Below are 115,343 nucleotides of genomic sequence, written 5' to 3' on the forward strand. Positions count from 1 at the left end.
AGTAAACCGTTGCCTTGTCATTCAACACCTCCGGGATGACCCCATTGTCGGGTGTCTGTGAAAGGCGGGGCAGTCCACTCTGACCCCTATTTTCCCGGAGTTGGGTCTTTCGCAGCTCGATAAACCTTTGAGGCTTCTACTATGTCCAATTTCTCGTCGCCCATAGCTTCAATTGGATATCCAAGCACTGTGTCAAATGTTTTTTTTGCATCAGGCGTAAGTAGCTCATATATTTCAAATACATTTTTTTCATTTACGACTCTGAACGCCATTTCGGCAATGTCGACATCAGCAAAATCATCTTGGCGAATTGGTTCATCATTACGTCTTCTTTCGCAAATGGCGACTAATACTGGGTATGGGTTTTTTATTGAATCGCACAGCATGTTCCATTTTTCTAGGCCAAATATTTCCTGCAGTTCGGACCGGTCCGATTCATATCTACTGTCCCCGGTTACTACTCGTCTGTAATGTTCGTAGATGGAGAAATCCAGCATGGAAAGATAGCTTTGCACGTTATCGGCAGAAATAAGTGAAGAAAAATATCTGTGGAAGTCTGAAACTGAACGCCCTCCCAGGCCCAGGGTGTTGTTATTCACAAATTGCCTCCATTATTTTCAAAGAATTTCTTGTATTTGCCAACCCATACATCGCCGAAGTCGTGAGCCTGAGTATGGAAATTTGCGCCTGATGCGTTCCCAATATTGTCGTCGAGGGTTCTCGCGCTTAATATCCAATTATTTCTCCGAAACAATTCCTTCAAAGGGCTTAGCTCATATAGTTCGTGACCGAATGTATGTACGATGGCCATATCACTTTCAAGTATAGATTCCGCTACGCGGATTTGAACTTTCTTTTGGGGGCCTTGAGAAAATATTTCTTCGTATCTGACCATTTTTGTATCAAGATTAACTCCGCCAATGGGTTTTCCCTCGGGGTCCAGTGGGTTTGGAAGGTAATAATAATATGCGGCCATCGGTGTGCCATCGGGGTTCTTTGGCATTAGCCTATCTGGTACTGGAATAATCGTAATGTCATCGGTATCTATGGTGATTCTGGGATCATCAATCATGCCGATATCATAAAGAAGATCTATAGCCTCGTCTTTCGTTCTAGGGCCCTTTGCATTCTTTGGCCAGCCACCTGGTGGCATGCTCATGGGCTTACTGGCCGCTCCTCTGACGGATCCGATAAATCGTTCTCCGCGGAGAGCGATTTCCGCAAGATCTTCGGCATTATTCGAAGTTACCAATGCTCTTGATGGATGCCAATGTGGAGTGTTGATTTTGGTCCTTACAACAGATCCAGGCATTGATAGGCCGGGTGCTGCATCCATGATTGGGCCGGTGAATATATCATTGGTAATCATTGATTCTTGAACGGCGATGGCATCACCTCCAATTATGGCGGTAAGGAATCCCTGCGCGCCCGCCAGCGGATTTGCACCACCTGCTTCTAAAGCTCTCCTGCTTAGTTCGGCTCTAGCTTCTACAGTTGGGTCTCTATAATAGTGTCCGGGCGGTCGGGCAGAGCCCGTCTTTCGAAAATAGTCAATATGTTCTTGAGTTATACGGGGTTGGCTGAAATTTATTCTTTCGATTAGAGTGGTTTCCCGGCTCTTATCGTGCTCGTATCGTATGGTTTTTAGCAGATTGCCGATCGATAAATTGATATTACTGGGGCCTTGGATCGGTTGAGAAAGCTTGCCTAGAGTGCCTATATTAATGCTGAGTGCGATCGCATCGATGGGTATCTTACTTAGTGTTGCAAGATCGCCGATGTCAATGGAAGCATGTGTATCTAACTTCTCGAAGTTTAGTGTTGTTACAGTCAGCCTTTCGAGGTCTGTAGGCGCCTTAGTGAATATCTCGTCTGAGTTGAACTCTCTGCTAAGTTGAGCATTTGCGGCGGCAGCTTTTTGGTGGAGATCGTCTAGTTGGGCTAGATACGCGTCGGACTCGCTGATCTCTGTCACGACGTCACTCTTGACCTTATGGCCATATCCCGAAGCCATCGCTCCAAACGATCTTGAGCTCAGGTCTTGGAATTGATAGGCGCTATAGTTCTCCAGATAATCTGCTGCATTTTCGACGCTAAAAGGATTGTTCGACTTCGGTGTTTGTACGCTAGCTGAGCGAGAACTGCCCATTTGTCGAGCTACGGCGTTGCCCATGGCATTGCCAAACGCATCCGCCGCAATCATTCCGTAATTGATGTCGTCATCAAAACCGAATTTTCGACGGGTATGCAAACTGACCACACCATCGATCATACCCCTGACGAAGTCGGCACCAAAGTTGCCCGTGCCGGTAACGGTTTCAACTGGTAGGCCTAATCCGTTTCCAATGGCGGCACCGATCAAGTTTGCCGTCGCAGACGCAGCGATACCGCGCCAGCTGAAACTCGGACTCATGCCTGCAACTTTCTGACCCACGTAGCCGGCACCTGCGCCCACCAAGGACATGCCGACGGCACCGAGAGAATTACCACTCGCGATCGCCTGCGATACGGTTCCAACGCCCGAGGCCGCCCCCACTCCGCCAGTGATTGCGCCAGTTACGGCCCCGGCCGCTATGGCGCGCCAATTGAATTCCGTAACGCCAGTGGCGCTACCGACCACCTGTCCCGCGAAAGCGCCCGTTGCCCCTGCCACTGCACCCGCCGCGATCGCTCCGCCCACGGGGCCCATGATTCCGGCGAAGTAGGGGGAGGCCGCGCCCCAAGTTACGAATGTGACGGCAACCGCGACGATGACCATCAAGGCCATACCCAGCTTGCTGCACTGGGCTTTAGGCGGCGGTGGGATAAACGGCAAACTCGGCGTCGTCGACCCAATCGCTTGGGCTGGGTTATACGGCTTGAACGTATTGGCATCATTGCGACTGACATCGACGTTCGGCACATCCAACATCAAACCGCCACCGATCTCCTGATCCGGATCGCCCAAGCCGTTCGCCTGCGCCAGCACGTACCACTGCTGGTCGTTGCCGTACACGCGTTTTGCCAGATCGCGCAGGCTCTCGCCAGCCAGCGCAGTGACCTTGCCGCCGCCGGCTTCGTACATGCCCATGCCGTTGAGGCTGACTATGCCGAGTGCGCCTTCGCGTACTTGCGCCATCTGCTGGCCGCCGGCGTAGGCGAACAGGTAGTTCGGTTTGGTCGTGCCGTTCTGGGTGAACTGGCCGTTGCTCAGGGTGCCTTCGCGACGGGTCTGCACCTGGCCGTCGCCGTTGTAGGCGTAATAGCGCACGCGGTCGTCCAGGGTGCCGTTCTTCAGGCGGGTGTTTTCGACCTGCGCGATCAGGCGGCCGTAGGCGTCGTAGCTCAGGGTGTTGGTGGTGGGTTTGTAGTTGTTGTCAGTGCTGACGCCGCTGACGGTCTTTTCCTGGTAGCTCTCCCAACCTTCGTAGGTGACGGTGTAGGTGTGCATGTAGCCGGGGGCGAAGGTGCGGTAGCTCGTGGCCTTGCCGGAGCCGTCGTAGGTGCTTTGGCCGTTGGCGTCGAGGTAGTCGACGCGGCTCTTGCGCAAGGTAAGAACGCTGGTGTCGGTGGCTTGGCGGCCGTTGGCGTTGTTCTGCGCGGCTTGGCGGACCCAGTCGGCCAGGTCGCCGTTGCGGGTCCATTGTTCCTGGTAGATCAGGCGGCCGTCGGCGTCGTAGGCGAAGTTTTCCGCCTGCGAGAGCCAGCCGCCGATTTCGTAGGTGTCGAATTCCTCGTGAATGCCGCCGGAGTTGGAGGTGTAAGTGTAGGTGTCGCCTTCGGCGATGTACGTGCGGCTGCCGAGCTGACGGTTGTTGGCGTCGTAGCTGAACACGCGGTTGACGCCACCGAAGTAGCTGCTGCCTGCCAGTTGTTCCTGGAACTCGATGGTGCGGTTGCCGCGCAGGTCGTAGTTGCTGCGCTGCACTTTGAGATTGGTGCCGCGGTAGAAGGTGCGGGTGACCGCGTTGCCGGCGGCGTCGTAACCCAACAGATACGAGTCACCGCCTTGCGCGGTGAGTACGATTTGGCCGTTGATCAGGCGACCGTTGTTGATCGCGATGCGGTTCTCGGCGTCGTAGGTGAACCAGTAATCGCGCACATCGATCGGCGTGGGCGTGCTCGACATGGTGCTGGAGGTGGTTGCGGTGCCGGCGCTCTCGGACTCGGGCGCCATGTCGAAGCTCAGGCTGCTCATGGCCGGGTCGCCCGGTTGCGACAGTGGCCCGCCGGTGCCCGGGCTGTACTGGACGGTCACATGGAAGCTCATGTCCACGAACGCGCCGAAGCTGTCGGTGGCGCGCACGGTGACGTTGAAGCCGCCGTTCACGTTCGGCGGATACAAACCGAAGTGGTGGCCGCCGGTGGCGCTGTAGGTGTAGTAGACCCAGGCCGGCGAATTGATCAGCTGATAGGTCAGCGGATTGCCATCGGGGTCGATGAAGGCGTTCGCCGGCCAGTATTCGTTTTCGCCGCCGGGCGCGCTCTCCGATACGACGATCGATTTGTTCGTCGGCGTGTAATTGAGGATCGGCGCGCGATTAGGCGGCGCGACCGCATTGACCGTGATCACGAAGCTGGTGGACGCCGAGTCGTAACCGTCCGAACCGGTGACGGTAACGGTGTAGCTGCCGGCGGTGTTGGGCGTGCCGCTGATGACGCCGGTGCTGCTCATGCTCAGGCCCGGAGGCAGGCCGGTCGCGCTGTAGGTGGTCAGCTGTCCGCCGCCCGGATCGGTGAACGCGGGAATCTGATAGGCAAAGCCAGTACCGACGCCGGCGGTCTGGTTCGGGATCGACGAGGCGACCGGCGGCTGATTGACGTAGCTGCCGAAGCCGAAATCCATTGTCTTGCTGGCGCCGAACGCATCGGTGGCGGTGTAGTAGAGACGCACGTTGCTCGCGCCGCTGGCCACGCCGCTGATGGTGCGGCTTTGCGCGTCGAAGCTCAGGCCGGCGGGCAGGCCGGTCAGCTGGTAGGTGAGCGCATCGCCTTCGGGATCGGTGAAGGCCGGCAGTTGGTAGCTGTACCAATGCCCCGCCACCGCCCAAGGCATCGAGAATTCCGACGGCGGGTTGGGAGCACGGTTGTTGGCGCGCACGGTGATCGCCAACGTCGTGGTCTTGACCGCGCCGCTGGTGTCGGTGGCGGTGAAGCTGACGTTGTAGACGGTGCCGGCGGGGATGTCGCCGGGGACGCGGCCGATCAGCCGCAATTCCGGGCGCACTGGGTTGTCGATACGCTGGAACGACATCCATGCGGGCAGGCCGCTGGCGGTAACGGTGAAGCTGTCGCCATCGGGGTCGGCGAACACCTGCGAAAGCGGGCTCGACCAGCTGAAATCGCTGTAGTTCATCGCGACCACGGCGGGCAGTGGCGACGGCCCGGTCGGCGCGCTGTTGGCCGCGGCGTTGACGTGGATGGTCTTGATCACCGACATGCCGCTCTGATCGGTCGCGCGCAGCATCACCGCGAACACGCCGACCGCGGTCGGATTGGCGCGCAGCAGCATCGTGGCCGGGTCGATCTGCAGCCACGACGGCAGCGAACTCAGGTTGTCGATGCTCAGACGCAGTTGATCGCCGATATCGAGGTCGTAAAAGTAATCGCTGGCGCGCAGGGTCTTGGTGAGGCTGGTGCCGACCTTGACCGGGATGGTTTCCGGCGCGGTGTTGAACACTTGCGGGCCGACGTTGCTGCGCACGTACAAGGTGAACGTGGTCGCGGCCGCGTTGCCGGGGTTGCCGGTTTCCGAGGCGAGCAGGCGGATCGACAGGTCCTGGTCGGCGGCGTTGGCGGCGGGTTGGGCGGTGAAGATGATCTGGCCGGTGGCGGCGTCGCGTCGCGCGGTCAGCCATGCGGGCAGCGGGCTGCCGTCGGCGAGGCTGATCTGCAGGGTCAGCGGGTCCTGCTGGGCATCGAGGAAGATCTCGTTGAACACCAGCGCGAACTCGGTGGTCGCGCCCTTGTGGACCGAACGCGAGGGCGGCGACTGCACCAGCTGCGGCGCGGTGTTGATCGCCGGCACTTCGGCCGAGTCGGCGCCGTAGCCGGCCGACGCCTGCACCCGGCGCCGGTTGCCGACGGGGTCGTAGCTGTAGGTCAGATCGAATACGCGCTTGCTCGCGCCGTTGGACAGGTCGTCCTGCACCACGCGCTGGATGCGGTTGTTGCTGTCGTACCAGGTGCGGGTGATGGTATGCACCGCCTTGCCGCCGGCGTCGGTGGTGTTGACTTCCTCCAGGGTGCGGTTGCCGGCGGCGTCGTATTCGTAAACGTAGGTCGGAGGGCCGTTGGCCTCGTGGATCGATTTGATCAGGCCATTGGCGTAATACAGAGTGGCGCGCCCGGCCTGCCAGGCCGGACCGGCGCCGCCGGCCTGGCCTTCGTAGGTCTGCTGGCCGGTGGTCGGGTCGTAAACGTAGTCAAAATCGCGGCCGCTGAGGTTGTTGTGGTCGGTCAGGCGGCCGTGGATGTCGTAGTCCCACGACAACTGCTGCAGACGCACCGTTTCGCCATCGCGATCGACGATCGTCGCTGCATCGGCCGACCAGAAGGTTTCATAGATCTTGCGGCCTTGCGTGTCGTAGGCATAACCGGTGCCCACGCCCATCGCGGTGCGCGACAGCAATAACCGATGTTGGCTGTCGTATTCATAGCGCGACAGGTTATTGAGCGCGTCGAATACCTGGACGCGGTCGCCGTTCTGGTTCAGGACATAACGCTGGAGTGTGGTGCGGGCACGATGCGATGCCCCCGCGACAGGCAGATAGTCGCCTATCTCGATGACCCGCCCCAGGCGATCGTAATCCTGGTAGGTCAGATAGCCGAGCGCATTTTGGGTGACGCGTTGGTTACCCAGCGCGTCGAAGGCGAACAAGGTGGCCTGGCCCAATGCGTCGCGCGTGGCGACCAGGCGTCCGGCTGCGTCGTATTCGTTGGTCCGGGTGTTGCCGTTGGCGTCGCGCGTTCCGATCAGGCGGCCCAGCGCGTCGTAGAACCACTGGTTTACCGGGCGTACCCAGCTGACCGCGCCGGTGTCGGATACGACCTGGACGATAGGACGTTCCTCGCGCACGACCTGATTCGACTCGTTGTACTGATAGTTGGTGCGATAGCCGCGTGCGTCGATCACTTCCAGCACGTTGCCCCAGCGGTCCAGGCGCTGCTGGGTGTACGTCGTCGCGTTCGGGTCGGCGGTATGCGACGGCAAACGCGCGGCAGTGGTGCGGCCGAGGCGGTCGGTGGTGTTCCAGGTGATCGCGTCGACTTTCTGCCCATCGGAGGTCGCGACGAGGTGCGCCTCGCGCACCTGATGCCCGGCGAGGTTGTAGCCGAAGTTCTTGACCACGAATGTTTCGTTCGACGTGACCAGGCGGCCGGCACCGTCGTAGCCGTAGTTCAGGCTGCCCGCGATGCCGGCGTAGGTCTTCTGGACGATTTCGCCGAATGCGTTGTAGACCACCGCCTCGGACAGGTCGGTGCCCGAGCCGGCACCGTTGAGCAGGTCGCGGGTCTGGCTGGCGCCGGTCTGGCGGCCGGCCTTGTCGAAGCTGTACCACGAGTGGACGCGGACATCGTAGGCGGCTTCGCTGCCGGACAGCACGGTCCAGCGGTGAACGACATTGTCGGCCGCGTCGTAGTCGCTGTAGGTGCTCTGATCGTTGCTGTTGATCGTAGCGACCGCGCGGCCCTGCCAGTCGTAACGGACACGCTCGATCTGATCCTTGTTGTCGTCCTGGACTACGTTTCCGGCGGCGTTCTTGCCGTTGGCGAACCGACGGGTCAGCACGATATTGCCGAACGCGTCGTAGATCATATTGGTAAACGGGGAGACGCTCTCGTACATCCAGTCCGTGCCGAGATCGCGATTCACGTTGATCGGCAACTGGGCGAAGCTGGCGTCGGTGAATACCCGGCGCACCGGCTCGGTCACGCTGACCGCGTTGCCGAGCGAGTCGTACTCGGTCTTGGTGACGCCGGTATCGTCGATCACCTCGGTGACGCGGTTCTCGCCGTTGTAACGGAACTGGGTGAACACGTCGCGCACGCCGGAGCTGCCGTCGTTGCGTTGGAAGTGACGCACCACCGATTGGGTCGACTTGCGGCCCAAGGCGTCATAGCCGTAGCGGATCGCGCGATCGTAGCCGCTGATGTCGTCGCCGGCCGGCGGCGTGTTGGGCGGCGCCAGCGTGGTCAGGCCGATGGTCGATATGGCGCGGGCGAACTCGACGGTCTCGGTGACTTCGCCGGTGGCGTTGTATTGGCTGCGGGTGACGTAGCCTTCGGCATCGACCGTCATCGTCATCCGGCCGGCCAGGTCGTAATAGGTATAGCTGTCGGCCCAGCGCGCATCGGCCTGGCCCGCGGTGCCTTGCAGCAGGATCGATTCCCTGACCTTGTTGCCGAAGCCGTCGTACTCGACGCGCACGGTCGGCGAGCCGGTCGCGGCGACACCGGCCGCGGTGTAGTAGGTGACCTGCGCCTGTTCGATCTGCACAGCCAAGCCACGCTGGTCGTAGCGCGTGGTGATGGTGCGATCCTGCGCGCCGGCCACGATCGCGCCGGCGCTTTCCGCTTGCGCCAGCGTGATCGGCTGGCCCGCTGACCATCCCGCCATCGCGGCGGTGTTGAGTCGGGCTTCGTAACGGCGCAACTGGGTCTTCTGGCCAAAACCGTCGTAGCTGTTGCGAGTGACGTAATTTTCCTGGTCGATGTCGTAGGCCAGTTGCCCCAGCGCGTCGTAGACCTTGTAGCTGTAGTTGCCGCGCACATCCTTCTGCACCACGGCGCGGCCGAGCGCGTCGTAGGTGACTTCGATGGTCGGCTGGATACCGCTGGCGACCAGTTGTCCGTTGTTCGGATCGATCTTGCCGGCGTCGGGGAAGATCGTGCGGATCTGGTTGCCGCGGTTGTCGTACTCGTAACGGGTGATGCGCGGGCGCCCGCCGTCGGCGTCTTCGAGGCGACGGATTACATTGCCCAGCGCGTCGTATTCGGTGCGGGTGGCGATCCGGCGCACGCCATAGCTGTGGGTGCCCGCGATGTCGACGTTGGCGATCCAGACGTCCGGGCTGATCTGCGCGGTGCGGCGACCGGCGGCGTCGTATTCGTAATTCCAGACGCTTGCGTTCTTGTTGCGGAACGCGGTGACCTGGCCCAGCGGGTTGTGGGTGTACTCCTCATACTGGTTGAGCGCATCGGTGACGCGCACCACCCGGCTCATCGCATCGTAGGCCGTCGTGGTCTTGCGCATGTCGGCGATGCCGGCGACCGCAGCCGATACCGCAGCTTCGTTCATCGGCGTGACGATGGAGATGTATCCGCCGTAGCGGCGGGTCTCGACGACCCGGCCGGCGCCATCAAAGCGTTGTTCGTTGACCGCGCCGAGATCGTCGACGGTGAAACGCACACGGCCGGCGGCGTCGAAGACGTACTGGGTGGAGCGGTAACGATCCGCGGTGGCGTAGGCACCGGCCGCGTTCAGCGCAGTGTTGACATCGGCTGGAGTCGCCACCGGACCGAGCGCGATCGGTACGGCATATTGATACTGCGCGGTCACCCGGCCGGCGCCGTCGTAACGGCGTTCGCTGACCAAGTAGGTGCTGGCGCTGTTCTGAGTCAGCGTGTAGCGCTCGCGGCCGGCGGCGTCGTAGATATGGCGCACGACCGCGTCGGTGCTGGCGTTCTGTGCGGCGACGGCGGCGATGTCGGCGACCGTGGCGGTGCCCGCGGCCAGCTTGGTCCACAACGCGGCATTGATCGTCGCGGCCTGGGCGTGGCGACGTTCCACGATGACGCGGCCGGCGGCATCGTAGCTGCGCGTGCTGACGTAACCGGCGCCGTCGATGGTCGCGGCGATGCGGCCGGCGTTGTCGTAGACCTGATAGCTGCGCAGGTCGCGCGCGTCGCTGGCGATCGCCGCGACGCGCGAGCGCAGGGTCGCTTCGGCGACCGGATCGCCGGCGATCAATTGCGCCTTGAGGGTCGCGTCGATGGTGATCGCACTGGCGTAGGCGCGCGTGCCGACCGTTCGGCCCGCGGCATCGTATAGCAACTCAACCACGGCGCCATAAGCGTCGACGCTGAAATGGGCGCGACCGGCGCTGTCGTAGCTGGTGTAGCTGACCAGGTCGGTGGCGTTGTCGACTGGGGTGACGTCGATGACGTCCTGCGGCGAAGCGGTGCCGGCGGTGAGCTTGGCGCGGATGGTCGGATTGAGCTGGGCTGCGTGTGAGTAGCGCTTGTGCACGGTCTGGCGACCGGCGGCGTCGTACACGTAGGAGACGACCGTGCCGGAATTGTCGACCGTGGTACGCAGTTCTCCGACGGTGGTGTAGACCTGATAGGTGATCAGGTCGCGGACACGATCGGTGGCGGAATCGTTGCGCAGTGCATCGAGGTTGAAGTCGCTGACCTGCGATGTCCCGGCGAACATCTTTTCCAGCAACGGAGTATTGAAGTCCGGCCACAGCGCGGCATAACGGCGGATTACCGAGATCCGACCACCGGCATCGTAAGAGAACTCCTGCAACTCGCTGGCGTTGTTGATTACCAGGCGCGCGCGACCATCGCGGTCGTAAACCGTGAACGTGCCGGGATCGAGCGGGTCCCAGGTAATACGCGCATCGAGCTCGGCGATAGTGGTGGTGTCGACCAGGGTCGATGCATTGGTCGCAACGATGAAGGTGCGCGTGGCGACCACTCTGCCGGTAGTATCGCGCCAATTGCGCGTCATCACCCCGAGCGGATCGATCGTATAGATCACCCGATCGGCTTCGTCGTAATAGAAACGGGTGACGTTGCCGGTCGCGTCGGTGCGGCGCACCACGTTGTCGTTGGCGTCGTAGGCGTAGCTCGTGATCAGGTTCAGGCCGGCCGGATCGAGGCGTTCGGCGGTGCGGCGGCCGAGCGCGTCGTAGTCGTACTGGATCGTGCGCGCCTGCGCGGTGCCGGCGCCTTCGGTGACCGTAATCTGCCGGCCCAGGGCGTCGTAGGTATAAGCGGTGCGCAGGTTCAGACCGGTCGGGTCCAATGCAACCTGAGTCAGGCGGCCTTCGCGGTCGTAGCTGTACGCGGTCTTGCGACCGCTGGCGTCGGTGACTTCGCTCTGACGACCCTGGCCGTCGTAGCGGTAGGTGGTGGTAATCGCCAGGCCCGCGGGGTCTTCGATCCGCTGCAGCAAGCGACCAACCGCGTCGTAACGCAGTTCGACCCGGCGGCCGGTGCGATCGACCGTGGCGCTGAGCAGGCCGCGTGCGTCGTACTCGTTGGAATCGGCGCGACCGAGCGCATCGGTGGTGCTCTTGAGGTTGCCGTCGCGATCGTAGAGGTAGCTGGTGTTGGCGATGGTGCCGCCCGGCGACGGCGTGGCGACGTTGATCTGCTGACCATGACGATTAAAGGTCGTGGTGACGCTCACGCCCTCGGGCGTGGTGATCGTGGTGGTGCGATTGGCGGTGTCGTAGGCGCTGGTGGTGGTGCGGCCCATCGCGTCGGTGACGCTGAGCACGCGGCCGTAGGCGTCGTAGCTGGTGCTGACCACTTCTTCGCGGTTGAGTACGGCCTGGCGCGCCGTGAGCTGGCGGCCGAGTCGGTCGTAGCTATAGATCGTTGGCGTGCCGCGTCCATCGACCGCCGTTATCACCCGGCCGAAGGCATCGTAGACCCAGGTCGCACTACGCTCCACCGCGTGACCACGCGAATCAGTACGTGCGATCAGCAGGCCGCGCTTGTCGTATTCGAATTCGACAGTAGGCGCGCCGGTCATCGGATACGCGCGTTCTTCCAGAATCTTTTCCCCGAACGCGTTATAGGAGTAGCGCGTGGCGATGCCTTCGGCGTCGATCGAGTTGATGATCTGGCCGCGCCGGTCGTAGCTGATGCTACGTCGGCTGTCGCTGGCCGCGACATAAGCCAGCGTGGTGATAGCGGTGGCGACACTGTCGCGGCTGCCGGCGGTGGCCAGGGTGATGCGGCCGGTGTAGGCGGTGGTCTCGATCGCTTCGCCGAAGGCGTTGTAGCGGGTCTCGATGACTTCGCCCTGCGCGTTGGCCACGCCGCTGGTTTCGGCGACGCCCTTGACCACGAAGGTCGGGCGGCCGCTGGGGTCGTAGAAATACCAGGTCTTGTTGCCGGCCGCGTCGATGCTTTCGATGCGCTGACCGAGGTTGTTGTAACTGTGGCGTACGCCGTACTGCGCATACACCGCATCGAGCTGCGCCTCGCTCATCCCGGCGGTGACCCGGGTCGAACCTTCGCCATCGAGTTCCCCGATCAGTTCGCCGAACACGTTGTAGCGGAAGCGCCCTTCGCGCACCTCGCTGGTGTCGGCGGCGGTTTCGGTGCGCAGCAGGCGGCCCTGGGCGTCGTAGGTGTAGCGGGTCACCGTGCCTTCGGCGTTGCGCTCGGTGCTCAAGCGTCCGGCCACGTCGTAACTGCGGCGGGTTTCGCGCAGCGCGCCGGTGATCGCCGATGCGTGCAGGGTCGCCAGGGTTTCGCTTCCGCTCAGGCCGGTCAGCTGCTTGGCATAGGCCAGCACCGCGCGCTCGTTGCGCGCTTCGTCGAATACGTATTCGGTCAGATAGCCCTCGGCGTTCAACTCGCCGACGACGTTGCCGCGGCCGTCGTAAAACCAGCGGGTGAGCTGGTCAGCGGCGGCGTTGGCCGGGCGCAGTTGCGCCAGGGTGCCGGCGGCGCGCTGCGCGCTCGCGGTTACCGTCGCGTAGGCCTTGCTGGCAATGCGGCGGCCGGCGAGGTCGTAGCTGTGTTCGCTCAAATAGCCTTCGGCGTCGAGCAGGCCGGCCTGGCGGCCGTTGGCGTCGTAGAAATAGCGGATCGTGCGGCTGTTGCCGGAGCCGTCCTGCGCGGTCGTCTGCACCAGGCGGCCTGCGCCGTCGTAGCTGTGGGTAGTGATCGCGCCGTCGCTGCCGGCCTGCTGGGTGAGCAAGCGGCCCAGTGCGTCGTAGGTACTCGTGCTCACGCGATCGTCGGCGGTCGTGGCCGGTCGGATCGCGGCTATCGTCGCGGGCACGACCTTGCCGCCGACCAACCATGCGCTCGCATCGACGCGCGTCGCGTAGGACTTGGTCTGGATCACCCGGCCCAGGTCGTCGCGTACGAATTCGACCACCGCGCCGGTTTCGTCGACCTGCGCGGCCAGCTGACCTTCTTCGTCGTAGAAGAAATAGTTGCGCGCGCCGCCCGCGTCTTCGCTGGCGCGCAAGCGCCCGGCGCCGTCGTAGTAATTCTTCGACACAGTCCGCGCCGCGCCGCCGCTGAATGCCGAATCGGTGACGCTGATCAGCTGGCCGGCCTTGTTGCGCACTTCCACCCGCAGCAGGTCGTTGCTGGTCACACCATCGTTGACCGTGCCGCCTTCGATCACCATGCGCACGCTTGCGCCGGAGTCCTGGTAGGTCCATTGGCTGACGATACGGCGCAGTTGATCGGCGCCGGCGCCGACCTTCTCGGTCACCACTTCCGACAGCACACGGCCCAGGCCGTCGTAGAGGTAGGTCGTGGTGTGGCTGACGTCGCGGCCGTCGTTGACGGCCGTGGTCGAGCTGCGCATCAGCCGGCGCTGGGTCAACAGGCCGTGCGCGTCGTACAGGTACTGCACGATCTCGGTGGCGTCGTTCTCCACGCCGTTGCCGGAGGCGTCGACCGCGCCGTAGGTTTTCGTTCCCGACAGGCGGCCTTTGTGGTTGTAGGTCGATTCGACCAGCGTGCTCTGCGCGCGTTGCGCGGTGGTCGCCCAGGCGGTCAATCCGGCCAGGGTCATCGCGCCGCCGTAGGCCGCGCCCAGGTATTGGCGCGACTTCGACACCTGGCCCGCGCCGGCGCCGACGGTTTCGTGCTCGAACTCACGCACCGCGCCGCTAGGATCGATCACGAAGCGCACGCGGTCCTGGGCGTCGTAGACGTACGAAGTGGTCAGGCCGCCGCTGGGCGCCTGCGCGCTCAGTTCGCGGTCCGCATCCAGGCCGGTGTAGACGGTTTCGCTGGCCAGTTGATTGGTCGCGGTGTAGGTGCGCTGCACCGCAGTTGCCGCGGCGCCGGCGGCCGGATTGACCGTGTCCCACTGCCACAGCACATTGCCGTTGGCGTCGTACTGATACACGGTTTCGCTCAAGGTGACGCTGCCGCGCACGGCCTTGACCCGGGTGACGTTGCCGCCGGCGTCGTAGCTGTACTGGGTCAAATCGCGCACGCCCGATACCGCCGGCGACCGCACTTCGATCAACTGCCCCGCGGAGTCGTAAACATAGCCCCACGAGCGTCCGGTCGAGTCGGCGACTTCGGTGCTGCGATTGGCCGTGTCGTAGGTGAAGGTCAGGGTCTGACCGGCGCCGTCGCTGTCGTCGGTGTTGGTGTCGCCGCGGGTCAGCGTGCGCACCCGGCCTTGCGCGTCGTAGGTGTAACTGACCAGCGTGCCGTCGCTCTGCCGCATCTGGCTCAGCTGCAGGCTGCTCGCGTCGACATAGGTATAGACCGTGTGGAGACGGTAGCCGTCGTTGTTGGCGAAGTTGCTGGTGTCCCAGACATCGCGATCGCCCGCGGCATCGGCCGGGGTCAGGTCGACCAGCACCGAACTCAGGCGGCCCGAACCGTCGTAGCCGTAGGTCACCTGTTCGTTGACCACGCCATTGATGCGGGTCGACAACGTAATCAGCCGGCCATTGGCGTCGTAACCGAAGATCAGCGCTTCCTGCGGCCCGCCCTCGACCGCCTGCACTTCGCTGACGCGGTTGCTGGCGTCGTAGACGACGTTCCAGGTCGCGGCCGATACGCCATCGGACTTCAGATCGCGAATCCGCGTCAACCGCCCCTTGAGTGTGGCGTCGGCGTGGTTGGCGTACTGCTCCTCGCGGCGCGTGCTGCCTTCGACCCAGGTCCAGGTGCTGGTGGCGCCGTCGCGGTTGAGCGTGTCGTGGGCGCCGTCGCCGGTAGTCGAGCGGTACAGGTCGGTGCTGACGAACGCGAAATCCTGGTACGAGCCATCGCCGGTGTAGCGGCGCATCACGCTGCCGGCGGCGTTGAGCGTGCCCGACAGCAGCTCGACCCGGCGCTCGAAGCCAGTGATCCAGGCATCGGCGCCGACATCCGCGAGCAGGCCCCGGCTGTTGTAAGTGCGCTGCGCGGCGATGCTCATGCCGCGGAACAGCAACTGCTCGTCCTGACTTTGCAGCAGCAGATTGCCGGTGGCGATATTGACGTACTGGTTGTCGCGGCCCTGGCCCAACCGCGCGCCACCACCCAGACCGGTGCCGATCTGACTCGCCGAGCCGTTGAACAGGCCCAGACCGTTACCCGAAATCACTGCCGACATGCCGACTTCCCCAAGATGGTTCGATGATTCGCCGCTTTCTTGCAGCGGCCTATCTACCTATCCATGGGACGGGGAAAAGGTTTAGGTCGGATGAAGTGATATTTCGGTTCTTATTTTCCAGCGGGATTGGGCCTGTAAATGGGATAATCGAGTTCGCGCGGGACCGGCCCGACAGCCCCCGCCCCTGAATCGCCCCGCAGTACCCACGCGCATTGCCCCTAAACCGTTTGCCCCATGGTGCGGATACAAAACTGTGGCCCGGGGTGCCATGCCGCATCCCCGATCCATCGCGGCACCGTCTAGTCTCCAATGGTGCCCCGGGCCACACTCAAGCATTGACCGCGCCGCGAAGGCGCATCCGATGTAAAGGCAGGTAAAGCAAATGAGTTACGACAAGCTGGACAACGAAGAACTGCTGCGCTTGGCGCTGGACGCGATCAACAACGGTCGCGACGCGGACTCGCTGGTGATGCTCAAGACCTTGCTCGAACGCGATCCCAAGCACGTCTACGCGCAGTACCTGCTGGCCGCGCAGCACGCGCAACTGGGCATGTTCGATCGCGCCGAGGCCGGTTTCCGCGCCGCGGTCGCGGGCGCGCCGGATCTGGCGATCGCGCGCTTCCAACTCGGTCAGTTGCTGGTCATGAAGGGCGCCACCGAGGAAGCGACGCAGATGCTGGCGCCGCTCGCCGATCGCGGCGACGCCTTGGCCGCGTATGCGCGCGCGCTGGTCGCGGCCGCCAACGAGGACGCGCCGACCGCGGTGCGCGAGCTCGATCAGGGTCTGGCCCTGCCGCAGGAAATTCCCGCGCTGGCCGGCGACATGCAGCGTCTGCGCGATCGCCTGAGCGTGCAGGGCGCCGACATCGCCACGATGCAGGCCACCGAGGCGGCCCTGGCCGAGACCAATCCGATCGGCGCCAATCCGATGTTCCTGGCCAGTTACGGGCGCGAGCACTGATCGGCGATGTCGATCGACCGTCTATCGACGACCGCTTCGCTGATCGCCGCGCTGCGATCGGAGCTGAGCCGCAAGACCGAACGCGTCGGCGGCAAGAACACGCCCGCGTCGGAGCAAACGCCGCCGCCGGCGCGCACCGGCAAGCGCGACCTCGCCGCGCTGCGGCGCGACCTGGCCGAACTGCTCAAGGACGTGCCGGCCGGCGATGTCGAGGCGTTGGATGCGGCAAGACCACGTGTGATTCGCACCATATTGCTATGGGAATTTGGCAGTGAGTTGCGCGAACACAGCCAATGGCAGCCGATGTTGGACTCGCTGGTCGAAACCCTCCAGGCCGACGATTCCCACCGCCAAGCCATGTCGCGCTTGCTTTCCGAACTTCGCGTCTGAAACCGTGAGACGGGTTCGACGCAATCTGTGTTGACAGACACGAATTTATCGAGTTAGCGTTCGCCACCGCCGATTTGCTGAATCAGTTATGTAACACGGCGGAAGCAGTATCGAGGTACAGGGGGTCGGCCATCGTCCATGGGGATGGGTGAGGGTCGATCGGAAATCAGCAGTTCGACGTTTGGAGACGACGTCAGGATATGGAACGCATGGACGTGCGGGTCACGCAGCTGCGTGGCTTTCTTGCAACAGATCCAACCAACATCAATCTCGCCTGCGACCTGGCCGACGCCTTGTGCGCGCAGGCCGAGTACGCGCAGGCCGAAGCCGTGCTGCGGGGCTTGCCGGACGGCGAGACCGCGCCCGGGCCGGCGTTCCGCTTGGCCAGGATCGATCTGATCCACGGCCGCCATGCGCAGGCCGAGGCCGGTTATCGCGGCCTGGTCGAACACGGCCACGACAACCTCGCGATCCGTCACGATCTGGCCTTCGCCCAGCTGTGTCAGCGTCATGTCGACGATGCCGCGGCCACGGTCGAGGCCGCGCTCGCGCGGTTCGAACCGGCGCCGGCGCTGTTCGTGCTCAAAGGCCGGATCGAACTGATGCGCGAGCGCTACGACGAGGCGGTCGCCGCGCTCGATCGCGCGCTGCAACTCGATCCCGACGACGAAGCCACTCAAGGCGTGCGTGCATTGGCCTTGTTCGACGCGAGCCGTTTCGAAGAAGCCGCGGTCGCCGCGCGCGACTGCCTGCTGCGCTATCCCGAGCAACACGAAGCGCTGCTGGTCGCCGGCACCATGTCGTTGTGGCAGAGCGATCTGGACAGCGCGCAGGCGTTGTTCGAACGCGGCCTGCAGCGGCATCCGAATTCGGGCCGCGCGCTGTCGGGTTACGGCCAGTTGCAGATGCTGCGCAACGACTTGCCAGCCGCGCGCGACACCTTGCATCACGCGGTCGTGGCGATGCCCGATCACATCGGCACCTGGCATGCGCTGGCGTGGACGCAGTTGTTGCAGAACGATCGCGACGCGGCCGAAACCAGTTACCGCAAGGCCTACGAGCTCGACCGAAATTTCGGCGACACCCATGGCGGGCTCGCGCTGATCGACGCCTTGCGCGGCGATTACGACGCGGCCGAGCAGGGCATCAAGCGGGCGTTGCGCCTGGATCCGCAGGCGGTCACCGCGCGCTACGCCAAGACGCTGGTGCTCGAAGCGCGCGGCGAAAATGCCGCCGCCGATGCCTTGATGGGCGAGCTGATGCCGGGCAGTCCGCTGCCGGTGCATGAATTCGCCCAGCGATTGAAAGCCACCCTCGGAATCCAACCGCGCTAACCCCGCTCGGAGCAGTGCCATGGATTCCGATTTCGCGATCCGTCTGCTGACGGACACGCTGTTGGCGGCCGTCAAAATGTCGGCGCCGATTCTGCTGGCGACCCTGGTCGTCGGCCTGCTGATCTCGATCGTGCAGGTCGTCACCCAGGTCCAGGAAATGACTTTGACCTTTGTGCCCAAGCTGGGCGTGGTGGTCGTGGTCTGCCTGGGGCTGGGCAGCTGGATGCTGTCGGTCGCGATCGAACTGGCCAAGCGCATGTTCGAAGTGGCGGCAGGGCTTTAGCGATGAACGCCACCACCGTGGATGGGCTGGAACGCTTCGTCGGCATGCTCGGCCTGGCCTTCCTGCGCTATCTGCCGCCGATCGCGCTGGCCTCGTTGTCGCCGTTGAACTGGGCGCCGCTGCTGGTGCGCATCGCCCTGGCGATGGCGTTGGCGTGGATGACGGTGCTGGCGATGCCGGTCGACGCGTGGAGCGTGATGCCGACCCAGGCCGGCGGCTGGATCGCCGCGGCCATCGTCGAATTGAGCATCGGCTTCGTGTTCGGGCTGGTGGTGATGATGCCGCAGGCCGCGCTGCATCTGTCGGGCTGGCTGGTCGACGTGCAGGCCGGCCTGAGCGCCGCGGCGATCTTCAACCCGGGCGGGCAGGGCGACATGCAGTCGATGATCGGCACCGCGTTGATGCTGCTGGCGACGGTGCTGTTTTTCACCCTGGACCTCCACCTTGAGCTGTATCGCGCGCTGGTTGCGAGTACTGCGGTGATGCCGGTGGGCGGCGCGGGGCTGCATCTGGACGTGGAAGCGTTTTTCGGATTGATCGGCAGCAGTTTCCTGCTGGCGCTGATGATCGTCGCGCCGGTGATGCTGGGCCTGTTCGCGGTCGATATCGGCGTGGCTTACGCGACCCGCTCGATGCCGCAGGCCAACGTGTACTTCCTGATGCTGCCGCTGAAGATCGTGGTCGCGCTGCTGCTGCTGGTGGCGACGCTGCCGTTCGTGCCCGGGTTGATGGGGCGGTTGTTCCGCGATGCATTCGCTCGCGCGCCGGCGATCCTGGGAGGCTGACCGTGTCGCAGGGCGATCAGGACAAGACCGAGCAACCGACCCCGTATCGGCTGGAGGAAGCGCGCAAGCGCGGCGAAGTGGCCAAGAGCCCCGACGTCGCCGGCGCGCTGGTGATGATCGTGTTCGCCGCGGTGATCGCGGTGACCGGCGCCGGCGTGGCCAGCGCCTTGGCCACCGCGACCCGGCGCATGCTGCAGTTGTCGGGCAATGCGCCGGCCTTGAACGGTTCGTTCTTCGATTGGGTCATGCGTTCGTACGCGCCGGTGTGGCAGGCGCTGACGCCGCTGGTGCTGGGGCTGTTGATCGCGGCGGTGGTGGCCAACGTGCTGCAGACCGGGCCGATGTTCACCACCCATCCGCTCAAGCCCGATTTCAAGCGCATGAACCCGGCCAACACGATCAAGCGGATCTTCTCGATGCGCACGATCTGGGAGCTCGGCAAGTTGGTGGTCAAGTGCCTGATGCTCGCCGGCATCTGCGCCTTGTTCGTGTGGAAGGCGCGCGCGCTGGCCGAGGCCACCGCGATGACCCTGCCGCAGCGGCTGGGCTCGCTGGTGCTGTCGGGTTTCATCAAGACCTCGGTCTACGTGCTGCTGGTGATCGGGTTGGCGGCGCTGATCGACCTGATGTTCAGCCGGCGCGAATTCATGAAGCGCATGCGCATGAGTCGGCGCGAACTGCGCGACGAGGTCAAGCGCCGCGACGGCGATCCGGCGGTGAAATCCAAGCAGAGGCAGCAATTGCGCGATCTGCTCAAGAAGGCGCGCGCGCTGAGCAAGGTGCAGGAAGCCGACGTGATCCTGACCAATCCGACCCACGTCGCGGTGGCGCTGCGTTATCGGCCCGGGCAGATGCTGGCGCCAGTGGTGCTGGCCAAGGGCGCGGGCATGTTCAGTCAGCGCATCCGCGCGCTCGCCGCGCGCCACGGCATTCCGATCGTGCGGGTGCCGCCGCTGGCGCGCGCGTTGTACCAGGAGTGCGAAATCGACGGTCCGGTGCCTGAAGAGCGCTACGCGCAACTGGCGCCGATCTACCGGCAGCTGTGGGCCGACAAGGCCGCGGCGAAGGCTTCGACGAATCACGCCCCACCGAATCACGCCGCGCAGAACCACGACCAACCGAACGAAGCGAAGGACGCGGCACCATGAAAGACCTGTTCGGCCAATTGTGGAGCGGCAAGCGCGACCTGGCCCTGATCGCGATGGTGATCGGCGTGCTGACCGTGCTGTTCGTGCCAGTGCCGGCGCCGATGCTCGATTTCCTGCTGGTGATCAACATCTCGATCGCGCTGCTGATCCTGCTGATCACCTTCTTCACCGAAACCCCGCTGAAGTTCTCGACCTTCCCGACCATCCTGCTGCTGTCGACCCTGCTGCGGCTGGCGCTCAACGTCTCGGCGACGCGCTTGATCCTGGAAGGCGCCGACGCGGGCCGGGTGATCAACGCGATCGGCGAGTTCGTGGTCGGCGGCAACTACATCGTCGGCATCGTGGTGTTCCTGATCCTGGTGGTGGTGCAGTACGTGGTGGTGACCAGCGGCGCGCAGCGCGTGGCCGAGGTCGCCGCGCGCTTCACCCTGGACAGCATGCCCGGCAAGCAGATGAGCATCGACGCCGACATGAACATGGGCCTGATCGACGAACACGAGGCCCGTCACCGCCGCGCGATGGTCGAGAAGGAAGCCAATTTCTACGGCGCGATGGACGGCGCGACCAAGTTCGTCAAGGGCGACGCGATCGCCGGCATCATCATCATCCTGACCAACATCGTCGGCGGTCTGGCGATCGGCATCGCCCAGCTCGGCCTGTCGTGGGGCGAGGCGGTGCAGCGCTTCACTCTGCTGACCATCGGCGACGGCATCGTCACCCAGATTCCGTCGTTGGTGATCGCGGTCGCCACCGGCATCATCATCACCCGCGCCGCGGCCGATGCGCAGCTGGGTTCGGAAATTCCCAAGCAGGTGCTCAACAACCCGCGCGCGTTGTTGATCGTCGCGATCTCGCTGTTCGCGGTGCTGCTGCTGCCGGGCTTTCCGAAACTGCCGGTGCTGTTCGTGCTGATCGTGCTCAGCGCGCTGATCTGGGTGGCGATGCGCGCGCAGCGCGCGGCCAAGGCCGAGGACGATCCCGACAACGTCGAAGCGTCCGCCAGCGGCGGCGCGGCCAAGCCGGCCGACGAGCTGCAGCAGTGGATGAAGATCGAACCGATCGAAGTGCGGCTGGGCAGCGAGCTGTCGACCGCGCTGATCGGCGCCAACAGCGATCTGGTCGAACGCATCGCCAACCTGCGCAAGCAGTTCGCGCTCGACCTGGGCTTCGTCCTGCCCAAGGTGCAGACCAGCCAGCGCACCGAACTGGCGGCCAACCGTTACGAGATCCATTTCCAGGGTTGCCGGGTGGGGCAGGGCGAGTTGTCGGTCGACCGGGTGATGGCGATCAATCCCGGCGGCAATCGCGCCAAGCTCGAAGGCCCGGATACCCGCGATCCGGCCTACGGCCTGCCGGCGCAGTGGATCGCCAAGGACGCGCGCCAGTTCGCGCGCAGCGCCGGCTACACCCTGGTCGATCCCGACACGGTGCTGATGACCCACCTGAGCGAACTGGTCAAGCGCCAGGCCGCCGATCTGCTGACCCGCGCCGACACCGAGCGCCTGTTGCAGCGCGTGCGCGATCAGCACGGTTCGCTGATCGATGAATTGATTCCGAACGTGCTGAGTTTCTCCGACGTGCAGAAGGTGCTGCAGTTGCTGCTGCGCGAGCAAGTCAGCATCCGCCACATCGAGGCGATCCTGGAAGTGCTGGTCGATGCCGGCAAGACGCTGAAGTCGCCCGACGATCTGGCCGAACGCGTGCGCGAACGGCTCGGGCCGATGATCTGCCAGGGCCTGCGCGACGCGCAGGGCGACCTGCATGTGCTCACGCTCGCGCCGGAACTCGAACGCAGCCTGATGGCCAACGCGCGGCCCGGCGATTTCAAGGGCGGGCTGTTCAACGAAGTCGGCCAGCTCGACGGCTTCATGAAAAACCTCGGGCGCCAGGCCGAATCGATGATGGGCCGCAATCTCAGCCCGGTCGTGCTGTGTCCCTCGCCGGTGCGGCGTTCGCTGCGCGCCTTGCTGCACCGTTCGATGCCTTACGTCGCCGTGCTGGGTCTCAACGAGATTCCCGCGACCACCTCGGTGCGTTCCTTCGCCGCCATCCAGGCCAACTGATCGATCCCGCCATGACCGACACCTTGCAAGCCATCGCCCGCGCCTTGAGCACCGACGTGCAGACCTTGAGCACGATCAGCCACAACGTCGCCAACATGAACACCCCGGGCTATCGCGGCGTGCGCGCGGTACCGGAGTTCAGTCAGCAGGCGCTGCTGCGCACTTCATTGGATCAGACCGACGGCAGCGTGATGCAGACCGCGCGCAAGCTCGATCTGGCGCTGCAAGGCCCCGGCTTCTTCGTGGTCGAACGCGAGGGCGAGCCGCTGCTGGTGCGCTCGGGCGCGTTCCGGGTCGATGCGCAGGGACAGTTGGTGACCGCCAACGGCGACATCGTGCGCGGTCCGAACGCGCCGATCGGAACCGATCTCGATGCCTTGCGCGTGGACGCCGACGGCGCGTTGTGGAACGGCACCCAGAGCCTGGGCCAACTCGAACTGATCACCGTCGCCGACGCCAGCGCGCTGCGTCCGGCCGGCGGTGGCGCGTACCGCTACGAAGGCGAACAGGGGCAGTGGAGCGGTCAGGTGATCCAGGGCGCGCTCGAGGCCGCGAACATCGACGCGGCCGGCGAAACCATCCGCCTGATGGAAACCACGCGCCACGCCGAGTCGGTGCAGCGCGCGATCTCGATCTACGACAAAGCCATGGACACCGGCATCAACCGCCTCGGCGACAACTGAATCAACGGAGCACGACCATGATCGACGCACTCTATATTTCCGCCAGCGGCCTGCGCGGCGAACAGAAACAGATCGACGTGATTTCCAACAACGTCGCCAACATGCAGACCCCGGGCTTCAAGCGCAGCCGGGTCAACTTCGCCGAAGTCGCGACCGCGGCGGTCGCCGCCCAGTCCAACGAGCCGGAACTGACGACGCAGTCGCTGATGCGCGGCAACGGCGCGCGGGTCATCTCGACCTCGACCCTGTTTTCGCCCGGCGAAATGCGCCAGACCCAGGGCGCGCTGGACCTGGCGATCGACGGCAACGGTTTCTTCGAACTCGAAGCCGACGACGGCAGCACGGTTTACACCCGCGACGGTCAGTTCCGTCTCGACGACGAAGGTTTCCTTGCCTCGATCCACGGCCAGCGCCTGGCGCATTCGGTGCAGATTCCGGCCGACGCCAAGGACATCCGCATCGACGCCAAGGGCGAGATCACCGCGCTGCTGGCCGGCGACGAAGCGCGGTCGGTGCTCGGCGACATCGAGCTGGCGACCTTCGCCGCGCCCGATGCGCTGGTCTCGATCGGCAACAACCGCTACGTGCCCAACGAGGCGTCGGGCACGGTGTCCTATGGCCGTCCCAACGAACCGGGCTTCGGCGGGTTGCAGCAGGGTTATGTCGAACTGGCCAACGTCGAGATGATCGACGAGATGTCGGCGCTGGTGCTGGCGCAGCGCGCGTATCAGCTCAATGCGCGCGTGCTGCAGGCGGCCGACCAGATTCTCGAAACCATCAACAACCTGCGTCGCTGAGCCTGCCGTGATGCGTCTGCCCGCCTGCGCCGCCCTGTTGCTGTCCACGCTCGCCGCCCCATCGGCGACGGGCGCGGCCGCGCCTGCCGCCGCGCCGATGCAGCAGGTCAGCGCGGACGCGATCGCGCGCACGGTCGAAGCCGAGTTACGCGCGCGCCTGCAGGCGGCGGGACGTACCCAAGCCAGCGTGAAAGTAGCTGGACGCATCGACGATCAGACCGTGCCCGCGGGCGCGCTGAGCACCGTGGTCGGCACCATCGCCGGACGCTGGCCGCGCGCGCGGGTCGGCGTGCCGGTGCAGTTACGCGTCGACGGCGCGGTCGCGCGCAGCTTGACGGTGTGGGTCGAAAGCCAGGACCTGCGCAGCGTGCCGACCTACAGCGCCGATTACCCGGCACGCCGTGACGGTGAAGGCATCGCCCTGGCCACGGCGCAGGTCGATATGAATTGCTGCGCGGGCGACGCGCTGGAATCGATCGATGCCGTGCAGTCGCTGCGCCTGAAGCGTTCGGTGCGCGCCGGGCAACCGGCGATGGCCGCCGATTTCGAAGTCATCCCCGACGTGCAGGCGCAACAGCCCGTGCGTATCGATGTCGCCCGCGGCGCGGTGCGGCTCAGCGTACCCGGCGTCGCCTTGCGCGACGGCCGGGTCGGCGAGCGCATCCCGGTGCGGGCCGACGATGGAGAACGAACCGTGGTTTCACGCGTCACCGGAAAACAAAAGGTGCAAGTGGATGAATAAGCACGCCCCTGCGCGGCATGCGCCGACTTCGATGCGGGCTCAGATGCGGGTTGCGATCGCGTTGGCCATCACGGCCGTCTGCGCCGCCCCGGCATTCGCGCAGCAGCCGTCGATGCCGCAGCAGACGATCGAGCCGATGCCGATGTCGGCACCCGCGGCATCGCGCGAAAGCCTGATCGACGCGAACGGCTACCGCGGCCTGGCCGCCGACCATCGCGCGCATCGCATCGGCGATGTGATCACGGTGTACGTGATCGAAGCCACGCGGGCCAAGTCGCAGGCCGCCACCGACGCGTCCAGCGATCTGGACATGCGCGCCGGCCTGACCTCGCCGTCGACCGACTTCGATGCGCGTCTTGGCCTGGGCGGCAGCAACCGCGCCGGCGCCCAGACCACCCGCGTCGGCGAACTGCGCACGCAGATTTCCGCGCAAGTGGTCGGGGTGACCCCCGACGGTAGCCTGCAGATCCAGGGTCTGCAGACGCTCAAGGTCAACGGCGAGAAGCAGACCATCAAGGTCAGCGGTCTGGTCCGTCCCGAAGACGTCGGCCCCGACAACACCGTGCTCTCGCACCGCATCGCCAATGCCGACCTGGAATTGGTCGGCGTCGGCGTGGTCAGTTCGTCGCAGCGTCAGAGCCTGATCTATCGCATGTTCAAGTGGCTGAGGTTGATGTGAGCGCGATGACGACTTTCAAGAATCTGTTGCTGACCGGCATCGCGTTCGGCGTGTTGCTCGGCTTGTCGCCGGTCGTGCAGGCCGCGGCCGGCGTGCGGGTCAAGGAACTCGCCCGCGTCGCTGGCGTGCGCGACAACCCGTTGACCGGTTACGGCCTGGTGTTCGGTCTGTCCGGCTCGGGCGACTCGGCGCGCAATCGCGCGACCTTGCAGTCGGTCGCCAACACCTTGCGCAATTTCGGCGTCAACGTCAGCGAGGCCGACCTTGCCAGCCGCAACGTCGCCGCGGTGATCGTGACCGCGCGCCTGCCGGCGTTCGCCGAGCCGGGGCAGATGCTCGACGTGCAGGTCGCCTCGTCCGGCGACGCGCGCAGCCTGACCGGCGGCACCTTGATGCTCACCCCGCTGTCGGGCCCGGACGGTCGCGTGTATGCGATCGCGCAGGGCGCGATCTCGGTCGGTGGCTATCAGTTCGAAGGCGTCACCGCCTCGCTGCAGAAAAACCATCCGACCGTCGGCTGGGTGCCGCAGGGCGCCAGTGTCGAACAGGGCTCGCCGTTGCGCGTGGCCGGCGACGGGCGTTCGCTCAGCATCCTGCTCAACGAGCCGGATTTCACCAATGCCGAGCGCATCGCCGATGCGATTCGCGGGTCGGTGTCGGGGGCGAGTGTGCGGGCTGAGCATGCCGGGAAGGTCACGGTGGCTTATGCGAGTGCGCCGGCCAATTTGGTTTCGGAAATATCGCGCCTGGAAAACCTGTCGGTGCAGCCGCAGCGCAAGGCGCGCGTGGTGGTCAACGAACGCACCGGTACCGTGGTCGCCGGCGGCGATGTGCGCCTGGGCGAGGTGACCGTGTCGCACGGCGATCTCAAGGTCGAGATCCGCACCGACTACACCGTGTCGCAGCCCGAGGGCGTGTTCGTGCGTCCGGGCAGCAGCATCGGTTCGGTGGTGGTGCCGCGCACCGAGATCAAGGCCGACGAAGGTCCGGCGCCGCTGGTCAGCGTGCGCGAGGGTGCGAGCGTGGCCGAACTGGTGTCGGCCTTGCGCGCGATCAAGCTCAGCACGCGCGACGTGATCGCGGTACTTCAGTCGATCAAGGCCGCCGGCGCCTTGGACGGCGAACTGGTGATCCAGTGATGCACGGGTTTACGAGCAGCGGTTTATCGATGGCGGTCTACGGCATTTTTCAGGGGAAGCGGCAATGAGCAGCGACATCACCACCGAAGCGGTCCGGCTCGCGCTGGGCATGCAGGACCTGCAGGCGCGTCTGGCCAGCGCGAATATCGCCGGTGCCAACCGCGCCGACGCGCGCGTGCAGCGTGCCGATTTCGGCCGCCTGCAAGGTCTGTTGAACGAAGCCGCGCAAGCCGGCGGTCGCGATTCCGAACTCGCCGCGCGTCTGCATCAGACGACGACCAGCCCCGAATCGGTGCCGGTCGCTGCGGTTGGACAGACCGTGCAACTCGACGAACAGGTCGGCGACATGGTCGCGGCGAGCCTGAACTACCAATCCCTGAGCGAAGCGCTGAGCCGGCATTTCGGCCTGATGCGCCTGGCCGTCACCGGAAGGAGCTGAGCATGGCCATCGAATCGATCCTCGACGCCGCGCGCGCCGGCATGCAGTACGAACGCCTGCGCCTGGACGCGTCCAGCCGCAACATCGCCGCGGCCAACGTGCCGGTCGCCGCCGGTCACGGCGCGACCCGCTTGAGCGTCGGCGCGTCCGGCTTGACCGGCGCGCCCGGCGACTTCGCCGCTGCCGTGTCCGAACAACCCACCGGCCTGCGCGAAGTCAACGACCCGGCGCATCCGATGGCCGACAAGGACGGCATGGTGCATTACCCGGCCACCGACATGGTCGGCGAAATGACCACGCTGATGACCGCCAGCCGCGGCTACGAAGCCAACGTGCGTTCGTTCAACCTGCTGCGCGGCATGATGCTGCGCGCGCTCGAAATAGGAGCCAAGTGATGAGCGTCGAAGCCATCGGTGCGATCGCGCTGAGCGCGCTCGCGCAACCCGAACCCATCCGCACCGACGCGATCGCGCCGACCGGCGCCACCGCGATCAAAGGCGCCGATTTCATGAACGTGATGGGCGCCGGCCTGAGCCGCGCCGACCAGAGCCTGCGCAGCGCCGACACCCAGTTGCGCGCGCTCGCCGCCGGCCAGGACATCCCGATCCACGAGGTGATGGTCGCGATGGAACAAGCGCGCATGGACCTGACCCTGGTCGTCGAGGTCCGTAATCGGATGCTCGAGAGCTACCAGGAACTGACCCGCATGCAGTTGTGACCTGAACCACGCCCATGAATCCCAAAAGCTATTTCGTTTCCCTGTCCCCGGCCGCTCGCGTGAGCCTGATCGTCGGCGTGCTGGCGATCGTGGCGCTGACCGCCGGCATGCTGTGGTGGCTGATGGCGCCGCGCCAGCAACTGCTGTTCGGCAAGCTGCGCGAAGCCGACACCGCCGAGATCGTGCAGTCGCTCAACGAGTGGAAGGTCCCGCATCAGATCATCGACGGCGGCACCGGCATCACCGTCGCCGCCGACAGCGTGTACGAAACCCGCATGCGCCTGCTCTCGGCCGGCGTGCCGCGCGGCGGCCATGTCGGTTTCGAGCTGTTCGACGACGCCGATTTCGGCGTCACCGAGTTCGCTCAGCGGGTCAATTACCAGCGCGCGCTGCAGGGCGAGATCGAACGCACCGTGGCCTCGCTGCCCGGCGTGCAGACCGCGCGCGTGCATCTGACCATCCGTCGTCCGGGCATGTTCGTCGGCGATCGCGAAAGCTCCAAGGCCTCGGTCGCGGTGGCGATGAATCCCGGCGAGACCCTGGCGCGGCCGCAGGTGCAGGGCATCCGCAGCCTGGTGGCCTCGGCGGTGGAAGGGCTGGCGGTGGCCGATGTGTCGGTGCTCGATTCCAACGGCACCTTGCTGGCCGGCGGCGCCGATGGCGGACGCGGCGCGATCGCGCTGGACGAACGTTCCGACGAGGAAGCGCGGCTGGAAGACCGCATCCGTCTGCGCGTGGTCGAACTGCTGGGGCAGGTGCTCAACAACGAGGAGTTCAAGGTCTCGGTCGATGCGAGCCTGAACTTCGACGCGGTGCGCGAAGTCAGCGAGCGTCCGATCGCTCAGGGCGACGACGGCAACGGCCTGCTCGCGCGCAAGCGGGTCAACTCCAGCCAGGCGCCCGACGCCAACGGTCGCAGCCAGAACCAGGAAGAATCCGAGTACGTGCACGGCATGTCGCGCGAAGAGATTTCGCGCGCGCCCGGTCGGGTCGAGCGTTTGTCGGTCGCAGTGATCCTGCCGCAGCATCTGGACGAGCAGGAGGTCGCGCGAATCCATTCGCTGATCTCGGCCGCCGCCGGCATCGACACCAATCGCGGCGATCGTCTCGAGGTCTCGCGCCTGCCGAGCGGCAAGGTGCGTGCGACGCCGCCCGCGGTGGCTGCGTTGACCACGCCGCAACCCGCCGATCGCGTTGCCCTCGCCGCGCCGCACGCCAACCTGATCGCCAACCGCTCGCTGGAACTGCAACCGTGGATGCCGTGGGCGCTGGCCGGCGCGGTCGGCCTGCTGCTCGGCGCGATCTTCGCCTTCGCCGCGCAGCGCAAGCCGCGCAAGCTCAGCGCCGAAGAACGCGAAGCGGTGCTGGCCAAGCTGCGCGGCTGGCTGTCGGAAGGGCAGATGCCGGTCGAGCATCGCATCGTCGCGAGCAAGACCCCATGAGCACCCTGGGCGAACGCAAGAGCGCGCTGTTGCTGCTGAGCCTGGGCGCGTTCGACCAGCGCCAGTTGCTGGCGCGGCTGCCGGCGGCGTCGGCGCGCACGATCCGCGCGTTGATGCACGACCTGCGCCGCAGCCAGCTGCCGGCGGCGGAACTCGCCGACGCCTTGCTCGGCGACGAGATGCGCGGCCTGACCGCGCGCACCTCGCTGGATGTCGATCAATTGGTCGCGTTGTCGACCACCTTGCCGCATGCCTGGTTCGCGCGGGTGCTGTCGGTGTGGACCGGGGTCGATCGCAATTTCTGCCTGGCGTTGCTGGATAACCGCGTGGCCGCCTCGGTGCGCGAGGAACTCGATCGCATCGGCCGGATGCCGCCGAAGCTGGCCGATGCGCTGCGCGCCGAATCGCTGCAATTGGTGTCGGAGGCGATGGCCGTGCCCGTCGCCGCGTCGCCGGCCAGGGGGCGCGGCTGATGGAACGCATTCCCGCCAGCCACGGGCGCATCGTCGACTTGTCGACCTTGTTGCAGCCGACCGTCGCGCCGAACGCGGCGCCGTCGCAGCCGCGCCCGGATCCGGCCGCCGAACTCGAACGCGAACGCAAAGCGATCTTCGAACGCGCCGAAGCCGAAGGGCTCAAGCGCGGCCTGCAGCGCGCCGACGAACAGATCCTCGCCAGCCAGCAGAAGGCCGAGGCGCGGATCGAACAGGCGCATGCCGCGCAGACGCGCAAGCTGGACAACGCCAACGAACGGCTCGCTGCCTTGCTGAAGGCGTGGCCCGCGGCCGCGGACGAACTGGATCAGCGCCTGGAAACCCTGTCGCTGGACATCGCGTTCGCCTGCGTGACCCGCCTGCTCGGCGAAATCGGCGCCGACGGCGAATTGATGAAGCGCCTGTGCCGACAAGCCTTGAGCGAATACCGCCAGCGCCCGGTCACCGTGCGTGTGGCCGCGGCCGATGTCGAAGCGGTCAGCGAACTCGCGTCCGATGCCGAGGTGCGGGTGATCGCCGATGCGCGCCTGAGTTCCGGACAGTGCCGCCTGGAAACCCACAAGGGCCTGTACGACACCAGCCTGGAAGTGCGTCTGGACGCGTTGAAGCAGGCGCTGCTGCGCAGCGTCGACGGCGGAGACGCCGACGCATGAACGCTTTGACGGCGCGTGCCCAGGCCCATATCCAACTTGCTCCGATGGGACGCAGGCTGGGCCGCATCGTCTCGTTCAACGGTCTGGTGATCGAAGCGCTGGGGCCGGAAGCGCACCTGGGCGAATTGTGCGAGATCGAATCGGCCGTGCCGGGGCCGCGGGTGATGGCCGAAGTGGTCGGCTTCCGCGACGAACGCGTGCTGCTGATGCCGTACGGGCATGTCGGCGCGATCTCCACCGAAAGCCATATCCGCGCGACCGGTCAGCCGGTCACCGTGCCGGTCGGCGAAGCCATGCTCGGCCGGGTCATCGGCGCGTTCGGCAATCCGCTAGATGATCTCGGCCCGATCGCGTATTCCGATGCATACCCGCTGTACCGCGAGCCGATCAATCCGATGGCGCGCGCGCCGATCGACAGCGCGCTCGACACCGGCGTGCGCGCGATCGACACCTTGCTGACCCTCGGCGCCGGCCAGCGCGTGGGCGTGTTCGCCGGCAGCGGCGTGGGCAAGAGCACCTTGCTCGGCATGCTCGCGCGCCAGGTGCGCAGCGACGTGACCGTGCTGGCGCTGGTCGGCGAACGCGGCCGCGAAGTCGGCGAATTCCTCACTCACGCGCTCGGCGCGGAAGGCCTCAAGCGTTCGGTGGTGGTGGCGGCGACGTCCGACGAACCGGCGCTGCTGCGCGCGCATGCCGCGCACGCCGCGCACGCGATCGCCGAATACTTCCGCGACCAGGGCCGCTCGGTGCTGCTGATCGTCGATTCGATGACCCGCTTCGCCATGGCCCAGCGAGAGATCGGCCTGGCGATCGGCGAGCCACCGACCTTCCGCGGCTACACCCCGTCGGTGTTCAGCCAGTTGCCGAAATTGCTCGAACGTTGCGGGCGTTTGCGCGGCGGCGGTTCGATCTCGGGCATCTACAGCGTGCTGGTCGAAGGCGACGACATGAACGAGCCGGTCACCGATCACATGCGCGCGATTCTCGACGGCCACATCGTGCTGACCCGCGACCTGGCCGCGCGCGGCCATCATCCGGCGATCGACCTGCTGCAAAGCACCAGCCGCCTGATGAGTCAGGTCGCCAGCGACTCCGAACAGGCGATCGCCCGCGATGCGCGCAAGCAGATCGCCGCCTATGCCGCTTCGCGCGATCTGATCGAACTGGGCGCGCATCAGCGCGGCGCCAATCCGGCGCTGGATCGCGCGGTCGACCTGAAGCCGGCGCTGGACAAGATCATGCAGCAGACCCCGCTCGAAGCGACCGCGCGCGCCGAGGCCTATCGCCAGCTCGCCGCCGCGATCAAGCACGAAGGCGGCTCGGCATGAACCGCAAACCGTCCGCCGCTGTTTCGACCCTGCTGCGCTGGCGCGAGTTCGAAGAAGCGCGCGCCTCGACCGCGTTCCTGCAGCGCTGCCACGAAACCCGCCAGGCGCTCAGCCGCATGCGGGAAGCGCAGGACGTGCTGCAGGCGATCAATACGCGTCGCGAGGAATTGCTCGCCGCCGACAGCGTCGACCTGGTGTTGCTGCAGGCGGTGGATAGTTTCGAAGCGCAGGCCTGGAGTCGGCTCGATACCCGCCGCGACGAACACGCCGCCGCGCGCCGGCAACAGGACGCCGCGCAGGACGAACACGTCGCCGCGCGCGCCCGCACCCGCGTGGCCCAGACCCGGCACGAGCGCCTGCGCGCCGGCGAACGCGATCAAGAGGAAAAACTGATGTTCGACCGCATGGCCGATCTGTACGCGAGTCACCGGAGCGATCGCGCATGATCAAACCCACTTCCATCGCCGCCGCGGCGCTGTTGCCGCGCCACAACGCGACGCCGCGCGAAGGCGGCTCCGATTTCAGCCGTTGGATCGGTTCCGACCAGGGCCGCGCGGCGACTTCGGCTGCGCCGGATGCCAACCGAGATGCCCAGCGCGAATCGCGCGCGGCCGACGACATCGATGCGCCGTCGCTGGCCTTCGATATCGCCACGGCCGACCAGGCCGATCTGCTGCTGGAATTCCACGTCAGCGGCCGCGGCGGCGCGCAGGAATTGCTGGCTTTGCCGTGGCGCTTGTCGGCCAATGGCCGCCTGTCGCAATTGCTCAGCGCAAACCAGCGACCGGGCGCGCAAGGCCTGGCCTCGTCGCCCGCGCGCGATGCCGCGACCCGCGCCAACGCGAGCCTCGCCGACGCCTGGGTCGAATACAGCATTCGCCATCTGGCTCACGCCGACGCGGCAGCGCCGCAAGTGTTGCCGATGCCGAACCAGGCCGATCCGCTGCACTCGAGCGCGGCGAGTTCCGGCGAATCCACCGCTTCGGCGAGCGCGCCGCGCAACGCATCCGACGGCGCGGCCGCGCCGTGGGCCAGCCGCGTGCTGCGCTGGATCGAGAGCGAAGGCGGCGACGCCACCTTGTGGATCCGCGACTACCGGCTCGACCCGGATGCCGCGCAACGGCTCGGCCGCCTGATGCACACGCTCGCCGAAGAACACGGCACCCGACTGCAACGCATCGTCGTCAACGGCCGCGAACACTGGCGCGCCGATCGCAACACTCCACAGGAGAACGTCTAATGGCCATCGACGCCATCGGCAGCACGCCGAACCCGCAGAACCAGGTCCTGACCCGGCAGAAGAGCATCGATCAGGAAGATTTCATCAAGTTGTTCCTGGCCCAGCTGCAGTTCCAGGACCCGCTGGAACCGGTCGACAACCGCGAGTTCCTGGCCCAGTTGGCGCAGTTCACTTCGCTGGAGCAATCGCGCCAGACCAGCGAGAACACCAACGAGTTGCTGTCGATGAACGCCACCAGCCAGGCCCTGGCGCTGATCGGCCGCGGCGTCGACGTGCAGGGTCAGGCGATCCCGCTGACCGGTTCGGTGACCGCGGTGCAGTTCACCGAAAACGGCCCGACCCTGAGCGTCACCGACGCCAACAAGCAGGTCACCACCGGCATCCGTCTGTCCCAGGTCACCCTGGTCAAGCAGCCGTAACAAGCAGCACTAAACAGCAGTCTTAAGTCGCAGGAGCGCGCTCATGTTCCAAGCCTTGTTCAACAGCCTGTCGGGACTTTTCAGTTTCTCGCGCGGGCTCAACACGATCAGCAACAACGTGTCCAACATGAACACGCCCGGGTTCCGCGGCAGCGATGCGTTCTTCGAGAACGTGCGCGGCGGCCTGGGCTCGCGCATCAGCGGCGAGGGCATGCGCACCGAACCCGGCGACATCCGCCAGACCGGCAACGGCACCGACATGGCGGTCGACGGCGAGGGCTATTTCATTCTTCGCGATCCCAGCGGCGAGTTGCACTACACCCGCGCCGGTCAGTTCCGCTTCAACGACAAAGGCGTGCTGGTCGACACCGTGTCGGACTACGAAGTCATGGGCTACGACAGCACCGGCAACCTCGCCAACGTCGACCTGACCCCGTACCGCACCTTGCCGCCGGTGCTGACCACCCAGGTCAAGATCAAAGGGTCGGTGCCGCCGAGCGGGACCCAGCCGGTCACGATCACGTCCATCGACATCTTCGATTCCAACGGCACTCCTCGCAGATTGTCCGCGGTATTTACCCGCAACACCGCCAACACCTTCGGGACTGAGTACAACGTCGTCATCAAGGATGCCACCGACGCCACCATCGCTACCCATACCCTGAAATTCGACACCCTCGGCACGCCGACCCGCGATACCAACGAATTCATTGCCAACTTCAATTTCGGCGGTGGCACCACGCCGCAGCCGGTCACCTTCAATTTCGGAACGCCTAACGGCTTCGACGGCATCATGGTGATGACCGGCGGCCAGACCCTGACCGCCAACGTCGTCGACGGCCACGGCATCCTCGGCTACAACGACGTGTCCTTCGACGAGAAGGGCGTGGTGCAGCTGTCGTATTCGGCCAAGGAAAAGCGTCAGGGCCCGCGTCTGGCGCTGGCGTTGTTGCCCAACGAAAGTTCGCTCAAGCTCGACGGCGGGCGCATGGTGTCCGGCCCCAGCGTGCAGAACAAGGAGCTTGGTAGCCCGGGCGAAAGCCGCTACGGCCGCATCGTCGGCCGCAGCCTGGAGCTGTCCAACATCGACCTGACCCGCGAGTTCGCCGACATGATCATCATCCAGCGCGGCTATCAGGCCAGCTCGCGGGTGATGACCGTGAGCAACGAAATGATCGAGCAGCTCTACAACAGCACGAGGGGCAGCTGATGGCCGTGTTGTTGCCGGTGCGCTGGCACGGCGCGAGCCGGCTGGCGCGTCTGCGTTCGCTGTTGTCGGCGCGCGGCGGCGAATGGCTGCGCGAATGGTCGAGCGACAAGGCCGCGCTGGAGTTCAATCTGGAACCGCTCGACAGCGGCGTCGGCGCCGGCCAGTGGTTCGCGACGCGCGCAAGCGGCGGGCTGGTGTATGCGTGCATGGCCTCGGCCGCGTTCGATCAGCTGGGACGACGCCTGCTCGGCAGCAACGAATCCGACACGCTCGGCCTGGCCGAAGGCGTCGGCCGCCGCGCCTGGAGCGATCTGATGCGCGCCTGGTTCGCCGCCGCGTCCGACGCCGACGCGTTAAGCGACGCGGCCGCGCCGAGCGAACGCGCGCTGGCCGCGCGTCACGGCGTGGTCGGTCTGCTGGTGCAGGTGGCCGGCGTGCGCATCGCCTTGTACCTCGACGCCGGCGTCTGCGATGCGCTGGTGCCGGTCGACAAACCCGCCGCGGCGCTCGCGCTGAGCAAGCGCGGCGACGCGATGACCCAGGCCCAGCTCGGCCTGGAGGTCGTGCTCGATCTGGGCATGGCCGAGATCGGCCAGGCCTTCGATCTGCGCCCGGGCGAAATCATCCGCACCGCGGTCAAGCTCGACACCGCATTGACCTTGCGTTCGACGACCGGCGCGACGCTCGCGCGCGGTCAGCTGATCGCCCAGGACGGCCAACGCGCCATTCGTATTTCCTCGATTTCCATGCAGCAAGGGGCAACCTCATGAAGAACAGTGCAGCCGCCGAAGTCATCCCGGCCGACAAGACCACCCTCGACACCCGCGACAGCAGCTTGCGCGACAGCGGCGCGCGCCAGGACATCGGCCTGATCGGCCATGTGCAGGTCTCGCTGGCCGCGCAGGTCGGCACGATCAATCTGTCGGTCGAGCGTTTGTTCGGCCTCAAGGCCGGCGATGTGATCGACATGAACGAAGCGCTTGAGGCGCCGATCACCTTGATGCTCAACGGCCGCGCGGTCGCGCGCGCCGAGCTGCTCGCGGTCGACGATCACTTCGGCGTGCGGATCCTGGAACTGGCGTGAGCGCGGACGCAACGCAACCCGCCGCGACGCAAACCGCGGCGCCGGTGACCGCACCTGTCGTTGCGCCCGGCGCGGTGCACAGCGCAGCGCCGATCGGCTTTCGCGACGAGCACGAATCGGTCGCCGATTCGGCGGTCGGCGTGCTGCTGGTGCTGGTGGTGCTGCTCGGCGCCTGCCTCGGCGGCCTGCTGTTCGCCAAGCGCAAGGGCTGGTTGAACCGTTGGCTGCCGGCGCCGAGCGGCGCGGCCGACGACGCTTCGCGCCTGCGCGTGGAGCAGGTGCTGCGACTGAGTCCGCGCACCGTGCTGTATCGCGTCGCCGACGAACGCAACCGTTATCTGATTCTCGAATCGACCGCGAGCGCCCAGCTCGGTCCCGCGCAACCTCTCGATCAAGCGACCCCGTCCCATGACCCGCACGCCTGACCGCCGCCGTTGGCCGATCGTGATCGGCGCGATGACCGGCGCACTGCTGTTCGCCGGCGCCGCCGTGGCCGCCGGCGCGACCGCGCCGAGCGACCTGGTCGGCGAAGCGCTCAAGCAGGACTATTCGCCGGCGATCCGCAATCTCATCGCGCTGACTGCGTTGTCGCTGTTGCCGGTGGCGCTGATCGCGATGACCTCGTTCACCCGTATCGTGATCGTGCTGTCGCTGCTGCGCCACGCCCTGGGCCTGCCGCAGACGCCGCCGAACGCGGTGGTGGTGACCTTGTCGATCTGCCTGACCTATTTCTCGATGGCGCCGGTGCTGGACAAGGTCAACGACAACGCATTGCAGCCATACATGGCCGAGCAGATCGGCAGCGGCGAAGCGGTGCGGCGCGGGCTGCTGCCGATGCGCGAGTTCATGGTCGGCCAGACCCGCGAATCGGACCTGACCGCGGTGCTGGAAATGGCTCGCGTGCCGGCGCCGAAAACCATCGACGACATCCGCTTCCGTCATCTGCTGCCGGCGTTCCTGCTCAGCGAGCTCAAGACCGCGTTCCAGATCGGCTTCGTGATTTTCTTGCCGTTTCTGTTGATCGACCTGGTGGTGGGCGCGGTGCTGATGGCCTTGGGCATGATCATGGTGCCGCCGGCGACGATCAGCCTGCCGCTGAAGATATTGCTGTTCGTATTGATCGACGGCTGGGTGCTGGTGTCCAGGGCCTTGTTAAGCAGTTACTGGACGTAGGGACGCCGCGACGTGATGGAAGCGGCGACGGCCGAAGGGGAGGACGCCGAACTGTGGCAGCGCTACCGCGGCGGCAGCGACGACGCGCGCGACCGGCTGTTCCTGCGTCACGTCGGCTGGGCCAAGGCGATCGCCTCGCAGGTGCACGGCCGCATTCGCGCCTATCCGGTCGACCGCCAGGATTTCATCCAGAACGCGACCATCGGCCTGCTCGATGCGATGAGCCGCTTCAACCCCGAGCGCGGCGTGACCTTCCGCGTCTACGCCAAGCCGCGCGTGCGCGGCGCGGTGTTCAACGGCTTGCGCGCGATCCTCGGCGACCGTCCGCCGCCGCGCGACGAGGCCACCATCCGCGAGCGCCTGCAGAGCCTGCAGGACAACGGCGGCCAGGACACATTGGAAAGCATCGTCGACTCGGTGGTCGGCCTGGGCCTGGGCTTCCTGCTCGACGAAGCCGGCCGCCACGGCGGCGCCAGCGACACCCGCGACGGGCTGGCCTATGTCGACCGCCAGCAGACCGAGCATCGCCTGAGCGCGGCGCTGAACAACCTGCCCGAGCGCCTGAAGCTGATCATCCAGACCCACTATTTCCACTATGTCCCGTTCCAGGACATCGCCCAGAGCCTCGGCCTGACCAAGGGCCGGGTGTCGCAACTGCACCACGCGGCCTTGACCAAGCTGCGCGAGAGTTTGCGGGATATGCAGTAGGGCGCGAGGGGCGTGGATCGCCGCGGCTCGGCGCGTGCCTGGACGGGGTAGATCGCGCCGAAGGCCGCGACCGGGCGAGAGGCATGGGCAGCGCGGCGCGAACTGAGCCCAGGACCGCGGTGCCGACCCCTGACCACGACTATGCCGTCCTGTCGACCGAAACCGCGGCTGGCCCGGTCCTGTGGTGGCGGAGGTTTGAGCCCCGATGCCTTGCGTTGCAGGCGCTACGGTGCTTGCCCCGGCCGGCGCGCCGGGCCGAAGCCGGCTTCGACAGGCGCCGGCGAAGATCCATCCGCGGCTCCGTTCGAGCCCCGAGCCCGCCCGGCGAGGCCCGTCCCACCTACGCCTCAACCAGATTAGTCCCACCCGCCCCCGCGCCGGGGACCCATGGCGGAGCGGGGGGCTATAATCCATCATCTCAGCCGTATCCCGGCAATAGTTAAGGAATCCCATGGCACGCGGCGTCAACAAAGTCATCCTGGTCGGCAACCTCGGTAACGATCCGGAGACCAAATACACCCAGGGCGGCATGGCCGTGACCACCCTCAGCCTGGCGACCACCAGCGTCCGCAAGGACAAGGACGGCAACCAGCAGGAACGTACCGAGTGGCACCGGGTCAAGCTGTTCGGCAAGCTCGGCGAGATCGCCGGCGAGTACCTGAAGAAAGGCCGTCAGGTCTACATCGAAGGCTCGATCCGCTACGACAAGTTCACCGGACAAGACGGCGTCGAAAAGTATTTCACCGACATCATCGCCGACGAGATGCAGATGCTCGGCGGCGGCGGTGAAGGCGGCGGTGGTGGCGCGCGCGAAGGCGGCGGCCGCAGCGACTTCCGTGGTGGTGGTGGTGGCGGTGGCGAGCGTCCGGCGCGCGGCGGCGGTGGTGGTGGTGGCGGCAACTACGGCGGCAATCGCGATGCCGGCCCGCCGCGCCGCGAAGCGCCCCCGGCCAAGTCGAACGATTTCGGCGATGATTTCGCGGACGACGACATTCCGTTCTGATTCCGGCGTCGAGCAGCGTCTCGCTTCTGCCGCAAAAGGCCCGCTGATGCGGGCCTTTTGCTTTCTCTCGCCGTATCGTCGACCGTTCTCGGCTCGGCGATCGCGGCATCGCGATCTAACGCGAAAACAACACCGGACAAGGCGCATGGTCCAGCAGATACCGCGTCGTTCCGCCGAGGATCTGCTCGATCAGCCGCGAATGACTATAGGCACCGGCCACGATCAATTCGGCGTGGCATTCGCTCGCATACTCGGCGATGACGGGCCCGGCGTTGGCGTGCGCCGCGGATCTGCGAACCCATTTGACCTGTACCCCGTGGCGCTCGAGATAGCTGCGCAAGAACGCATCCAGCGGGTACGCGGTCGATGAGGTTTCGTCGACGCTCAGCAAGTCGACCGAGCGCATGCGGACCAGCCAGGGCAGGGCATCGTGCAGCGCCCGGGCGGCTTCCCGGGAGGCCTTCCACGCCACGACCGCATGGCCGAAGGTCGTCGGCAGGGCCTTGGCGGCGGGCACGCACAGGACCGGCCGGCCGGAGCCGGCGGCGACGGTGGCGAATACGCGGTGGCGGGCGTCGCGCTCGTTCGCGTCCATGCCGAGCACGGTGACGTCGGCATAGCGGGCGTGTTCGATGGAGATCTCCGACGGCGTCAGCCAGAACGATTCCGAGCGGCGGATCTCATAGGGCACGTCGTCGTAGCGCAATCGCGCGTCGGCGGCTTCGGCCATGCGTTCGATGGTGGCCAGCGCGCACTCGCGCATGTTCTGGTAGACGCCCGCCGGGTAGTACTCCCAGGCCTCCGGAATCGGCGCGACCTGACTGACGCCGACCAATGCCACCACCCGGCCGCGCCAAGCCTTGGCCATCGCGCAGGTGGTTTGCAGCACCGGCGAGAGGATGTCGCCCATCAACAGCGGTACGAGGAATTCCTTGAACATGGCGCTCGCTCCGAAACCCGTAGCGGCAGCGTGCCAGTCGCGGCGATGACGGCATTGATACGGATCAATGAAGCCGATGTGGCGCGCTCGCGCGGATTGATCCAGATCAAGAGCGGCGGGCGGCGAAGGCCTAGGCTGGATTCGAACCCATCACAGGAGCCTGTCATGAACATCGCATCGCCCGTCACCCGCGTTTCAGCACCGCTGCGATGGACCCAGACCTTGCGCGACCGCAGCCACGTCGTGATCCGGTCCATTTCGCCGCAGGACCGCTCGGCCGAACGCAGTTTCCTGGAGGGGCTGTCGGCGCAGACCCGCCGATTCCGTTTTCTCGGGCAGATGCGTTGCCCCAGCGAGCAGTTGCTCGATCAGCTCACCGATATCGATCCCGAGCACGAAATTGCCTTCGTCGCGGTGATTCCGGAAGGAAGCGCCGAGCGCATCGTCGGCGCCAGTCGCTACAGCGCGTCGGCGGACGGCGAGTCCTGCGAATGCGCCGTGACCGTGGCCGATGAATGGCAGAACAAGGGACTGGGCAGCGCCTTGATGAAGCACTTGATCGAGATCGCGAGACAACGCGGCATCCGTCGGATGTATTCGGTGGATCTGGCGGAGAACCTGCAGATGCGCGATCTGGCGGCTTACCTCGGCTTTCATATGCGCGCCGATCCCGACGATGCCGGTCAGGTCATACACGAGCTGTCGCTGTAGACAACGGCGCCGCGCTCAGCGCGGCGTTTTTTTGGCGATGGCGCGGCGCGGGAATGCAGATGAAACTCACGAGTGCGTTCGATCGATTTTCGAAACTGGCGGCGCGGTTCTCCGGGCGGCCGCTGGCGTTCACCGCGGCGGTCGCGATCATCGTCGTGTGGCTGGTGACCGGGCCGTTGTTCGCCTTCAGCGATACGTGGCAGCTGGTGATCAACACCGCGACCACGGTGATCACGTTCCTGATGGTGTTTCTGATCCAGAACACGCAGAGCCGCGACACCGAGGCGATCCAGATCAAGCTCGACGAGTTGATCCGCGCGACCGAGGCCGCCAGCAATTCGCTCATGGATCTGGAAGAGTTGGACGAAGCCACGCTCGACAGATACCGGCTGAAGTACGAGCTGCTGGCGCGTCAGTCGCGTGCGGGATAAGCCGTCGCGAGGGTCTGTCGGGATTGCATTCAACCCAGCAGGGCGACGAGCACGAAGCAGGCCGTCATGAGCAGCGTTCCCGGGATCAGCCGCCAGGCGAAACCGCGCCCGCCCCGGACCGCGGCCACGAAGCACTTCATCAGCGAATTGGCGATGACCGCGCCCATCAGTCCTTGTTCGGCCAATCGCGCATCGAGCGGATCGCGCGCCATCGATTGCGCTGCCGATGCGGCGGCGGCATGCACGTCGGCCAGTCCGGACAACGCTAGCACCCACGGCAGGCTGGCCCCGCCGAGATGGCTTCGCGCGATCGCCGATGCCAGCATGATCGCGCCGAGCAAGGCCACGAATCGCAACGCGGCCATCGGCTCGAACGGCCGTTGCGATACCAGCTTGCGCATCGGAACGGCCGTTGTGGTGGCGGCTGAGCGGGTGGACAGCCATGCCGCCGCCGCGACGGCCGCGCCCGCCGCGATCAAGGCCGGCGTGGCCCAATGCAGCATCGCCGGCGACAGCGCGCCGAGCACGACCGCCAGTTGCACGATCGTGGCGACATTGGACATCAGGCCGGCGCTCGCCGCGGCCGGCGCCAGGGCGGGATCGGCGCGGGCGCGATCGGCCATCGCGGCGATCGTGGCGGTGCTCGACACGAAACCGCCAGCCAGCCCTGCGATCGAAAGCCCCAGTCGGGCGCCGAAGATCCGAAGCGCGACATAACCCACCGAACCGATCGCCATGACCGCGACCACCAGCACCCACAGACGATGCGGGTTGATCGATCGCCACGGGTCGATGGTCCGGTCGGGCAGCAGCGGCAGCACCACGAATGCCGCCGCGGTCAACAACAGCAGATCGTGCAGTTCCTGCCGCGTCAGCACCCGCCGGCTGAATCGGTGCAGGCGCTGTTTGCTGGCCAGCACGATGGCGACGAGCACGCCGAGCGCGGCGGCGATGTCGGGTGAGCGCATCGACAATGCGCCCAGCAGCCAGGTGACCAGCAACGCGATTTCCGTGCTCAGTCCCGGGTCGCGATCGCGCGTGCTCAGATAACCGGCGGTGACCAGCGCGCTCAGGAACAGTCCGGACGTCAGCAGGCCGAGTTCGCCCAGACTGACCGCGACCGCGCCGGCCAGGCTGCACAGTACGAAGCTGCGAATGCCCGCCGGTTCGTGCAATGGGCCGCGTCCCCTGGCGCGTTCGCGATCCAGGCCCACCAACAGGCCGATGCCCAGCGCCACGCTCAGGCCGGTGATCGGAGAGGGGGACGCGATCGAAAGCGGAATCATGGGGCGGCGACGCGTCTAAGCGATCAGGCTCATGTCGAGCACCGCGCGGCCTTCGATCGCGCCTACCCGCAAACGATCGAGCACCGCGTTGACCTGACTGAGCGGGTAGGGTTCGACCTGGGCCCGCACCTTGCCGTAGGCCGCCATGGCGACGGCTTCGGCCAGGTCCTGACGATTGCCGACAATCGACCCGCGCAAGGTGATGCGTTTGAGCACGACATCGAAGATCGGCGTGGCGAATTCGCCCGGAGGCAAACCGATCAGGCTGATCGTGCCTTTGCGGCGGACCATGCCCAGCGCCTGGCTGAAGGCGCTGGGCGACACGGCGGTGACGAGCACGCCTTGCGCGCCGCCACCGGTGGCGCGGCGAATGTCTTCCAGCGCGCTCGCATCGTTGGCGTTGACGACGATTTCCGCGCCCAGCGAGCGCGCCAGTGCGAGCTTGCTTTCGCTGACGTCGATCGCCGCGACGTGCAGCCCCATGGCTTTCGCGTACTGGATGGCGAGGTGGCCGAGGCCGCCGATACCGGAAATCGCGATCCACTCGCCGGGGCGCGTCTCGGTCTCGCGAATGCCCTTGTAGCTGGTGACGCCCGCGCACAGGATCGGCGCGAGGGAGATGAAGTCGCAGTTGTCCGGCAGGCGCGCGACGTAGGCCGCGTCGGCGATGGCATAGTCGCTGAAAGTGCCGTTGACGCTGTAGCCGCTGTTGCGTTGGCCTTCGCACAGGGTTTCCCAGCCGCTGATGCAGTATTCGCAACGCCCGCACGCGTCGTGCAGCCAGGCGATGCCCACCGGGTCGCCGCTGCGCAGATGTTTCACTCCCGCGCCGACTTCGGCGACGACGCCGGCGCCCTCGTGCCCGGGAATGAACGGAAGGCCGGGTTTGACCGGCCAGTCGCCTTGTACCGCATGCAGGTCGGTGTGGCAGACCCCGCTGGCGCGGATCTTGACCAGCACCTCGCCGCGGCCGGGGCTGGGGATGGGCAGGTGCTCGATCGACAGCGGTGCCCCGAGGCGATGCCCGACTGCCGCTCGCATTGTGCCGTTCATCGCGTGCTCCACCTGCCGAGTCGATCAGCAGTCTGCGCCCGCGCGCGAACGGCGCCTTGATCTGGATCAAGTCCGGCCGGCGGTGGTTGCGATGCCTGGGGGATCGGACCATGCTTTCCACCTAGCCTGGGAGTCAGATGATCGCCATGTCACTGCAAGCGAAGGACAAGGCATCGCCGGCCGGACATCTGCCCGGTCTGCTGATAATCGACGACGATCCCGATATCGTCGCGCTGTTGTCGCGTTACTTCGGCGCCAACGGCTATCGGGTGACCGGTGCGGCCAATGCGGCCCAGGCGCGGGCGCTGATCGTCGCGGAGACGATCGAACTGGTGCTGTTGGATCTGGGGCTGCCGGACGAGGACGGCCTGTCCTTGCTGCGCCATCTGCAGATGAACTGGCGAGGGCCGGTGATCGTGGTCAGCGGGCGCGGCGAAGCGGTCGAACGCGTCGTCGGCCTGGAACTGGGCGCCGACGATTACGTGACCAAGCCCTTCGACCTGCGCGAGTTGTTGGCGCGAACCCGGTCGGTATTGCGCCGCGCGCTGCCCAAGGTGGAGGCGCCGATCGCGGGCGAGCGCCTGATCTTCGAAGGATTCAGCCTGGACATTCCCGCGCGCCGCCTGACCGACGCGTCGGGCAGCGAAGTGCCATTGACCACCGGCGAATTCGAATTGCTCAAGGCGCTGCTGGAACGTCCGCGTCAAGTGCTCAGCCGCGATCAGCTGATGACCAGCGTGCATGGCCGCGACGCCGGTCCGTTCGATCGAACCATCGACGTCGGCATAGGCCGGCTCAGGCGAAAAATCGAACACAGTCCCAGCGAGCCGCGGTTGATCAAGTCGGTACGTGGCGCCGGCTACCTGCTGGCCGCCGAGGTGCGCAAGGCATGACCGAAGACGCGCTGCTGCACGGCCTGTTCGAAGCCGTTCCCGATGCGCTCGTCGTCGTCGACGGCAACGGCCGCATCGTTCAGGCCAATCGTCAGGCGGAACGGCTGTTCGGTTATCCGCAAGGCGGTTTGAACCACATCGCGGTCGAACAGCTCATTCCCGAGGACGCACGCGAGCGGCATCACGCCCATCGCGCGGGCTATGTGGCGCGGCCGCATGTGCGCCCGATGGGGGTGAGCGGCCAGAGCCTGATCGGGCAGCGACTGGACGGAACGAAATTTCCGGTCGAGATCGCGTTGAGTCCGATCGACAGCGATCAGGGGCCACGCTATCTGGCATCTGTTCGCGACATCTCCGAATCGCAACGCGCGCGCCAGGCGCTGGTGCGCGCGCGCTACGACGCCTTGGCCGCGAGAATCGGCCAGCTCGCACTGGAGGCACAGGACGAGTCCGGTGTGGTCGATCATGTGCCCGCACTGTTGGCCGCGGCATTGGATACGCAAGTCGTCGCCGTCGTGTTCGTGTCCACCGATCGGCAAACGGTCGAGACCCGGGCCTCGATCGGGTTGAATGGCCCGGGCGCCGGCGCCGGATCGCTCGCCCGATTCGATTCGCCCGCCTTGTTGGCCTTGATCGCCAAGGGCGAAACCCTGGTGGCCGATGACCTGCACGGGGCCGCCGGTGCGGCGAGCGGTTTTCCGATCAGCACGTCGCACGCCGGCAGTGGCGTGCTGCTGCCGTTGTCGGACCGCGGCTGGGCGATGGGCGCCTTGCTGGTGATGTCGGAAAAATCGCGTCACTTCGATCACGACGCGCTGCACCTGCTGCAATCGGTGGCCAATCTGATCGCGGCCTTCGTGCAGCGACGGCGCACCGAGGAACAGTTGGCGCATTCCCAGCGCCTGGACGCAGTGGGCCAGCTGACCGGTGGCATCGCCCATGATTTCAATAATCTGTTGACCGTGATCTCCGGCAGCCTGCAGTTGCTGGAGATGGAGTGCGAGGACAAGTCCGACGCCAGCGACATCATCGCCAGCGCGTTGCGCTCGGTGGGACGCGGCGCGGAACTCACCAGCAAGTTGCTGGCGTTCGCGCGCCGGCAGCGACTCATACCGCACGCCGTCGATACCGCCGCATTGCTGCGCGATCTGGAACTGATGCTCAAGCGCACCCTCGGCGAAAGCATCCGGCTGCAGGTCCATTGCGATGACGATCTGCCCGCAGCCTATGTCGATCCCACCCAATTGGACGCGGCGCTGGTGAACCTGGCCCTGAACGCACGCGATGCGATGCCGCGCGGCGGGGAGATCACCATCGAAGCGCGCTCGCACCACAATGGCGAGCAGACCATGCCGGGTGAACTCGCCGTCGGCCGCTACGTCAGGATCAGCGTGACCGATACCGGCCGCGGCATGGGGCCGGACACTTTGGCCCGAGCGATGGAGCCGTTCTTCACCACCAAGGAAGCCGGACGCGGCAGCGGCCTGGGCCTGAGCATGGTCTACGGCTTCGCCAAGCAGAGCGGCGGGCATCTGCGGATCGAAAGCGCGCTTGGCTACGGGACGCGGGTGAATTTGTTCGTACCGGCCGCTCAGGCGACCGCGACCGCGGCGGCGCCGGTCAGCGGGGTAGGTATCGAAGGCAAGGGCGAGACGGTACTGGTCGTCGAGGACGACGAGGCCGTGCGCAATATCGCCGTCGCGTTCTTGCGCTCGTTCGGGTATCAGGTGCTAGCGGTCGATTCGGCCGAGGCGGCGCTGGACACACTGGCGGAGAACGCGTCGATCCGCATCCTTTTCAGCGACGTGATGCTCGGCGAAGGCATGAACGGCAAGGACCTGGCCTTGGCGGCGCGCGCGCTCCGACCGGGCCTGCCGGTGTTGCTGACCTCGGGTTACGAAACCCGCGGCGTCGGCGAAAAAGACCCGCCGGCCGAGCGTTTCGAATTGCTGCGCAAGCCGTATCGGCGCGAACAGCTCATGGCGGCGATCGGCCTGGCGCTCGATCCGCGCAAACAGATGCCGCCCGCGCCTTAGTGACAGGTGGTGCTTTCGCGCAGCACGGTTTGCAGTCCGGCGCGGTTCTGGATGCGGATCTCGCGGCCGGCCACCGCGATCAGGCCCCGTGCCTGCAGGCGCGACAGCACCCGGGTCACCGTCTCCAGTGTCAGCGACAGAAAGTTTCCGAGTTCGGCGCGGGTCATCCGCAGTTGCAGATGGCTCGGGCTGAAGCCCAGGCACTCGAGCCGCGATGCCAGATCGAACAGAAACGTAATCACGCGCTGATCGGCGCCGAGCGTGCCCAGCGCCAGCATCCAGCCCCAGTCGCGACGGATCTCGCCCGCGAGCAAGCAGGTGATGCGTTCCTGGAACTGCGGCATCTCGTCGCGTAACTGCGCGTACGGCAGTTCCCACAACTCGCCGGTGTCCAGCGCGATCGCATCGCAGGTGTAGGTCGGCATGTCCAGCGAGTCCAGTCCGAGCAGATCGCCGCGCATGCGAAAGCCGGTGATCTTCTCGCGGCCGTCTTCACTGATCAGGGCGGTCTTGAAGAACCCGGCATGCACCAGATACAGGGCGTGGCGAGGCTGACCGGCGCGGAACACATGCTGCTTGGCGTGGACGCGCCGGCGTTGCAGCGGCCAGTGCTGCAACAGTTGCTCGAGACTGTGGGTCTCCTGCGCGCGTCCCGCCGAGGAGGCACCGGAATAGGATTCGAACGACGGCTCTGGGCGGGAGGCGGTTTCGAGCAACATGGCGGTGGTCCGATGGCGGGGTTGGGATCAGCCTAGAGGCCGATGCCGCCGGAATGATTCCAGCGCGGTAACCAGCGGTAACAGTTTGTAACAACCGGATTGAACCGGCGGCCGGCGCACCCGGCGCGCGCAGCCATCGAAGCTTGATCCGGATCAAGGCTCGATCGACGGCGGCGGTCACAGTGGACAGAACGCAGTGCGGCGCTGGCCGCTGGAACAGGCTTTGACCTCCCCGACGCGATTCACCGACCCGCATGCGGTCGATCTTTGGGACAGCCAATTCCGCTGGCGCAGCGGCAATCGGCTGTGCGACCGCACGATCGATGCGACATGGCAGCGCGTCGCCACCGCTGTGGCGGATGCCGAGGGCGAAGAGTGCGCGTACTGGCGCAGCCGCTACGCGTTCGCATTCGGCCAATGGCAGTTGCTGCCCGATCCGAGGCTGCTTCGTTTCGCCGGAACCGACAGGCCGGTTCCCCCGTTGCGCGAACCGATCGCCGCGGTCAACGCCGGAGCGTTCGTCGTCGATGCGCATACGCGACGCGCCCGCTTCGATCATCAACGGTTCGGCGCCGCCGCGGCGGTGGCCGTGCGGATGCTCGACGATGCCGCGCTGGCCTTCGGACCCGACGACGATCGGCCGATGCGTTTCGGAATCGGAATCATCGGCCTGGGCGATGCCCTGGACGCGCTGGGGCTGGCTTGCGATCGCACGCAGGCGCCGCGCGCGGCCCAGGCCATCGCCCGCAGCCTGGCGCTGGGATGTCTGCACGGTTCGCTGAAGATGGTCGAGGAACGCGGCGACCGGCGCGCTCAAGGCGGTCAGGGCCTGGCGGACCTTTGGAGACAGCGCGCGTTGCCGGCCGAACTGGCCGACGCGGTCGCGCGTAACCATCGGCACGAATGCTTGACGCGGCTCGATGGCTTGTCCGAACTCGCGCGTCTTGCCAATGGCGCCAGCGATTCGTTCGACCTGCCGAAGCGGGGTCCGAGCGATTCGATCGAAGCGGCGTCGGCGGATATGCAGGCCGTGCGACGGGCGATCCGTTGCGCGGTCCAGCCGTGGATCGATACCCAACCCCAGACGTCGCCGCTCGAGGCCTGATCGCGGCGCAGCCGGTGGGTAGCGGCTAGCCCTTGGCGCCGACGCGACCAAGCAAGGCCGTCGACCAGCGGCGAACGCGCAGGATCGCGCTCTTGATCCCGGACCGGGCGGTCGCCGGCGCGAACGCGTCGGTCAAACGCTTCAATGTCCCATCGGCATGATCGGCATTCGGATTGGCGTCCGGATCGGGGCCGCGCAACGCGATCATGACGTCATCTTCAATCCAGCGCAGTTGGCGTCGAAGATCTTGTTCGACGCGAACGGATTCGTCCTGCTCGTCAGCGCTCGTCATGGCGGGCCTCGGCGGATATCGGTGTGTGGATATCGGTGTGTCGGCAAGGGCGCGAAAACATCCATGTCAGTGTCCGAACAACATGGGAAGGTCGGTGGCGATCAGCAGTTCGCGGGTGACCCCGCCCAGCGCCCACTCGCGCAGACGCGAGTGGCCGTAACCGCCCGCGACCAGCAGATGCGCATGCATTTCCCGGGTGTATTGCAGGATTGCGGTGGCCACGGTCTGGCCGAGCGTCGGCCGGCTGACGAGATAGGCCTCGACGCCATGCCGCGCGAGATACTTCACCATGCGCCGTCCGGACTCATCGGTGTCGGCCGCGCCGTCGTCGTGGATGGTGAGCACGTCCACGCGCTCCGCACCCTTCAACAGGGGCAATGCATCGTGCACGGCGCGGGTGGTTTCACGCGTGGGCTGCCAGGCGATCGTGATGCGCTTCATCGGCATGGTGACCACGGTGCGCGGCGGAATCACCAGCACCGGACGTCCCGATTCGAGCAGCAGGGCGACGAAGTAGTCGTGCGGCACGATCGATTCGACCGTATCGCCGACTGATCCGGCCACGACGACGAGGTCGGCATCGAAGGCCTCGCGCGCCGCCATTCTCGGCGATTCGGCGTACAGGGCCTCCACCACGCGCGCGTCAGACGAGATGGTCTCGCCGGCGAGTTGTTGCCTGAGTTTGTCCAGGTTCACCCGGCCGCGCTCGCGAAGGCTGTCGTGGACGTCGGCGGTGACCGTATCGGCAATCAAACCCCAGGGATGAGCGAGCGGCATCGGCAGGTCGACCATCTCCAGCGCCGACAGATGCGCGGCATGCAGCCTCGTCAACGCGATCGCCGCTTGCAAGGCCTCGACGTCGCCTTCGCTACCGGTCATGGGAATCATCAGATTCTTGTACATGCGCGTGCTCCACGGGCCGGAATCGGCCGACATGGCACTGTCCATTCAGCGGTGGCGCGGCGTATTGATCTGGGTCAAGCCCGGGCAAGCGACCTCAGTCGCGGGTATGCGCCCGTTTGGTCGTGCGGTTCGATTGATCTGGATCAAGTGATTCGGCCGTGGCCGCTGGCGTAATGAGACCGGATTTTTCACCGGAGCCGGACATGAACAGCGAACGTCTGCGCAAGTACGTGTTGGAGGAATTGGCGTTCGACCCGCGGGTCGATGCTTCGGGCATCGGCGTCGGCGTGGACGAGCGCATCGTCAAGCTCACCGGACACGTCCACAGCCTCGCCGACAAGATCGCGGTGGCGCAGGCGGTGGAGCGGGTGAAGGGCGTGCGCGGCGTGGTGCTCGATGTCGAGGTGCGCTGCCCGCCCGATGCGCATGTGTCCGACGAGGTGTTGGTCAAACGCGCCACCGACGTGCTGGCCTGGGACACCTCGCTGCCGAAAGGAGCGGTCAAGGTCACCGTCGACCAGGGCTGCCTGACCCTGACCGGCACGGTCGACTGGCAATTCCAGCGTAGCGGGATCGAGAGCGATCTGCGTTGCCTGGCTGGTGTGATCGACATCGACAACCAGATCGCGATCCGGGCGATTTCCTGCAAGCAGGACGTCAAGCGTTCGATCAAGGACGCGATGCACCGCCGCGCCGACGTGCAGGCCTCGAATATCCGCGTCGACGTGGACGAGGGCGGGCGCGTGACCCTGAAGGGCAAGGTCGACGACTGGCAGGCGCGAAACGCGGTCGAGGACGCCGCGTGGCTGATCGCCGGGGTCAAGGATGTCGACAACCGGGTACGCATCCGGTGACGACGCCCGCCGTGCCGGCCCGCGGCGCGCGCAAGCGCGACAAGGCCGCGCGCAACGGCGGCCGGCTCAAGCGTCGCGTCGTCGTGGCGATCGCCGCCAAGCTGGTCTTGTTGACCTTTTTGTACCTGATGTTCTTCTCGCCGTCGCACCGGCCGCGCATCGACGATGCGGCGGTGGACCGGCATTTGATTCCCACAAGGTAAACCTCATGCCGGATCTCCATGTCGTCGATCTGTCCCGACTGCAATTCGCGCTGACCGCGCTGTACCACTTCCTGTTCGTGCCGTTGACCATCGGCCTGGCCCTGATCATGGCGATCATGGAAAGCGTGTACGTGATGACGAACCGGGTGATCTGGAAACAGATGACCCGGTTCTGGGGCGTGCTGTTCGGCATCAACTTCGCCATGGGCGTGGCCACCGGCATCACCATGGAGTTCCAGTTCGGAACCAACTGGGCGTATTACTCGCATTACGTCGGCGATATCTTCGGCGCGCCGTTGGCGATCGAAGGGATGATGGCGTTCTTCCTGGAAAGCACCTTCGTCGGCCTGTTCTTCTTCGGCTGGGACCGCTTGAGCAAGCTGCAGCACCTGATCGTGACCTGGCTCACCGCGCTGGGCGCCAACCTGTCCGCGCTGTGGATCCTGATCGCCAACGGTTGGATGCAGAACCCGGTCGGCGCGGAGTTCAACTTCCAGACCATGCGCATGGAGGTCACCGACTTCGCCGCGGTGGTGTTCAATCCGGTCGCGCAGGCGAAATTCGTGCATACCGTCAGCGCAGGCTATGTCACCGGCGCGATGTTCGTGCTGTCGATCAGCGCCTGGTATCTGCTGCGTGGACGCAATATCGAGATCGCGCGCCGCTCCATCGTGGTGGCCGCGAGCTTCGGTCTGGCATCGGCCTTGTCGGTCGCGGTACTGGGCGACGAGAGCGGCTATACCGCTTCGGAAAACCAGAAGATGAAGGTCGCCGCGATCGAGGCCGAATGGCGCACCCACCCGGCGCCGGCCTCGTTCACCCTGGTCGGATGGCCCGACATGCAACGGCGCGAAACCACGCACGCGGTGCATATTCCCTGGGCGCTGGGCCTGATCGCCACGCGCTCGCTGGACAAGGAAGTGCCCGGCATTCACGACCTGGTCGAGGTCAATCGCGAGCGCATCCGCCGCGGCATCGGCGCGTACGCGGCGCTGCGCGAATTGCGCGCCGACCGCGACGATCCGGACAAGGCCGCCGCATTCCTGGCCTTGCGCGAGGATCTCGGTTTCGGCTTGCTGACCCTGCGCTATGTCACCGATCCCGCGCTCGCCGACGAAGCGGTCATCGATCGCGCGGCCTGGAGCACGGTGCCGAATGTGCCGGTGCTGTTCTGGTCGTTCCGGATCATGGTGGGGCTGGGCGTGTTCTTCATCCTGCTGTTCGGCTGGGCGTTCTATCTGGCCACGCGCGGACGATTGGACCGTCCGCTGTTCCTGCGTGTCGCCCTGTGGAGTCTGCCGTTGCCGTGGGTCGCGGCCGAACTGGGCTGGATCGTCGCCGAGTACGGCCGCCAGCCGTGGGCGATCGACGGCGTGCTGCCGACCTTTCTCGGCGTGTCCTCGACCAGTTCCACGCAAGTGATCGCGAGCCTGGTGGGTTTCGTCGTGCTTTACACCGGACTGGCGGTGGTCGACGTGATGCTGATGCTGCGCGCGATCCGCTCCGGGCCGGATCGACTCAAGTTCTGGCCGGCGTCGCATGGCGGCCACGCCGTCGCCCCGACCCAATCCGCGAGGACCGACCGATGATCGACTATTCGCTGCTGCGCATGATCTGGTGGGTGCTGCTCGGGGTGTTGCTGATCGGTTTCGCCGTGACCGACGGCTACGACCTGGGCCTGGGCGCGATCCTGCGATTGATCGGCCGAGACGATGTCGAACGGCGCATGGCGCTGGAATCGATCGAGCCTAACTGGGAAGGTAACCAGGTGTGGTTCATTCTCGGCGGCGGCGCCGTGTTCGCCGCCTGGCCGCTGCTGTACGCGGCATCGTTTTCCTCGTTCTACTTCGCCATGTTGCTGTTGCTGGTGGCGTTGATACTGCGGCCGGTCGGCTTCGCCTTCCGCAACCGCTTGCCGCATGCGCGCTGGCGCGGCGCCTGGGACTGGGCGCTGACGATCGCGGGCGTGGTGCCGTCGCTGGTGTTCGGCGTGGCGTTCGGCAATCTGCTGCTCGGCGTGCCGTTCCACTTCAGCGATGAGTTGCTGCCGATCTACGACGGCAGTTTCATCGGCCTGTTCCGGCCGTTCGCCTTGCTCGCCGGCGTGGTCAGCCTGGCGATGCTGGTGATGCACGGCGCATGCTTCGCCGCCATGCGCGTCGAGGATCCGGTGGGCCTGCGCGCACGGCGCATCGCCCGTATCGCGGCGGCCATCGCCGCGAGCGGATTCGTGGCGGCGGGGATCTGGCTTCGCTCCCTTCCGGCCCCGGCGATCGTCGGCAGCCTGCACGCGGACGCGCCGTCCGACCCGCTGCTCAAGCATGTGGTGCTGATCGACGGCGGATGGTTCGCCAACTACGCGCTCAATCCGTGGATGATCGCGGTGCCGGTGCTGACCGTGCTGTTGCTGATCGCGGTGGTGCTGTGCCGCGCGCGCTGGCTGGCCTTTCTGGCCAGCGGCGCAGCGGTGACGGGCATCATTCTGACCGCCGGTCTGGCGATGTTTCCGTTCCTGATGCCGTCCTCGACCCATCCGGGTCACGGCCTGACGGTGTGGGACGCGTCTTCGAGCCAGCGCACGCTGGGCATCATGCTGGTCGCCGCGGCGATCTTTCTGCCGCTGATCCTGGCCTATACCAGTTGGGCGTTCCGGGTCATGCGCGGCACCGTGACGCGCGCCCATGTGGAGTCGCAGGACGAACTCGGAGGAGGCTACTGATGTGGTATTTCGCCTGGATATTGGGCTTGGCCCTGGCCTGCAGCTTCGGCGTGCTGAACGCCATGTGGTTCGAATTGCGCAGCGACGAGGAGCGCGATCGTCGCGAAGTGCTGGAGGACGACTGATGGCGCGAGTCGTGTCCTTGCTGCTGGCCTGCGGCCTGGCGCTCGGGCTGCTGTTCCTGCCGGCGATGCGCGGTGGCGAGATGACCGCCGCCGCGCACGGCCTGCTCAGTCCGCTGTTGTTGTCGATCTGCGCCGGATTCGTCCACGGCGTCGGTTACCGGCCGCTGCGACCGTGGCTGCGCGTGCTTCTGCACCCGCTGGCGCTTTGGCCCGCGATGCTCGGACTGGCCGTTCTGTGGGCGCGCAGCTTCTGAACACCGCGCGGGCACCGCGCTGGATTGATCTGGATCAAATCGGCGCTGGCCTGCTTGAACGAAGCTGTCGACTCACAGACGCGCTCGCGTCGACCGGAGAGTATCGATGCGTATCCTGATTGCGATCGACGGCAGCGACGTCGCACTGCGCGCGGCCCGTTATGCGATAAAGCTCGCGGGCAACCTGAAGCAGACGCCCGAGCTGCATCTGGCGTACGTCGACGAGCCGCTCATGCGCAGCGTCGCCCTCAACCTCGGCCTGGAAGGCACGGCCCGTTATCACGCCGAGAACAGCGACGCCGCGATGCGCAAGGTCCGGGCGGCGTTCAATCGCGCCAAGGTCGAGGTGCGCGAGCATCCGTCCGTGGGCGATCCGGCCGCCACGATCCTCAAGCTGGCCCAATCCAATCGTTGCGATCTGATCGTCATGGGGTCGCATGGCCGATCGCCGATCAAGAGCCTGTTCCTGGGCTCGGTGACCAGCAAGGTGCTGGGCGCCGATGCGGTGCCGGTGCTGATCGTGCGCTGAGGTCCGGTTGGTGCATGGCGTCTTGGCGCGCATGTGCGCGTCGATCGCGGTGGACGCGATATTGAAAACGATGGGTGATCGGTCCCCCGTGCCAGGTGAACCTGGATACGCCCACGTCGCTGCTTGGTGAATGGACACGCGCTGCCTTCGCATCCGCGACGCACTGACACAGGTTGCTATCGATCGGAAGGACCATTCCGTCGGCGCGTCCAGGCGCCGATCGCCCAGCCCGCGACGACCGCGATAAGGAAGGTCTGCGCTGGGTGTCGGCGCGCGATCGCGACGGCCTGATCGAGCATCCCCGCCGGCTTGCCGCGATCGGCGACATCGAGCGGCGGAATCGGGCTGGCGACGTCGACGGTCGGTGTATTGAAGGCGCCGCGAGCGGCGTAGTCGGTCGGAGTGGCCGGTGGATGGTCGGCTTGCATCGTGTAATTCCCTTGCGCGGTGATCGGTCGCTGGCTTCGAACAGACGCAAGCGGCGCATCCGCGCCGCTTGCGTGACGGTCTATTGGATTATCGGCGGTCTTTTATCGCCCGTCTTTGTCGGCGTCGCCAGGCAGCGCGCGCTCGACGCTGTGCCAGGCGTCCTTGGTCGCGGCCTTGGCCTTCTCCCAGCCGAGTCTGGATTCGCCCTTCACCGTGTCCCAGCGCTGTCCCAGTTCGGCCTCGAGCTTGTCGTCCCAGTCGCGATCGCGGTACTGCTGGCGCGCATGCGTGCCGTAGCGATAGGCCGGACGATAATCGGAAAACTCCGCGTCTCGATCGCGATACGAAGTCTGCTCGAACTGCGACTGGTGATAGCGATCGCTCGCGTCGTAGGTGCGATAGGTGCGATCGGCGCGGGTCCACGAATCCTGCACGGCCGGCCAGGCGGCCTCCCAGTCCAGCTTCGATTGGCCGCGCGCGCCGGCCCAATCGCGTTCGAGTTCGGCCGCGGTCTGCTCGTCCCAAGGCCGGTCGCCCAGGCGCGATCTGGCTTCGGCGCCGTACGAATACGCCGGCGCGTAGTCGGTGGCGTAGTTGAATTCGGGGTTGTAGTAGGGGCGACGCACATGTTCTTCCTGCCAGTACTGCGCTTCGCCGGTGGGATCGATGCGCTCGGCCACGCCCTTGCCGGCGGCCGCGCCGGCGATCGCGCCGATGCCGCTGCCGACCAGCATGCCGATCGGGCCGCCGAACGCGCCGACGAATGCGCCCGCCACCGCGCCGCTCACGCCGCCCACGCCGACGCCTACCGGATGCGCGCCGGGCGTTCCGGTGATCGGATCGCGGTTGAGGTCTCGCTTGTCGTTGCTGTTGCTCATTCTGTCGCTCCTTGGCTTCGGCGGAAACGTCCGCGGATAGAAGTCCAGAATTCACCGCGACGCATATGCGTCATGTCGTCGTGTTGCGAAAGCGCTTTTAACATCGCTCGCCGACGCCTCGTATTCACAACGCGCTGCGCGTAATGCGGCTGAATCATTAAGACATCAACGCCGGATCACACACCCGTTTGCGAATGCGGCGCCTCGACCGGCTTGGATTGCGGCGATTCTTTCTGACGCAACCAGATCGTGAGGATCACCAATGCCGCCAGCGCCAGAAATTCGCTCTGCCAGTTTTGAAACGATTCGAACCAGAACCGCGCATCGCCCAGGAACGACACCAGTGAGACTTGAGGCTCGCCCTTCATCGCCTGCTCGGCGTTATGCGCGCGCCAGCTTCCGCACAGGTGCAGCACGAACGAAGCCGCGAACAGCAGGCCGAATGCGATCAGCACCACGGGATGGCCGCTGTGCAGCAGTTCGTTCGCGTGCGCGATCAAGCGATCGAACCAACGCAGTTTGCAGGCGGATCTCGGTCCCGGACGCGGGTTGCCGTTGGGCAGATAAAGACATGCAACGATCAGGCCATGCACGGCCGCTTCCAGGTAATGGCCTCGATCGTCTTTGCGATTGCCTGGAAGCGCCCTGCGGCTTTCGATCGGGTCCGCGTCGCGGGCGAGAATGGCGACGCCATTCCACGCCCGCTGTCCGCGCCACAGCGCGCCATACCCCGCATCGTTCACCGCTTGTAGCGCAAACGCGGCGTCGTCGGTCTTCAGTTCTTGCAGACACACGATGTCCGCGGATTCGCGTTGCAACCATTGCAGAAGATGCGGAAGGCGCGTGCACACATCCGTTGATGTTGAAGCCGGCCAGCTTGAGCGTGCGCGCTGTCACGGCGTCGGTTGGACCACGCAGCCTGTCGCTGGTCGGTTGCGGATCAGTTCTTCTTCAACATCTGATCGCGCGCCTGCTCGGCGCGCGATGCGCCGATCGCGGTTTCGACCTGTTTGATCTCTTCCGGCGGCGGCAGCACCGCGGGGAAGCCCAGCGACTGGATCCACAGCTCGCGGGTCCAACCCTGGGTGTGATACAGGTGATGGTCCTCGTCCTGTTCGACCGCTTCGAATGCGGCCTGAAGGACTTTCACGTGCGGGCCCTTGCCGTGCTTGGCGACGTGGCCGATGAGTTCCCAATTCAGATGATCCTTGGTCTCGGCCAGCACCACGCATTCGCCGGCGACCAGTTCGGCCGCGGCCGGGTCGCCCGCCGCCAAGGCCATCTCCATCGCCTTGACCAGTGATTTGCCGATGTGGCCGACCACTTTGCGTCCGGGTGTCGAGACATCGGGATCGAGGCCGAGTTCCTCGAACACGTTCAACAGCACCTTGCGATGGGTGCGGGTTTCGTCCAGATACTCGGTCCACTCCTTGCGCAGATCGTCGTTGACCGCGCAACGGATCGCGGTTTCGTATATCTGTATGCCGCCGAGTTCGGTTTCCAATGCCTGATACAACAGTTCTTCGACTTGCGCGGAATCTTGTGCGTTCTTGGCCATTGAAGTTCTCCTCAGAGCGCCTTATGACGCCGATGCGAAAACGTAGAAGCTTAAGGATTCGATCGGCGTGAAGCTCCACGCGGCGTCGTGAACGATTCAGCGCGGTACGCGCGCGCTGGCAACGATGACGCGCGTTCGGTCATCCGCGGGGTCCGCCCATCACCGGCAGCACCACGCCGTTGATATAGGACGCGGTCACCGGCGAAGCGAGAAACACGTAGGCGGGAGAAATCTCCTCCGGCTGCGCGGGCCGGCCCATGTCGCTGTCGGCGCCGAATTTCGCCACCTCCTCGGCCGATTTGTCGGCGGGATTGAGCGCAGTCCAGACCGGGCCGGGCGCCACCGCGTTCACGCGGATGCCGCGCGGCAGCAACTGGCTGGCGAGCGACAGGGTGAAGGCGTGGATCGCGCCCTTGGTCGCCGAATAGTCCAGCAAGGTCTTGTGGCCGAACAGGCCGGTCTCCGAGCCGGTGTTGATGATCGCCGAGCCGTTGCCCAGGTGCGGCAGGGCCGCGCGCGCCATATGAAAATAACCGGCGATGTTGGTCTGCAGGGTTTCCTGCAGATGTTCGTCGCCGAGGTCTTCGAGCGTGTCGCAATGCGCCTGGAACGCGGCGTTGTTGACCAGGATGTCGAGCCGGCCGAACGCGGCGACGGTTTGCGCGACCGCGTCGTCGCAGAACGCCCGGTCGCGCACGTCGCCGCTGATCGCCAGACTGCGCTGGCCTTCCTGGTCGATGAACATGCGGGTGTCCTGCGCGTCCTGATGCTCGTTGAGGTAGGCGATCGCGACGTCGGCGCCTTCGCGCGCGAACAGCACCGCCACCGCGCGGCCTATGCCGGAATCGCCGCCGGTGATCAGCGCGACCTTGCCCTGCAGTTTTCCGCTGCCGCGGTAACTGGGCGCCATGAACTTCGGCGCCGGATTGAGCATGTGCTCGTGCCCGGGTTTGATCTGATGTTGTTTCGGCAGCGGGTTTTCCGGTTGCGCGCGATCGCCGGCCTGGACCGCCGTTTTTTTCGCGGTTTTCCCGTGCTTGTCGGGCTTGCCTCGATCGAGCGCGTCGACCCGGCGCTGGATGGCCTTTTGACGGCGGGCGGTCGCGTCCGCGCCGGAGTCGGAACCCGTTGGAACCGATGGGCTGTCCGGCGACGGAATCGAGCGTTCTCCATTCCGAGTCTTCTTGGCCATGACGCCTCCTGTTGATGCGATCAAGACCGAACCTAAGCCAGCGCATCTTTCATCGACGTGAAATCAGCGGCGAAACAGACGATGAGATAGACGGCGATGTGCTCGACATGCGATCGCAGCTGTACGGTTAATGTTGAAGCGGATGAATGCGCGACGGCTCGCGATCTTCGCGGGCGGCTAACGAACGGCCGTGCAGGTTTGAGTCATCCAACGGCAGGTGATTCATATGAAACAGCGCCGCGTTTACCGAACCGACGATATCGCCCAGGCCACGCGCGCCGTCGAGGCATTGGGCGCCCAGGGCATCGGCGACGACGACATTTCGCTGGTGGCGCGTTCGGATATCGAGCTGCAGAGCATTCCCAATCGGCACAAGGAAGCCGATACGGATTTCATGCCGGCGGCGATCCGCGGCGCCGGCGTCGGCGGCGCGACCGGGTTGCTGGCCGGCCTGGCCGCGACCGTCATCACCCCGGTCGGCATCACCCTGGCGGGCGCGGCGGTGGTCGGCGCGGTCGGGGCGCTGGTCGGCACCTGGGCGTCGGCGCTGATGGGCGCGGCCTTGCCCGATCCTGTCCGGCAGAAGTTCGACGATGAGATCGCCGCCGGTCGCATCCTGGTGTTGGTCGACGCCGAATCGTCGGTGCACGAGCGGCTCGGCGCTGCATTGGCGAACAACGGCGCGACGCGGCTGGACTATGAGGCACCCGCGTCGATGACGTGACGCGGCGCATGCTCGCCGCGTGTACGGATGCGAATGGCGTTGCGGGCGCGCATCGGAATCTTGCTCAAGCGAATATTCCGCCGGAGGTACTGGATTGGCGCGAGCGAACTCAGTCTTGCATCACGCGTCGATTGCCACGCGTCGATTGCGGCAACATGGAGACCTGACGGCATGAGCGGCGCCGCAGCGGCCGTAGTGTTCACGCCCGACGGGCGTTACCTGGTCGTGCGCGGCCGGCTGTGGCGCGCGGCCAATCCGAATCTCGCCGAGCACGAGCGTGCTGCGCTCGTCGCCGAACTGATGGCGGCCCGTCGCGCGGTCAAGCACGATCGCGACGACCCCGCCGCGCTGGCGCGCGCGCGGCGGCGCGTGCATCTGGCCAAAGTCGCGCTCGGCGAGCGCGGGCCGGTGTGGTGGAGCGACGGTGCGCCCGATCTGAACCGCAAGCTGGCGATCAATACGCCGTATGCGTCGTGGTTAGCCTCGCTGTCCGACGGCGTGCCGGCGGAGCGCGGTTGAGGCGGCGCTACGCAGGACATTCATCGTCGGCGCCCATGCTTGAACCGGGCGTGGTCATGCGCCGTGTTTCAGGCTGCGCTTGCGCCCGACCATCATGATCGGGCCGACGATGGCGTTGATCGTCCCCGCTCGGTTGGCCCCGCCGCGAATCGCTGCGGCCAAGTCGAACGATGGCGGCGACGACTTTGCCGACGCCGGCATCCCGTTCCCATTCGTTGTCTGGTTCGATCGCGCTTCCGACAAAAAAAAGCGGAAGGCTTGTGCCTCCCGCTTTTTTGATGATTACACCCGCCGCCCGCGCTTATCGGGCGGCGCGCACAAGCCCCAGGCCGCTCAGAAGCTCGCGCGGAAGCCGACCGTATAGCGGTGATTGCCGGCGCCCGCGTTGCCCTCGGCGACCAGGCCCCAGATCGGGTTGATCTTCAGCAAGACGCCGACGGTGCCGCTGAACGCCTGCTCGTAGACGTCGCCGTCGGTGTAGCTGCCTTTGACCCAGCCCTCCAGGTGCTCGCTCAGATCGCCGCGAAGGCCGAGCGAGAGCCGGTAGTCGTCGCCGTCGATCTTTTCCCGAAACGCCAGGTTGTCGTTCTCGAATTCGAGCCGGGTGTTCTGATAGCCCAGCTCGGCGGTCCACTCCAGCCGCTCGTTGATCGGCTGGAAATAACCGATGCCTACGATGACCTGCTGCGCATCGACATCGAGTTTCGCCAGGCTGGCGCCGTCGAAGCGCAGGTCGATATCGCCGCTGCCCTTGTGCAGGCCGCCGCTCAGGAAGAATCGGCTGCCCAGTTCGACCGAGCCGGCGGCGTACGCGCCGTCCACATCGATGTCGTCGAGCTTGAGCAGCGGATCCGAGTCGCCGGATTCGATCTTCTGGGCGACGTAGCCGGCTTCCAGATACGTGTGGCTGCGCGCTTGCTGCGCCATCGCCTGAGCGGACGTCAGGCACAGGGCCGCGACGAGCGCGGATCTCGAGAAGACGGACATAGGTTTTCCCCGGTTATTGCGAAAGCGGAAAATTTTAGCGGCTTGTGCCCGATTTTACTGCGATCAGGTCGGCGAAACCTGCGCGGCGCGGGGGTGCGCGCGCCGCGGCAAGTTCCGAAACCGAATCGTTCGGGCCAGGACTCGGGCGAATGGCATGCGCCGAATGGCAGTGTCGGCGGAAGCTTGCATCACACAGGCACGCAAGCTGTCGCTGTTCGGTGGAGCGCTTGCCGTGGCTGACAGCGCGCCCGCGGCAGGTATCAGGACAAGGCGACCGGGCGCCCGGCGACATATACCTCGACGATGCGCAACTGCGCGTCCAACACCACGAAATCGGCGCAGGCGCCGGGCGCGATGCGGCCACGGTCGGACAGGCCCAGGTAATCGGCCGGGAAGGTGGAGACGCGATGCGCGGCGTCGGCGAGGTCCAGGCCGACCTCGACCAGATTGCGCAGCGCCTGGTCCATGGTCAGCGCGCTGCCGGCCAGCGAACCGCTGGCCAGGCGCACGCAGCCCAGGCATTTGTGCACGCGCTGCGAACCCAGCGCGTATTCGCCGTCGGGCATGCCGGTCGCGGCAGTGGCGTCGGTGACCGCGTACACGCGCGGAATGGCGCGCACGGCGAGGCGGATCGCGCCGGGATGCACGTGCTGCAGATCGGGAATCAGCTCGGCGTATTCGGCATGGGCCAGCGCGGCCGCGGCGATGCCGGGTTGGTAGTGGTCGACGCCGGTCATGCCGTTGAACAGATGGGTGAAGCCGGTCGCGCCGGCGCGCAGCGCGGCGACGCCGTCTTCGTAACTGCCGGCGCTGTGACCGATCTGGACGCGGATGCCCATTGCGCTCAATTGCGGAATCAATTCGGTGTGCGAGCCGATCTCCGGCGCCAAGGTCAATACCTTGATCGGCGCCAGCGCATGCAGGCGTCGCACCGATTCCAAGGTGGCTTCCACCGTCAGCGGTGGTTGCGCGCCGAGACGCTGCGGGCTGATGAACGGTCCTTCCAGATGCACGCCGAGCACGCGCGCCGCATTTGGATCGGGTTCGGCGATGGCGGTGGCGAGGCCGCGCAGCGCGTGGACGATATCGGGTTCCGCCGCGGTCATGGTGGTGCCGAGCAGGGCGGTGGTGCCGTAGCGCACGTGCGCGCGCGCGACGGTGCGCGCGGCGTCGCCGCCTTGCATCAGGTCGACACCGGCGGCGCCGTGCACGTGCAGGTCGATGAAGCCGGGCAGGACGATGAATTCGTCACCGCTGTTTTCGAGAGCGCGCTCTTCGATGGTGCGGATCTGGCGGTCGAAGCCGATACGGCCGACGCGCCAACCCTCGGACGTCAGGATCCGACCTTGCAGGCTGCGCAATTCGTTCACGGCGTCGCCTCGGCGATGATCACTTCGATGCCCAGTTGCTGCAGACCTTCGCGATAGCGATCATCGATGCCGGCGTCGGTGATGATCGCGTGGATCTGATCGAGCCGGGCGATGCGGTGCAGGCTGACCCGGCCGAATTTCGATGCGTCGGTCAGCACCACGATGCGGCGCGCGTGTTCGACCATGCGGTGATTGAGGCGCGCCTCGGCCTCGTCGTGGGTGGTCAGGCCGAACTGCAGGTCCAGGCCGTCCACGCCGAGAAACAAGGTGTCGAAGCTGTAGGCGTTGAGGCTGGCCTCGGCCTGGCTGCCCTGCAGCGACAGCGATTGCTTGCGCAGCACGCCGCCGCTGAGCAGCACGTCGACGCCGGGCGCGTTGGCGAGTTCCCAGGCGATGTTGAGGCCGTTGGTCATCACCGTGACGTCGCGATGGCCGCGCAGATGGCGGGCCAGGGTCATGGTGGTGGAACCCGAGTCGATGATGATGTTGTCGCCGGCCTGCACCAGTTGCGCGGCGCGCGCGCCGATGCGCTCTTTCAGCGGCAGGTTCAGCGCGTCTTTCTCGTGGATGTCCTGTTCCTGCGGCGGCGTGCGCACCAGCGCGGCGCCGCCGTGGGTGCGGGTGGCCAGGCCCTGCGATTCGATATGGCTCAGGTCGGCGCGGATGGTCACCGCCGACACGCCGAAGCGCTCGACCAGCTCGGCCACCTGCACCGAGCCGAGCTCGATCAGGCATTGCAGGATCTGTTGCCGGCGGGCGCGGGTGTTGCGAATGGCCATCGGTGGGTCCGCCATGAAAGTCGAAGCGCTGAAGGTCGAAGATTAGCTGTTCGCTGCGGCGGCGGCGCGGGATGCGCGCTCACCGGCCGTGTTCGCCGAGCAGGCGCGGGCGTATTCGTCCAGGCACAGGCCGATGCGATGCCGCACCAGCGCCTCGGGCGTGTTGGCCAGGGTGCCGGCGCGGACCGCGCGGTATTGCTCGGGCAGGTGCTGGCTCAACAGGAACGCCGGCGGCGCATGCGCGCGCAGATTGTCGAACAGGCGCTGCACGGCGGCGAGCAGGGCCGGTTCGCCCCAGTAATAACGGCAGCGATCGCTGAGCGCGTACAGGCGCAGCAGATGCAGTTCGTGCTCGTCGCCGTGGTAGTGCTGCTGCCAGTGGCGCGGGTTGTCGAGCATGCACTGTTCGAGCACCTGCGGCAGGTTCGAGCGTTGTTCTGGCGGCAGCAGTTCGGCTTCGATCGCGGCCAGCGCGAACAGCGCCTCGCGATAGGCGAAGGTCGCGGCCGGGCCGACCTTGAGGATGGCGAAGTGATCGCGCACCAGCGCGTGCAGGCCGTCCTCGCGCTGGTAGTCGGTGGAGTGCGCTTCGAACACGATGCGCGGCTGGCGTTCGAGAAAATCGGCCAGCGCCCGCGCCGCGAGCGGATCGTAGTCGTGCACGCTGCTGTGGTCGAAGTCGACGCCCGGCTGCACCACCATCGCAATCACCCGCTCCCAGGCCGGAGCCAGATCGGGCGCGGCGAAGGCGTCGCGGTGGATCGCCAGGGTCTGTTCGGCGGCTTGCGGCGTGGTCACCGCGAGCCCGCCGGCCAGCGAGGCTTCGCCGCCGGGGATCGGCACTTCGGTGCCGATCACGTACACCGGCGGCGGCAGGCCGTGCGCGGCGGCGGTGCGTTCGGCGATGCGCGCCAGTTCGGCCGAGCGCGCGGCGACGGTCGTGTCGGGCAGCGGCGTGGGATCGTCGGCGCAGGACATGCTGCAGTCCAGATGGATCTTGTGGAAACCGGCGGCCACATAAGCTTCGATCAGCACCCGCGCATGCGCCATGGCTTCTTCGGCCGGACGCTTCTGCCAGGCATTCGGGCCGAGATGATCGCCGCCGAGCACCAGCCGATCGGCCGGGAAGTTTTCGTCGCGCGCCAAGGCCAGCACGTAGTCGCGGTACTGCGGCGGGGTCATGCCGGTGTAGCCGCCGAACTGGTCGACCTGGTTGGAGGTCGCTTCGATCAGCAACAAGGTGTCGTGACGGCGGGCCACGTCCATCGCGGCGCGCAGCACCAGTTCGTTGCTGCAGCACACGCTGTACAGGCCGACGTTGCGGCCCTGGCGGTGGGAGGCGATCAGCGATTGCACGGGCGACATGGCGAAACTCCAACGCGATTCAGGACGACCCGGTACGAGCCGGGCAAACTCAGGACAAGGCCGGCGCCCACGCCAGCAACGCGGCGCCGCGCGCGCCGCCGGCACCGCCGAAGCGCGGCGGCACGATCGGCGGCACTTGCACGCCATCGAACAGATGCGCGGCGACCGCCGCCGGCAACACGCCGTACAACGGTGCGTGTTGCGACAAGCCACCGCCGAGCACGATCACATGCGGATCCAGCACCAGCACCAACTTGGCCAGACTGTGGCCGAGCAAATCCAGATGGATCGCCATCACCTCGCGTGCGCGCACATCGCCCGCGTCGGCCAGGGCGAGCACCGCCGCGGCGTCGTCCGCTTCGCCGCCGAAATGGCGGTGCAGCGCGACCAGGCCGCTGCCTGAGACATAGCGCTCGACGCAACCGCGCAGACCGCAGGCGCAGTCCAGCACCGGCAGCGCATAGCGTTGCAGCAGTTGTCCCGGCACGCTCCAGTGGCCCCATTCGCCGGCCAGGCCGTTGAAGCCGGTCACCAAGCGACCATGCAGGCAATAACCGCCGCCCGCGCCGGTGCCGAGGATCGCGCCGAACATGCTCGGATACCCTTCGGCGGCGCCGCCATGCGCTTCGGACAGCGCGAAGCACTGCAGATCGTTGCCGAAGTGCAGCGGTCGTCGCAGTCGCGCCTGCAAGTCGGCGGCGACCGTGCGGCCGGTCAAGGCCGGCACGTTGGCGCTGAGCTGACGGCCGCTGCGCGGGTCGCGCACGCCGGGCAGGGCGATGCCGATCGCGGTGTCGGCGAGTCCGAGTTCGGCATCGGCCGCGGCGACCAGCGCTTCGAGCGCGGCGAGGAATGCCGGGTATTTGCCCTGCGGCGTGGCGATGCGCTGGCGATGGCGCACTTCCAGCGCGGCATCGCAGGCGACCAATTCGATCTTGGTGCCGCCGATATCGATGCCGTAGCAGATCGCGGGAGCGGCGGCGTCAGCCATGGTGGATGGTGACGCCCTTGACCACCCGGTTGACGGTGCCGTCCGGGAAGGGATTGTCGGGCGTCAGGCCGAGCGCGGCCGAACGTTGCAGCGCATACATCTGCGCGAAGGTCAGCCACACCGGCGCCAGCCACGTGTCCTCCAACGCCGGCACGTGCAGGCTGTGGTCGTCGTCGCCACCGATATCGGCGCGTGGGCCGATCGACAGCACTTGCCCGGCCACGCCGTCGCGGCGAAGTTCGTCAAGCAGGTCGTGTTCGTAACGGCGTGCGAGCGCGTGGTTGCTGCGCATCACCACCACCAAGGTCTGATCGTCGAGCGTGGACTTGGGCCCGTGGCGAAACCCCAGCGGCGTGTTGGCCAAGGCCAGAACGCGACCGGCGGTGAGTTCGAGCACCTTCAGCGCGGCTTCGCGCGCCAAGGCTTCCAGCGGGCCGCTGGCCAGGTAGATCACGCGATTGAACGAACGCTGCGCCAAGGTTGCGACCGGCGCATCCCACTGCGTCAGACCATCGCGCGCGAGTGTGGCCAGTTGCTGCAGGCGTTCGATTCGCTGCGGCCACGGCGCGCGGTCGAACACGCTGAGCGCGGTCAACAGCATGCAGCTCAGGCTGCTGGTCATGGCGAAGGCGCGGTCGCAACTCGCCGCCGGCATCAGCACGGTGCAGGTGTCGTCGCGGCCGGCGCCGCGGCGCGCGAGTTCGCCGTCGGGATTGCAGGTGATGTCGAGAAAACGCGCGTGCTCGACCTGCGCCCGCACCAGTTCGACCGCGGCCACGCTCTCCGGGCTGGAGCCGCTGCGGCCGAACGACACCAGCAGGGTCGGGCGGTCGCGCTGCAGGTACAGCGCCGGATGGGTCAGCAGGTTGGTGGTGTGCAGCGCGCGCACTTCGGCCGGCCACTGCGCGTTGATGCTGTCGGCGACCAGGTCGGCGATGAAGCCCGAACTGCCGGCGCCGGTGAACAGCACGCGCTGGCGCGGGTCGTCGAGGCAGTCGCCGAGAAAGGCCTGCACGCGTTCTTGCGCCTGCGCCAGATCGCCGGCCAGTTGATCCCACAAGGCCGGTTGCTGGGCGATTTCGGCGGCGGTATCGGCTCCGCCCAGGCGCTGCCAGGCGGTCGAGTCGGGGAGCGGGGTGAGGTCCATGGAGAATCCCTGTTGAGCGCGGTGACGATCTGCGTTTTCTTTCGGAATGTCAATTATCGAAAGTAAAACAAAAGAAATTGACCGAACGAGTTTGTTCTTCGAACTCGCCCGGAAAAAACGAAAGGTCGGCGCGAATCAGCTTTCGTTGCTTGCTTAACAGGGATTTTCGCCAGGTTTAGAAAGTATTGCATTGCACAATCTTTCGTTTTGCCCGATAAATTCTTCCTTTTTTCTTTCAATTCATTGACAGCTTTCGAATCACTGCCCTAGAGTCGGCCGCAACAGGTTTCGAATGCCCGCCGAGCGGGCTCCTTGGGGGCAAGGTGAAATTCCGCATGCGTCGTCCGCGTCTGTCGATCGCGAGTTTGTCGAGAACGATGCTCTCGATCACGATCCCGGCCGCGCTGTGGTTGTCGGCGCTGCCGGTTGCGGCCGAGCCGGTCGGCAACCTGCGCGCGGTCCGCGCCGATGCCGGCGCGACGCCGGGCTGGGAACTGAGCACCGACACCGGCAGCGTGCTGCGCATCGACGTGCTGGCCGACGACATCGTGCGGGTGCAGGCCGGGCGTCGCGGCAAGCTGACGCCGGCCGGCGACAAGGCCGCGCCGATCGTGCTGCCGCAAACGGCGGCCAAGGTCGACGCCACGCTCGAGGAAGATGCCGCCGAAGTGCGCGTGCGCACCAGCGCGCTGGTGCTGCATGTGCAGCGGCAACCGTTGAAGCTGCGGCTGGAACGTATCGACGGCGAACGTCGCACCTCGCTGTGGCAGGAACTGCAACCGCTCGACCTCGACGCGACCCAGAGCGTGCAGGTGCTGTCGTCGCAGGCCGACGAAGCGTTCTACGGCGGCGGCCAGCAGAACGGCCGTTACCAATTCAAGGGCCGCGAACTGGATGTGTCGTATTCCGGCGGTTGGGAAGAAGGCGATCGCCCGAGCCCGGCGCCGATGCTGTTGAGCTCGCGCGGCTGGGGCATGTTGCGCAACACCTGGAGCGACGGCAGTTACGATCTGCGTCAGCCCGATCAATCCACGCTGTTGCATCGCGAAGATCGCTTCGACGTCTATTACTTCGTCGGCGAACTGCCGCGCCTGCTCGAACGCTACACCCAGCTGACCGGCCGTCCCGGCCTGCTGCCGCGTTGGGCGCTGTCGTACGGCGACGCCGATTGCTACAACGACGGCGACAACGGCAAGAAACCCGGCACCGTGCCCGAAGGCTGGCGCGACGGTCCGACAGGCACCACGATCGATGTGGTCGAAAGCGTCGCGCGCCAGTACCGCGAGCACGACATGCCCGGCGGCTGGATCCTGCCCAACGACGGCTACGGTTGCGGCTACAAGCAATTGCCGGAAACGGTGAAGGGGCTCGCGAAATACGGCTTCCGCACCGGCCTGTGGACCGAGAACGGCGTCGACAAGATCGCCTGGGAAGTCGGCACCGCCGGCAGCCGGGTGCAGAAGCTCGACGTGGCCTGGACCGGCAAGGGCTATCAGTTCGCGATGGACGCCAATCAATCGGCGTTCAACGGCATCCTGCACAACTCCGATTCGCGCCCGTTCCTGTGGACGGTGATGGGCTGGGCCGGCATCCAGCGTTATGCGGTGGCCTGGACCGGCGACCAGAGCGCGAGCTGGGACTACATCCGCTGGCATGTGCCGACCCTGATCGGTTCGGGCTTGTCGGGCATGGCCTACGCGACCGGAGACGTCGATGCGATCTTCGGCGGCAGCGCCGAAACCTATACCCGCGATCTGCAGTGGAAGGCGTTCACCCCGGTGCTGATGGGCATGTCGGGTTGGTCGTCGAATGCGCGCAAGCATCCGTGGTGGTTCGACGAGCCGTACCGCAGCATCAATCGCGATTATCTGAAATTGAAGATGCGGCTGACGCCGTACATGTACGGCCTCACCCACGACGCCGCGCAGACCGGCGCGCCGCCGGTGCGCGGGTTGATGTGGGATTACCCGCAAGACCCGCATGCGCAGGGCGAGGCCTACAAGTACCAGTTCCTGCTCGGTCGCGATCTGCTGGTGGCGCCGGTGTATCGCAGTCAGGCCGCTAGCCGCGGCTGGCGGCGGGGCATCCATCTGCCGGCCGGCCGCTGGATCGACTACTGGGACGGGCGCAGCGTGCAGGCCGGCGCGGCCGGGCGCGAACTCGATCGTCAGGTCGACCTCGCCACGCTGCCGCTGTTCGTGCGCGCCGGTGCGATCGTGCCGATGCATCCGGCGATGCTGTTCGACGGCGAAAAGCCGCTCGACGAGATCACCTTCGACCTGTATCCGCAGGGCGATTCGCAGTACACGCTGTACGAAGACGACGGCAACACCCGTCGCTACGAGCAGGGCGAGTCGAGCACGCAGCAGGTGCGGATGAGCGCGCCGGCGCAGGGCAGTGGGCCGGTCAGCGTGCGGATCGACGCGGTGCAGGGCCAGTACAAAGGGCAGTTGCCGCAACGTCGCTACGGCTTGCGCGTGCTCAGCCGGCAGGCGCCGCGCGCGGTGTCGGTCGACGGTCGCGCGCTGCCGAAGCTTGCCGATGCCGCCGCGTTACAGGCGGCGAGCGAAGGTTGGTATTTCGATCCAGCCGAACGCAAGGGCAGCGTGCATGTGCGCACCGCCGCGGTCGATATTCGCAAGCCGCTGCAGTTGGCGCTGGATATCGCCACCGCCGCGGCGCCCGCCGACGATGCGTTCCCGGCCGCGCCGGCGCTCGGTCGCGCGTTGCCCGCTGACAGCTTGCTGGTGGTCAATCGTCCGGCCGAAGAACCCGGGCATGCGCTGGAAAACGCGTTCGACGACGATGCCGCGACGTGGTTCCGCAGCGTGCGTAATCAAGCCGTGCGTACCGGGGCGCACGAATGGACGGTTGGCTTCGGCGAACGCAAGTTGATCGACGGCATCGAAATCGCGCCGCGCAACGACAAGAACTGGAAGCACGGCCAGGTCCGCGATTACGAGGTGTACCTGGGCGACAGCAACGGCGAATGGGGCGAACCGATCGCGCGCGGTCATCTGCAACTCAAGCAGGAACTGCAGCGCATCGAGTTCCCCGCGCGCGCCGGCCGGCTGTTGCGCTTTCGCGTGCTCAGCGTGCAGAACCCCGAGGGCGATGGCGCGTCTGCGACCGATCCGATGGTCACCGCGGCGCAAGGCAATGCGGCGCGCGCGGTCGATGCGCTGCAGCCGCGCGATGTCGGCCCGATCGCGCTGTCGAGCTTCCATATCCTCGAACACCAGGAGCCCGAGCGTCCGGCGCAGCAGCGTTATCTGTCCGAGTTGCCGCTGCCGGCCGCATTGAAGGGCCAGGTGCATGCCGATCGCGCGTTCCGCGGCGACGAGGCGCTGCGCATGAACGGACTGCTGTTCCGCCGTGGTCTGGGTGTTGGTCCAACCAGCCGCATCGATCTGCGCCTGCAAGGCCAGTGGCGATTGTTGCGCGCCGATCTCGGCATCGACGATGCCTGCCGCGCCGCCGGCGGCCTGCAGTTCCAGGTCTGGGGCGACAGTCGTCTGCTTTACGACAGTGGATTGGTGAAAGCGCCCGGCGTGGTCAAGCCGGAACTCGACATCCGCGGTCTGTCGTCCTTGAGCCTGCGCACGCTCGGCGCGCAGGGCAGCCAACCCGCGCAGGTCTGCGCGAACTGGGCCAACGCCGTGCTGATCGGACAGGAGGGCGACAGCGCCAGCATCGTCGCGCCATGAACCATCCGAATCCATAACCGCAACACGCAACACCGAACCACCCACATCGAATCCCTAACACCGAACCACTAACCGAACCCGTAACACCGCTCCTCCCCCGCCCACACCGACTGCGGCCATCCGGCCGCGGCCCGGGATCGCTGTTGCCCTTCGTCCGCCATCCGCGCCGCAGTCCTGCCAGGAGAGTTCCGATGTTGCCCGCAAGCCGCCGTACGCGCCGTCAACGCGCCAACCGCATCCCCGCCACCCCGTTGTCGCTGGCCCTGGCCGTCGCGCTGCTGGGTCATGTGTCCCTCGCTGCCGCACAGGATGGCGCGGCCGGCACGGACAGCAAGGGCAAGACCACCGAACTGTCGCGGGTCGAAGTCACCGGTTCCAACATCCGCCGCACCGACGTGGAAACCGCATCGCCGGTGCAGATCGTCAGCAAGCAGGACATCGAGAACATGGGCGCGCGCACCCTGTTGCAGGTGCTCGACAACCTGCCGGCGGCGCGGCCAGCGCAGCAGGATTCGCGCTCGCTGTTCACCGGTTCCGACGGCGCCTCGCAGGCCAATCTGCGCGGCCTCGGCGCGCAGGGCACGCTGGTGCTGTTGAACGGTCGGCGCCTGTCGTATTACGGCGCGCCGGCCGGGTTCCAGACCCAGTTCGTCAACATCGACGCGATTCCGGCCGCGGCGATCGAACGCATGGAGGTGCTGACCGACGGCGCCTCGGCGGTGTACGGCACCGACGCGGTGGCCGGCGTCATCAACGTGATCACCAAGCGCAATTACCAGGGCGCGGAGGTCAACCTGACCACCGACATGTCCTCGCGCATCGATTCCTACGGCGAGCATCAGGCCAGCATCACCGCCGGTTTCGGCGACCTCGACGAAGACCGCTACAACGTCTACGCCGCGGTCAATCTGTACCGCCGCGACGCGATCCCGCTGAGCGATTTCTACGACAAGCGTCCCAAGCAGTACTACGTCAACAACCCGAACTACCTCACCAATCTGCGTCTGGGTACCGGCAGCAAGCCGGGTGTGTTCAATCCCGGCAGCTACTTCGCTTTCGACCCGGCCACCGGCCGGCGCGTGCAGGAACCCGCGCCGGGCTGCAACAACGTGCTCACCACCGAAGCCGCGGGCCCGCGTTGCATCTGGCAGACCTGGATGAACAACGAGATCGACGCCGGCGCCAAGTCCGAACGCAACACCGCCTACGTCAACGCGCACTTCCTGATCGGCGACAGCACCGAGGCCTTCGCCGAGGCGACCTACACCGACATCGACCTGCGCGCCAACGGCGGCACGCCGCGCGCCTACGGCACTACCACCGGCAATCCGACCAGCTGGTTCTCGCGCAACACCGGCACCTCGGTCAATCAGTTCCTGTATCCCTTCCTCGGCCCGAACAACGAGTACAACCACGCCAGCCCGCAGCTCAAGGCGATGATGGGCGGCGTGGTGGGCCTGCAGTACCTGTTGCAGGACGCGGGCGCGAACTACTTCGGTCAGCGCAACACCGACAAGAGCTATCGCGCGCTCGGCGGTTTGCGCGGCGCCATCGGCGACTGGAACTGGGAAACCGCGTTCGCCACCGCCGGCACCCACTCGACCACCTACCAGACCATCAACGTCAATCTGGAAGGCTTCGAGAAAGCGTTCGGCCCGTACACCACCGATCCGGGCACCGGCCGGGTGATCATCTCCGATCATCCGGCGTACAAGTTCGGTCAGATCAACGAGGCCAACGCGGCGCTGATCCGCGCCGCGTTCCCGACCTTCGATATCCAGTCGTGGACCCGCCTGCACACCCTCGACGGCAAGATCGAAGGCCCGCTGTTCAAGCTGCCGGCCGGCGAAGTGCGCGCGGCGTTCGGCTTCAACGTCAGCCGCGAGACCTTCTACACCCCGGGCAACGCGGACGCCGCCAACGGTCTGATCACCCAGCAGGGCGGCTCGTGGTTCGACGGCAAGCGCAACACCTATGCCGTGTTCGCCGAAGCGGTCGCGCCGCTGACCGACAAGCTCGAACTCGACGCCGCGCTGCGCGTGGACAAGTACCCGAACTTCAGCGCCAACGTCGCGCCGAAGATCGGCCTGAAGTATCAGGTGCTGCCGCAACTGCTGTTGCGCGGCACCTACTCGGAAGGCTTCCGCGCGCCGAGCCTGGCCGAGTCCGGCACCGGCGGCGTGTTCGCCCAGCTCGGCGGCTACCGCGACGAAGTCCGCTGCGCCGAAACCAACGCCATCGCCAACCTGTTGCGTCAATCGCGCCGCAGCGGCGACGTCGACCTGGGCAATTCGCTGCTCAACGCCGACTGCAGCCGCACCGTGGCGCGCATGACCCAGCCCAACCAGGACCTCAAGCCCGAGAAGGCCAAGATCGGCACCCTGGGCTTCGTGTTCGAGCCGCTCGACTGGCTGTCGGTGTCGGCCGATTACTGGTTCATTTATCGCCGCAACGAAATCGCCGCGCCGGACTACAGCAAGGACGAAGACATCCTGTCGTCGACGCGTTCGCCGATCACCGAATCCGACCGCGCCGCGGTGGCCGCGCTGGCGGCGATGTGCGCCGATCCGGCCAGCGGCGTGAGCTGTCCGGGCGCGCTGCCGGGCTACAGCGTCGGCAATGTCGCCAGCGTCGTCGGCCAGTACAAGAACAAGGGTCGCACCCTGATCGACGGCTTCGACGTCGACGCGCGCAGCCGCTTCTCGCTGGGCGAGTGGGGCAGCCTCAACATCGGTTTGGCCGCGACCATCGCGCGCCGCAACCAGGCGTATCTGGACGACGAAAACGGCTGGTACTACGGCAACACCGTTGGCTATTACGGCAATCCGCGTCTGCGCGCGACGATCAACGCCGACTGGAACTACCGCCAGGTGAGCACCAGCTTCTTCGTGAACTACGTCGGCACCACCAAGTGGGCCTGGGAACGCATCGACGCGGAGGACAACAACCCGCAGACCTGCACCGCCGGTTACCTGCCGGTGGCCAAGGCCCAGTGCGACGGCGTGCCGTCGTGGTGGACGGCCAACCTGAGCCTGACCTGGCGTCCGACCGAGAAGCTCAACGTAGGCGTCACCGTCAAGAACCTGTTCGATCGCATGCCGTTCTACGATCCCAATAGCTTCCTAGGCGATTCCAGCGACTACGCCAGCATCTTCGGCCGCAGCTACAGCTTCACGGTCGGCTACAAGTTCTGAGGGTTGGATCGCGCCGGCGAAGTCGCCGGCGCGATCTTCGGCTGGGTTCGTCGCTTGCGGCCGATGGGTATGCGGTGCGACGACAAGCAATTTGCCGGTGAATGCCGCGAAGCCGCGTCCTCGGGCGCGGCTTTTTGTTGCGCGCGAGCCCCGGCGCGATATCGGCGGTTGCGACGTCCAGCCCGGTCAGCGCGGGCGAAGCCAGATCGGGGCGATGCGGCTTCGCCCGTGAAAGACTCGTGGCTGTCGACCACGTCGGCGAAGGTTCGCAGGCCGGAGCACCGGTTTCGCGTTCGAATACGAAGCATGGATGAGGCGATAGCGGGCATCGCGGCGGCGCATGTCGCCACAGCGCCGCCATCGGGTCTGGACGCGCGCATGCGCATGATCCGGCGAGCGCTTGCGTGCAGCGTGGCGCCTGCGACCCTGCGTCGCAGGCACGGCGGTGGCGATGGGACGATACTGACGTCGGCAACGGTGCGCGGCCGCGGACCGGGTCGAAACAGGGAGTCCGGAGCATGTCGATTGCGCTGCATCGAGTGACCGACGTCGTGCCGCCGCCGCATTCGCGGGTGGCGGGCGTGTACCCGTCGATGGATTTGTACGACGCCTATTCGATCGAGCTGCCGGACGAGGCGTCCGGCGATCCGGAAACCTTGGCGCGATTCGTGTTCGCGCGCAGTCCGGCCTGGATCGGCGGACTGATGCGCGTGCGCGATGCGCTGGTGGCGGGTCTCGGGCTGAAGACCGCGCGGCGATTGCAGCGGCTCGGCGCGGACGGCGGCGAGCGCGTCGGCATGTTCCGCATCTACGAACGACTGCCCTGTGAGATCGTGATGGGCGAAGACGACAAGCATCTGAATTTCAAGCTGTCGGTGCTGTGCCAGCCGCCCGACGTGGCGGTCGCGCGGCGGCGATTGATCGTCTCGACCGCGGTGCATTGCCACAACCGCCTCGGTCGTGCGTATATCGCGGTGATCGCGCCGTTTCACCGAATGATCGTGCGTTCCTGCCTGCGCCACGCCGCGCACATCGGCTGGCCGCCGCGGCAGCCCGCGGCTTGAGTGCGATAGCCCGGCCGCGGCGCCGCCCATGCATTCAGCCCGCGACCGGCTCGGTTTCGGGCGGGCAGTGCGCGCGCACGAATGCGTCCAGCCTGCGGACGAAGTCCGGATTGGTGTTGATGAAAAAATGACCGCCGGTCATCGCCGCCTGTTGCGCATCCGCGAACAGATCGGCCCAGGCGAACACGTCGTCGACCCGGGTTTCGTCCTGTTCCCCGGCCAGGATCAACGCCGGGATCCGCGCCAGATCCGGATGCAGCGGCGGCAGGCGGAAGTTCTCGCCGAGGGCGAAATCGGCGCGCAGCGCGGGGAAGAACAGTTGCATGACCTCCGGGTCGTTGAGCAGTTCGCGCGGCGTGCCGTTGAGGCTGCGCAGCTTGGCCAGAAAACGATCGTCCGGCAGTTCGCTGACCCACTCGCGCGGGCGGTCCACGGTGGGCGAACACTTGGCCGACAATGCGATCGCGCGCGGCGGCGGCGCGCCGAGTTGCAGCAGGCGGTTGGCGGCGGAAAAGGCCATCAACGCGCCGTTGCTGTGGCCGTACAGCAGGTAAGGCCGGTCGAGCAGTGGCAGCAGGTCGGGCAGCAGCTGCGTCAGCAGGTCGTCTATGTCGCGGATCAGCGGCTCGGCCATGCGCATGCCGCGCCCGGGCGGTTGCACGCACAACAGCTCGACCTGCGGGCTCAGCCATTTGCGCCAGGACGCGTACGAACTCGCGCTGCCCCCGGAAAAAGGAAAGGCGACCAAGCGCAGGCGCGCGTGTTCGGAATTGCCGGATCGGACCAGCCAGGGCGAAGGTTTCATGATGGCGCATGCAGTGGAGTGGGGCGATGCGGACGCGCGCCGCGCCGCCGCGCATTCGCGACGGACCCGCAGCACGATCGATCGGTGACGAATGTCCGCAACGCCGTGGCGCCATCGCGGCGATCGTCGAGATCCGGACGCGCATCGACATCGACCGTGATTCTATGCGGTTCTTCATGACCAAGGCGCTCAAGCGGTCACGATCCCGGCGCTGCGATCACCGTCGCATGCGTGTCGCGTCGAACAACCGGCAATTCAAAATGTAACTGGCGCGTGTGGTATATCGAAACAAATCAAGGACGCCTCGGCGTCCTTGCTTTTTCATGTGGGCGTCGAATCTTCGTCGGTTTAAAGAACACCGGGCGAACGCCCGTTGCCGATGACCGCGGTGTGCGCCGCTTCGTGGCGACGCCCACCGAGCCTGCCAAAATCGATACTGGCCACACTCACAACCGGGTAATGCGAATCCAGTTGATGTTCCATCCGCCCTGCTGCGCGTACACGCCGAGGTTGTACGTGCCCGCGTTGACGTTGACCGTATGCGCGACGGTCTGCCAGTTCTGCCAGCCGCCGGTCGCCGGCACCTGCACCTGGCCCAGCACCGTGCCGCCGGCGTTGAGGTCGAGCGACAGCGCGCCGCCACTGGGGCTCGCCACCCGATATTCGACCCGATAGCTGCCGCTGCTGGGGAAGTTGACGTTGCTGTACGACAGCCAGTCGCCGGTGTCGATCCAGCCGACGTTGGAGCCGCCTTCCGAGCAGGCTTCCACCTGCACGCCGTTTTGCGCGGCGAAGCTTTCGGCTTCCAGCGTCCGCGACCACGGGCTGCTGCCGCCGGCGTTGTACACGCGCACGTAGTCGACGAGCATCTTCGCCGGCAGCTTGCTTTCGTCGACGTTGAAGCCCGGCCAGTTGCCGCCGATGGCGAAGTTCAGCAGCAGGAAGAAGTCGCGATGGAACTCCTCGGTGCCGTTGACGCTGTTCTGGATGCTGGCTTCGTGGAACTTGTTGCCGTCGACGTACCAGCGGATCGCATTCGCGTCCCATTCCACCGAGTACACATGCCAGTCGGTGACGCTGAGCAGGGTATTGCCGCCGTACTGGGCGTAGTTGCCGTTGTGGTCGCGCCAATGGATGGTGCCGTAGGTGCGGTCTTCGTTGTTGACGTGTTCCATGATGTCGATCTCGCCCGAGTCGGGCCAACCGACCTGCGGCAGATTGGCGCCCAGCGCCCAGAACGCCGGCCACGCGCCCATGAACGAGGGCAGCTTCATCCGCGCTTCGATCTTGCCGTACTTGAAGTTGCGGATGCCCTGGGTCTTCATGCGCGCGGAGGTGTAGCGGAAACCGCCGAAATCCTCACGCCGGGCGGTGATGGCCAAGGCGTTGTTCTCGATGCCGGCGTTCTCGCGCCGGTAATACTCCAGCTCGTTATTGCCCCAGCCGCTGCTGCCATTACCGGTTTCGAACACCCAGTCCGGCCCGATCGATCCGTTGAACTCGTCGCTCCATACCAGTTGCCAGTTCTGCGCCCAGGCGCCGCCGGCGAACAGGGAAACGACGAGGAACACCACGCCTTTCATCAACAGTTTCATGCTGTCTTCTCCTCGTGGGGAAACATGAGTGCCGGATCACGCCGCCAGGCGGCGCGAAACCTCCCGCGCGTGAGCGACACCCGCGAAAACGATCCGGCGTGCGGCGACGGCGCGAATCCGTTCCGTCCTCCGGCTGCCGCGAGCTCTTCAGTACGGCCGCGGATGCGCTCGATCCTATGCGAGCGCATGCGCCCGCGCAGGGCGCTGCGCCACAGCTTTCTCGCTTTCGCGCGGATGCGTGACGCAGGCCCGTTCGATGCGTGAGGGCGATATATCCACGCCAATGTCGATGGCCGCGCGGAAGTTCAAGCGAGTAGTTGCGCTGTCGTGGCCGCGACGGCGGGACAGTCGCGAGGACTTTCTTGGACGAAGCTCGATCGGGCCGAACTCGATCAGGCCGAACTCGATCGGGCGAAGGCCCGCGAAGCAGGGACGTGATGGCGTACCGTGGCACCTGTTGCATCGAGATCCCCTGCTGGGGCCCGTTCGACGAGTGGTGCGTTGGATGACGGTAACGCCTGCGGCAGCTCGCTTGAGGCGACTGCGGGCGCAAGGCTAAGGTTGCCGGCCGCCAGGATCAAGCGCGGTCCGAGCCGGGCCCGGTCTGATCCGCGATACTCCGCGGGAGTTTTCGTTTCCAGGCGCTTCACGCGCGACGGGCGCTCGAAAATCCCTTCGTCATGGACAATGACGCCAACCGCGCCGAGCATCGCCACGTGATCCCCAACACTACTCCCTACTACCTGCCGGTGACCCGCGAGGTCGCGCAGGCTTTCGTCGACGGCGGGACACTGCCCGAGTCGTCGATAGAGCGCGCGGCGCTGTCGGTGATGCTGGTGGTGCTGACCCAGGAGTATTCCAACGCCGCGATCAGTCGCCTGATCTTCGAGACCCATGGCTTGATGCAGGCCAGTTCGCCCGAGGTCGCCGCGGCGCATCTGGACACGGGCCGACGCGCCATCGCGCAAGCGCAGCGCGCCGACATGCTGGAGCGTCTGGCCGACAAGGGCGTGAATTTCGCCGACCCCGAGGACATGCGGCTCGAGGCCTGGCGCGACGACGACGGCCGCTACGCGCACGCGTTCCAGGAGCGCTATCGCCAGCCGATGGACAGCTTCGAGATCGGCTTCGATCGCGCCGACCAGATCGACGAACCGGCCACCGACGCGGATATTCCCTACGACACACAAGCCGCCGATAGCCAGGCCGCGCCGCGCAGGACCCGGCTGGTCATGGAGGGCACCCGCGATCAGGCCGTGGCCGCGCAGGTGATCGCGGCGGCGCCGGACGAACTGGTCAACCTCGACGCCTACGCCGGCACCGGCAAGACCCATTTGTTGCTGGCGATGGCCGGCGGTCTGGCCGGCGGGATGACCTACCTGGCGCCCACCGTCGCGCATATCCACGGCTTCAAGATCCGCGCGGGCGGCGCCGCGGCGGGCATCCAGACCGTGACCCAGACCGTGCTGGCCAACGCGACCGCCGCGGCCCACGCCCGCGCCGCGCGCCTGCGCTGGGCGCCGCGAGTGATCAAGACCACCCAGAGCCTGACCGCGCAGACCAAGATCGCCGGTGTCCCGAGCATCGACGGGCGCCCGCCCGAGGCGGTGCTGGCGATCGTGCACAAGGCGCTGCGAGCATGGTGCTACAGCGCGGCGCCGGCGCTGGGCCAGTTCCATTTCGCGCGCCATGTGCCGTATGCGGCGATCGAGGCCAAGCGCTGGATCGAGATCGGCCAGCGGGTGTGGGAGTGCATGTTCGCCGGGCTCGGCAGCAACGACGCCGGCGCGGCCTTCGATATCAACACCGTGCACCTGGTCAAATGGCTGTCGGTGCGCGGCGCGGCGGTTCCCGACGGCTTCGGCACCTTGCTGGTCGACGAAGCCCACGACCTGTCCGCGCCGTGGCGGGCCTTGTTGCAGGCGTATCCCCATGGCTGCGTGCTGATGGGCGACCCGTATCAGCGTTTGTTCGGCCATGTGCCGAGGGCGACCCAGGCCAAGACCGTCGTGATGAGCCAGTCGCTGCGCATGGGCGTGCAGGCCGCGCCGCTGATCGACCAGACCCTGGCGGTGGCGCAGGAGCGGCTGATCGAGTTTCCGCTGATCGGCGCGCCCGATCGCCTGACCCGCCACCGGATCTACCGAAACCGCGACGAGTTGCCGGGTCGCGCGCTGCGCGTGTTCGGCGGCGCCTGGGCCTTGCTGGAAGAGGCGCTGCGGATCAAGGCCGGCGGCGGCCGCTTCCGCCTGGTGCCGGCCTCGGCCGACGAGGTCGCCCGGCTGGCCCGGGCGGCGATTTCCCTGCACCTGAGCGGCGATACCTACGGCCGCCGCAGCCTCGGCGATTTCCGCTCGTGGCCGGCGTTTTCGCAGCATCTGGCCGACAGCGGGCTGGGGTCGGTGGCGCGGATGATCGAACGCGGCTTCGGTAGCGACGATATCGATGCGCTGATGGCCGCGCAGGCCGACCCGGGCACCGAGCAGGTCACCCTCAGCCTGGTCCAGCACTGCAAGAACATGGAGGCCGATGCGGTGGTGCTGAGCCCGTGCTGTTACCTGGTGAACCGCGACGGCGAACCGCACAGCCCGGTCCGCGCCGCCTACCTGGCTATGACCCGCGCGCGCTTCGAGGTGTGGACGCCGGGCGATGGCCTGGACCGGCTGAGGGATGCGCAGCGCGATTTCGAGGTGGGCGCGGCCGGGGCGTGAACGCAGGCCGCAGGCCGTCACTGCGGGGGCAGGATTTCGCCGGGCCCGGTCGCCGCGGACGGCCGGATCGGCAAAGCGCGCGGCGTTTTTCGATGTGATCGCCAGGCGTAAATCTGTGGCCGATTCGATGATTTCAACTGTGCATCGCTGGACTGGGTTGCCGTGGCGAAATGCCGTTTTTTTAGTTGATTTCCGCATGGAAGCTGTAGCGCAACTTATCGATGCGACCGTGTCGACGCCGGCCGCGGGGCGATAGGCTTTACAATCCCGCGACTGTTCGGGCCGTCCCCGCCAAGGTGAACCGGTGGCGATCCCGAGCCGCGCGACACGAGGCCCGGGCCGGCTCAATCGAACTTCGCCCGTCGATCATTTGTAAGGAGTGTCCTGAGTGCCTACTTGGCTTGTAACCGGCGGCGCCGGCTTCATTGGCGGTAATTTCGTCCTCGATGCGGTCCAGCGCGGCATCAAGGTCGTCAACCTCGACGTCCTGACCTACGCCGGCAATCTCGACACCCTGAGCGTCCTCGATGGCGATGCGCGTCACGTCTTCGTCCAGGGCGATATCGGCGATGCGGACCTGCTCAAGCGTCTGCTGGCCGAACACCGGCCCGACGCGGTGATCAATTTCGCCGCCGAGAGCCATGTCGACCGCTCCATCGACGGCCCGGCCGCGTTCGTGCAGACCAACGTGGTCGGCACCCTGAGCCTGCTCGAGCAGGTGCGCGACCATTGGAAGGCGCTTGATGCGCCGGCGCGCGACGCGTTCCGCTTCCTGCACGTATCGACCGACGAGGTCTACGGCTCGCTCGGCGACAGCGGCAAGTTCAGCGAGACCACGCCGTATGCGCCGAATTCGCCGTACTCGGCTTCGAAGGCGGCGTCGGATCATCTGGTCCGCGCGTTCCATCACACCTACGGCCTGCCGGTGCTGACCACCAACTGCTCGAACAATTACGGGCCGTTCCAGTTCCCGGAAAAACTCATTCCGCTGATCATCGCCAAGGCCTTGGCCGGCGAACCGCTGCCGGTCTACGGCGACGGCCTCAACGTGCGCGACTGGCTGTTCGTCGGCGATCACTGCTCGGCGATCGCGCGCGTGCTCGAAGCCGGCCGCGTCGGCGAGACCTACAACGTCGGCGGCGATGCCGAGCGTCCCAACATCGTCGTGGTCCAGACCATCTGCGCCTTGCTCGATCAGCGCCGCCCGCTCGCCGACGGCCGCGCGCGCGAGTCGCTGATCACCTACGTCAAGGACCGCCCGGGCCACGATCGCCGTTATGCGATCGACGCGTCCAAGCTCAAGAACGAATTAGGCTGGACCCCGACGTTGACCTTCGAACAAGGCATCGCCCGCACCGTCGACTGGTACCTGGACAACCAGCCGTGGGTGCAGCGCGTGCTCGACGGCAGCTACCGGCTCGAACGCATCGGCCAGGCCTGAGCCCGGCACAAGAGGAGTTAGGCATGAACCGCAAGGGCATCATCCTCGCCGGCGGCTCCGGCACGCGGCTGTATCCGCTGACCCAGAGCATCAGCAAGCAGCTGTTGCCGGTGTACGACAAGCCGATGATCTATTACCCGCTCAGCGTGCTGATGCTGGCGGGCATCCGCGAAGTGCTGATCATCAACACCCCGCACGAGCAGGCGCTGTTCAAGACCTTGCTCGGCGACGGTTCGCGCTGGGGCATGAAGATCGAATACGCGCAGCAGCCCAGCCCGGACGGACTGGCGCAGGCGTATCTGATCGGCCGCGAGTTCGTCGCCGGCCAGCCCAGCTGTCTGGTGCTCGGCGACAACATCTTCCACGGCCCGGGCCTGACCGCGATGCTCAAGCGCGCCGATCAGCGCGAGCACGGCGCGACCGTGTTCGGCTACTGGGTGCGCGATCCGGAGCGCTACGGCGTGGCCGAGTTCGATGCCGACCGCAAGGTCATCGGGCTGGAGGAAAAACCGCTCAAGCCGCGTTCGAACTACGCCGTCACCGGACTGTATTTCTACGACGGCCGCGCCAGCGACTTCGCCGCGACCTTGAAACCCTCGGCGCGCGGCGAACTGGAGATCACCGATCTCAACCGCCTGTACCTGGACGAAGGCTCGCTGCATCTGGAACAGCTCGGCCGCGGTTACGCCTGGCTCGATACCGGCACCCATCAGTCGTTGCTGGAGGCGTCCAACTTCATCGAAACCATCGAAGCGCGCCAGGGCTTGCGTATCTGCTGTCCGGAAGAGATCGCCTGGAACAACGGCTGGATCGACAACGCGCAACTGAGCGAACTGGCCCGTCCGCTGGCCAAGAACGGCTACGGCCAATACCTGCTCGGCCTGGCCGAGCGCGGCTTCGTGCCCTGAGGAAACCGTTTTGAAGATCATCGAAACCGATCTGCCGGGCTGTCTGATCGTCGAACCGCAGGTGTTCGGCGATGCGCGTGGGTATTTCTACGAATCGTTCAATCACGACAAACTGGCGGCGGTGGGGCTGAAGCCGAACTTCGTCCAGGGCAACGTGTCGTCCTCGGCGCGCGGCGTGCTGCGGGGCGTGCATTACCAGTGGCCCAATCCGCAGGGCAAGTTCATGTCGGTGATCGAGGGCGAGGTATGGGATGTCGCGGTCGACATCCGCCGCGGTTCGCCGCATTTCGGGCGCTGGACCGCGGTGTTGCTCAGCGCCGAGAACAAGCGCCAGTTCTGGATCCCCGAGGGCTTCGCCCACGGCTTTGCTGTGCTCAGCGAACGCGCGGTATTCAGTTATCTGTGCACCGCCACTTACGACCCCAAGGCCGATGCCGGGGTGCGCTGGGACGACCCGGATCTGGCCATCGATTGGCCGGTCAGCGAACCGCTGCTCTCGGCCAAGGACACCAACGCGCCCTTGCTCAAGGATATCGCCGAAGACCGTTTGCCGGTGTACATGCCATGACAGGGCCGGCCATGAAGCTGTTGCTGCTCGGCGGCGACGGTCAGGTCGGTTTCGAATTGCGCCGTGCGCTGGCGCCGCTGGGCGAGGTCGTCGTCACCACCCGCGGCGGCACGCTCGCCGACGGCGGCGCTTGCGAAGCGCTCGATCTGGCCCAGGTCGACGCGATCGAGCCGCTGCTGCGTCGGGTGCGCCCCGATTACGTGGTCAATGCCACCGCTTACACCGCGGTGGATCGCGCCGAAACCGAACGCGAGCTCGCCTTCCTCGTCAACGCGCAGGCGCCGGGCCGGCTCGCCGAGGTGTGCGCGGCCGACGGCATCGGCCTGCTGCATTACTCGACCGACTATGTGTTCGACGGCAGCGGCACCCGCCCGTACCTCGACACCGATCCCACCGGCCCGCTCGGCGCGTACGGGCAGAGCAAGCTCGCCGGCGAACAGGCGATCGGCGCCAGCGGCGCGCGTCATCTGATCCTGCGCACCGCCTGGGTCTACGCCACCCGCGGCGGCAACTTCCTGCGCACCATGCTGCGCCTGGGCGCCGAGCGCGAGGAACTGCGCGTGGTCGCCGACCAGCACGGTTCGCCGACTCCGGCCTGGCTGCTGGCCGACGCGGCCGCGCGGGTGCTGGGCCAGGGTATCGCCGAATCGGGCGTGCGCCATCTGGTCGCCGCCGGTCAGACCAGCTGGCACGGGTTCGCCGAGGCGATCTTCGACGAAGCCCATGCGCGCGGCCTGATCGAACGCAAGCCGCGGGTGCTGCCGATCACCACCGCCGAATACCCGACCCCGGCCCGCCGTCCGGCCTATTCGGTGCTCGACAGCCGTCATCTGCAGGACGAGTACGGCCTGACGATTCCGGATTGGCGCGACGCCTTGCGCACGACCCTGGATCGCGACAGGCCCGGCGCATAACCCCTCGCGTCGCCCACATGGTCGCCTTGTAGGAGCGGCGCAAGCCGCGACCGCGAACCGGAAACTGCGGCGCAACCATGGTCGCCCGCGCCGTTATTCGACGCGCATATCGGGAATATCGTGGCACTGCCGTCGGCGCTGCGTTACCGGTAGCGACGACGCGATCCGGCGACCTCGTGGTCGCGGCTCACGCCGCTCCTACAGGGAGCCCATGCAACCGCACACCGGCCGATTGTGCCGGCCCCGCCCTCGTGCCTATGATCGCCGCGTCGCGGATGCGGCGGCTGTCGCGGGTCCGGGGAGGACGCGGCGGTCGGGGTTCGCCGGACGCGCCATCGCGCACGGCGGACGAACAGGGACTTCGCCGCCTGACGGTTGCGATCGAATCGATACGGTCACAGGGGACCACCATGAACCATCTGCGATGCGCGCTGCTGCTGGCGGGCTTGCTTACGACCGTCGCCACGACTTCGGCGCTTGCGGCGACTGAATCGGCCAGCGCCGCCACCGTCGATGTCGACGCCTTCGTCAAGGCCGACACCTTCAGCGACATCAAGCTGTCGCCGACCGGCGAGTTCTACGCCGCCTCGGTGCCGATGGGCGATGAAACCGGTCTGGTGATCTTCACCCGCACCGACATGAAGATGGCCGGCTCGTTCCGGCTCGGCAAGAACAACCACGTCGCCGATTTCGATTGGGTAAGCCCGACCCGGCTGCTGATCAGCATGGCGCAGAAACTCGGCTCGCGCGACGAGCCGGTCCCGACCGGCGAGATCTACGCGATCAACGCCAACGGCACCGGTGTCGACGTGCTGGTCGGTTACCGCCTGCAGGTGAACAACACCGGCACCCGCATCCAGCCGAAGAAAGTCGAAGCGGTGGCCGCCTACCTGGTCGACGATCTGCCGACCGACGACAAGCGCGTGGTGATCTCGGTGCAGCAGTTCAGCGCCGACGCCTACACCCGCGCCGAACACCTGGACGTTTTCAGCGGCCGTCGCAACGCCATCACCATCGCGCCGGTGCGCAACGCCGACTATTACACCGACAACGCCGGCGTGGTCCGCTTCGCGCTCGGCTATGGCACCGACTACGTGCGCAAGCTGTTCTACCGCGGCAACGACAAGGCCGATTGGGAACTGCTGCGCTCGGACGATGACGACGAGGGCATGGACATCCCGATCGGCTTCTCCGCCGACAACGTCACCGCGTATTTCCGCAGCGAACAAGCGCAGGGGCCCGATGCGATCGTCGCTTACGACACGGTGGCGAAGACCCGCAAGGAACTGCTGCGCGACAAGGTCGCCGACCCGGCGCGGATCATCTACAAGCTGCGCAGCCACGTGCCGGTCGGGGTGTTCTATTACGACGGCAAGCCGCGCACAGCGTTCTTCGACAAGACCTCGCCGGAAGCACGCCAGTACCGCAGCCTGGAAGCGGCGTTCGCCGGCGACGCGGTGCGCATCACCTCGCAGACCGACGACGGCAAGCTGGCGTTGGTGCAGGTGTGGAACGACCGCAATCCCGGCGATGTGTACCTGTTCGACAACGAGAGCAAGCACGCCGCGCATGCGGTCAGCCGGCGCGCCTGGTTCGATCCGGCCAAGTCCGCGCCGGTGCGCGCGGTCACGCTCAAGGCGCGCGACGGGCTGAGCCTGTCGGGCCTGTTGACCACGCCCAACGGCAGCAGCGGCAAATCGTTGCCGCTGGTGGTGATGCCGCACGGCGGTCCGTTCGGGATCCAGGACCTGTGGTATTTCGACGACGACCCGCAGTTGCTCGCGGCCGCCGGTTACGCGGTGCTGCAGCTCAATTTCCGCGGTTCGGGCGGTTACGGCCGCGCGTTCCTGCACGCGGGCAAGCGCGAGTGGGGCGGCAAGATGCAGGACGATCTGACCGACGCGACGCGCTGGGCGATCGAGCAGGGCATCGCCGATCCGTCGCGCATCTGTTTGTACGGCGCGAGCTACGGCGGCTATGCCTCGCTGATGGGCGTGGCCAAGGAGCCGACCTTGTACAAGTGCGCGGCCGGCTATGTCGGCGTGTACGACCTGCCGATGATGCATACCACCGGCGACGTGCAGAAGCGCGGCTCGGGCGAAAGCTATCTGCGCAACTGGCTCGGCCCGCCGGACACGCTCGACAAGGTGTCGCCCACGCGCCTGGCCGACCGGATCAAGGTGCCGGTGTTCCTCGCCGCGGGCGGCGAAGACCAGCGCGCGCCGCAGGCGCACAGCGAGAAGATGGAGAAAGCGCTGCGCCAGGCCGGCGTGCCGGTGGAGACGCTGTATTACAAGACCGAGGGCCATGGCTTCTACGAGGAAGCGCATAAGCGCGAGTTCTATTCGCGGTTGTTGGCGTTCCTGTCGCGGTCGTTGGGCGGCAAGACCGCGGCGCCGGCGAAGGTCGAGGCGGCGGGGAAGAAATAACGCGAGCCACGGGAGCAGGGCGACGCCGCGATCGGGACTGCGCCAGTGAACACAGTTTCGTCGTAGTTGCCGATTCGCGGTCGCGGCTTACGCCGTTCCTACATGGGCTCCCTGTAGGAGCGGCGCAAGCCGCGACCGCGGCAATAAAAAAACGGCGCCACCTGGGCGCCGTTTTCGTTCTGCAAATCCCGAATCCCAAATCCCGAATCCCGGCCCCCATCACTTCAACCCGTGCATCCACCGCTTCAGCAACGGCGCCAATAACAGGAACAGCACGCCCGACCCGATCCCCAGCCACATCAGCATCGAGAACAGTTCGCCGTATTTGACCGAAGCCGCGGCCATGTCGATCGTGCCGCCCTCGGGAATCTCGACCGAAGCGATCTTCGCCAATTGCGCCGCCAGCACTTCCGAAAACGCGGTCGCCAGCCAGAACGCGCCCATCATCAGCCCGACCACGCGTGCGACCGACAGCTGGGTCACCGCCGACAGGCCGATCGGCGACAAACACATCTCGCCGACTTCGAGAATGAAATACGCTGCGACCAGGTACCACACGCTGGCCATCTCGCCGCCGCCGGACACCTTGGCCGCGGCCATCAGCGGCAGGAACGACAGGCCGGCGAAGATCAGGCCCAGCGACATCGTCAGCGGCTTGCTCGGGTTGCGGCCCTTGCGCGCGAGCCACGGCCACAGCCACGAGAACAACGGCGCCAGCACGACGATGAAGAACGCGCCGAGATACGTCAGCGAACCGGCGGTCTGCGGCACCAGCACCACGTCGTGCGCGGTCGCCAGGGCCAGGCCGAGGGTCAATACGCCGACCAGCAGCTTGGCCAGACCGTCGCGGCCGCGATCGCTCGCGGTCAGCGCGGCGATCATCAGCGGCGGGCTCAGCGCCATCGAGAACAGCGACCACGGCAAGGTCGGCGAGTACTGGCCCAGCGCCATGCCGAACATGTCCTTGGTCATCAGCCGGTCGTTGAACGTCACCCACGAGCCGTAGGTCTGCTCGTACAGGGTGAAGAAGATCAGCACCGCGAAGATCAGGATCACCAGCGCGAGCATGCGTTCGCGTTCGACACGGTCGCAGCCGCGCGCGATGAAGCCGAAGAACCAGATCAGGAACACCAGCAAGGTCGCGAGCATGATGCCCAGCGCCGCGGTGAAGCTCAGGCTGCCGATCGCGATGGTGACCTGCGAGGCGACCTGGATCGTGCCCCACAGCACCAGCACGCCGAGCGCGGTGCCGAGGTAAATCCACAGCTCGCGCGACAACTTGAAAGCGGCCGGGCCGACTTTCTCGCGCAGCCTGGCCGGCTCGGCCGGTTCGGCGTGGCCCTGCAGATAGCGCTGGCCCCACAGGAACATCGCCAGGCCCGCGACCATGCCGACGCCGGCCGCGCCGAAGCCGTATTTCCAGCCGTAAGTTTCGCCGAGGAAGGCGCAGATCAGCGCCGAGAACAGCGCGCCGACGTTGATGCCGGCGTAGAACAGGGTGAAGCCCGAGTCGCGGCGCGGATCGTCGAGCGCGTACAGCTTGCCGACGATGGTCGAGATGTTGGGCTTGAGGAACCCCACGCCGCCGATGATCAGCGCCAGCGACAGGTAGAACACCTGCAACGCGGTTTCGTCGCGCACCACCACGCCGTCGACCAGCTTCGCCGCGTGGCCCTCGTAGGCCATGCCCAGATGACCGAGCACCAGCAACACGCCGCCGAGCACCACCGCCTTGCGCATGCCCAGGTAGCGGTCGGCCAGCAGGCCGCCGATCACCGGCACCGCATACACCAGGCCGCCGTAGGCGCCGATCAGGTCGTAGCCGGCGTCGTCGCCGAACAGGTGGTACTTCAGCAAGTACAGCAGCAGCAGCGCTTTCATTCCGTAGAACGAGAAGCGCTCCCACATCTCGGTGAAGAAGCACACGTACAGGCCCTTGGGGTGGCCGAGGAAGTCGTGGCTGCGGGGCGCGGCGGGCGCCGGGGTCGACAGGGTGCTGGCTGCGGGCACGAGTGGATTCCCTTCGGTCCGGGAGCGGGCCGGGACGCGGAGTATAGGGCGATGGGCCGAGGCGGCCCTCATCCGCCCTTCGGGCACCTTCTCCCGCGGGCGGGGTGAGGGGCCGCGCTTGCGAGTCACTGGCTCGCGCGGCACCGAACGCCCGAACGCTTTGCGTTCGGGCCGGGCGGGCCGGCAGGCTGGAGTGAGAGGCAACCATCCACCTTTGCTGCTTTCCCCAGCCAAATCCGCAAAATCCCCGCATTTGCCCAATCCCGCCTTTTGCCGCACCGCACTTTTACAGCGGCCCGCGGCGGATGCGATCATCGGCGGATTGCGTGGCGCCCGGCCCCTGCCGGCCGGGTCCGCCCATACACCGCCGCACTGCCCGATCACCCGCGATGGAGACGCCGATGGCCTCGTCCGCACAACCGCAACTGACCCTCCGAGCCGTCCTGCTATCCGTCTTCCTGGCGGTGATCCTGGCGGCGGCCAATGCCTACCTGGGCCTGTTCGCCGGCCTCACCATCGCCACCGCGATCCCCGCCGCGGTGATCTCGATGGGCGTGCTGCGCCTGCTCGGCGGCGGCACCATCCTGGAAAACAACATCGTCCAGACCGGCGCCTCGGCCGGCTCGTCGATCGCCGCCGGCGTGATCTTCACCATCCCGGCCCTGGTGATCCTGGGCTACTGGCAGGACTTCCGTTACTCGTGGGTGCTCGCCATCGCCGGTCTCGGCGGTCTGCTCGGCGTGTTGTTCTCGGTGCCGCTGCGCCGTTCGATGATCGTCGAAGACCCGCTTCCTTTCCCGGAAGGCAAGGCCGCGGCCGAAGTGCTCAAGGCCGGCGAAAACCCCGGCCCGGGCCTGAAGATCCTCGGCCTGGCCGGCGGCATCGGCGCGCTGGTCAAGCTCGCCGCCGAGAGCGGGTTGCGCATGATTCCCGACAACGCCATCGCCTCGGGCTGGCTCGGCAAGTACCTGGGCTTCATGGGCACCAACCTGTCGCCGGCGCTGCTCGGCGTGGGCTACATCGTCGGTCTCAACGTCGGCATCGTGGTGTTGTCGGGCAGCGTGCTGTCGTGGCAGTTCGCGATTCCGATCTATCACGCCTTCTTCCTCAACTCCGATCCGGAACTCGCCGCGCGCATCGTCGACGGCAGCGCCGAGCAGATCGGCCGCGCGATCTGGTCGGCCAAGGTGCGTTACCTCGGCGTCGGCACGATGCTGATCGGCGGCGTGTGGACCTTGTTCTCGCTGCGCAAGTCGCTGCTGTCGGGCGTCAAGAGCGGCCTGGCCGCGGCGCGCAAGGGCACCAGCGGCGTGGTCGCCGAAACCGATCGCGACCTGCCGATGAAGTGGATGCTGATCGCGCTGGTCGCGTTCGTGATGCCGCTGCTGCTGCTGTACCAGGCCATCGTCGGCAACTGGTTCGTCAGCGTGCCGATGACCATCATCATGATCGTCGCCGGCTTCCTGTTCGTGTCGGTGTCGGCGTATCTGGCCGGCCTGATCGGTTCCTCCAATAACCCGGTCTCGGGCATCACCATCTCGACCATCCTGTTCGCCTCGGCGGTGCTGGTGCTGATGCTCGGCCGCGACTCGCCGATCGGCGCCGTCGCCGCGATCATGATCGGCGCGGTGGTGTGCTGCGCGGCGGCGGTCGGCGGTGACAACCTGCAGGACCTCAAGGCCGGCTACATCGTCGGCGCGACGCCGTGGAAGCAGCAGCTCATGCTCGGCATCGGCACGTTCTCGTGCGCGCTGATCATGGCGCCGATCCTCAACCTGCTCGCCGCCGCCTACGGCATCGGCGCGCCGACCCCGGAGCATCCGAACTCGCTGGCCGCACCGCAGGCCACGCTGATGGCATCGGTCGCCAAGGGCATGTTCGGCGGCGAACTGCCGTGGACGATGATCGGCATCGGCGCCGGCATCGGTGTTGTGATCATCGCCTTCGACGAATGGCTCAAGTCGCGCAAGTTCAAGTTCCGCGTGCCGGTGCTGGCGGCGGCGATCGGCATCTACCTGCCGCTGGAACTGATGGTGCCGATCTTCCTCGGCGGCCTGCTGTCGCACATCGTCGGCCGCCGTCGCGGCTTGACCAAGCACAGCGACGAGGCCGAGGTCGATCGCGTGCATCGTCCCGGTACCTTGTTCGCGGCCGGCCTGATCACCGGTGAGGCGCTGATGGGCATCGCCATCGCGTTCCCGATCGTGATCTCGACCCGCGCCGACGTGCTGGCGCTGCCCGAGCAGTTCCACTTCGGCGCCGGCATCGGCCTGCTGGTGCTCGCGGCGGTGGTGTGGCTGTTCTACCGCAGCAGCCGCAACGCGCCGGTGCCCGCGCCGAGCGCCTGATCCCTGCGACGGCCCGGCGCGATGCCGGGCCGTTCCTGTTTCTGTCGCGTGCTCGCGCACGCCTTCGATAACGCTAGAGGTTCCGCCATGACGCCACGCCACGCCCTCCTGCCGATGGCCCTGTTGCTGGCCTGCGCATCCGCGCCGGTTTTGTCCCTCACGCCGCCGCTCGCGCGCGGCCTGGAAGTGCGCGACCTGGCCGCGATGGACCGGTTCTCCTCGCCGACCCTGTCGCCCGACGGCCGGCAACTGGTGTTCGCCAAGCGCGTGGTCGATTTCGGCGCCAACAAGTCCTCGACCTCGCTGTGGATCGAAGACCTGTTCGCGCGCGATGCCGCGCCGCCCAAGCGTCTGACTCCGGACGGCTGGAACGTCAATTCGCCGGCGTTTTCCGCCGACGGCAAGACCGTGTACTTCCTCAGCAGCAAGGGCGGCAGCTCGCAGCTGTATTCGTTGCCGCTGAGCGGCGGCACGCCGAAGCAGGTCACCGCGTTCGACGGCGACGTCGGCGGTTTCCAGTTGTCGCCCGACGGCAAGCGCATCGCGTTCAACGCCGAAGCCTATGCCGATTGCGCGGCCGATCTGGCCTGCAGCAAGAAGAAGCTCGACGCGGCCGAGAAGAGCAAGGCCAGCGGCAAGGTGTTCGACCGCATGTTCGTGCGTCATTGGGATACGTGGAACGATGGCCGCTTGAACCGTTTGTTCGTGACCGATCTGCCCGCCGCGGGCAAGACCGTCAACAGCGCCAAGCTCGTCAGCGGCGAAGTGATCGGCGACGTGCCCTCGCGTCCGTTCGGCGACAGCAGCGAATACACCTGGTCGCCCGACAGCCAGTCGCTGGTGTTCAGCGCGCGCAAGGCCGATGCGAAGGAACCGTGGTCGACCAATTTCGACCTCTACCTGGTCGGCGCCGACGGCGGCGCGGCGAAGAACCTGACCGCGTCGAACCCGGCCTGGGACACCGGCGCGGTGTTCGGCAAGGACGGCAAGACCCTGTACTACCGCGCGATGAAGCGCCCGGGTTTCGAAGCCGACCGTTTCGGTCTGTTCGAACTCGACCTGGCCAGCGGCAAGGCGCGCGAGATCGCGCCGCAGTGGGATCGCTCGGCCACCGGCATCGTGTTGTCGGACGACGGCAAGACCATCTACACCACCGCCGATGACCTGGGCCGGCAGCCGTTGTTCGGCGTCGACATCGCCAGCGGCAAGGCGAGCGAACTGATCGCCGACGGCACCGTCGGTTCGCCGGTGTTGGCCGGCAAGACCTTCGCCTTCACCCGCAACAGCCTCAAGAGCGGCGACCAGATCTTCGTCGGCGGCCTCGACGGCGCGCCGCAGCGCGCGATCACCCCGAGCGCGAGCGAACTGCTGCCGGGCGTGAAGTTCGGCGAGGCCGAACAGTTCGAGTTCAAGGGCTGGAACGGCGACAGCGTGTACGGTTACGTGGTCAAGCCGTGGAATTACCAGGAAGGCCAGAAGTACCCGGTCGCGTTCCTGATCCACGGCGGCCCGCAGGGCAGCTTCGGCGACGGCTGGAGCTATCGCTGGAACCCGCAGACCTATGCCGGCCAGGGCTATGCGGTGGTGATGATCGACTTCCACGGCTCCACCGGTTACGGCCAGGCCTTCACCGATGCGATCAGCCAGCATTGGGGCGACCGACCGCTGGAGGATCTGCAGAAGGGCTGGGCCGCGGCGCAGAAGAAGTATTCCTTCCTCAACGGCGACAAGGCCTGCGCGCTGGGCGCGTCGTACGGCGGCTTCATGGTCAACTGGATCGCCGGCAACTGGCAGCAGCCGTGGAAGTGTCTGGTCAGCCACGACGGCGTGTTCGACCAGCGCATGATGGGTTACGCGACCGAAGAGCTGTGGTTCACCGAGTGGGAGCAGGGCGGCACCCCGTTCGACGTGCCGAAGAACTACGAGAAGTTCAACCCGGTCAATCACGTCAAGGATTGGAAGGTGCCGATGCTGGTGATCCACGGCCAGCTCGATTACCGCATCCCGGTCGAGCAGGGCCTGGGCGTGTTCACCGCGTTGCAGCGCCAGGGCATCGAGTCCAAGTTCCTGTACTTCCCGGACGAGAACCATTGGGTGCTCAAGCCGCAGAACAGCGTGCTGTGGCACGACACGGTCAATGGGTGGTTGAAGCAGCATATCGGGCAGTAAGCGCCCGCGATCCGGCAACAACGTTTGCGAAGGCCGCCTCCGGGCGGCCTTCGTTGTTTCGAAGCAAAGCGTTGCTTCGTTTCCGACTGTAGGAGCGGCGTAAGCCGCGACCGCGCCATCGCACCTACGGCGCATGCGAGGTTTCGCGGTCGCGGCTCGCGCCGCTCCTGCAGGGGCTTACGTGAGGCAACGACGGGTGGGCGACAGCTGCGTGGGCGCTGGCTGTGGCTTCGCGCGAAACTTGCTTGCGCCGTAACCTCGGTGTCGCGGTCGCGGCTCACGCCGCTCCTGCAGGGGCGGATGTGGCAACGACACGAAGGTGGTTTGGTCACCTGAACTCGCCGCGCCGCACCACCGGCTCTTGCCCCGCGCGGGCGATTCGAAGTAAAAGCGGTGACACCAACGTACGAGACACCCGGCATGCCCGATACCGCCCACACGGCGCTCATCAGCAACGACATCGTTGTCCTCGGCCTCATCGCCGCCACCCTGGGGCTGGTGTTCTGGACCTCGTCGAAGCAGACCGGCTTTTGGAAAAAGTTCTACACCTTCGTGCCGGCGCTGCTGCTGTGCTATTTCATCCCGGGCATCTACAACACCGTCGGCCTGGTCGACGGCGAGAACACCAAGCTCTACAACCCGGTCGCCAGCCGCGTGCTGCTGCCGGCGGCGCTGGTGCTGCTGACCCTGACCATCGACCTCAAAGGCGTGCTCAAGCTCGGCCCCAAGCTGTTGCTGATGTACGCGGTGTCCTCGCTCAGCGTGATGCTCGGCGCGATCGTCGCCTTCGTCGCGATGCGCGCGTTCCATCCCGAAACCGTGTCCGGCGACACCTGGGGCGGCATGGCGGCCCTGGCCGGCAGCTGGATCGGCGGCGGCGCCAACATGCTCGCGATGAAGGAGATCTTCCAGGTCGACGCGACCACGTTCGGCCAGTTCGCGGTGGTCGATGTCGGCGTGGGCTATGTGTGGATGGCGGTGTTGATTTTCCTGGCCAGTCGCGCGAAGCAGATCGATGAGCGCAGCGGCGCCGATACCTCGGGGATCGAGGAACTCAAGCAACGCATCGAAAGTTTCCAGGCTCAGCACCAGCGCATCGCCAGCCTGACCGATCTGGCGATGATCGTCGGCATCGCCTTCGGCGTGGTCGGATTGGCGCACGCGATAGCCGGCCCGTTGTCGGCCTGGTTCGCCGCGAACGTGTCGTGGGCGCGCACGGTGAGCCTGCACGAACCGTTCTTCTGGGTGGTCGCGATATCGACCTTCGCCGGCCTGGCGCTGAGCTTCACCCGCGCGCGCGAACTCGAAGGCGCGGGCGCGTCGAAGATCGGCAGCCTGCTGCTGTACTTCCTCATAGCCTGCATCGGTTTGCAGATGGATATTCTGGCGCTGCTCGACAAGCCGTGGCTGTTCGCGCTGGGCCTGATCTGGATCATCGTGCACATCGCGATCCTGTGGGGCGTCGGCCGGCTGCTGCGGGTGCCGTTCTTCTATTTCGCGATCGGCTCGCAGAGCAATATCGGCGGCCCGGCCTCGGCGCCGGTGGTGGCGTCGGCGTTTCATCCCTCGCTGGCGCCGGTCGGGGCCTTGCTGGGCACCTTGGGTTACGCGACCGGAACCGGATTGGCGTACATCGTCGGGATAACCTTGCGCTCGCTCGCAGGCGCATCGCCGGCCTGAAGTCCGACTGTAGGAGCGGCGCGAGCCGCGACCGCGACATCGCACATACGACGCATGTGAGGTTTCGCGGTCGCGGCTCACGCCGCTCCTACCCATCCTCATCCGCCGTCATTCCCGCGTTCGCGGTGGTAGAGCCAAGTCGGAGGAACCATCCCGCGTGCCTGGCCATATCGCTCTGCGTTCGCACGCCGCCGCATCCTCGCAACGAAGTCCGACTGTAGGAGCTGCGCTAGCTGCGACCGCGACATCTCGCTTACGACGCAGCCGTGGTTTCGCGGTCGCGGCTTGCGCCGCTCCTACAGTCTGCAACGCGACCACACGACACCACACACGCAACCCACGCTTGTCCCTCACACCCCCGCACAAACAAGAAGGCCGCCTTTCGGCGGCCCTCTATCCAACCCGACAGGTTCAACAACACCCGATCCGCCCGCCGCCATAACGCGCCTCCTGGCGCTGGCGGAAGAACGTCGCGTAATCCGGGATCGGCCGCTCGGGGTGTTTCTCCATCAGGTGCCGGACATAGTTGTCGTAGTCCGGCACCCCGCAGCACAGCCGCGCGGTCTGCACCAGGCGGCGCCAGGTGCGCTTGTACAACTGGTATTGGCTGGCGGGTACGAGTGCGGTGCCCATGTCAGCGGTCCGCCATCTGCGCGGGCGTCAACGCCACGTACGGCGATTCGCGATCGCTGCGCTCCGGATTGGCGCGCGCCTTGAGGATCGCGCCGATCGCGTACACCAGCACCGAGAACACCACGAACAGGAACAGCATGGTCAGCCCGGTGTTGACGTAGCTGTTGACCATGATCTGCTGCATCTGCTCGATGCTCTTGGCCGGCGCGACCACGGTGCCCTTGGCGATCGCGTCCTGGTACTTGTGCGCCTGGGCGAGGAAGCCGACCGCCGGATTGCCGTCGAAGATCTTGATCAGACCCGCGGCGGTGGTGCAGATCAGCAGCCATGCGGTCGGCAGCATGGTGACCCAGGCGTAGCGGTCGCGTTTCATCTTGAACAGCACCACCGTGCACAGCATCAACGCGATGCCGGCGAGCATCTGGTTGGCGATGCCGAACAACGGCCACAAGGTGTTGATGCCGCCGAGCGGATCGACCACGCCCTGATACAGGAAGTAGCCCCACAGCGCGACGCAGCCGCCGGTGGCGAGCAGGTTCGGGCCCCAGGCCTCGGTGCGGCGCAGCGCCGGCACGAAACTGCCGAGCAGGTCCTGCAGCATGAAGCGGCCGGCGCGGGTGCCGGCATCGACCGCGGTCAGGATGAACAAGGCCTCGAACAGAATCGCGAAGTGGTACCAGAACGCCATCGTGTTCTCGCCCGGCAACACGTTGTGCAGGATCTGGGCGATGCCGACCGCGAGCGTGGGCGCGCCACCGGCGCGGGCGAGGATGGTGTGTTCGCCGATGTCCTTGGCGGTCGCTTCCAGCACTTCGGGCGTCACGGTGAAGCCCCAACTGGTGATGGTCTGCGCCACCGCGTGTACATCGGTGCCGACCAGCGCGGCTGGGCTGTTCATGGCGAAGTACACGCCCGGATCGATCACCGAAGCGGCGACCAGCGCCATGATCGCGACGAACGATTCCATCAGCATGCCGCCGTAGCCGATGTAGCGCATATGGCCTTCGTTGGCGAGCAGCTTGGGCGTGGTGCCCGAGGAGATCAGCGCATGGAAACCCGAGACCGCGCCGCAGGCGATGGTGATGAACAGGAACGGGAACAACCCGCCTTTCCACACCGGGCCGGTGCCGTCGGTGAACTGGGTCAGCGCCGGCATGCGCAGGTCGGGCATCACGATCACGATGCCGATCGCCAGCGCGATGATGGTGCCGATCTTCAAGAACGTGGACAGGTAATCGCGCGGCGCCAGCAGCAGCCACACCGGCAACACCGCGGCGACGAAGCCGTAGCCGATCAGCATCCAGGTGATCTGGGTGCCGGTGAAGGTGAAGCGCGGGCCCCACACCGGATCGGCCGCGATCACCCCGCCGTACCAGATCGCCGCGAGCAGCAGGATCAGCCCGACGATCGAGATCTCGCCGATCTTGCCCGGGCGGATGTAGCGCATGTACACGCCCATCAGCACCGCGATCGGCAGGGTCGCGATCACCGTGAACATGCCCCAGGGACTTTCCGCGAGCGCCTTGACCACGATCATCGCCAGCACCGCGAGGATGATGATCATGATCAGGAACGCGCCGAACAGCGCGATGGTCCCGGGCACGCGGCCCATTTCCTCGCGCACCAGATCGCCGAGCGAACGGCCGTTGCGGCGGCTGGAGACGAACAGGACCATGAAGTCCTGCACCGCGCCGGCCAGGACCACGCCGACGATCAGCCACAACAGCCCGGGCAGATAGCCCATCTGCGCGGCGAGCACCGGCCCGACCAGCGGCCCGGCGCCGGCGATCGCGGCGAAGTGATGGCCGAACAGCACGTGCTTGTTGGTCGGAACGTAGTCCAGGCCGTCGTTGTTGAGGACCGCGGGCGTGGCCCGGGTCGTATCGATCTGCATCACCTTGTTGGCGATGAACAGGGAGTAGTAGCGATACGCGACCAGATAGATCGACACCGCCGCGACCACGATCCACAGCGCGTTGATCTGTTCGCCGCGCCGCAGCGCGATCGTGCCGAGGCAGAACGCCCCGAGAACTGCCAGGGCCGCCCAGCCCACCTTGCCGATGCCACCTTTCATGACGACCCTCCCGGTTTTTCAACTACCGAAGCGTCGCCCCTGCGTCCGGGCGGGTCAATGCGCAGTGCGGCAAAGCGGCACTAATTGGGCTGATACTTTGGTCTTAGGTGGCTCGATCGCCGCGATTGGCTGGGTGTTTGCCGTTGCTGTTCCCCCCTTTGGAAAAGGGGGGCAGGGGGGATTCGCTTTTAGCTCTACAACTGCGTCGCCCGATCGAAAAGCGAATCCCCCGGCGCATTGGATTTCTTTCGGCGATCGCAGCGACGCAGGCGCCAGCCCCCTTTTGCAAAGTGGGCTAATTAACGCGCGGGGATCTACTGAGCGATCGGCTTCAAGCGGGGGATGTCAGAAAGCGACAACAACCTCAAGCTCGATCCGATTCCCGATTCCCGGCTTTCCAATCCCAAATCCCAAATCCCGGCTCAAAGCCACTTAGCCCGCTTGAACCCCACATACAACACCACGCAAGTCAGCGCGATCACCCCGACCAGAATGCCGTAACTCCACTGGCCCTCAAGCTCGGGCATGTACTTGAAGTTCATGCCGTACCAGCTGGTGATCAAGGTCGGCGCGGCCAACAGCGCGGCCCAGGCGCCCAGGCGCTTGACCGTCTCGCCCTGGCGTACCGTGACCAGCGACAGGTTCACGCTGACCGCGGCGGTCAGCATCTCGCGCAAGGTGTCGGTGGTTTCGTTGATGCGCACGGCGTGATCGAGCACGTCGCGGAAATACAACTGGATCTCTTCGTCGATCAGCCCGCCGCGCGAACGCGCGAGCTGGCCGAGGATGTCCTGCAGCGGCGCCACCGCCATCCGCAGCCGGGTCAGTTCGCGCTTGAGGTCGTACAGTTCCTGCACGGTCTCCTTGCTGAAATCCTCGGCGAAGATGTCCTTTTCCAGTTCGTTGAGTTCCTGGGTGAAGCCCTCGACGATAGGCATGAAATTGTCGACCACGCTGTCGAACACCGCGTACAGCGCCGCGCCCGGCCCGTGTTCGAGCAAGTCCGGCTCGCGCTCCATGCGCGCGCGCGCGGCCTTGTAGCTGATCGAGGCGCCGTGGCGCACGGTGACCAGATAGCGCGGGCCGACGAACATGTGCGTCTCGCCGAAGCGGATGCGGTTGTCGATCTTCTGCGCGGTGTGGATGGCGACGAACAGCGAGTTGCCGTAGGCCTCGATCTTCGGCCGCTGGTGCGCGTTGTGCGCGTCCTCGACCGCGAGGTCGTGCAGGCAGAACTCCTCCTGCAGCTTCTCCAGGATGCCTTCGTCGGGCTCGTACAGGCCGACCCAGACGAAGCTGCCGTCGTCGACCGCGAGCACGTCGCTGATCGCATCCAGACTGATGTCGCGGCGGGTCCCGTCGCGGCTATAGGCCGCGCAGTTGATGACGCATTGGGGCAGGGCGGGATCTTTCATCCGCGAATCGTGCCCGCGCGCGGCGGCAGCGGCAAGCCGTCACGCCAGTCGCAATCGGGCGGCCTTGCGGAAGCCCAGCCACAGGCCGGCGTGGATCGGCAGCCACAGGGCGATCCAGTGCGCGTTGCGCTGCGGATACACCGGCAGCCAGTACATGAACAACGCCGCCAGCGAGCTCAGCGCGACCAGTGCGGTCAGCCACACGAACACCGGGCCGGTTTCGCGCCCGCGCAGCGCGCGCAAACCGCCGAACCACAGCAGCAGGCACAGCGGGTTGAACAGCAGCAGGTTACGGTTGGCCCAGATGTAGTTGTGGTTGGTGTCGACCCAGGCATAGACCAGGACCGCGCCGATCAGGCCGAGCACGCCCCACAGCGGCAGCGCGACGACCGCGAGCACGCGCGGGCTGCGGTCGCCGATCCAGGCCAGCGCCGCACCCAGCACCAAGCCGGTCAGCGCCCACGGCCACCACGGCAGCGGGGTGGCCTCGGGGTCGGGCGAAATCTGGTGCGGCAGCAACTGACGTTCCTCGCTGACCAGCGGCCGGCCTTCGTTGTTCTTGACCTCGCGCAGGGCCGCGGCGAGGCGGCCGGGCACGTAGGACTCGGCCCACACCGGCACCGGCTTGTCCGCTTCCGGACCCATCATCACGTCCAGCACCAGCCACATCCACGGCTCGGGCTTGGACAGGCGCAGCGCCTCGCTGCGCAGGGTGTTGCCGTGCGAGCGGCCTTCGATCTGGCGCCGCAGCCCGCCGCCGAGCGCGCGGTCGATCGCGTCGCGCACGCGGGTGGCGCAGTTGTCGTCGAAGTACTGATAGCGGTAGTAGGAATTCTCCGGCAGCGCGTTGACCCGCAGCGCTTCGGAGATTTCGCGCGCCTGCGCCGGGGTGAGGTCGAGCCACTGCACCGACACGCCGCGGCCTTCCAGGCCGTACTGGCCGATATCGGCCTCGAACGGCAGCGCGAGCAGGCGATAGCGCATGTCGTTGCGGATGAAGCGCGGCACGAAGTCGGGCTCGCTCGGGTCGAAGTAGCCGAAGTTGTAGGAGATGGCCTTGTCGGTGTTCGGATCGAGCACGACCAGCGCGTCGTGGCCGAAACGCGACCAGAATTCCTGACCCGGCTGCATGGTGACCATGCCGACGCGTGGCGGCTGCGGGCCGGTCGGGGCGGGGGCGGTGTTCGCGGCCGCAGTGGGCGTTGAATCGGCCGACGGTGACTCGGCCGACTGCGCCCCAGCGCGGTTCGGCGCTTCCGGCGGCGCATCGGCGGGAGCGGCGAAGACCGCGGCGGACAGCGACAGCAACACGGCCAGGGCGAACAGCCGGACGACACGGGGCAGGAAGGTCACGAGGGGCTGGGTCCGGCGGGGCGGGTGGCGGCCATTGTAAACAGCCGGCCGGGGTGTGCCGTGGCTGGAGTGGGGATTTCGGGTGCCGTGGTTTGTCGCGATCTTCTGCCCCCAGGCAGATGTGCTATGGGGTCTGGACATCGCCCGTTTGCTTGGATAGTTGCTCAGCAGGGCGCTTAGGTCGAGCAAGGCCGGCGACGCGGTCCGGTAGGCGCGGTCATCGGCTCTTTTGCAGCGAGCCGATGCAGCGAGCCGGCGCGGCGAATCGCATCGATTCGTTTCTACTTGCTGGGCGACGTGGGCACCCTACGGGCGGCAGGGCCCGCCGACATGGTCGGCGGCATTCCGGTTACTCGTCCAGGGCCGCACGGTTTTGTACTGCCTGCGGTGATTATGAGCGAGCCGGCTCAGCGGCGCCGACAACAACGGAAAACGACCGCAACGGAGCTAGACCGCCGAGAACAAAACCCCAAGATGCGAGCATTCGACATGCCCTTCTCCCGCAAGCGGGAGAAGGTGGCCCGAAGGGCCGGATGAGGGCGCGCGCCATGCGATCAGCCGTGAAGCGTTCCCGGCAGACCGGATGCAGATCTGAGTCGGATTTAACGCATTGGCCTCAAGCCTCATACGCGTCGGACCCGATAACCGCGATCCGCCCTCACAAACTACCCAACACCCCGACATGAAACGCATGCACGCGCCGCGCATCGGCGCTGGCCACGCGGAACACGAAGCGGTCCAGGGTCAGTTCCTCGCCGGCCTCGGGCAGGTGCCCGATCGCCGCGGTCACCAGGCCGCCGATCGTGTCGTACTCGTCGTCGTCGAAATTCGCGCCGAAGCGTTCGTTGAAATCGTCGATCGGGGTCAATGCATCGACCACGTACTGACCGTCGGCCTGGGCCGCGATCAAGGCATCGGGATTCTCGGCTTCGTCGTGCTCGTCGTCGATCTCGCCGACGATCTGCTCGAGCACGTCCTCGATCGTGAGCAGGCCGGCGACGCCGCCGTGCTCGTCGATCACGATCGCCATGTGGTTGCGCGACTGGCGGAACTCGCGCAGCAGCACGTCCAGGCGCTTGGACTCGGGAATCAGCACCGCCGGGCGCAGCAGTTCGTGGATGGTGCCCGGACCGTTGTCGGCGACCACGCCGCGTAGCAGGTCCTTGGCCAGCAGGATGCCGAGAATCTCGTCCTTGTCCTCGCCATGCACCGGGAAGCGCGAATGGCCGGACTCGACCACCATCTTCATCAGGTCGAGGAACTTGGCGTCGGCCGGCAGCGCGATCATCTGCGAGCGCGGGATCATCACATCGCCGACGGTGAGGTCGGACACCGCGATCGCGCCTTCCATCATGCGCAAGGTATCGGCGGCGATCAGCCCGTCGGATTGCGCATCGCGCAACAACTCGACCAGATCTTCGCGGGAACTGGGTTCGCCCGACAGCGCGGAGCTGATGCGGTCTAGCCAGGAGCGCCGTTTCTCGTGGTGTTCCGGCGGGTGGGTGCTACTACTGTCGTCCTCGGACATTCGGTTCTTGGCTGCGCCCCTCGGGGGGAGGGTGTACGGGTAGCAGTTTAACCCGGACCCGGTTCAGGTGGTGGGATGAATGGTTCCGCCGATGAGGAGTACCTCTTCCTGAATAGGCGATTGCAGCAAAGTTCACGCCAGTAAGCGCGGTTTCAAAGAGGGGGGTGAGAAGGTGACACTGATCCCTGTATCTGCCGGCGACAGACCGCATTCGGGAGGCGTATGGCGTTCGCCCGACATCCAGCGCCATCGCCCCGGCGACGTTTCGGGCGCGGCCCAAATACCGATTTGTGGTACGGGGGCGGATTCATCGCTCGATATCGCTCGGAATGATGAGTTCACATGCGCCGGCCCACTCACGGCGCGTTCGACGAACTGCGCATGAAATCTAATGTTGAATGATTTCATGTGATTTTTTTATGTCCGATACGAGGCCGGTTTTCCGCTCGCTCCGGATGATTTACCGCTTATCGGCGTGGCCGTCCTCCTACCCGGTTCCAAGGAGATGTATTTCTCAGGGGATCTGGGAGCGGAGATGCATACACGTCATATCGGCGGTTTTACCGCGATTGAATTGCTGGTCGCGGTCGCGATTGTCGGAGTTCTGGCGGCATTGGCGGTGCCGGGCATGCGCGACGCATGGAATTCCAATCGCGTTGCGGTTTCGGCCAACGAGTTGGTCGCCGCGGTCAGCCTCGCCCGCAATGTGGGGTTTCGTAACTCACACGGCGGCTATGTCTGCGCCAGCGCCGACGGACTGAGTTGCGGCGAAAACTGGAACGACGGCTGGATCGTATGGAGCGATCGCGACGGCGATGGGGCGCCATCCTCGGCCGAAGTATTACGTCAAGTGTCGGCCACGGCTCAAATAGACATCATCGCGAGCGGGATGTCCGGCGGCGGCAAGGTGCTGTCGTTCGATGAGCGCGGCCGTCTTGTGGGGGCCGCGTCACCTAGTTTCACCCTCAAGCCGACGGCATGCACGCCCGGCGCCGAAAACGTACGCAAGATTGTGGTGAGCAGGGTCGGGCGGGTCCAACTGGATCGTGGCGTTTGCGCCTGACCGGGCTTACGACAAATCTGATGCCGCCACGAAACGTCGGTGACGGTCGGCGTCGATCCGAAAGATGGTGCCAGCCGAATTCAAGGAGCTTTCGATGTCACTCATTGTTTGATCCTTCGTTTCCTCGGATCGACGGATTCGCACGGGGACATTCGATGCCGGAATCGGCCTGCGCGCGGCTAGATACATAGCCGATCGCTATCGGATGAGATTTCGGCGACACGAAATCGTCCGGAGTTCGAAAGCGTCAGCAGCCCGATCGCATTGTGTCGGCGCGAGCAGAGAGTGAAAGTGACATTGGTTCCGGCGCTGTCGCCTTGCGGTTGGAAGACGATGCGCTTGCGGCCTTCAGTGCTGTAAAGCCGCAAGCCGCCGACGACCGGTGCGAAGCGCCGGATCACGATGTCGCGGCCGCCGGATCGCCGATCGTTGTCGAGGTCGGCGAAGACCAACCAACCTCGGCTCCAGTCCCGCGTTTCTTCGCAATCGCCCGCCTCATTCAAAGGGCAGATGACGGTGGCGCTTCCGCTTGCTACCGCGTGGCGCGTGGCGGTCAGGAAGCTTTCACCCAGCAGGGTTTGAGTTTGAGCGACGTGGGTGCGGTCGATGATCCGCCCCAACGCCGGTAGTGCGAATCCCAGCACAAGCGTCGCGATCGTAAGCGCTACCACTACTTCGATAACAGACAGTCCGCGCATCCGCTGCATATGCATTCCTTTGCATGTGAGAGAGCTGCAGCATGGCAGGCACGGATCGTGCGCGTGAACCGGAGATCGTCCCGAACGCGTATCGGATTACGCCTATGCGGCATTGGGAGTTTGCCCATGTGGACGAAACCAGCGAACGAAGCGATTGTGTGCGTCATGAGTCCGCAGTAATCGAGTGCCGTTTCGTGTTTGTTATGTGCCTGTGGTGCTACTTGGCACTTGGAAATAAGTCGATGTCGATCGATGGTGGTGGCGGTGGCTAGCGATAGAGAAAGCGTCGTGTGGTGCTATCAAATCTTTATTGCTGATTGCTATCACATCAATTGTGTATCGCTCGCCGTTCGCCCGAATGCTTGAACCGTTCGTCCCTCGAAAGATAGTGATTGTCGGTGGGTCGTCGTTAACTTCCACACGAAGTTAGTCAGGGGCTCGCCATGAAATCGAAGCGTTCCGCCGGATTCACATTGCTGGAGTTGATCGTCGCGGTGACAGTGGCTTCCATCATGTTGGCCATGGCCGTGCCCAGTCTGGTTTCCACGATCAATCGCAACCGACTCAGTGGAACCGCCAACGAACTGGTCGCTTCGTTGCAGTACGCGCGCCTGGAGGCGATCAAGCGCAACGCCAGTGTCGAAGTGTGCCGAAGCACCGATCAAAGCACCTGCAGCAGCGGCTCCGGACCTTGGGCTGCCTGGATCGTGGTCGTCCCCGACGGAGACGGTAACGGCACTGCCAACGATTCCCGGGTGCTTCAGTCGTTCCAGGTGAAATCGCCGGTCGAAGTCCGCAGCGCGGTCGGCAACGGCAAATTCACCTATCGGCCGGATGGTTTCGCCCGCGCCAGCGATACCCCGCGCGGCGCCTTCCTCAACACCAGTTTCGACATTTGCATCGCGACCAGTTACCCGGCGGAAAACCTGCGCCGCGTGCGGCTGATTTCCGGCGGGCGCGTCGCGACCGACTCCCTCGACGGCAATGGACGGTGCAGTTGACATGCGTACACGAGAATCGAAAAAACTCGGATCGACGAAAACCGCGATGCGCAGACCTTCGCGACGCCTGCAGGCCGGTGTCGGTCTGGTCGAGATTCTGGTCGCTGTGCTGGTGCTGGGTTTCGGCCTTCTGGGTGTGGCCGCGATGCAAAGCCTTGCGTTGAGGAACAGTCAAAGTTCCATGCAGCGCAGCCAGGCCGTCGTGCAAGCCTATGCCATCGTCGATTCTATGCGCGCCAACGCCGCGGAGGCCAAGAAGGGGGCCTACAACATGGCCGCGCCGCGCTGCGCGAATGGGGTGATACCCAAACCCGATTCGACCGCGACCCTGGCCGTCGCCGATCAGGCGGCATGGATGCAGGGCCTGGCCGCGAGCTTGGGCGCGCGCGATTCGACCTGCGGTCAGGTGAGTTGCGATACCGCCGGCCTGTGCACGGTCAGCGTGCGCTGGGACGATACGCGGGGCGGGACCGCAGGCGGAGAATCGAATGCGGATAAATTGACTTACACCTTGCAGGTACGGCTATGAGCGGTCTCTCGTATCGCGCGAGCGTGGTGCGCCGTGCATCGGGTTTCAGTGTGATCGAACTCATGATCGCGCTGGTGCTCGGATTGCTGTTGACCATGGGGGCGCTGTCGATCTTCCTGTCCGGGCGGGCCGCCTTTCGCACGACTGAAGATCTGTCACGCGTGCAGGAAGCGGGTCGCATCGCCTTCGAATTGATGGCCAGGGATGTACGTGAAGCCGGGGGGAACCACTGCGCATCCACGATTCGTCTCGGCAATGTGGTAACGGAGCGGGACAACGCATTCTGGACGAACTGGAACAACAGCCTGACTGGCGTCAACGGTTCAACCGCATTCGCCACCCCCGCGTTCGGATTTGGCAGCGCCGCTGGCGGCAGGGTATCCGGAACGGATGGCCTGGAAATTCATTCCACCGAAGATCTCGGCTTGTATGTCACCGCGCCAATGACGGCCAAGGACTCCGATCTGACGGTCAGCGCCGTTCCCTCAGACGTCAAGGCTGATGACGTGCTGATGGTCTGCGATTTCCGCCTCGCCTCTCTGTTCAAGGCGACCAGTGTGGGTGCGAATGCGATCGCGCATGGAACGGGCGGTAACTGCAGCAACGGCTTCAGTCGCGAAACTGCTCTGCTGTGCAAGGACGATACCGCGATTCCCGATACGTCCTGGCATCGATATGGCGCCAGCGCGATCGTCGTCAGGCCTCACCTGGTGCGCTGGTTCATTGGCAACAACGACAGCGGGAGCAAGTCTCTGTTTCGCGCGGTAGTCGATTCCAAGGGAATTCAATCGACGCCGGATGAAGTGGCCGAGGGTGTCAATCAAATGGTCCTGACCTATCTGGTGAATGGTCGAACCGACTATCAGCCGGCCGGGTCGGTCGCAGCAGCCGACTGGGCGAAGGTCAAGGCCGCGCGCGTGGTGTTGACGCTCGAAAGCGAGCGTAAGAGCGGTGTCGGCCAAGAGAGCATCAGCCGCAGCGTCACCGCGGTGCTGGCCATGCGCAATCGAAACTTGTGAGGAGCATCGTCATGTCGTCACGCCGAACTTCGTTCGCCGTACGTTCCAGTCAGAAAGGCGCGGCCTTGGCCGTCATCATGATCATGCTGCTGGTCATGATGCTGCTCGGGCTGGCCATATTGCGCAGCACCATGCTCGAAGAGCGTATGAGCGCGGGTATGTACGACCGCGGTATCGCGTTCGAGTCGGCCGAGCGCGCATTGCGCGAAGCCGAACAGTCGGTGGATGCGGCGGTAAAAAACGGCAACCCGATCGGCAGAGACTGCTCGGTACCCACAACGGCATGCCCCACGATTCCGGCCGATACGTATGTCGGTGGTGGAACTGCGTGTGCGAATGCTTCGGGTGTGGGGTGCTGGGCCAACGCGAGTGCAGGTGCTTCCGAAATGCCTGCCGCGGGTACACCGCAGTACTACGTCGAATTCATGGGGCGGCGTACCAGTGCCGACGACATGGGTGATGTAAACGGCAATCCGTACGAACCTGGAAGCGTGCCGCAGGCCACGGCCGCGTTTTATCGAGTAACCGCGCGCAGTCACGATCCGTCCAAGGTTTCGGATCGCGCTGTCGTGGTCTTGCAGTCCACTTTGATGAGCTACTGACATGAGACCGCGACTACTCGGCGAAATATCTGAACCCAACACGCGTCCGCTCGGGAGCAAGAGCATGAGATCTTTCGGTAAGCATTGCATCGGGCGTGTTCGCGATATGGCGCCGCGACTGGCCGCCGTCCTCATCGGCATGTTGGCCGCGCTGAGCGCGACACCGGCGGTGTCGGAGGTGCCGATCCAGTCGAGGCCGTTGGCGCTGGGTAACGACGTGCCCAACAATCTTGTATTGGTGCCCTCGGTCGAGTTTCCCACTGTCAACGCCAAGGCCAACTTCACCATGGTCGGTAACGTAGACGTTTATAACGCAAGCACTACGTATGTGGGTTATTTCGATTCAGCCAAGTGTTACAAGTACAATTTTGCTACCAACGAGAGAGATCGATTTTTCGAGCCGGTTGGGGTAACCGCTAATCACCAATGCTCCGGAGCGCTTAAGCAGTGGAGCGGAAACTTCTTGAATTGGGCTGTCACCCAGACCATCGACCCGTTCCGTAAGGCGCTGACGGGTGGCTATCGCGTTCGCGACACTACCACCCAAGTCTGGCTCGAAAAGGCGAGGCACGACAATAACGACTACGGCAAGGAATTTTTTCCGGATGTGGGGATTCCGGCTGCCCAGATTCAAAGCGTGTTTCCTGCCAGCGATCAGTGGCCGTTGCGCATGAAGGTGCGTAATCTAGGCAACAAAATGCGCTTCACTCGGGATGGCTCCGGCAACATCGACGGCGCCGCAGTTTCTTATAACCCAGCTGCGCATGCTCTCAGTGGTAAGTCCGGCTCAGCCAGCGACACGACCGTGTATGAGGTAAGCGTGCGGGTCGCTGTTTGCGTCAATTCGGGTGCGGTAACGCCCGAGGCGAATTGCAAGCAATATGGGAACACGTGGAAGCCCGAAGGTCTGATTCAGAAATATAACGATAAATTGCGTTTCAGCATATTTGGATATTTGAACGACTCCAGTCCGGGCCGCGACGGCGGCGTCCTTCGGGCCAGGCAGAAATACGTGGGGCCGTACAGCTACGATCCCGTGGCGGGGCCGAAGGACAACCCCAATAAGGAGTGGGATCCCGTCACTGGCATACAGCTTGGTACTTATAATAATCCGGACCCGGTTGACGCAACGGCGACCAATACTCGCAACAGCACCAGCGTCGTAGTCAATAGCGGTGTGATCAATTATCTAAACAAGTTCGCGCAGACCACCGCCAACGACGCCAAGGGGATGGATAACGTCAGCGAGCTTTACTATGCGGCGGTGCGGTACTTCAGGGGGCAGGACAATGTTCCCGAGTACACCAATATTCCGGCCGGGCAGGCGGCCAAACAGACTGATCTGTTTCCTGTGATCACCGACTGGGTCAATCCGGTCCAGTACCAGTGCCAGCGCAACGTTGCGGTCGGCATCGGCGATACCTATACCCATCTCGACAGAAATCTGCCCGGGTCGACGAAGAAGGATTCGACTCCGGCCATGCCGCCGAAGGTGGCGGCGGATACGATGGTCAATGTCGAGACCGCGCTGGGAAATGTGTTCCGATTGGAGGGTATTAGTAAATCGACTATTGCCACGTTCAATTCCGGCGGCAATGTCAATTCGGGTTTCATTGCAGGGCTCGCGTATTACTCCCACACCAAGGACATGCAGCCGAACATGCCCGGAATGCAGACCTTGAGTACCTATTGGGTCGATGTTCTTCCATTTAAGACGGTAGTGAGGCGTGAAGATAATCAGTACTACCTCGCGACGAAATACGGCGGCTTCGATGTGCCGGCGGGATTCGATCCGGATACACGCGTCGATCCACTTCCGGATGCTCTGTGGACAGACGGCGACAAGGTCGGGCTCAACGACCAGGTGAATGAAAAGCGTCCGCGCAATTTCTACGTGGCCTACCAGGCCGAACAGATGGTGTCCGGTCTGACCCGGGCCTTTGAAAGTGCCGGCGCCGATCGCCGTGGCGCGGCCGCGGGCCTGGGCACCAATGGCGCGACCTTGGAGCAGGGGGCGACGATCTATTCGCCGACCTATTTCAATGACTGGCACGGCGATCTGACGTCGTATCGTATCGATCCGGTGACCAAGGCGAACATCCCGGTCTGGACGGCAGGAGCGGTCGTGCCTGCGCCGGCTGCCCGGAAGATATTCGCCAACAGCGACGGCTATCGGGAATTCCGGTACGACCTGTTGTCGGCTGCCGACAAGACCAACCTCGGGAGCGGCAGCTTCTCGGGTGCGACCGCGGCCGACGTTGTGGATTACCTGCGCGGAGTACGGACCAAGGAAGTCTCCAATGGCGGCCCCTTGCGCAATCGCGGCGGCGTACTCGGGGATTTCGTCAACTCGTCGCCGGTCTATGTCGGCAAGCCCTCGCCGAATCAGTACAGCTATGCGACGTTTACCGGCGGTGGCAAGCCCTATAACGACTTTGCCGCAGCCAAGGCAACGCGGACACCACTCGTTTACGTCGGCGGCAATGACGGCATGCTGCATGGATTCAATGCGGCCACGGGGGCGGAAGCGTATGCCTTCGTGCCCGCCGCAGCCCTCAATATCCCAGGTGGCCTGACCGGATATGCGACGCCCGGTTATCCGCATCGCTATTTCGTGGACGGCGAGCTTACGGTGGCCGACGTCTACCTGGACGGTGCGTGGAAGACCGTGCTGGTAGGGACCATGGGGCGCGGCGGGAAGGGGGTTTTCGCGCTCGACATCACCGATCCGGGCGACATCAAATTCTTGTGGGAAAAGTACGGCGCACAGGTTCCGAGCCTGGGCAACAACCTGGGCAAGCCGGTGATCGCGCAGACGGCCAATGGCGTCTGGCAGGTCCTGCTGGGCAATGGTCCTAATAGCACGGACGGAAAGGCGCAGTTGGTGACCTTGGATGTAGGTACCGGCGCGGTGGGCGCTATCGATACCGGAGTCGGCTCCGACAACGGATTGTCGGGTGTGCGGGCCTGGGATTCCAATGGAGACGGCTTCATCGACAGTGCCTACGCCGGTGACTTCAAGGGCAATCTGTGGAAGTTCAGCAATATCGGTACCGGAACCGCCAGAGCGACGGTGCTTTTCCGCGCGGTGGATTCGGGCGGGAACGCACAGGCAATCACCGCCACTCCGTTGGTCGGCCGCAAGCCGGACTCCTTGGAAACCTGGGTGTTCTTCGGCACCGGGCGGTTTCTGGGTGGCGCCGACTTGAGCGACAAGTCGGTTCAGACCTGGTACGGAATCAGGGATACCGGAGCCTTGGTGACCGCCGCGAACCTCGCCACTCGCACGATCGAGTACGAGGGGCCGCTCAAGGATAAAGATGGCAATAATGTCGAAGTCCGCGTGATATCGGCTTCGAAGGAAGGCGATATGGTCGAAAAGTTCGGCTGGAAGCTCGACCTGGTCACGCCCGCGGGAACCGCGATGGGTGAGCGAATGGTGGTTCCCAACCTGTTCGATGGCAACCGCCTGCTGGGCATCAGTCGGATTCCGAACAACAGCGATCCATGTAACGTCGGCGGCAACGGTTGGTTGATGGAAATCGATCCGTTCACCGGCGGACGCATCGACTCCGGCATCTTCGACATCAACGGCGACGGAATAATCGACAACAATGACGCCGTGGTGGGCACAGGCGATAACCCTTCCAGGTATCCGTCCGGAAAGCGTACCGACGGCTCGTTGAACCCGGTCGTCATCATTCCAGGCAAGAACGGCAACTTGATCGAGGGCTCCAATCAAGACGACAAGATCGAAGGGGTGCCGACACCGGTCACGGGATTGGGCGCGAAACGTGTCGCGTGGCGAGAAATCCTGCGGGACGGATAGCGCTGGACAGCATCGATCTGCATGAAGTTGTCGTCTTCCAGGGGAACTGCTGTGTCAAATCGTAAATGCTCGGGTTTTACGCTCATCGAGTTGATGATCGTCGTTGCCATAGTGGCGATTCTCGCTGGGCTCGCTTACTCGTCCTACCAAGCCCAAGTCATCAAGTCGCGCCGTGCCACTGCCACGGCGTGCCTGATGGGGCAGGTGCAGTACATGGAGCGGTACTACACGACCAGGTTCACCTACACTGGCGCGACTGTGCCAGCCGGTGGCTGCGTCACCGAGCTCAATGGCTTCTACACGTTTGGTAGCGTCATAGACACGACGTCTTACACCTTGACCGCGACCCCGGCGGGGGCGCAGGCCAGTGGCGATGGAAAATGCATGACGATGTCGATCAACGACAAGGGAATTAAGGCCAAGTCCGGAACGGCAACGAATGTGCTCGACTGTTGGTGAGCGAAGACGCGACCGGTATGGACGCCGTTGCCGACGATTTCGCTAATTCCTACGAGGCGTGCGGCGGAAATCCGATTTCCGCTGCCCGCGGCCGGATCTAGCATTGCTCAGTGCCGATGGATGTCGGCCGAAACGATCGATAAATATCATTCAAGGACGAGGAAACGCATGCGTAAGTCAAATGTTGTTTTATGCACGGCCATGGCGCTCACGATGGCGATTGCCGCCCCTTCGGCATTTGCTTCCGTCAATGCAGCGCAGGCGTATGAATACGTGGACGTCGGTGGCTATTTGACCGATGACTCCGAGATCAACGCTTGGTATGAAATGCAGCATCACCTGCGCGAAAACTTCGACGAAATCTGCGGCGACACCTTCTGCGAAGGCGACTACAGCAACATCTACGCCTTGCGTTTCCGATGCTCGGTCGAGCAGTCCAGCGGCGTGATCGGGCGTTGCGTGTGGGTGTTCGCGGCGAGCAACGAGGAGATCGATCCGGCCACCGGCAAGATCCAGGTGACGCCGAAGGTCTGGCGTTGCCGCGCGCCGCTGGCGCCCAAGACCACGGTGTCGGCTTTGCTGGGCGCGTTGGCAGGCGAGCGGCCTTTGTACGCGACCTTGCCGGGGACGACGGTGTCGATTTACGACGGGCTGATCGACTGCCTTTGATCGCAGCGGTTGGTCGCTGCGGTTGATGGCGAATGCTGCCTCGTTGGCGAGGCCGCATCAAAGGCATGAAGGTCTTGTTGTCGAGCCGCGGCGCGGAACCTCTGGCCGCGCGGGCCTTTAGGCGCCGCCATGGTTCTCTCGGGCTATGCCTGAGATGAATCGCCGCGTCATCGACTTCGCGTATCAAGGTGCCCCAGTGATTCCAGGCCCCATGCGCGAATCGGAGCAAACCCCGACCCGCGTTCGTCGGTCATTCCCGCGAAACCGATCGGCCTGCCCGCCGAGGATCACTCTTCCAGCCAACGATCACTCTTCCAGATAAGGATCCGCGATCCCCAACGACGCCAGGATCTCGCGCTCCAGTTGCTCCATGCATTCGGCTTCGCGCTCGTCCTCGTGATCCCAGCCGAGCAGGTGCAGGGTGCCGTGCACGGTCAGGTGCGCGTAATGATCGTTGAGCGGCTTCTTCTGTTCGCGCGCTTCGCGTACGACCACCGGCGCGCAGATCACCAGGTCGCCGAGCAGCGGCAGCTTGACGCCCTTCGGCAGGCCTTCGGGCAGGTCGGCGGGGAAGCTCAGCACATTGGTGGCGTAGTCGCGGTCGCGGTAGTGGCGGTTGAGCGAACGGCCCTCCTTGCTGCCGACGATGCGGATCGCCAGGTCGGCTTCGCGGATGCGGCCTTTCAACGCGGCGGCGACCCACTTGCGGAAACTGTTCGCCGCCGGCAGGCCCTTGCGCGGCAGGGCGTAGCTGACGGCGACATCGAGACGGACGGGACCTTGGGTCATCGTGGTACTCACTGCGGTGCGGGCTGATGGGGGAGACGCAACGCTAAGGGTTCATCGGTAGTGCACGGAATGGACTGGCCGATCGCGGGACCGGGCCGCGACCCGTGACGCCAACGCGGGCGGCGATGCAGGCCGCGCCGGCGCGAACACTATCGCAGCGCCGGCAACGAACGTCGCACGTCGCCGGCACAACACCGGCATCGCGCCGATCAGGCCGCCGGGCCGGTCTGCGCGTCCTTCGCATCGCGCGCGTCATAGGCGCTCACGATGCGTGCGACCAGCGGATGGCGGACCACGTCCTTGGCTTCGAAGAAGGTGAAGCTGATTCCGTTGACGTTGCGCAACACCTCGAGGGCGTCTTTCAATCCCGACTTGATGTGCTTGGGCAGATCGCCCTGGGTCATGTCGCCGGTGACCACCGCGGTGCTGCCGTAGCCGATGCGGGTCAGGAACATCTTCATTTGTTCGATGGTGGTGTTCTGCGCTTCGTCGAGGATCACATAGGCATCGTTGAGCGTGCGCCCGCGCATGTAGGCCAGCGGCGCGATCTCGATGACGTTGCGTTCCAGCAGCTTGACCACCTTCTCGACCCCGAGCATCTCGTACAGCGCGTCGTACAGCGGGCGCAGGTAGGGGTCGACTTTCTGGGTCAGGTCGCCCGGCAGGAAGCCGAGCTTTTCGCCGGCCTCGACCGCGGGGCGCACCAGGATCAAGCGCTGCACGCGCGATTCGTTCAGCGCTTCGACCGCGCTGGCGACGGCGAGAAAGGTCTTGCCGGTACCGGCCGGGCCGATGCCGAAATTGATGTCGTGGGTGGCGATCGCATGCAGGTACTTGGCCTGATTGACCCCGCGGCCGCGGATGGTGCCGCGCTTGACCCGGATCGCGACTTCCTGCGGTTCGATGTCCTGCGCCACCAGTTGCTCGGCGCCGGTTTCGGTCAGGGCCAGATGGATCGCGGATTCGTCGAGGGTTTCCTCGGCGGCGTCCTTCCACAGCCGGCGCAGCAGCTTCTCGGCCTCGCCGACCACGCGCTCGGGGCCGTCGATGCGGAAGATGTTGCCGCGATTGGCGATTTCCACGCCCAGTCGCAGTTCGATCATGCGCAGATGCGCGTCGAACGGTCCGCTGAGGTTGGCCAGACGTTCGCTGTCGGCAGGATCGAGGGTGAATTCGGAAACGGTTCGGGCAGACATAGACAAAGCGTAAGCAGATTCGAGCACGCAATGCGCGCCGGGGCGTCACAGCTTGCGCCTGTCGCGACGTTTTCGCAAAGCCGCGCGGGCCGTTGCGGCCGGTCCGGGGCGGTGCGAAGCGCGTCGGCCGGCGCGGTGCCGGGCCGGCGACGCGCCGACATCAATCGCGCGGCGGGCGGCCTTCTCGCCAGGCCCGCCAGATCCGCAGCGCGCCCATCAGGGTCAGCAGGATCGAGCCGATCAGCCACAGCAAGGTGATCGCATCGGCGTCGAACGGGCCGTGGCGGGTGGCGCGCATCCACGAGCGCACCAGGCCGAGCAGGCCCAGGCCGAGAAACCAGAAACCGATCGCGCCGCGGGAAAACAGGCCGGGCGGATTCGAGGGGGCGGGGGCATCGGGCATGGGGAGCTCCTTCGGTGAGCAGCGGATCGGGCCACTGTCGGCCGTTGTCCGACGCGAATCGATCAGGCGCGGATCGGATCCAGCTCAGGGCGTCCAGTTCGCCACAGCGGCGTGCCCGCGAGCAAGAGGCCGAGCGTCGCAGTGGCCAGACCGCCGGCGATGTCCCACACATAGTGCTGGCCGGTGGTGATCACGCTGGGGGTCAGCACGACGAGCGCCGACCAGACCCAGGGCCGCAGCCGCGGATATTGCGCGGCGAACCCGGCCGCGGCCACCACCGGAATGGTGATGTGGCCCGACGGAAAGCAGTTGTTGACCCCGTCGAGCGCGTGCAGGCAACGCCAGGCGGCCTCGGTCAGCGGATCCAGCCCCTGCGGCAACGGCGGACGCACGATCCGGGTCGGCCACAGCAGCCAGATTGCGGCGTCGAGCAGGATCGCGACGACATAGGCGTGCATCGTCGCCAGCAGGTAGCGGCGCTCGCGAATCGCCAGCACCAGCGCCGGGCCGGCCAACAGCAGCAGCCAGTACGGCCAGATCGTCCACGCCTGCCGGCCCAGCGCGTGATCGAGCGCGGTGTACGGCAACAATCGAGGCTCGCTCAGCGGATAGGCGTTGATGCCCAGGTACAGCGCGGTGTTGATCGTCATCGCGATCACCACGATGGCGATGCGCCGCGACAGCGCGACCGTATCGGTGCCGGCGGCGGCGCGGGTGCGGACATCGGCGGCGAGCATCTGCGGTGGTTGGTCCGGCGGCGATTTATCCGCTCAGCATGTTCGATGCGGGCATGGCGACGCCAGTGTCGCAGCGTTGTTGCGCGATGATCTCATTGTCGACGGAGCCCGATTCTTGTGCGAGGGCGTCAGACATGAGGCTTTGCGCACGTTGGCGAGTGTTGTTTCGGTTCGACGCGATAAGCGATGCGAACGCGGCTGTACGATGGCGCTGTCACGATGCATTCGGACGCGCAGCGACGCTCGGCGCATTTGCGCCAGCGGCAAGGCCTTGCCGTGACGTTTCGCCGAGGAACGATGACGCTTGCACGCGCACGGAGCAGTGGCGTCGTGGGTGAAGGCGCTCCCGTGATGGACGCCTGAGTCGCCAGCAGATACGAAACCTCGCTTCGCCGCGCCAAGCTTCCGTCAGCCGCGTCATGCCGCCGCGGCCGACCTGATTCAGAATTCCCGTCCCATATCGGCAAACGCGCCGCACTGGCTCATACTGCCGGCGCACATGGATACCGAATCGAAGGACACGGCGCGCGCGCGCGCCGATCAACCACACGGCGCGCAGCGCAGGCGCGTCCCGGGGCACGGCCCGGGCCCCGACCTGGATTGGCGCGTGCGCATCGCCGGCCTGGGCCGTTATCTGCCGCAGCGCCGCGTCGCCAGCGCCGAGATCGAGCAGCGCGTCGGCCTGCCCGCGGGCTGGGCGCTGCAAAACAGCGGCGTCGCGTTCCGCCACTGGGCCGAACCCGAACACGAGCGCGCCAGCTGGATGGGCGCGCAGGCCGCGCGCATGGCCTGCGAACAGGCCGGCATCGCGGTCGGCGACGTCGATCTGATCGTTAATGCTTCAGGTTCGGCCGAGCGCGCGATTCCCGACGGCGGGCCGCTGCTGCAACGCGAACTCGGCCTCGGCCGTTCCGGCATTCCATCCTTGTCGGTGCATGCGACCTGCCTGAGTTTCGTCGCCGCGCTGGAACTGGCCGCCGAACGCATCCATCACGGCCGCATCGAGCGCGCGCTGATCGTCAGCAGCGAAATCGCCTCGGTCGGCCTGGATTTCGAAAGCCCCGAGGTCTGCACGCTGTTCGGCGACGGCGCGGCCGCGGCAGTGCTCGCGCGCGCGCCCGACGACAGCCCCAGCCGCATCCACCGCATCGCCTGGCGCACGATGGGCGAGGGCGTCGAAATCACCACCCTGCGCGGCGGCGGCAGCTGGCGTCCGCCGTTGGGACCGCTGACCACCCCGGCCGATGCGGTGTTCTCGATGCAGGGACAGGCCGCGCTGCGCAGCGGCATCCGTCTGGTGCCGTACGTGATGCGTCAGCTCGGTCTGGACGATCGCGCCGCGCGCGACGCCTTGCGCTGGGTCGCCGCGCATCAGGCCAGCCGCGCCGCGCTCGACGTGATCGCACAGATCGGCTTCGAGCACGCGCGCATGGTGAATACGCTCGAAAACACCGGCAACTGCATCGCCGCATCGATTCCGCTGGCGCTGGAGCAGGGCGTGCGCGAAGGCACGATCCGCCGCGGCGAACCCGGGGTCTTGCTCGGCACCGGCGCCGGCCTGTCCGGTGTCGGCCTGACCATGACGTACTGACGCCATGACGAGCGGCGTTGCGATGCGGTCGATGCCTGCGGCGCGGATGTTGCGCGACGACGCGGGCGATTGCGCAGGTAATCGCGCAGGCGACCGCGCATGAGTACGCAACGCATCGTCATCACCGGCGCCACCGGTTTTCTCGGCGGCGCGCTCGCCCGCCATCTGCTCGCCACGCGGCCGTGGACGCAAGTGGTCGGCCTCGGCCGCGACCTTGAGCGCGGCCGCGCGCTGCAGGCGCAGGGCATCGAATTCCTCGCCGTCGACCTCACCGACGAAGGCGCCGTGCATCGCGCCCTGCGCGGCGCCGACACCGTGGTGCATTCGGCCGCGTTGTCGAGCCCCTGGGGCCGGCGCGAGGCTTTCGTCGCGGCGAACATCGACGCCACCGATCACGTCGTGACCGCCTGCATCGCGCGGCAAGTGCGGCGCCTGGTGCACATCTCCACGCCCGGCATCTACCACGACGGCCAGCCGCATCACGGCATCCGCGAAGACCATCCGCTGCCGGCGCGCGCGGTCAACGATTACGCCGCGACCAAGCTGATCGCCGAACGCCGCCTGTTCGAACGTTGCGCCGGCGGCGGCGTATCGGCGCTGGCGCTGCGGCCGCGCGCGATCTTCGGCCCCGGCGACAGCGCGATCCTGCCGCGCATCGCCCAGGCATTGCGCAGCGGCCGCCTGCGCCGGATCGGCGCGGACGATTGCACGGTCGACCTGAGCTATATCGACAACGTGGTCGATGCGGTCGTGCTGGCGATGGACGCGTCATGGCGCTTGAACGGCCGCGTCTACAACATCAGCAACGGCGAACCGGTGGCGATCTGGAGCGTGATCGACCGGCTCGCCGACGCGCTGTCGCTGCCGCGTCCAAACAAGCGCATGCCCAAACCGGTCGCGCTGGCATTGGCGGGCACGGTCGAAGCGTTCTATCGCCGCTTCAAGCCCGACGGCGAACCACCGCTGCTGCGTTACGGCATCGAATTGCTCAGCGT

The 115,343-nt window shown here is 65.7% G+C and carries 99 protein-coding genes (1 of these 99 running past the window's edge); 67 read left to right on the top strand and 32 right to left on the bottom strand.

Features of this window, described 5'->3' with window-relative positions:
• Nucleotides 1-86: 86 nt before the first annotated feature.
• On the bottom strand, nt 87-599 hold the full coding sequence (locus AC3A4T_RS05440) for a hypothetical protein (protein WP_487674466.1): 513 nt from the start codon (nt 597-599) through the stop codon (nt 87-89).
• Nucleotides 596-15,310: a putative Ig domain-containing protein gene (locus AC3A4T_RS05445; RefSeq protein ID WP_487674467.1), complete on the bottom strand. Its 14,715-nt coding sequence runs from the start codon at nt 15,308-15,310 to the stop codon at nt 596-598. The genes AC3A4T_RS05440 and AC3A4T_RS05445 overlap by 4 nt, the downstream gene beginning before the upstream one ends.
• 382 nt (nt 15,311-15,692) lie before the next feature.
• Between AC3A4T_RS05445 and AC3A4T_RS05450 the strand changes: the two genes are divergently transcribed.
• The 29 genes from AC3A4T_RS05450 (at nt 15,693) to ssb (ending at nt 38,225) form a co-directional block, all read left to right on the top strand.
• Nucleotides 15,693-16,271 carry a hypothetical protein gene (locus tag AC3A4T_RS05450; RefSeq protein WP_487674468.1) on the top strand — a complete coding sequence of 193 codons (579 nt, stop codon included), beginning with the start codon at nt 15,693-15,695 and terminating at the stop codon, nt 16,269-16,271.
• Nucleotides 16,272-16,277: 6 nt separating this feature from the next.
• Nucleotides 16,278-16,661: a hypothetical protein gene (locus AC3A4T_RS05455; protein ID WP_487674469.1), complete on the top strand. Its 384-nt coding sequence runs from the start codon at nt 16,278-16,280 to the stop codon at nt 16,659-16,661.
• 200 nt (nt 16,662-16,861) lie between these two features.
• Entirely contained in the window at nt 16,862-17,995 is a 1,134-nt protein-coding gene (locus tag AC3A4T_RS05460; RefSeq protein ID WP_487674470.1) for a tetratricopeptide repeat protein, read from the top strand.
• Nucleotides 17,996-18,014: 19 nt separating this feature from the next.
• Complete coding sequence (locus AC3A4T_RS05465) at nt 18,015-18,278, top strand: flagellar biosynthetic protein FliQ (protein ID WP_036101654.1); 264 nt, start codon at nt 18,015-18,017, stop codon at nt 18,276-18,278.
• Nucleotides 18,279-18,280: 2 nt separating this feature from the next.
• Nucleotides 18,281-19,063 carry a flagellar biosynthetic protein FliR gene (locus AC3A4T_RS05470; RefSeq protein ID WP_487674471.1) on the top strand — a complete coding sequence of 261 codons (783 nt, stop codon included), beginning with the start codon at nt 18,281-18,283 and terminating at the stop codon, nt 19,061-19,063.
• A 2-nt stretch (nt 19,064-19,065) separates the two neighbouring features.
• On the top strand, nt 19,066-20,211 hold the full coding sequence (locus AC3A4T_RS05475; protein WP_487674472.1) for an EscU/YscU/HrcU family type III secretion system export apparatus switch protein: 1,146 nt from the start codon (nt 19,066-19,068) through the stop codon (nt 20,209-20,211).
• Nucleotides 20,208-22,274: a flagellar biosynthesis protein FlhA gene (locus tag AC3A4T_RS05480; RefSeq protein WP_487674473.1), complete on the top strand. Its 2,067-nt coding sequence runs from the start codon at nt 20,208-20,210 to the stop codon at nt 22,272-22,274. Before AC3A4T_RS05475 ends, AC3A4T_RS05480 begins: the two co-directional genes overlap by 4 nt.
• 11 nt (nt 22,275-22,285) lie before the next feature.
• The gene (locus tag AC3A4T_RS05485) at nt 22,286-22,957 is read left to right on the top strand and encodes a flagellar hook-basal body protein (RefSeq protein WP_487674474.1); all 672 of its coding nucleotides are present in this window, start codon (nt 22,286-22,288) and stop codon (nt 22,955-22,957) included.
• A gap of 17 nt (nt 22,958-22,974) precedes the next feature.
• Entirely contained in the window at nt 22,975-23,754 is a 780-nt protein-coding gene (flgG, locus tag AC3A4T_RS05490) for a flagellar basal-body rod protein FlgG (protein ID WP_487674475.1), read from the top strand.
• 10 nt (nt 23,755-23,764) lie between these two features.
• Nucleotides 23,765-24,496 (top strand): flagellar basal body P-ring formation chaperone FlgA, encoded by a 732-nt coding sequence (flgA, locus tag AC3A4T_RS05495; RefSeq protein WP_487674476.1) that lies wholly within the window; start codon nt 23,765-23,767, stop codon nt 24,494-24,496.
• A 112-nt stretch (nt 24,497-24,608) separates the two neighbouring features.
• Nucleotides 24,609-25,175: a flagellar basal body L-ring protein FlgH gene (locus AC3A4T_RS05500; RefSeq protein ID WP_487674477.1), complete on the top strand. Its 567-nt coding sequence runs from the start codon at nt 24,609-24,611 to the stop codon at nt 25,173-25,175.
• Nucleotides 25,176-25,180: 5 nt separating this feature from the next.
• The gene (locus AC3A4T_RS05505) at nt 25,181-26,314 is read left to right on the top strand and encodes a flagellar basal body P-ring protein FlgI (protein ID WP_487674478.1); all 1,134 of its coding nucleotides are present in this window, start codon (nt 25,181-25,183) and stop codon (nt 26,312-26,314) included.
• A 64-nt stretch (nt 26,315-26,378) separates the two neighbouring features.
• The gene (locus AC3A4T_RS05510) at nt 26,379-26,753 is read left to right on the top strand and encodes a hypothetical protein (protein WP_487674479.1); all 375 of its coding nucleotides are present in this window, start codon (nt 26,379-26,381) and stop codon (nt 26,751-26,753) included.
• A 2-nt stretch (nt 26,754-26,755) separates the two neighbouring features.
• Nucleotides 26,756-27,148: a flagellar basal body rod protein FlgC gene (locus AC3A4T_RS05515; RefSeq protein ID WP_487674480.1), complete on the top strand. Its 393-nt coding sequence runs from the start codon at nt 26,756-26,758 to the stop codon at nt 27,146-27,148.
• Nucleotides 27,148-27,471 carry a flagellar hook-basal body complex protein FliE gene (fliE, locus tag AC3A4T_RS05520; RefSeq protein WP_487674481.1) on the top strand — a complete coding sequence of 108 codons (324 nt, stop codon included), beginning with the start codon at nt 27,148-27,150 and terminating at the stop codon, nt 27,469-27,471. Before AC3A4T_RS05515 ends, fliE begins: the two co-directional genes overlap by 1 nt.
• Nucleotides 27,472-27,485: 14 nt before the next feature.
• A complete protein-coding gene (gene fliF, locus AC3A4T_RS05525; protein WP_487674482.1) occupies nt 27,486-28,913 on the top strand; it encodes a flagellar basal-body MS-ring/collar protein FliF in 1,428 nt (475 codons plus the stop codon).
• Nucleotides 28,910-29,386 carry a hypothetical protein gene (locus tag AC3A4T_RS05530; protein WP_487674483.1) on the top strand — a complete coding sequence of 159 codons (477 nt, stop codon included), beginning with the start codon at nt 28,910-28,912 and terminating at the stop codon, nt 29,384-29,386. The genes fliF and AC3A4T_RS05530 overlap by 4 nt, the downstream gene beginning before the upstream one ends.
• Nucleotides 29,386-30,060 carry a FliH/SctL family protein gene (locus AC3A4T_RS05535; RefSeq protein WP_487674484.1) on the top strand — a complete coding sequence of 225 codons (675 nt, stop codon included), beginning with the start codon at nt 29,386-29,388 and terminating at the stop codon, nt 30,058-30,060. The genes AC3A4T_RS05530 and AC3A4T_RS05535 overlap by 1 nt, the downstream gene beginning before the upstream one ends.
• Entirely contained in the window at nt 30,057-31,388 is a 1,332-nt protein-coding gene (locus tag AC3A4T_RS05540; protein ID WP_487674485.1) for a FliI/YscN family ATPase, read from the top strand. The genes AC3A4T_RS05535 and AC3A4T_RS05540 overlap by 4 nt, the downstream gene beginning before the upstream one ends.
• A complete protein-coding gene (locus tag AC3A4T_RS05545) occupies nt 31,385-31,834 on the top strand; it encodes a hypothetical protein (RefSeq protein ID WP_487674486.1) in 450 nt (149 codons plus the stop codon). The genes AC3A4T_RS05540 and AC3A4T_RS05545 overlap by 4 nt, the downstream gene beginning before the upstream one ends.
• The gene (locus AC3A4T_RS05550; RefSeq protein WP_487674487.1) at nt 31,831-32,628 is read left to right on the top strand and encodes a hypothetical protein; all 798 of its coding nucleotides are present in this window, start codon (nt 31,831-31,833) and stop codon (nt 32,626-32,628) included. Before AC3A4T_RS05545 ends, AC3A4T_RS05550 begins: the two co-directional genes overlap by 4 nt.
• Entirely contained in the window at nt 32,628-33,047 is a 420-nt protein-coding gene (locus AC3A4T_RS05555) for a flagellar hook assembly protein FlgD (protein ID WP_036101693.1), read from the top strand. The genes AC3A4T_RS05550 and AC3A4T_RS05555 overlap by 1 nt, the downstream gene beginning before the upstream one ends.
• 43 nt (nt 33,048-33,090) lie before the next feature.
• Nucleotides 33,091-34,257: a flagellar hook-basal body complex protein gene (locus tag AC3A4T_RS05560; protein ID WP_487674488.1), complete on the top strand. Its 1,167-nt coding sequence runs from the start codon at nt 33,091-33,093 to the stop codon at nt 34,255-34,257.
• Nucleotides 34,257-35,027 (top strand): FliM/FliN family flagellar motor C-terminal domain-containing protein, encoded by a 771-nt coding sequence (locus tag AC3A4T_RS05565; RefSeq protein ID WP_487674489.1) that lies wholly within the window; start codon nt 34,257-34,259, stop codon nt 35,025-35,027. The genes AC3A4T_RS05560 and AC3A4T_RS05565 overlap by 1 nt, the downstream gene beginning before the upstream one ends.
• Nucleotides 35,024-35,341 (top strand): FliM/FliN family flagellar motor switch protein, encoded by a 318-nt coding sequence (locus AC3A4T_RS05570; protein ID WP_487674490.1) that lies wholly within the window; start codon nt 35,024-35,026, stop codon nt 35,339-35,341. Before AC3A4T_RS05565 ends, AC3A4T_RS05570 begins: the two co-directional genes overlap by 4 nt.
• Nucleotides 35,338-35,766, top strand: a complete 429-nt coding sequence (locus AC3A4T_RS05575; RefSeq protein WP_487674491.1) for a hypothetical protein — start codon at nt 35,338-35,340, stop codon at nt 35,764-35,766. The genes AC3A4T_RS05570 and AC3A4T_RS05575 overlap by 4 nt, the downstream gene beginning before the upstream one ends.
• On the top strand, nt 35,750-36,514 hold the full coding sequence (gene fliP / locus AC3A4T_RS05580) for a flagellar type III secretion system pore protein FliP (protein WP_056116905.1): 765 nt from the start codon (nt 35,750-35,752) through the stop codon (nt 36,512-36,514). The genes AC3A4T_RS05575 and fliP overlap by 17 nt, the downstream gene beginning before the upstream one ends.
• Nucleotides 36,515-36,529: 15 nt before the next feature.
• Nucleotides 36,530-37,222, top strand: coding sequence for a sigma-70 family RNA polymerase sigma factor (locus tag AC3A4T_RS05585; protein ID WP_487674492.1), 693 nt, complete (start codon nt 36,530-36,532; stop codon nt 37,220-37,222).
• Nucleotides 37,223-37,673: 451 nt separating this feature from the next.
• Complete coding sequence (ssb, locus tag AC3A4T_RS05590; protein ID WP_487674493.1) at nt 37,674-38,225, top strand: single-stranded DNA-binding protein; 552 nt, start codon at nt 37,674-37,676, stop codon at nt 38,223-38,225.
• A 115-nt stretch (nt 38,226-38,340) separates the two neighbouring features.
• Here ssb and AC3A4T_RS05595 read toward each other — a convergent pair whose 3' ends face one another.
• Nucleotides 38,341-39,165 carry a universal stress protein gene (locus tag AC3A4T_RS05595; protein ID WP_487674494.1) on the bottom strand — a complete coding sequence of 275 codons (825 nt, stop codon included), beginning with the start codon at nt 39,163-39,165 and terminating at the stop codon, nt 38,341-38,343.
• Between the two features lie 165 nt (nt 39,166-39,330).
• Here AC3A4T_RS05595 and AC3A4T_RS05600 point away from each other — a divergent pair, with 165 nt between their 5' ends.
• Together AC3A4T_RS05600 and AC3A4T_RS05605 are read left to right on the top strand one after the other, a co-directional pair.
• Nucleotides 39,331-39,876, top strand: a complete 546-nt coding sequence (locus AC3A4T_RS05600; RefSeq protein ID WP_487674495.1) for an N-acetyltransferase family protein — start codon at nt 39,331-39,333, stop codon at nt 39,874-39,876.
• A gap of 59 nt (nt 39,877-39,935) precedes the next feature.
• Entirely contained in the window at nt 39,936-40,307 is a 372-nt protein-coding gene (locus AC3A4T_RS05605; protein ID WP_487674496.1) for a low affinity iron permease family protein, read from the top strand.
• A 29-nt stretch (nt 40,308-40,336) separates the two neighbouring features.
• Here the strand turns inward: AC3A4T_RS05605 and AC3A4T_RS05610 are convergent, their stop codons facing one another.
• Both AC3A4T_RS05610 and AC3A4T_RS05615 read right to left on the bottom strand, forming a co-directional pair.
• On the bottom strand, nt 40,337-41,593 hold the full coding sequence (locus tag AC3A4T_RS05610) for an MgtC/SapB family protein (RefSeq protein ID WP_487674497.1): 1,257 nt from the start codon (nt 41,591-41,593) through the stop codon (nt 40,337-40,339).
• Nucleotides 41,594-41,608: 15 nt separating this feature from the next.
• Complete coding sequence (locus tag AC3A4T_RS05615; protein WP_487674498.1) at nt 41,609-42,646, bottom strand: zinc-dependent alcohol dehydrogenase; 1,038 nt, start codon at nt 42,644-42,646, stop codon at nt 41,609-41,611.
• Between the two features lie 146 nt (nt 42,647-42,792).
• Here AC3A4T_RS05615 and AC3A4T_RS05620 point away from each other — a divergent pair, with 146 nt between their 5' ends.
• Both AC3A4T_RS05620 and AC3A4T_RS05625 read left to right on the top strand, forming a co-directional pair.
• Nucleotides 42,793-43,539 (top strand): response regulator, encoded by a 747-nt coding sequence (locus AC3A4T_RS05620; RefSeq protein WP_487674499.1) that lies wholly within the window; start codon nt 42,793-42,795, stop codon nt 43,537-43,539.
• Complete coding sequence (locus AC3A4T_RS05625) at nt 43,536-45,575, top strand: PAS domain S-box protein (protein ID WP_487674500.1); 2,040 nt, start codon at nt 43,536-43,538, stop codon at nt 45,573-45,575. The genes AC3A4T_RS05620 and AC3A4T_RS05625 overlap by 4 nt, the downstream gene beginning before the upstream one ends.
• Here the strand turns inward: AC3A4T_RS05625 and AC3A4T_RS05630 are convergent.
• On the bottom strand, nt 45,572-46,294 hold the full coding sequence (locus AC3A4T_RS05630; RefSeq protein WP_487674501.1) for a helix-turn-helix domain-containing protein: 723 nt from the start codon (nt 46,292-46,294) through the stop codon (nt 45,572-45,574). The two genes, AC3A4T_RS05625 and AC3A4T_RS05630, sit on opposite strands and share 4 nt — an antisense overlap.
• A gap of 223 nt (nt 46,295-46,517) precedes the next feature.
• Here AC3A4T_RS05630 and AC3A4T_RS05635 point away from each other — a divergent pair, with 223 nt between their 5' ends.
• Nucleotides 46,518-47,399, top strand: coding sequence for a hypothetical protein (locus AC3A4T_RS05635; protein ID WP_487674502.1), 882 nt, complete (start codon nt 46,518-46,520; stop codon nt 47,397-47,399).
• Nucleotides 47,400-47,424: 25 nt separating this feature from the next.
• On the opposite strand, the gene AC3A4T_RS05640 is transcribed toward AC3A4T_RS05635, so the two are convergent.
• Nucleotides 47,425-47,691 (bottom strand): hypothetical protein, encoded by a 267-nt coding sequence (locus tag AC3A4T_RS05640; RefSeq protein ID WP_487674503.1) that lies wholly within the window; start codon nt 47,689-47,691, stop codon nt 47,425-47,427.
• A gap of 66 nt (nt 47,692-47,757) precedes the next feature.
• A complete protein-coding gene (locus tag AC3A4T_RS05645) occupies nt 47,758-48,627 on the bottom strand; it encodes a universal stress protein (RefSeq protein ID WP_487674504.1) in 870 nt (289 codons plus the stop codon).
• A 170-nt stretch (nt 48,628-48,797) separates the two neighbouring features.
• Here AC3A4T_RS05645 and AC3A4T_RS05650 point away from each other — a divergent pair, with 170 nt between their 5' ends.
• From AC3A4T_RS05650 to AC3A4T_RS05680, 7 genes are all read left to right on the top strand, one after another.
• The gene (locus AC3A4T_RS05650) at nt 48,798-49,448 is read left to right on the top strand and encodes a BON domain-containing protein (RefSeq protein WP_487674505.1); all 651 of its coding nucleotides are present in this window, start codon (nt 48,798-48,800) and stop codon (nt 49,446-49,448) included.
• A complete protein-coding gene (gene cydP / locus AC3A4T_RS05655; RefSeq protein WP_487674506.1) occupies nt 49,445-49,651 on the top strand; it encodes a cytochrome oxidase putative small subunit CydP in 207 nt (68 codons plus the stop codon). Before AC3A4T_RS05650 ends, cydP begins: the two co-directional genes overlap by 4 nt.
• A gap of 5 nt (nt 49,652-49,656) precedes the next feature.
• Nucleotides 49,657-51,240 carry a cytochrome ubiquinol oxidase subunit I gene (locus AC3A4T_RS05660; protein WP_487674507.1) on the top strand — a complete coding sequence of 528 codons (1,584 nt, stop codon included), beginning with the start codon at nt 49,657-49,659 and terminating at the stop codon, nt 51,238-51,240.
• Nucleotides 51,237-52,370 (top strand): cytochrome d ubiquinol oxidase subunit II, encoded by a 1,134-nt coding sequence (gene cydB / locus AC3A4T_RS05665; RefSeq protein ID WP_487674508.1) that lies wholly within the window; start codon nt 51,237-51,239, stop codon nt 52,368-52,370. Before AC3A4T_RS05660 ends, cydB begins: the two co-directional genes overlap by 4 nt.
• Complete coding sequence (gene cydX / locus AC3A4T_RS05670) at nt 52,370-52,495, top strand: cytochrome bd-I oxidase subunit CydX (protein ID WP_082559664.1); 126 nt, start codon at nt 52,370-52,372, stop codon at nt 52,493-52,495. Before cydB ends, cydX begins: the two co-directional genes overlap by 1 nt.
• Nucleotides 52,495-52,749: a cyd operon YbgE family protein gene (locus tag AC3A4T_RS05675; RefSeq protein ID WP_487674509.1), complete on the top strand. Its 255-nt coding sequence runs from the start codon at nt 52,495-52,497 to the stop codon at nt 52,747-52,749. The genes cydX and AC3A4T_RS05675 overlap by 1 nt, the downstream gene beginning before the upstream one ends.
• Nucleotides 52,750-52,855: 106 nt before the next feature.
• Nucleotides 52,856-53,278 carry a universal stress protein gene (locus AC3A4T_RS05680; RefSeq protein ID WP_487674510.1) on the top strand — a complete coding sequence of 141 codons (423 nt, stop codon included), beginning with the start codon at nt 52,856-52,858 and terminating at the stop codon, nt 53,276-53,278.
• Nucleotides 53,279-53,454: 176 nt separating this feature from the next.
• On the opposite strand, the gene AC3A4T_RS05685 is transcribed toward AC3A4T_RS05680, so the two are convergent.
• The 5 genes from AC3A4T_RS05685 to AC3A4T_RS05705 all read right to left on the bottom strand — a co-directional run bounded on the left by AC3A4T_RS05685 (nt 53,455) and on the right by AC3A4T_RS05705 (nt 57,335).
• The gene (locus AC3A4T_RS05685) at nt 53,455-53,706 is read right to left on the bottom strand and encodes a hypothetical protein (protein WP_487674511.1); all 252 of its coding nucleotides are present in this window, start codon (nt 53,704-53,706) and stop codon (nt 53,455-53,457) included.
• Between the two features lie 102 nt (nt 53,707-53,808).
• Nucleotides 53,809-54,585, bottom strand: a complete 777-nt coding sequence (locus AC3A4T_RS05690; protein WP_487674512.1) for a hypothetical protein — start codon at nt 54,583-54,585, stop codon at nt 53,809-53,811.
• A 176-nt stretch (nt 54,586-54,761) separates the two neighbouring features.
• Nucleotides 54,762-55,403: a DUF6766 family protein gene (locus AC3A4T_RS05695; RefSeq protein ID WP_487674513.1), complete on the bottom strand. Its 642-nt coding sequence runs from the start codon at nt 55,401-55,403 to the stop codon at nt 54,762-54,764.
• 122 nt (nt 55,404-55,525) lie between these two features.
• On the bottom strand, nt 55,526-56,143 hold the full coding sequence (locus AC3A4T_RS05700) for a ferritin-like domain-containing protein (protein WP_487674514.1): 618 nt from the start codon (nt 56,141-56,143) through the stop codon (nt 55,526-55,528).
• 139 nt (nt 56,144-56,282) lie between these two features.
• Nucleotides 56,283-57,335, bottom strand: coding sequence for an SDR family oxidoreductase (locus AC3A4T_RS05705; protein ID WP_487674515.1), 1,053 nt, complete (start codon nt 57,333-57,335; stop codon nt 56,283-56,285).
• Nucleotides 57,336-57,561: 226 nt separating this feature from the next.
• On the opposite strand from AC3A4T_RS05705, the gene AC3A4T_RS05710 reads away from it, so the two are divergent.
• The 3 genes from AC3A4T_RS05710 to AC3A4T_RS05720 all read left to right on the top strand — a co-directional run bounded on the left by AC3A4T_RS05710 (nt 57,562) and on the right by AC3A4T_RS05720 (nt 58,942).
• Nucleotides 57,562-58,059: a hypothetical protein gene (locus AC3A4T_RS05710; protein ID WP_487674516.1), complete on the top strand. Its 498-nt coding sequence runs from the start codon at nt 57,562-57,564 to the stop codon at nt 58,057-58,059.
• Nucleotides 58,060-58,230: 171 nt separating this feature from the next.
• Entirely contained in the window at nt 58,231-58,578 is a 348-nt protein-coding gene (locus tag AC3A4T_RS05715; RefSeq protein WP_487674517.1) for a hypothetical protein, read from the top strand.
• 79 nt (nt 58,579-58,657) lie between these two features.
• Complete coding sequence (locus AC3A4T_RS05720) at nt 58,658-58,942, top strand: hypothetical protein (protein WP_487674518.1); 285 nt, start codon at nt 58,658-58,660, stop codon at nt 58,940-58,942.
• Here AC3A4T_RS05720 and AC3A4T_RS05725 read toward each other — a convergent pair.
• The 6 genes from AC3A4T_RS05725 to AC3A4T_RS05750 form a co-directional block, all read right to left on the bottom strand.
• Nucleotides 58,912-59,565 carry an outer membrane beta-barrel protein gene (locus tag AC3A4T_RS05725; RefSeq protein WP_487674519.1) on the bottom strand — a complete coding sequence of 218 codons (654 nt, stop codon included), beginning with the start codon at nt 59,563-59,565 and terminating at the stop codon, nt 58,912-58,914. The two genes, AC3A4T_RS05720 and AC3A4T_RS05725, sit on opposite strands and share 31 nt — an antisense overlap.
• Before the next feature lie 260 nt (nt 59,566-59,825).
• Nucleotides 59,826-60,935, bottom strand: a complete 1,110-nt coding sequence (gene nagA, locus AC3A4T_RS05730; protein WP_487674520.1) for an N-acetylglucosamine-6-phosphate deacetylase — start codon at nt 60,933-60,935, stop codon at nt 59,826-59,828.
• Nucleotides 60,932-61,708, bottom strand: a complete 777-nt coding sequence (locus AC3A4T_RS05735) for a DeoR family transcriptional regulator (RefSeq protein ID WP_191821673.1) — start codon at nt 61,706-61,708, stop codon at nt 60,932-60,934. Before AC3A4T_RS05735 ends, nagA begins: the two co-directional genes overlap by 4 nt.
• Nucleotides 61,709-61,756: 48 nt before the next feature.
• Nucleotides 61,757-63,079 (bottom strand): D-tagatose-bisphosphate aldolase, class II, non-catalytic subunit, encoded by a 1,323-nt coding sequence (locus AC3A4T_RS05740; protein ID WP_487674521.1) that lies wholly within the window; start codon nt 63,077-63,079, stop codon nt 61,757-61,759.
• Nucleotides 63,080-63,128: 49 nt separating this feature from the next.
• Nucleotides 63,129-64,070, bottom strand: coding sequence for an ROK family protein (locus AC3A4T_RS05745; RefSeq protein ID WP_487674522.1), 942 nt, complete (start codon nt 64,068-64,070; stop codon nt 63,129-63,131).
• The gene (locus tag AC3A4T_RS05750) at nt 64,063-65,217 is read right to left on the bottom strand and encodes an SIS domain-containing protein (protein WP_487674523.1); all 1,155 of its coding nucleotides are present in this window, start codon (nt 65,215-65,217) and stop codon (nt 64,063-64,065) included. Before AC3A4T_RS05750 ends, AC3A4T_RS05745 begins: the two co-directional genes overlap by 8 nt.
• Before the next feature lie 377 nt (nt 65,218-65,594).
• Between AC3A4T_RS05750 and AC3A4T_RS05755 the strand changes: the two genes are divergently transcribed.
• The 3 genes from AC3A4T_RS05755 to AC3A4T_RS05765 all read left to right on the top strand — a co-directional run bounded on the left by AC3A4T_RS05755 (nt 65,595) and on the right by AC3A4T_RS05765 (nt 73,182).
• On the top strand, nt 65,595-68,924 hold the full coding sequence (locus AC3A4T_RS05755) for a TIM-barrel domain-containing protein (RefSeq protein WP_487674853.1): 3,330 nt from the start codon (nt 65,595-65,597) through the stop codon (nt 68,922-68,924).
• Nucleotides 68,925-69,115: 191 nt separating this feature from the next.
• On the top strand, nt 69,116-72,118 hold the full coding sequence (locus AC3A4T_RS05760) for a TonB-dependent receptor domain-containing protein (protein WP_487674524.1): 3,003 nt from the start codon (nt 69,116-69,118) through the stop codon (nt 72,116-72,118).
• A 404-nt stretch (nt 72,119-72,522) separates the two neighbouring features.
• Nucleotides 72,523-73,182, top strand: a complete 660-nt coding sequence (locus AC3A4T_RS05765) for a DUF2867 domain-containing protein (RefSeq protein ID WP_487674525.1) — start codon at nt 72,523-72,525, stop codon at nt 73,180-73,182.
• Between the two features lie 34 nt (nt 73,183-73,216).
• Here AC3A4T_RS05765 and AC3A4T_RS05770 read toward each other — a convergent pair whose 3' ends face one another.
• Nucleotides 73,217-73,987: a thioesterase II family protein gene (locus AC3A4T_RS05770; RefSeq protein ID WP_487674526.1), complete on the bottom strand. Its 771-nt coding sequence runs from the start codon at nt 73,985-73,987 to the stop codon at nt 73,217-73,219.
• 26 nt (nt 73,988-74,013) lie between these two features.
• Between AC3A4T_RS05770 and AC3A4T_RS05775 the strand changes: the two genes are divergently transcribed.
• Nucleotides 74,014-74,253: a hypothetical protein gene (locus tag AC3A4T_RS05775; protein ID WP_487674527.1), complete on the top strand. Its 240-nt coding sequence runs from the start codon at nt 74,014-74,016 to the stop codon at nt 74,251-74,253.
• A gap of 180 nt (nt 74,254-74,433) precedes the next feature.
• On the opposite strand, the gene AC3A4T_RS05780 is transcribed toward AC3A4T_RS05775, so the two are convergent.
• Nucleotides 74,434-75,582: a carbohydrate-binding protein gene (locus AC3A4T_RS05780; protein ID WP_487674528.1), complete on the bottom strand. Its 1,149-nt coding sequence runs from the start codon at nt 75,580-75,582 to the stop codon at nt 74,434-74,436.
• 680 nt (nt 75,583-76,262) lie between these two features.
• Between AC3A4T_RS05780 and AC3A4T_RS05785 the strand changes: the two genes are divergently transcribed.
• The 6 genes from AC3A4T_RS05785 (at nt 76,263) to AC3A4T_RS05810 (ending at nt 84,553) form a co-directional block, all read left to right on the top strand.
• Nucleotides 76,263-78,293, top strand: a complete 2,031-nt coding sequence (locus tag AC3A4T_RS05785) for a DEAD/DEAH box helicase (RefSeq protein WP_487674529.1) — start codon at nt 76,263-76,265, stop codon at nt 78,291-78,293.
• A 388-nt stretch (nt 78,294-78,681) separates the two neighbouring features.
• Nucleotides 78,682-79,734, top strand: a complete 1,053-nt coding sequence (gene rfbB / locus AC3A4T_RS05790) for a dTDP-glucose 4,6-dehydratase (RefSeq protein WP_487674530.1) — start codon at nt 78,682-78,684, stop codon at nt 79,732-79,734.
• A gap of 23 nt (nt 79,735-79,757) precedes the next feature.
• Entirely contained in the window at nt 79,758-80,642 is an 885-nt protein-coding gene (gene rfbA, locus AC3A4T_RS05795) for a glucose-1-phosphate thymidylyltransferase RfbA (protein ID WP_056116833.1), read from the top strand.
• Nucleotides 80,643-80,652: 10 nt separating this feature from the next.
• Nucleotides 80,653-81,210, top strand: coding sequence for a dTDP-4-dehydrorhamnose 3,5-epimerase (rfbC, locus tag AC3A4T_RS05800; RefSeq protein ID WP_487674531.1), 558 nt, complete (start codon nt 80,653-80,655; stop codon nt 81,208-81,210).
• Between the two features lie 11 nt (nt 81,211-81,221).
• A complete protein-coding gene (gene rfbD, locus AC3A4T_RS05805) occupies nt 81,222-82,124 on the top strand; it encodes a dTDP-4-dehydrorhamnose reductase (RefSeq protein WP_487674532.1) in 903 nt (300 codons plus the stop codon).
• Nucleotides 82,125-82,534: 410 nt separating this feature from the next.
• Nucleotides 82,535-84,553, top strand: a complete 2,019-nt coding sequence (locus AC3A4T_RS05810) for an alpha/beta hydrolase family protein (RefSeq protein ID WP_487674533.1) — start codon at nt 82,535-82,537, stop codon at nt 84,551-84,553.
• 219 nt (nt 84,554-84,772) lie between these two features.
• On the opposite strand, the gene AC3A4T_RS05815 is transcribed toward AC3A4T_RS05810, so the two are convergent.
• Nucleotides 84,773-86,563: a peptide MFS transporter gene (locus AC3A4T_RS05815; protein WP_487674534.1), complete on the bottom strand. Its 1,791-nt coding sequence runs from the start codon at nt 86,561-86,563 to the stop codon at nt 84,773-84,775.
• Nucleotides 86,564-86,964: 401 nt separating this feature from the next.
• Here AC3A4T_RS05815 and AC3A4T_RS05820 point away from each other — a divergent pair, with 401 nt between their 5' ends.
• The 3 genes from AC3A4T_RS05820 to AC3A4T_RS05830 all read left to right on the top strand — a co-directional run bounded on the left by AC3A4T_RS05820 (nt 86,965) and on the right by AC3A4T_RS05830 (nt 92,760).
• Complete coding sequence (locus tag AC3A4T_RS05820) at nt 86,965-88,911, top strand: OPT family oligopeptide transporter (protein WP_487674535.1); 1,947 nt, start codon at nt 86,965-86,967, stop codon at nt 88,909-88,911.
• Nucleotides 88,912-88,998: 87 nt separating this feature from the next.
• Nucleotides 88,999-91,080: a S9 family peptidase gene (locus AC3A4T_RS05825; protein ID WP_487674536.1), complete on the top strand. Its 2,082-nt coding sequence runs from the start codon at nt 88,999-89,001 to the stop codon at nt 91,078-91,080.
• Nucleotides 91,081-91,500: 420 nt separating this feature from the next.
• Nucleotides 91,501-92,760, top strand: coding sequence for a DUF819 family protein (locus AC3A4T_RS05830; protein ID WP_487674537.1), 1,260 nt, complete (start codon nt 91,501-91,503; stop codon nt 92,758-92,760).
• Between the two features lie 411 nt (nt 92,761-93,171).
• On the opposite strand, the gene AC3A4T_RS05835 is transcribed toward AC3A4T_RS05830, so the two are convergent.
• The 5 genes from AC3A4T_RS05835 to AC3A4T_RS05855 all read right to left on the bottom strand — a co-directional run bounded on the left by AC3A4T_RS05835 (nt 93,172) and on the right by AC3A4T_RS05855 (nt 99,763).
• The gene (locus tag AC3A4T_RS05835; RefSeq protein WP_056116819.1) at nt 93,172-93,393 is read right to left on the bottom strand and encodes a YbdD/YjiX family protein; all 222 of its coding nucleotides are present in this window, start codon (nt 93,391-93,393) and stop codon (nt 93,172-93,174) included.
• A gap of 1 nt (nt 93,394) precedes the next feature.
• On the bottom strand, nt 93,395-95,467 hold the full coding sequence (locus AC3A4T_RS05840; protein WP_487674538.1) for a carbon starvation CstA family protein: 2,073 nt from the start codon (nt 95,465-95,467) through the stop codon (nt 93,395-93,397).
• Nucleotides 95,468-95,889: 422 nt separating this feature from the next.
• Nucleotides 95,890-96,882, bottom strand: coding sequence for a magnesium/cobalt transporter CorA (corA, locus tag AC3A4T_RS05845; protein ID WP_487674539.1), 993 nt, complete (start codon nt 96,880-96,882; stop codon nt 95,890-95,892).
• Nucleotides 96,883-96,921: 39 nt separating this feature from the next.
• Nucleotides 96,922-98,235 (bottom strand): lipoprotein N-acyltransferase Lnb domain-containing protein, encoded by a 1,314-nt coding sequence (locus AC3A4T_RS05850; protein ID WP_487674540.1) that lies wholly within the window; start codon nt 98,233-98,235, stop codon nt 96,922-96,924.
• Nucleotides 98,236-98,893: 658 nt separating this feature from the next.
• Nucleotides 98,894-99,763 carry a CorC family transporter gene (locus AC3A4T_RS05855; RefSeq protein WP_056116812.1) on the bottom strand — a complete coding sequence of 290 codons (870 nt, stop codon included), beginning with the start codon at nt 99,761-99,763 and terminating at the stop codon, nt 98,894-98,896.
• 535 nt (nt 99,764-100,298) lie between these two features.
• On the opposite strand from AC3A4T_RS05855, the gene AC3A4T_RS05860 reads away from it, so the two are divergent.
• On the top strand, nt 100,299-100,826 hold the full coding sequence (locus tag AC3A4T_RS05860) for a GspH/FimT family pseudopilin (RefSeq protein WP_487674541.1): 528 nt from the start codon (nt 100,299-100,301) through the stop codon (nt 100,824-100,826).
• 179 nt (nt 100,827-101,005) lie between these two features.
• Here the strand turns inward: AC3A4T_RS05860 and AC3A4T_RS05865 are convergent, their stop codons facing one another.
• Nucleotides 101,006-101,533: a GspH/FimT family pseudopilin gene (locus AC3A4T_RS05865; RefSeq protein ID WP_487674542.1), complete on the bottom strand. Its 528-nt coding sequence runs from the start codon at nt 101,531-101,533 to the stop codon at nt 101,006-101,008.
• A 434-nt stretch (nt 101,534-101,967) separates the two neighbouring features.
• Between AC3A4T_RS05865 and AC3A4T_RS05870 the strand changes: the two genes are divergently transcribed.
• From AC3A4T_RS05870 to AC3A4T_RS05900, 7 genes are all read left to right on the top strand, one after another.
• Entirely contained in the window at nt 101,968-102,525 is a 558-nt protein-coding gene (locus AC3A4T_RS05870; protein WP_487674543.1) for a GspH/FimT family pseudopilin, read from the top strand.
• Nucleotide 102,526: 1 nt separating this feature from the next.
• Nucleotides 102,527-103,054 carry a type IV pilus modification protein PilV gene (gene pilV / locus AC3A4T_RS05875; protein ID WP_487674544.1) on the top strand — a complete coding sequence of 176 codons (528 nt, stop codon included), beginning with the start codon at nt 102,527-102,529 and terminating at the stop codon, nt 103,052-103,054.
• On the top strand, nt 103,051-104,073 hold the full coding sequence (locus tag AC3A4T_RS05880) for a PilW family protein (protein WP_487674545.1): 1,023 nt from the start codon (nt 103,051-103,053) through the stop codon (nt 104,071-104,073). Before pilV ends, AC3A4T_RS05880 begins: the two co-directional genes overlap by 4 nt.
• 11 nt (nt 104,074-104,084) lie before the next feature.
• Nucleotides 104,085-104,675: a pilus assembly PilX family protein gene (locus AC3A4T_RS05885; RefSeq protein ID WP_487674546.1), complete on the top strand. Its 591-nt coding sequence runs from the start codon at nt 104,085-104,087 to the stop codon at nt 104,673-104,675.
• A gap of 64 nt (nt 104,676-104,739) precedes the next feature.
• Complete coding sequence (locus AC3A4T_RS05890) at nt 104,740-108,504, top strand: pilus assembly protein (protein WP_487674547.1); 3,765 nt, start codon at nt 104,740-104,742, stop codon at nt 108,502-108,504.
• Between the two features lie 21 nt (nt 108,505-108,525).
• Nucleotides 108,526-108,963, top strand: coding sequence for a type IV pilin protein (locus tag AC3A4T_RS05895; RefSeq protein ID WP_487674548.1), 438 nt, complete (start codon nt 108,526-108,528; stop codon nt 108,961-108,963).
• Between the two features lie 120 nt (nt 108,964-109,083).
• Nucleotides 109,084-109,632, top strand: coding sequence for a hypothetical protein (locus AC3A4T_RS05900; RefSeq protein ID WP_487674549.1), 549 nt, complete (start codon nt 109,084-109,086; stop codon nt 109,630-109,632).
• Between the two features lie 306 nt (nt 109,633-109,938).
• Here AC3A4T_RS05900 and ybeY read toward each other — a convergent pair whose 3' ends face one another.
• The 4 genes from ybeY to AC3A4T_RS05920 all read right to left on the bottom strand — a co-directional run bounded on the left by ybeY (nt 109,939) and on the right by AC3A4T_RS05920 (nt 112,757).
• Nucleotides 109,939-110,421 (bottom strand): rRNA maturation RNase YbeY, encoded by a 483-nt coding sequence (gene ybeY, locus AC3A4T_RS05905; RefSeq protein WP_487674550.1) that lies wholly within the window; start codon nt 110,419-110,421, stop codon nt 109,939-109,941.
• A 209-nt stretch (nt 110,422-110,630) separates the two neighbouring features.
• The gene (locus tag AC3A4T_RS05910; RefSeq protein ID WP_046655969.1) at nt 110,631-111,617 is read right to left on the bottom strand and encodes a PhoH family protein; all 987 of its coding nucleotides are present in this window, start codon (nt 111,615-111,617) and stop codon (nt 110,631-110,633) included.
• Nucleotides 111,618-111,777: 160 nt separating this feature from the next.
• A complete protein-coding gene (locus AC3A4T_RS05915) occupies nt 111,778-112,020 on the bottom strand; it encodes a hypothetical protein (RefSeq protein ID WP_487674551.1) in 243 nt (80 codons plus the stop codon).
• A 62-nt stretch (nt 112,021-112,082) separates the two neighbouring features.
• Nucleotides 112,083-112,757 (bottom strand): phosphatase PAP2 family protein, encoded by a 675-nt coding sequence (locus AC3A4T_RS05920; RefSeq protein ID WP_487674552.1) that lies wholly within the window; start codon nt 112,755-112,757, stop codon nt 112,083-112,085.
• Nucleotides 112,758-113,256: 499 nt separating this feature from the next.
• Here AC3A4T_RS05920 and AC3A4T_RS05925 point away from each other — a divergent pair, with 499 nt between their 5' ends.
• Complete coding sequence (locus tag AC3A4T_RS05925; RefSeq protein WP_487674553.1) at nt 113,257-114,348, top strand: 3-oxoacyl-[acyl-carrier-protein] synthase III C-terminal domain-containing protein; 1,092 nt, start codon at nt 113,257-113,259, stop codon at nt 114,346-114,348.
• Between the two features lie 99 nt (nt 114,349-114,447).
• On the top strand, nt 114,448-115,343 hold the 5' portion of the coding sequence (locus tag AC3A4T_RS05930) for an NAD-dependent epimerase/dehydratase family protein (protein ID WP_487674554.1). It continues 121 nt past the right edge of the window; 896 of the gene's 1,017 nt are visible here — the first part of the coding sequence; the start codon lies at nt 114,448-114,450; its stop codon lies beyond the right edge, outside the window.

The organism is Lysobacter sp. Soil_N_51 (assembly GCF_057655755.1).

Bases quoted from the DNA above. Each gene is read 5' to 3' on its own strand.
- AC3A4T_RS05760 (WP_487674524.1), top strand. From the start codon at position 69,116: ATGTTGCCCGCAAGCCGCCGTACGCGCCGTCAACGCGCCAACCGCATC.
- AC3A4T_RS05860 (WP_487674541.1), top strand. From the start codon at position 100,299: ATGCATACACGTCATATCGGCGGTTTTACCGCGATTGAATTGCTGGTC.
- AC3A4T_RS05925 (WP_487674553.1), top strand. From the start codon at position 113,257: ATGGATACCGAATCGAAGGACACGGCGCGCGCGCGCGCCGATCAACCA.
- AC3A4T_RS05880 (WP_487674545.1), top strand. From the start codon at position 103,051: ATGAGCGGTCTCTCGTATCGCGCGAGCGTGGTGCGCCGTGCATCGGGT.
- fliF (WP_487674482.1), top strand. From the start codon at position 27,486: ATGAATCCCAAAAGCTATTTCGTTTCCCTGTCCCCGGCCGCTCGCGTG.
- AC3A4T_RS05540 (WP_487674485.1), top strand. From the start codon at position 30,057: ATGAACGCTTTGACGGCGCGTGCCCAGGCCCATATCCAACTTGCTCCG.
- AC3A4T_RS05480 (WP_487674473.1), top strand. From the start codon at position 20,208: ATGAAAGACCTGTTCGGCCAATTGTGGAGCGGCAAGCGCGACCTGGCC.
- AC3A4T_RS05825 (WP_487674536.1), top strand. From the start codon at position 88,999: ATGACGCCACGCCACGCCCTCCTGCCGATGGCCCTGTTGCTGGCCTGC.
- AC3A4T_RS05560 (WP_487674488.1), top strand. From the start codon at position 33,091: ATGTTCCAAGCCTTGTTCAACAGCCTGTCGGGACTTTTCAGTTTCTCG.
- fliE (WP_487674481.1), top strand. From the start codon at position 27,148: ATGAGCGTCGAAGCCATCGGTGCGATCGCGCTGAGCGCGCTCGCGCAA.
- flgG (WP_487674475.1), top strand. From the start codon at position 22,975: ATGATCGACGCACTCTATATTTCCGCCAGCGGCCTGCGCGGCGAACAG.
- AC3A4T_RS05500 (WP_487674477.1), top strand. From the start codon at position 24,609: ATGCCGCAGCAGACGATCGAGCCGATGCCGATGTCGGCACCCGCGGCA.
- AC3A4T_RS05675 (WP_487674509.1), top strand. From the start codon at position 52,495: ATGGCGCGAGTCGTGTCCTTGCTGCTGGCCTGCGGCCTGGCGCTCGGG.
- AC3A4T_RS05630 (WP_487674501.1), bottom strand. From the start codon at position 46,294: ATGTTGCTCGAAACCGCCTCCCGCCCAGAGCCGTCGTTCGAATCCTAT.
- AC3A4T_RS05740 (WP_487674521.1), bottom strand. From the start codon at position 63,079: ATGTCGCCCGTGCAATCGCTGATCGCCTCCCACCGCCAGGGCCGCAAC.
- AC3A4T_RS05830 (WP_487674537.1), top strand. From the start codon at position 91,501: ATGCCCGATACCGCCCACACGGCGCTCATCAGCAACGACATCGTTGTC.
- AC3A4T_RS05555 (WP_036101693.1), top strand. From the start codon at position 32,628: ATGGCCATCGACGCCATCGGCAGCACGCCGAACCCGCAGAACCAGGTC.
- AC3A4T_RS05915 (WP_487674551.1), bottom strand. From the start codon at position 112,020: ATGCCCGATGCCCCCGCCCCCTCGAATCCGCCCGGCCTGTTTTCCCGC.
- AC3A4T_RS05900 (WP_487674549.1), top strand. From the start codon at position 109,084: ATGTCGGCCGAAACGATCGATAAATATCATTCAAGGACGAGGAAACGC.
- AC3A4T_RS05840 (WP_487674538.1), bottom strand. From the start codon at position 95,467: ATGAAAGGTGGCATCGGCAAGGTGGGCTGGGCGGCCCTGGCAGTTCTC.
- cydX (WP_082559664.1), top strand. From the start codon at position 52,370: ATGTGGTATTTCGCCTGGATATTGGGCTTGGCCCTGGCCTGCAGCTTC.
- AC3A4T_RS05725 (WP_487674519.1), bottom strand. From the start codon at position 59,565: ATGTCCGTCTTCTCGAGATCCGCGCTCGTCGCGGCCCTGTGCCTGACG.
- AC3A4T_RS05465 (WP_036101654.1), top strand. From the start codon at position 18,015: ATGGATTCCGATTTCGCGATCCGTCTGCTGACGGACACGCTGTTGGCG.
- AC3A4T_RS05570 (WP_487674490.1), top strand. From the start codon at position 35,024: ATGAAGAACAGTGCAGCCGCCGAAGTCATCCCGGCCGACAAGACCACC.
- AC3A4T_RS05450 (WP_487674468.1), top strand. From the start codon at position 15,693: ATGAGTTACGACAAGCTGGACAACGAAGAACTGCTGCGCTTGGCGCTG.
- AC3A4T_RS05645 (WP_487674504.1), bottom strand. From the start codon at position 48,627: ATGTCGGCCGATTCCGGCCCGTGGAGCACGCGCATGTACAAGAATCTG.
- AC3A4T_RS05660 (WP_487674507.1), top strand. From the start codon at position 49,657: ATGCCGGATCTCCATGTCGTCGATCTGTCCCGACTGCAATTCGCGCTG.
- flgA (WP_487674476.1), top strand. From the start codon at position 23,765: ATGCGTCTGCCCGCCTGCGCCGCCCTGTTGCTGTCCACGCTCGCCGCC.
- AC3A4T_RS05455 (WP_487674469.1), top strand. From the start codon at position 16,278: ATGTCGATCGACCGTCTATCGACGACCGCTTCGCTGATCGCCGCGCTG.
- AC3A4T_RS05510 (WP_487674479.1), top strand. From the start codon at position 26,379: ATGAGCAGCGACATCACCACCGAAGCGGTCCGGCTCGCGCTGGGCATG.
- AC3A4T_RS05835 (WP_056116819.1), bottom strand. From the start codon at position 93,393: ATGGGCACCGCACTCGTACCCGCCAGCCAATACCAGTTGTACAAGCGC.
- AC3A4T_RS05585 (WP_487674492.1), top strand. From the start codon at position 36,530: ATGGAAGCGGCGACGGCCGAAGGGGAGGACGCCGAACTGTGGCAGCGC.
- AC3A4T_RS05715 (WP_487674517.1), top strand. From the start codon at position 58,231: ATGAGCGGCGCCGCAGCGGCCGTAGTGTTCACGCCCGACGGGCGTTAC.
- AC3A4T_RS05650 (WP_487674505.1), top strand. From the start codon at position 48,798: ATGAACAGCGAACGTCTGCGCAAGTACGTGTTGGAGGAATTGGCGTTC.
- AC3A4T_RS05625 (WP_487674500.1), top strand. From the start codon at position 43,536: ATGACCGAAGACGCGCTGCTGCACGGCCTGTTCGAAGCCGTTCCCGAT.
- AC3A4T_RS05530 (WP_487674483.1), top strand. From the start codon at position 28,910: ATGAGCACCCTGGGCGAACGCAAGAGCGCGCTGTTGCTGCTGAGCCTG.
- AC3A4T_RS05595 (WP_487674494.1), bottom strand. From the start codon at position 39,165: ATGTTCAAGGAATTCCTCGTACCGCTGTTGATGGGCGACATCCTCTCG.
- AC3A4T_RS05910 (WP_046655969.1), bottom strand. From the start codon at position 111,617: ATGTCTGCCCGAACCGTTTCCGAATTCACCCTCGATCCTGCCGACAGC.
- AC3A4T_RS05885 (WP_487674546.1), top strand. From the start codon at position 104,085: ATGTCGTCACGCCGAACTTCGTTCGCCGTACGTTCCAGTCAGAAAGGC.
- ssb (WP_487674493.1), top strand. From the start codon at position 37,674: ATGGCACGCGGCGTCAACAAAGTCATCCTGGTCGGCAACCTCGGTAAC.
- AC3A4T_RS05535 (WP_487674484.1), top strand. From the start codon at position 29,386: ATGGAACGCATTCCCGCCAGCCACGGGCGCATCGTCGACTTGTCGACC.
- AC3A4T_RS05700 (WP_487674514.1), bottom strand. From the start codon at position 56,143: ATGGCCAAGAACGCACAAGATTCCGCGCAAGTCGAAGAACTGTTGTAT.
- AC3A4T_RS05750 (WP_487674523.1), bottom strand. From the start codon at position 65,217: ATGGACCTCACCCCGCTCCCCGACTCGACCGCCTGGCAGCGCCTGGGC.
- AC3A4T_RS05485 (WP_487674474.1), top strand. From the start codon at position 22,286: ATGACCGACACCTTGCAAGCCATCGCCCGCGCCTTGAGCACCGACGTG.
- rfbD (WP_487674532.1), top strand. From the start codon at position 81,222: ATGAAGCTGTTGCTGCTCGGCGGCGACGGTCAGGTCGGTTTCGAATTG.
- AC3A4T_RS05870 (WP_487674543.1), top strand. From the start codon at position 101,968: ATGAAATCGAAGCGTTCCGCCGGATTCACATTGCTGGAGTTGATCGTC.
- pilV (WP_487674544.1), top strand. From the start codon at position 102,527: ATGCGTACACGAGAATCGAAAAAACTCGGATCGACGAAAACCGCGATG.
- AC3A4T_RS05780 (WP_487674528.1), bottom strand. From the start codon at position 75,582: ATGAAACTGTTGATGAAAGGCGTGGTGTTCCTCGTCGTTTCCCTGTTC.
- cydB (WP_487674508.1), top strand. From the start codon at position 51,237: ATGATCGACTATTCGCTGCTGCGCATGATCTGGTGGGTGCTGCTCGGG.
- AC3A4T_RS05460 (WP_487674470.1), top strand. From the start codon at position 16,862: ATGGAACGCATGGACGTGCGGGTCACGCAGCTGCGTGGCTTTCTTGCA.
- AC3A4T_RS05445 (WP_487674467.1), bottom strand. From the start codon at position 15,310: ATGTCGGCAGTGATTTCGGGTAACGGTCTGGGCCTGTTCAACGGCTCG.
- AC3A4T_RS05615 (WP_487674498.1), bottom strand. From the start codon at position 42,646: ATGAACGGCACAATGCGAGCGGCAGTCGGGCATCGCCTCGGGGCACCG.
- AC3A4T_RS05890 (WP_487674547.1), top strand. From the start codon at position 104,740: ATGAGATCTTTCGGTAAGCATTGCATCGGGCGTGTTCGCGATATGGCG.
- AC3A4T_RS05685 (WP_487674511.1), bottom strand. From the start codon at position 53,706: ATGCAAGCCGACCATCCACCGGCCACTCCGACCGACTACGCCGCTCGC.
- AC3A4T_RS05785 (WP_487674529.1), top strand. From the start codon at position 76,263: ATGGACAATGACGCCAACCGCGCCGAGCATCGCCACGTGATCCCCAAC.
- AC3A4T_RS05755 (WP_487674853.1), top strand. From the start codon at position 65,595: ATGCTCTCGATCACGATCCCGGCCGCGCTGTGGTTGTCGGCGCTGCCG.
- corA (WP_487674539.1), bottom strand. From the start codon at position 96,882: ATGAAAGATCCCGCCCTGCCCCAATGCGTCATCAACTGCGCGGCCTAT.
- AC3A4T_RS05640 (WP_487674503.1), bottom strand. From the start codon at position 47,691: ATGACGAGCGCTGACGAGCAGGACGAATCCGTTCGCGTCGAACAAGAT.
- AC3A4T_RS05820 (WP_487674535.1), top strand. From the start codon at position 86,965: ATGGCCTCGTCCGCACAACCGCAACTGACCCTCCGAGCCGTCCTGCTA.
- AC3A4T_RS05865 (WP_487674542.1), bottom strand. From the start codon at position 101,533: ATGCAGCGGATGCGCGGACTGTCTGTTATCGAAGTAGTGGTAGCGCTT.
- AC3A4T_RS05775 (WP_487674527.1), top strand. From the start codon at position 74,014: ATGCGGACGCGCGCCGCGCCGCCGCGCATTCGCGACGGACCCGCAGCA.
- AC3A4T_RS05605 (WP_487674496.1), top strand. From the start codon at position 39,936: ATGAAACTCACGAGTGCGTTCGATCGATTTTCGAAACTGGCGGCGCGG.
- AC3A4T_RS05600 (WP_487674495.1), top strand. From the start codon at position 39,331: ATGAACATCGCATCGCCCGTCACCCGCGTTTCAGCACCGCTGCGATGG.
- ybeY (WP_487674550.1), bottom strand. From the start codon at position 110,421: ATGACCCAAGGTCCCGTCCGTCTCGATGTCGCCGTCAGCTACGCCCTG.
- AC3A4T_RS05680 (WP_487674510.1), top strand. From the start codon at position 52,856: ATGCGTATCCTGATTGCGATCGACGGCAGCGACGTCGCACTGCGCGCG.
- AC3A4T_RS05895 (WP_487674548.1), top strand. From the start codon at position 108,526: ATGAAGTTGTCGTCTTCCAGGGGAACTGCTGTGTCAAATCGTAAATGC.
- AC3A4T_RS05565 (WP_487674489.1), top strand. From the start codon at position 34,257: ATGGCCGTGTTGTTGCCGGTGCGCTGGCACGGCGCGAGCCGGCTGGCG.
- AC3A4T_RS05550 (WP_487674487.1), top strand. From the start codon at position 31,831: ATGATCAAACCCACTTCCATCGCCGCCGCGGCGCTGTTGCCGCGCCAC.
- fliP (WP_056116905.1), top strand. From the start codon at position 35,750: ATGACCCGCACGCCTGACCGCCGCCGTTGGCCGATCGTGATCGGCGCG.
- AC3A4T_RS05810 (WP_487674533.1), top strand. From the start codon at position 82,535: ATGAACCATCTGCGATGCGCGCTGCTGCTGGCGGGCTTGCTTACGACC.
- AC3A4T_RS05690 (WP_487674512.1), bottom strand. From the start codon at position 54,585: ATGAGCAACAGCAACGACAAGCGAGACCTCAACCGCGATCCGATCACC.
- AC3A4T_RS05505 (WP_487674478.1), top strand. From the start codon at position 25,181: ATGACGACTTTCAAGAATCTGTTGCTGACCGGCATCGCGTTCGGCGTG.
- AC3A4T_RS05745 (WP_487674522.1), bottom strand. From the start codon at position 64,070: ATGGCTGACGCCGCCGCTCCCGCGATCTGCTACGGCATCGATATCGGC.
- AC3A4T_RS05620 (WP_487674499.1), top strand. From the start codon at position 42,793: ATGTCACTGCAAGCGAAGGACAAGGCATCGCCGGCCGGACATCTGCCC.
- AC3A4T_RS05470 (WP_487674471.1), top strand. From the start codon at position 18,281: ATGAACGCCACCACCGTGGATGGGCTGGAACGCTTCGTCGGCATGCTC.
- AC3A4T_RS05855 (WP_056116812.1), bottom strand. From the start codon at position 99,763: ATGTCCGAGGACGACAGTAGTAGCACCCACCCGCCGGAACACCACGAG.
- rfbA (WP_056116833.1), top strand. From the start codon at position 79,758: ATGAACCGCAAGGGCATCATCCTCGCCGGCGGCTCCGGCACGCGGCTG.
- AC3A4T_RS05920 (WP_487674552.1), bottom strand. From the start codon at position 112,757: ATGCTCGCCGCCGATGTCCGCACCCGCGCCGCCGCCGGCACCGATACG.
- AC3A4T_RS05610 (WP_487674497.1), bottom strand. From the start codon at position 41,593: ATGATTCCGCTTTCGATCGCGTCCCCCTCTCCGATCACCGGCCTGAGC.
- AC3A4T_RS05545 (WP_487674486.1), top strand. From the start codon at position 31,385: ATGAACCGCAAACCGTCCGCCGCTGTTTCGACCCTGCTGCGCTGGCGC.
- AC3A4T_RS05705 (WP_487674515.1), bottom strand. From the start codon at position 57,335: ATGGCCAAGAAGACTCGGAATGGAGAACGCTCGATTCCGTCGCCGGAC.
- AC3A4T_RS05515 (WP_487674480.1), top strand. From the start codon at position 26,756: ATGGCCATCGAATCGATCCTCGACGCCGCGCGCGCCGGCATGCAGTAC.
- AC3A4T_RS05770 (WP_487674526.1), bottom strand. From the start codon at position 73,987: ATGAAACCTTCGCCCTGGCTGGTCCGATCCGGCAATTCCGAACACGCG.
- AC3A4T_RS05710 (WP_487674516.1), top strand. From the start codon at position 57,562: ATGAAACAGCGCCGCGTTTACCGAACCGACGATATCGCCCAGGCCACG.